This is a genomic window from Roseateles sp. P2_H4 (genome assembly GCF_056403315.1).
Window position 1 is genome coordinate 1 of record NZ_JBFUFR010000026.1, and the last position, 104,953, is coordinate 104,953.

The following is a 104,953-nucleotide window of genomic DNA, read 5'->3' on the forward strand; positions in this document are numbered from 1 at the left end:
GGCCAGGCCGGTCTCGGCCATCGCCGAGCGCAGCGCACGCCGACGTGGCTCGGCCGCGCACCGGCGCCCGGCCGACCCGCTGGCACCGGCGCCGCCGGGCTTCATCCAGCGCGGCAACCCGAGGGCGCAGCAACTGGCCGCGTTGCCGCGCGTCAACCCCGTCGAGCCCGCCGGCGAGCTGGACGCAGCACCGCGTTGACCCTGTCAGCGTAACCTCCGGTCGCCGCGTTGTGCGGCGCTCTTGGTGACGGAGGTTTGGGATGAGGGGGATGTTTTGCGGCCTTGCGCTGTCGCTGGCGCTGTCGGGTGCATGGGCGCAGCAGGTCTGGAAATGCGAGGTCAACGGCAAGGTCAACTTCAGCGACAAGCCCTGCCCGCAGGCCGGCCAGCCGGTGTCGGAGCGCAACCTGCGGACCAATGTCGTCGACGCCATCAAGCCGGAAATCGTCGACGCGGCACTGGGCCGGGCGCCGGCGGCTTCGGCGCCACAAGCGTCCGTCGGCAATGCCTGCCCGGGCGATGGCGAGATCCGCAGCATGGAGACGCGCGCCAATTCGACGACGCTGGGCGATGCCGAGCGCCAGTTCCTGCAGGACGAAGTGCGCCGCGTGCGCCAGTGCCGCAGCGGCCAGGGCCGCTACCGGGAGGCCGACTGGGTCATCAGCCGCGAGGCCCAGGCTGCGCAGACCCAGCTCAGCGACCGGGCCCGCTACGACGCCCGCCTTCGCGCCGAGGCCATGCACAGCGCCGCCGACCCGGACGAGGGCGACCGCATCACGCGCCGCCGCATCGCCGAGGAGAAGATGCAGCGCCGTAACCAGCTGCAGCAGCAGAGAGGCCAGAATCCCGCGTCCGCCGTGATTCCCTGACGCCCTGCATGCCCGCATCGCCCGCCCGATCCGATCGCCTTGATGCGCTGCGCGGCCTGGCCATCGTCTGGATGGCGGCCTTCCATTTCGGCTTCGACCTGAACCACTTCGGCTGGATCCGCCAAGACTTCTACCGCGACCCGGTCTGGACCTGGCAGCGTGTCTGCATCGTCAGCCTCTTCCTGTTCTGCGCCGGCGGCGGCCAGGCCTTCGCGGTACTGGCGGGCCAAGGCGCCGCGCGCTTCTGGAAGCGCTGGGCCCAGGTGGCCGGCTGCGCGCTGCTGGTGTCGGCGGGTTCGTGGTTCATGTTCCCGAACAGCTGGATCAGCTTTGGCGTGCTGCACGGCATCGCCGTCATGCTGCTGCTGCTGCGCATGGGCCTCAGCCGGCTGCCGAACGCGGTGCTGCTGGTGCTGGCGGCCGCCGCCATCGCCGCACCGCGGCTGGTGCAAAGCCCCTGGTTCGACATGCGCTGGACCAACTGGATCGGCCTCGTCACCCACAAGCCCATCACCGAGGACTATGTGCCGGTGCTGCCCTGGCTGGGCGTCATGCTGCTGGGCTTTGTCGTCACGCGGGCGCGGCCGCAGCTGTGGGCGGGCAGCGCGCCGCGGCCACTGGCCCTGCTGGGGCGCTGGTCGCTGAGTTTCTACATGGTCCATCAGCCGGTGCTGATCGGCGCGCTGATGGCGGTTCAGTTCTTGAAGGGAATGTGATGCGAAAGATGCTTGTGGCCGCGCTCGGCCTTTTCGTTGCGGCCGCTGCCACGGCGGCACCCTTCGTGTGGCCGAACGGCGCCCAGGCGGCCGTCAGCCTGGGCTATGACGATGGCCTGGACAGCCAGCTCGACCATGTCATCCCGGCATTGAACAAGCGCGGCCTGCGGGCCAGCTTCTATGTGCCCATCAACGGCCCGACGCTGCCCGGCCGCCAGAACGAATGGAAGGCCGCTGCGGCCGCCGGCCATGAGCTGGGCAATCACAGTCTCTTCCACGGTTGCTCGGCCAAAGGGCCCGGTCGGGAGTGGGTGGCGCCGCATCGCGACCTGGACAAGCAGACGCCGGTCCAGGTACAGGAGCACATCCTGGCCGCCAACACCTGGCTGCAGTCGCTGGATGGCAAAACCCAGCGCACCTTCACGCCGCCTTGCCTGGACATGCAGGCCGGCGGCCAGGACTTTGTCGCCGCGCTGAAGCCCTATTTCGTCGCCTACCGTGCGGCCGGCCCGGGCATGGTCACCGACACGGCCGGCCTCGACCCCTATGCCATGCCGGTCTATTTCGTCGAAGGCTGGACGGGCGAACAGCTGATCGCCCTGGTCGAGAAGGCGGCGGCCCAGCATGCGCTGGTTTCGCTGCTCTTCCATGGCGTCGGCGCCGAGCACCTGAGCGTGACCCGCGAGGCCCACGACCAGTTGCTGGACCACCTGGCCAAGAACAAGGCGCGCTTCTGGACCGACAGCTTCGTCAACGTGATGACGCAGGTGAGGGCGCAGCAGGCGACCAAGCCCTAGCCCGCAGCACTCATGCGGCCTGGTTCGTCCGCCGCCGCACGACGCCGCCCACCGCGGCGAAGCCCGCCACCATCAGCAGCCAGGTCGAAGGCTCCGGAACGGGGCTGGGCAGGCCGATCGGCGAGACCAACTCGACGCGCTGGCCTGTGAAGCCCGTGCCGTAGAGCAGCGCGAGTTGCGAGGCGTCGGTGCCGACCTCACCGGGGTTGTTGGTGGCCAGCTTGAGCGCATCGCCGTCGACCATGAACACGCGGTCGCCGGACTGGCTGAACACCGACGGATCGGTGTCGCTGACATGCGTGGACGGGCAGGCCCGGCAAAGGTATTGGACGGCGCGGATTTCGCCCGGCGCCAGGCCTTGGTCGTCCTGATCGCCAACGAAGAACAGCGCGCGATAGCCCGGGTCGGCGCTCGTCGACAGGGGCAAGGACTGCAGCACGTTGAAGGGCAGGCCGGAAATGGCGCCGGTGGAGAAGCTGAAGCTGTCCTGGTAGAGCGGGATGTTGAACTTGCCCACGCCGCCCGGGCCGGAGTCGTACAGCGGTCCGATCTTGAGGCCGTAGATGTCGGCGGCGAGGGCCTGCACGTTGAAGTCACCCTGGACGACCAGCTCGGTCAGGTTGGAAAACGTGAGCTGCAGGGCGGTCGACGGCACCACGCCGACATTGATGACGCTGGACTTCAGCACCAGGTCTTCTCCCAGCGGCACGGTGATCTGCTTGGTGAAGCCACTCCAGGAGCCATCGGCCAGCTGGCGCCGCACGGGGCTGAGGAAATTGAAGGTCTCCATCGGCGTCAGCTGCACGCTGAAGGTCTGCGCCAGGTCCAGCCCCAGCCCCGCGTTGATGCTCAGCAGGTTGTAGCCTATGCCTGCCGCGTTGCCGACCAGCGGGATGCCCACGGCCTTGGACACCATGTTGCCGACGTTGGCGCTCAGCGAAAGGATGCTGTCGCGTCCGTGGCTGTTCAGCTGGGTGGCCGTGCTGTTGGCCGGGCTGGAGACGCCATCGACATTGGGGATGTTGAGCCGCGCCGTCACATTGCCGTCCAGGAAGGTGCGGTACTGCTTGAGCTGGACGATGTCGTCACCGATCTGGATGCGTCCGTCGTTGTTGCGGTTGATGCCGACCAGCGTCCGTGACACGTTGACATCGGGAGGGGCCAGTGCAGGGCCGGTGCAGAAGCCCGCGAAACAGGCCTGCGCGCCGACGAAGGCATGGAATCTCGCATCGAGATCGACATAGGCCTGCAGCGTGGGTGAATGGGTGGTGAGCTTGGCGACCACGCGCTGGCCGTTCAGGTATTCCTGATAGCCCGGCGCCGTATAGCCCGCCACCTTGAAGCTGCTGCTCAGCTTGAAAGGGCTCCCGATGGCGTTTGAAAAAGCCACGGGCTCGTTGATGTGGGCATATACCGGGTAGAGCAGGTCGTAGGAGCCGCTGTTGAACTTGGCGCCGTAGTTCAGGCCGAAGCTGCCATTGGTGTCGGCGCCTGCGCGCACGCCGGTCGAGCAGTCGTAGATCGGGTCGCAGATGTTGGTGATGCCGCCGTACTCCTTGCCGAAATTGAAGGCCGGCGGGCCCAGGCGCTGGTTGGTGTTGACATCGACGGCGGGGCCAGGCGCATAGACGCTCTGGCCCTTCAGCGAGAACAGCGCGCTGAAGTCGACGGCGGCCGCGGGCATCGACGCCGCGGCGCAGACCACGCCCGAGGCGATGCCCAGCCGGCGGCGGCGATGCACGACCGGGGTTGACGAGGGCCGTCCAGCCGGACGGGACTTGGCGTTTGAAGGCACGCTCATGTTTCGCTCCTTGGGGGTGAGGCACCGAACGCGATGCCTGAACTGACTCTGCGCCGGCGCCGACTTCATGTCCTTGGGGGGGGGCTGAAGAGTTCTGATATTTGCTGCCCCCTTCGCCCTAAGCTAGGGGGATGAGCCCAGCAGAGCCGGTGCACGGTCGCTTGTCCCGCGAGGAAGGCCGCTTTGGCTCGTTCGAGCTGAGGCCGGCGGCGCGCCTGCTGCTGGTCGAGGGCGAGCCTGCCGCCCTGGGCAGCCGTGCCTTCGATGTGCTGCTGCTGCTGTTCCAGCGCCGCCATGCGCCGGTCAGCAAGGGGGATCTGCTGCAGGCGATATGGCCGGGCAGCGTGGTCGAGGAGAACACGCTGCAGGTGCATATCTCGGCGCTGCGCAAGGTGTTGGGGCCGGCAGCCATCACGACGATTGCCGGGCGCGGCTACCAGTTCACCGCCGCGGTGAACGCCAGCGCCGAGGCACCCCCTCCCAGCCCGGTTTCCCATCTGCCCCGGCCGCGCACGCGCTTCATCGACCGCGAACTGCTGCTGTCCCAATGCGCCGGGCTGCTGGCCCAGGCCAGCCTGCTGACGCTGACGGGCACCGGCGGCTGCGGCAAGACACGGCTGGCGCTGCAACTGGCGAGTCAGCAGTTGGACGCCTTCCCCGACGGCGCCTGGTTCGTCGACCTGGCGCCGGTGCAAGACCCGCAGCGCGTGATGGCGGCCGTCGCAGCGGCCGTGGGCCTGCGCGAGGACGCCGGCCTGCCGCTGCCCCAGCGCCTGCGCGCCCAACTGGGGCCCTGCCGCGCCGTCCTCGTGCTCGACAACTGCGAGCATGTCATCGACGCCGTGGCGTCGTTGGCCGATGACCTGATCTCGTGCTGCGCCGGCCTGAAGATCATCGCCACCAGCCGCGAAAGCCTGGGGCTCGCCGGCGAGCAGATCATGCCGGTGCGGCCGCTGTCACTGCCGTCGGCCACCGACCTGGCCGCCGTGCAGGCCTGCGAGGCTGTACGGCTCTTCATCGACCGGGCCGGTCTGGCCCAGCCCGACTTCGCGCTGGACGCTTGCAATGCCCCGGCCGTGGCCGACATCTGCCGGCGCCTGGACGGCATCGCGCTGGCCATCGAGCTCGCGGCGGCCCGTGTGGCCATGCTGCCGGTGGCGCAGATCGGCGCGCTGCTGGACGACCGCTTCCGCTTCCTGACCGGCGGCAGCCGCGCCGTGCCGCGCCACCAGACTCTGCAGGCCACGCTGGACTGGAGCCATGGCGCGCTGACGCCGGACGAGCAGGGGCTGTTCCGGCGGCTGTCCGTCTTCGTCGGCGGCTGCACGCTGGCCGCCGCCACCGCGGTGGCCGATGCGGGCGACGACTACGCCGTGCTGGCGCTGCTGCAACGGCTGCACGACAAATCGCTGCTGGAGGTGGAGCAGCAAGGGGCGGCACCGCCGCGCTACCGGATGCTGGAGACCGTGCGCCAGTACGCCCAGGAACGGTTGGCCGGCGCGGGCGACGCCGAGGCGGCCCGCAACCTTCACCTGCGCCATTGCGTGGCGCTGGCGCAGGCCGCCTGGGGCGAGATGCAGGGTGCCGAGCAGGGCGCCTGGATGCTGCGCCTGGCCCAGGAGCAGGAGAACCTGCTGGCCGCGCACCGCTGGTGCGAACACGCGCCGGGCGGCGAGCAGGCCGGCGTCCTGCTGGTGGCCTGCCTGTGGCGCTACTGGGTCGCCTCGGCTCAACTGGAGCGTGGCCACGCGTTGGCCGCTGCGGTGCTGGCCCGCGCCGGCCCCGATGTCGAACCGCTGTGGCACAGCCGTGCCCACTCGGCGCTGGGACAGATCGCCTTCCGCATGGGACGCTACGACGAAGCCCAGGCCCATGCCGAGCGCAGCCTGGCCATCGCGGCTCCCCTGGATGACGCGGAACAGACCGCCACCGGCCTGGGCTTGCAGGCCAAGAGCCTGCAGGCCCTCGGGCAGATGGAGGGCGCGCGGGCTCGGTATGAGCGTGCCTGCGCGGTCGCTCGCACGCTGGACGGCCCGTTCGCGCTGGGCATCCTGCTGAACAACCTGGCCGAACTGCACCGCAGCCAGGGCGAATTCGAGGCGGCCGGGCTCTGCTACGAGGAGGCCATCGCCATTTCGCGGCAATTGCAGTCGCCCGGTGGCCTCTTCGTGCCGCTGTGCAACCTGGCCCGGCTGTCGGTGGCCTGCGGCAAGCTCGACCGGGCCCGGGCGCTGCTGCTGGAAAGCCTGCAACTGGCCACCGCCGCCGAGCTGCGGGGCATGGGGGAGGATCTGCTGGAGGTCGCCGCCGGCCTGGCCTCGGCGGGCGCTGAGCCCGCGGTGGCGGCACGCTTCGCGGGCGCGGCTCAGGTGCGCATGGTGCAGGGCGGCAGCCAGCGCGAACCGGTCGACGAGGCTTTCGTGGCGCCGCTGATGGCCAGCGCGCGAGCAGCCCTGGGCGATGCCGCGTTTGCGGCGGCCGAAATCCTGGGCCAGGCCCTGAGCTACGAGGCCGCCATCCTCGAAGTCCGGCAGTGGCTGGAACGGCCGGCCGCTACGATGCGGGCATGAGCGCTTCCGCCAAAGTATTGTTCGGCTTCCACGCCGTCACCGTCCGCCTCAAGACCCATCCCGCCTCGGTGGCCGAGGTCCATTTCGACCCCGCCCGGCGCGACCAGCGCATGCGCTCCTTCATCGAGCGCGCCAAGGAGGCCGGCGCCAAGCTGGTGGAGAGCAACGATGAGCGCCTGAGCCAGATCGCCGGCAGCCCGCGCCACCAGGGCGTCGTCGCACGCGTGGCGGCCATCGCCCAACTGCATTCGCTGGACGACGTGCTCGACGCCGTCGAAGGCCCGCCGCTGGTGCTGGTGCTGGACGGCGTGACCGACCCGCACAACCTCGGCGCCTGCCTGCGCGTGGCCGATGGCGCCGGGGCGCATGCCGTCGTCGCCCCCAAGGACCGTGCCGTCGGCCTGAACGCCACGGTGGCCAAGGTGGCCAGCGGCGCGGCCGAGACCGTGCCCTATCTGATGGTCACCAACCTGGCCCGCACGCTCAACGAACTGAAGGAGCGCGACATCTGGGTGGTCGGCACCTCCGACCAGGCCGAACGCTCCATCTACGACCTGGACCTGAAGCGCCCCGTCGCCTTTGTGCTCGGCGCGGAAGGCGAGGGCATGCGCCAGCTGACGGCCAAGACCTGCGACGAACTGGTGCGAATCCCCATGGCCGGGGCTGTCGAAAGCCTGAACGTGTCGGTCGCTTCCGGGGTTTGCCTCTACGAGGCCCTTCGTCAGCGTCGATGAGTCAGCGTCGATAATTCTGACTATTCAGAAAAATTAGGAAGCCCGCCATGGCCGTCATCGAAGTCAAGCACCCCCTCGTCAAGCACAAGATCGGCCTGATGCGGGAGGCCGACATTTCGACGAAGAAGTTCCGCGAGCTGACCGGCGAAGTGGCCCGGCTGCTGGCTTACGAGGCGACGGCTGACTTCCCGACCGAGAAGGTCACCATCAACTGCTGGAGCGGCCCGGCCGAGGTTGACCAGATCTCCGGCAAGAAGGTCACCGTCGTGCCCATCCTGCGTGCAGGCCTGGGCATGCTGGACGGCGTGCTGGACATCCTGCCCAATGCCAAGGTGTCCGTCGTCGGCCTGGCGCGTGACCACGAGACGCTCAAGCCGGTGAACTACTTCGACAAGTTCGTCGGCAACCTCGACGCCCGCACCGCGCTGATCATCGACCCCATGCTGGCCACGGCCGGCAGCATGATCGCCACCGTCGACCTGCTGAAGGCGCGCGGCTGCAAGGACGTGCGAGCCCTGGTGCTGGTAGCGGCCCCCGAGGGCGTGAAGGCCCTGCAGGCGGCCCACCCCGATGTGCGCTGCTGGACGGCGGCCATCGACAGCCACCTGAACGACGTCGGCTACATCATCCCGGGCCTGGGCGACGCCGGCGACAAGATCTTCGGCACGACGCAAGGTTGAGCCCCCCGCCCAGTTCGCCGCGTTGAACGCGGGCGAGTTGGTCGGCCCCCCGAGGGGCGGCGATGCTTGCGGCATTGAGCCGCAAGCACATCGCCATACGCGTGCCGGCTAGGGGCGGCCCGGCGCTCGGCCCGCAAATACGTTCACCTGAGCACCTCGCGCAGCGCCTGGCGCAGCAGCGCCAGCCCTTCTGCCATCTCGGCATCGCTGATGTTCAGCGCCGGCATCAGCCGAATGAGGTGAGGGCGGGGCGCATTGAGCAGCAGACCGATGGGTTCCAGCGCCTGTGCTGCGGCGACCACCTCGCCCGCGACGTCTGACGGCAGCACCAATGCCCGCAGCAGCCCGAGGCCGCGCTCGCCCAGCAAGCCGTGATCGAGCGCGATGGCCTGCAGCCCGGCAGACAGCTGCTCAGCACGCTCGCGCACGCCGGCAAGAAAGTCCTCGCGGCAGACCTCGTTCACCACGGCCAGTCCGACGGCGGCCATCAACGGGTTGCCGCAGAAGGTGCCGCCCTGGTCGCCGGGCTCGAAGCAGTTCAATTCCTCCTTGCACAGCAGCGCTGCCAGCGGCACGCCGCCGCCCAGCCCCTTGGCCAGCGTCATCACGTCGGGCTCGATGCCGAAGTGCTCGTGGGCGAAAGCATGGCCGCAGCGGCCGATGCCGGTCTGCACCTCGTCGACGATCAGCAGCACGCCACGCTCTGCCGTCAGCGCCCTCAGCTCGCGCATGAAGCCCGGGTCGGCGACAACGACGCCGGCCTCACCCTGCACCAGCTCGATCATCACGGCCGCCGTGCGCGGCGTCATCGCCCGCTCGACCGAGGCGATGTCGTTGAAGCGCGCCTTCACGAAGCCCGTGGGCATGGGCGGGTAGATCTCGCCCCAGCCCGGCTTGCCCGAGGCGCTCATCATCGCCAGCGTGCGGCCATGGAAGGCCTGCTCGAAGCCGATGATCTCGTGGGCGCCGCCCCGCGTGCGGCTGCCCCAGCGCCGCGCGAGCTTGACGGCACCTTCATTGGCCTCGGCGCCCGAACTGGCCAGGAAGACCCGGTCGAAGCAGCTCACCTCCACCAGCCTCCTGGCCAGGTCCAGCAGCGGGCGGTTGTAGTAGGCCGGGCTGGGGTTGAGCAGCTGCCGGGACTGCGCCAACAGTGCCTGCGTGATCAGCGCCGGGCTGTGGCCGAGGCTGTTGACGGCCCAGCCCTGCACGAGGTCGAGGTGGCGCTTGCCGCCCTCGTCGGTCAGCCAGGCGCCCTGGCCCTGGACAAACACCGTGTCCGGGCGGTGGGTGATGGTGATGAGGTCCTGTCCAGGGTCGATCAAGGCGTGTCCTTCCAGTCGTAATCCATCTGCCGCGCGGTGCGCAGGGCCAGCTCGCGGCTGTGCAGTCGCGCCACGAGGTGCAGGCACAGGTCTATGCCCGCCGAGATGCCGGCCGACGTGACCACCTCGCCCTCATCCACCCAGCGCAGGCCGTCGCGCACCCGCACGGCCGGCCGCAACGAACGCAGCGCGTCGAGGTCTTCCCAATGCGTGGTGGCGGCCAGGCCGTCCAGCACGCCGGCCTCGGCCAGCAGCAGGGCGCCGGTGCACACCGAGGCCAGCACGAGAGCCGTGCGCCGCTGGGCGGCGATCCAGGCCAGCGCCTGCGGCTGCCGCAGTTCGGCGTCCACCACGCCACCGGGCACGATGGCGCAGGCGAGTGGCGGGTGCTCGCCCAGCGCGAAGTCGGGCTGCACCTGCAGGCCGGCCCGGGCGCGCACGGGTGCGGTCCCGCGCGCCACGGTGCTCACCGTGAACAGCGGGGCGCTGCCCGCTGGCTGGCTGCGTCCATGCACCCGCGCCGCCGTCGTGAACACCTCGTAGGGGCCGGCCATGTCCAGCAGTTCCATCTCGTCGAAAACCAGGATGCCAACGTTCATTGGATGCGGCCTCCTGCCGCGTTGCGTCGTCGATGTCCGGCAGTTTGCAGGCTGGCCTTCATGGCCGCCATGACGCAGTTCCCACCTTTTCTGCCATATCCTGGAAACGGCGGTTGACCGCTCGCGACTCATCGAAACTCGGGGGGGATCAACGCGTTGGCGATGAGGCCGTCGTCATCACTTCGCTGAGCAGCGCTGCACGCCCGCTGGTCTGGCGCCCCGGGCCGCTGGCTGCGTTGCTCCTCCTCGCGGGCACGAGCCCGCAGCGTCGTCGCGCCTTGCCGGCAGCCCGCTTCGCCAGCCCCTCGGGCGCGCCCAACCGCCGTTTCTAGGATCTGCTCATGACCTGCCGCATCGCCTTCGTGCTCTTCCCGGGCTTCCAGCAACTCGACCTGGCCGGGCCGATGGCGGTGTTCGAGGTGGCCCGCCTGGCCCACCCCGGCAGCTACGACTGGCGCCTGGTGGCCAGCAGCCCGCCGGCGGTGCGCAGCTCGGCGGGCGTGGACTGGCCGGTGCAGGGCTTGCCGCGCCGCCTGGGCGATCTCGACCTGGTCATGGTCATAGGCGGCGACGGCGTGGACGGCGCCTGCCGGGACGGCCGCCTCATCGCCTGGCTGCGGCGGGCGGCACAGTCGGGGGCGCGCATCGCCAGCATCTGCAGCGGCAGCCTGGTGCTGGCGGCGGCCGGCCTGCTGGACCAGCGCACGGCGACGACGCATTGGTCGCGCAGCCGGCAGTTCGCCGCCGACTATCCGGCCGTGCGTCTGCAGCCCGACCGCATCTATGTGCGCGAGCCCGCCGTGCGCGAGCAGCGCTGGCCCGAGGTCTGGACCAGCGCCGGCATGACGGCCGGCATCGACCTCTGCCTGGCCCTGCTGGCCCACGACCACGGCGAAGACATCGCCCGCGAGGCCGCGCGCCAGCTCGTCGTGGAGAGGCGGCGCCCCGGCGGGCAGTCGCAGTTCTCGCCGCTGCTGGAGCTGCAGCGTCCGGAGGGCCGCTTCGGCGCCTTGCTGGACGACTTGCGCCGTGACCTGCGGCGCGATCACCGCGTGGAGGATCTCGCCGCCCAGGCCTGCATGAGCCCGCGCCACTTCGCGCGCTGCTTCCGCGCCGAGACGGGAGCCACGCCGGCGCAGGCGGTGGAGCGCCTGCGGGTGGAGGCCGCGCGGGCGGCGCTGGAGAGTGGGGCGGCGTCGGTGCTGCGGGTGTCGCTGGACTGCGGCTTCGGCAACACCGAGCGCATGCGGCGGGCCTTTCTGCGGCTGCTCGGCCGGCCGCCGGCGGCCTTCCGGCCGGGCGGCCCGGGTGCAGGTGAACTTTCACCCTCCGCAGCTTGATCCCTGCGGGCGCCTGCCTGCGTCAGTACAGGCAGGCAAGCCAATCCCTGGTGAGCCACCACCTGACCCAGGAGCCCCTCATGGCCACCCTCTCCACCCCCACCATCACCCTCGGCGCCACCAGCGCCGGCAAGCGTGACGTGACCGTTGCCGGCACGATGACCTTCGATGCCAGCGATGTCGGCCGCACCTACCGCCTTGAGATCGAGCTGTTTGGTGAAGACCTCGCCGGTGACAACCTGCCCTCGGGCGACAGCGGGGCCGACGACCTGATCAGCACCTTCACCTGGCTGGCCGGCGGCCTGATCCTGCGCCCCTACAAGGCCGTGTCGGTGCTGTCCGCGGGCACGGTCAACTACTCCGAGAAGCGGGCCATCGACACCGCCAAGCTCGACGAGGACGCCGGCACCCAGATCGTCGGCTGGGCCGACATCCACACGCCCATCATCATGCCGCGCTCCGATGAGGTCTATGCCCAGGTCACGCTGGGCATGTCGCCCGTCAGCAAGCGCTCGGTGACGACCCAGGCCGGCCTGGGCGTCTAAACCAGGCCGAGAGCGCCGAGCACGCCGCCACCCAGCACCATCCAGACGAGGCCCAGCCTCGTCTTCAGCGTCAGCAGCACGGTGACGGCGATCAGGGCCAGCGTCGTCCAGCGATGCTCCTCGGCCTTCAGGAAGGGCAGGGCGAGCAGCCAGCCCGTGGCGATGATCAGCCCCAGCGTCAGCGGCATCATGCCGGCCGAGAAGGCCCGCACGTTGATGTTCTCGCGGTTGTTGCGCGCCCAGCGCGTGGCTGTCACGGTCAGCACGCTGGACGGCAGCATGATGCCGGCCATGGCGGCCGCGGCGCCCTGGAGGCCCGCCACGTTGTAGCCCAGCACCGCGACGAACAGGATGTTGGGCCCCGGCGCGGCCTGGGCCAGCGCGATGGAGGACGTGAACATCGTGTCCGTCAGCCAGCCCGTCTTGTCGACGAGGTAGCGGTGCATCTCCGGCACCGTCGTGATGGCGCCGCCGATGGACAGCAGCGACAGCGTCAGGAAGTGCAGGAAGAGGCTGAAGAGGTCGACCGGCGTCGTCACGGCTTGATCCTCCACCAGGCGATCAGCATGCCGCTGCCGCCAAGCAAGGCCAGCACATAGATCAGAGGCCAGCGCAGCAGCGCGATCAGCACGAAGGCCAGCAGCGCCAGGCCCAGGGCCAGCGGCCGTCCCAGCGGGCTTTTCTTCAGTGCCGGCAGCAGCTTGATGCCGGTGGCGAGGATGAGGCCGGCGGACACGGCGCCCATGCCGCGCAGCGCGTTCACGGCCATCGGGTGGCGGGCCAGCTCGCTGTAGGCCACGGCCAGGCACAGCACGATGACGGCCGGCGCCAGCAGCATGCCGGCCAGCGCGACGACGGCACCGCGCAGGCCGAAGAAGCGGTCGCCGATCATCATCGACAGGTTGACGACGTTGGGCCCGGGCAGCACCTGGGCGATGGCCAGGGTCTCGACGAACTCTTCCTTGCTCATCCAGCCCAGGCGCTCGACCAGCTCGCGCTGGGCCACCGCCAGCACGCCGCCGAAACCCTGCAGGGCCAGGCGCGTGAACGCCAGGAAGAGGTGCGTCAGGGACTGCGGGCGGTTCAGCACGGGGACTTCAACGATGCACTTTGAGCGCCTCGGGATTGACGATATTGCTCGGCTGCGCCTTGATGAAGTTCAGCACGTTGTCGAAGGCCGCATCGAAGTAGAGCTCGTAGCTGTCCTGCTCCACATAGCCGATGTGGGGTGTGCAGACGGCGTTTTCCAGGCGCAGCAGCGGGTGGCCCTGCAGGATGGGCTCGCTCTCGAAGACGTCGATGGCCGCCATGCCGGGCCGGCCGCGGTTCAGCGCCGACACCAGCGCGCCTTCGGCGAGCAGTTCGGCCCGCGAGGTGTTGACGAACAGGGCCGTCGGCTTCATCTGGGCCAGGTCCTCGGGTGTGACGATGCCGCGGGTGGCGTCGCACAGGCGCAGGTGCACGGACAGCACGTCGGCCGTGCCGAAGAAGGCTTCGCGGCTGGGCGCGGCCTGGTAGCCGTCGGCCTCGGCGCGCAGCCGCGAGGCCTCGCTGCCCCAGACCAGCACCGTCATGCCGAAGGCGCGGCCATAGCTGGCCACCAGCTGCCCGATCTTGCCGTAGCCCCAGATGCCCAGCGTCTTGCCGCGCAGCACCATGCCGACGCCGAAGTTGGCCGGCATGGACGCCGCCTTCAGCCCGGCCTGCTGCCAGGCGCCATGCTTGAGGTTGCCGATGTACTGCGGCAGCCGGCGCATCGAGGCCATGATCAGCGCCCAGGTCAGCTCGGCCGGCGCCACCGGGCTGCCGACGCCCTCGGCCACGGCAATGCCGAGCCGCGTGCAGGCCTCCACGTCGATGTGGCTGCCGACGCGCCCGGTCTGCGAGATCAGCTTGAGCTTGGGCAGCTTTTCCAGCAGCTGGCGCGGGAAGGCCGTGCGCTCGCGAACCAGCACCAACACCTCGGCATCACGCAGCCGCACGGACAGCTGGCCTATGCCCTTGACGGTGTTGGTGAAGACCTTGGCATTCAGCGGCTCCAGTTTGGCCGCGCAGCGCAGCTTGCGCACGGCATCCTGGTAGTCGTCGAGGATGATCACATTCATGGTCGGGGCCCGCGCAGCGAACGGCGTCAGCTTGGGGGCATCAGGTTTTGGGGCATTGTGCCCTTGGCCGATGCAGGCTCCGGGCATGCTGGCTACGATCGCTTTCCCTCAAGGAGACACCCGATGACCACGATTTCCATGCACAGCGCCAGTGCGCCGGCCTTTGCCAAGATGCTGTCCAACATGCTGAACTGGCTGGACGCGGCCAAGGCCCACGCCGAAGCGAAGAAGTTCTCGACGGACGTCTACCTGACGCTGCGCCTGGCCCCCGACATGCTGCCCTTCACCAAGCAGATCCAGATCGCCAGCGACGCCGCCAAGGGCTGCGTAGCCCGCCTTTCCGGCCAGGACGCGCCCAAGTTCGAGGACAACGAAGCCTCGCTGGACGAACTGATCGAGCGCATCAAGAAAACGCGCGACTATGTGCTGTCCGTGCCTGCGGCCGCCATCGACGGCAGCGAGGACCGCGAGATCACCATCCCGCGCCGCACCGGCGACCCGCTCAAGTTCGACGGCGCCACCTATCTGCGTCATTTCGCACTGCCGAACTTCTATTTCCACGCCACGACGACCTACGCCCTGCTGCGCCACGCCGGCGTGCCGCTGGGCAAGTCGGACTATCTTGGCGGGTAATTCCCCAGTTTGAGGTCGCCCGGGCGGGAAATGCTGCGCAATCCGCGGCCTATTCCCCGCTCCCGGCGGGGCAGTCCGGCTTGAAAATCAAGAGAACATCCGCTCAAGCCGCCCGTCGCATGGACATGTCGTCGCCTCCCGCCGCCCAGCCCCAAGGCATTGCCCTCGTCGAGCAATGGCTGGCCCTGGCCCGCAGCGGCCAATGGCCCTTGCCCCAGGTCATGGAGGCGGCCTCGCGCCTGCAGGCCGCCGGGGCGCTGGAAGCCGCCGCGCTGCTCTACCAGAGCTGGGTGGGCTCTACGAATTCGCCGCTGCGCCATGTGGCCTGCTTCAACTGGGGCGCCATCCTCGGCGAGATGCGCCGCCATGCCGACGCCGAAGGCGTCTATCGCATGGCCCTGACGCTGGCGCCGACCTTTGCCCAGGCGCGCCTGAACCTCGGCCACCAGCTCGAGCACCTGGGCCGCCCGGAAGAGGCCCTGGGCGAATGGCGCACCGTCTACGACGACGAAAGACCCGAAAGCGTGGGCGCCGATCCGCTGGCCCTGCGCCTGCATGCCTTCAACAACGCCGCCCGCCTGCTGGAGCAGGAAAAGCGCTATGACGAGTCCGAGGCGCTGATGCGCCGCTCGCTGGAGCTCGACCCGCGCCAGAGCGACGTCGCCCAGCATTACGTGCACATCCGCCAGAAGCAATGCGCCTGGCCGGTCTACCAGACCGTCGGCGAGGTCACGCACAACCACCTCTTGATGAGCACCTCGCTGCTCGGCATGCTGGATGAGAGCGACGACCCGGCGCTGCAACTGCTGACGGCCCAGCGCTTCGTGCTGGAGAAGGTCACCAAGGTCACTGAGCCGCCGCTGCACAAGGGCCGCCAGCGCGAGGGCAAGATCAAGATCGGCTATCTGTCCGGCGACCTGCACATGCACGCCGTCGGCCTGCTGACGGCCGAGCTCTACGAGCTGCACGACAAGAGCAAGTTCGAGATCCACGCCTTCAGCTGGAGCCGCGACGACGGTACGCCGCTGCGCGCCCGCATCCGCGCGGCGATGGACCACTACACCCCGCTGCACGGCGTGCCCGAGCGCCGCGCCGCCGAGATGATTGCCGAGGCCGGCATCGACGTGCTGGTCGACCTGCAGGGCCTGACCAGCGGCGCCCGCCCGGGCATCCTGGCCTACCGCGGCGCCCCCATCCAGGTCAGCTACCTCGGCCTGCCCGCCACCTCGGCCCTGCCGGGCGTGGACTGGATCCTGGCCGACCGCTTCGTGATGCCGCCGGAGTCGCTGCCGTATCACACCGAAAAGCCCATCTACCTGCCGCACTGCTACCAGGTCAGCGACCGCACCCGCGCCGCCAACCCGGCGCCCAGCCGTGCCGAGATGGGGCTGCCGGAAGGCGCCTTCGTCTTCTGCGCCTTCAACAACAACCACAAGATGAGCGAGCAGGTCTGGCGCTGCTGGATGCGCGTGCTGCGCCAGGTGCCGAACAGCGTGCTGTGGCTGCTGGCCGACAACCCCTTTGCCAAGGCCAACCTGACCCGCGTCGCGGTGGAGGAGGGCATTGCGCCGGAGCGCCTCGTCTTCGCCGGCCGCGCCCAGCCGGCCGACTACCTGGCCCGCTTCACGCTGGCCGACCTGTTCCTGGACACCTTCCCCTACAACGCCGGCACCACGGCCAGCGACTGCCTGTGGATGGGCACGCCCATCCTGACGCGCTCGGGCAGGACGTATATCTCCCGCATGGCCGGCAGCCTGCTGACGGCCGTCGGCCTGCCCGACCTGATCACGACGACGCTGGACGAATACGAGCAGCGCGCCATCCAGATCGGCAACCAGCCGGCCCGCGCGGCTTCTTACAAGCGTTACCTGGCCGAGCATGGCCACAGCTCGCCGTTGTTTGACATCCCGGCCATCGTGCGCGATATAGAGCGTGAATTCGAGCGCCTGGCGCTCGACGCCCGCAGCAGGACCTGATGTCACGCCAGCACGACCCCTTCTTTGACGGCCAGCCCCAGGCGCCGGGCCTGCGCCTGGCCGCCAATGGCGAACCGGCGCCGCCGCCGGACCCGCTGGAGAACCTCGCCAACCAGCCCGCCGGCGACCCGCTGCTGCAGGCACTGTCGTGGCTGACCCGCCACCACGGCCGGCCGCGCTCGCCCGAGTCGCTGCGCGCCGGTGCGCCGGTGGAAGGCGCCCTGGCGCCCGACAGCGCCATCCGCGTCATGCGCGAGGCGGGCTACAACGCCGGCCTGCTGCGCAAGAGCATCGACGACATCCACGAACTGCTGCTGCCGGCCGTGCTGCTGCTCAATGGCGGCGACGCCTGCGTGCTGGTGCGCCGCCTGGACGACCCCGCCACCGTGGCCGCCGGTGCCTGCCGCTACGAGGTGGTTTTCCCTGGCCCCGAGGCGGCTGCCGTGCCGGCCACGACGGCCGAGCTGGAGCCCGAGTACAGCGGCTTCATGCTGGCGGTGTCCCGCCAGGAGGCCGCCCAGGGCCAGCGCGCCGAGTCGCCGCTGCTCAAGCTGGCTGACAAGGGCCTGGCGTCGCACTGGCTGTGGGGCACGCTGAAGCGTTTCACGCCCTACTACCGCGCCTCCATGCTGGCGGCCCTGCTGTCCAACGTGCTGATGCTGGTGTCGGGCCTGGTGACCTCGGTCATCTACGACAAGGTCATCCCCCACCAGGCCATGGTCACGCTGTGGACGCTGACGGTGGGCGCCTCCGTGGCCCTGCTGTTCGACCTGTTCGCACGCCAGCTGCGCTCCCACCTCATCGACCTGGCCGGCCGCAAGGCCGACCTCGTCATCGGCGCCAAGCTCTACCGCCAGACCCTGGGCGTGCGCATGGAGCACAAGCCCGCTTCGGCCGGCGCCTATGCCGCCCACCTGGCCCAGGTGGAGATGGTGCGCGAGTTCTTCACCGGCGCCACGCTGTCGGCGCTGTCGGACCTGCCTTTCCTGGTCATCTTCATCGGCATGACCTTTGTCATCGGCGGGCCGCTGGGCTGGGTGCTGGTGCTGGCCGTGCCCGTCATCATGGGCCTGTCCTGGGCCATCCAGGGCGCGCTGCGCCGGGCCATGAGCACCAATATGCAGGAGACGGCCGACCTGCATGGCACCCTCGTCGAATCCCTCGAGGGGCTGGAAGACCTGAAGACCTCGGGCGCCGAAGGCCGCTTCCTGCGCCGCTACGAGCGCACCACCGCCATCGTGGCCGACACCGCCCTGACTTCGCGCGCGCTGTCCAGCTGGAGCATGAACCTCTCCAGCACGCTGCAGCAGGCGGTCAACCTCATCATCCTCGTCTGGGGCGTCTACCTGATCCATGACGGCGTCATCTCGGCCGGCGCGCTGATCGGCTCGGTGATGTTCGCCAGCCGCGCCATCGCGCCGCTGGGCAGCCTCGTCAGCCTGGCGACGCGCTACCAGGGCGCCCGGGCGGCCATGCTGGCGCTGAACCAGATGATGAATGCGCCGGTCGAGCGCGACAGCAGCCGCAACTATGTGCCGCTGTCCCAGGTCAGCGGCAAGGTCGGCCTGCACGACGTCGGCTTCAGCTACCCGCCCCAGCCCCAGCCCGGCCACCAGCCGGCGGGCGACGCGGCCTCGCCCAAGGTGCTGCGCAACGTCACCATGCGCCTGGAGGCCGGCGAACGCGTCGCCATCCTGGGCCGCATCGGCAGCGGCAAGTCCACCATCCTGCGCATGCTCGGTGGCCTCTACCAGCCGTCCGAGGGCATGGTCGAGGTCGACGGCATCGACCTGCGCCAGGTCGACCCGGCGGAGTACCGCTCGCGCGTCGGTTTCGTCAGCCAGGAGCCGCGCCTGTTCGTCGGCACGCTGCGCGACAACGTGATGATGGGCCGCGCCCACCTGGACGCCGGCCGCCTCGTCGAGGTGGCCAAGCTGACCGGGCTGGATCGCGTCGTCGCCGGCCACCCGATGGGCTGGGACCTGCCGGTGGGCGAAATGGGCCAGCTGCTGTCCGGCGGCCAGCGCCAGCTCGTCGCCCTGGCCCGCGCCCTCGTCACCAAGCCGCAGATCCTGCTGATGGACGAACCCACCAGCTCCATGGACGCCCAGAGCGAGATGGCATTCCTGCGCCAGCTGCGCGATGCGGCCGGCACGGCCACCCTCGTCGTCGTGACCCACCGCCCGGCGGTGCTGGAACTGGTGCAGCGCATCGTCGTCGTCGACGGCGGCCGCATCGTCATGGACGGCCCGCGCGACCAGGTGCTGGCGGCGCTGTCGGGCGTGCGCCCGGCCGCGGCGCCCGGCACCCAGGGCGGTGAGGGCGTTCACATGCACCCGTCCGCCCAGCCCGTGCAGCGCTCCGCTTCCGTATGACGTCGGCCCTGACCAAGGAAGAGGGCCTCTTCGTCAGCGCCCTGCATGCCGCGCACATCGACGAGCCCCTGCCACGTGCGACCTGGGCGCTCTATCTGCTGTGCGCCGTCGTCACGGTGGCCATCACCTGGTCGGCCCTGGCCAAGGTGGACGAGATCACGCGCAGCGACGGCCGCATCGTGCCGGACGGGCGCGAGCAGGTCATTGCCAGCCTGGACGCCGGCATCCTGCGTGAGCTGAAAGTTCGCGAGGGCCAGGAGGTGCAGGTCGGCCAGGAGCTTGTCGACCTGGACCCGACCCGTGTCGAGGCCCAGCAGAACGAAGGCCAGGCCAAGCTGCTGGCCCTGAAGGCCGCCGCCGCGCGCCTGACGGCCGAGGCCAATGGCCGCGCCAGTATCCAGTGGCCGCGCGATGTCGACGCCAAGGCGCGCTATGCCCAGGGCGAGACCGAGTCCTTCGAGGCGCGCAAGCATCTGCTGGACGAGGCGGTCGGCAGCATCAACCGCAGCCTGGGGTTGATCTCCAAGGAACTCAAGCTGGCCCAGGACATGTCCAGGAGCGGCCTGATGAGCGACGTGGAAGTGATGCGCCTGAACCGCCAGGTCAACGAGATCCAGCAGCAGCGCGCCGAGCGCATCTCGCGCTACCGCCAGGAGGCCAGCCAGGAACTGGTGCGGGTGCAGAGCGAGATGGCCCAGCTCGACGAACAGATGGTGGTGCGCCAGGACGCGCTGACGCGCACCGTGCTGAAGTCGCCCGTACATGGCGTCGTCAAGAGCATCAAGGCCGGCACCATCGGCGGCGTCGTCGCCAGCGGCGCACCCATCCTCGAGATCTCGCCCATCGGCCCCAAGGTGCTGGTGGAGGCCAAGATCAAGCCCAAGGACATCGGCTTCATCCGCCTGGGCCAGACGGCCGAGGTCAAGCTGGCCGGCTATGACTTCAACACCTATGGCGGCCTGGAAGGCAAGGTCACCTACATGGGCCCCGACGCCGTCACCGAGGGCGACAAATCGGGCGAAGGCCATTACCGCGTCATCGTCACCGCCGAGCGCAACAACCTCAAGTACAAGGGCGAGAAGCTGCCCGTCATCCCCGGCATGACCTCGCAGGTCGAGATCAAGACCGGCGAGCGCTCGGTGCTCAGCTATCTGCTGCGGCCGATGATGAAGTCGCAGGAAGCGCTGCGGGAGCGCTGATCTGCATCAGCCGCTTCCCTCGCGGCAAAGCGTGCGCAGAGTGACAGTCCGGCCGGCGAGTCCGGGCAGGGAAGACGCCGTGAGCGCCCCATTGGCGATCGACCAGTCGAACTGGACGGCGGTTTCCACCGGCCAATCCGACAGCTGTGGCTGGACGCGAGCGTCGTCGAGTTCCACCTTGCCTAGCAGGACGAGTCCGAGCCCCTTGGCATGGGCCTGCTTGGGAATGAAGCGGCCCGCGCCGTTGGTCTGCAGATGCGGCAGAAGCCGTCCTTCGATCGCCTCTTGCAGCTTCGGCATCCGATCGGGGGCTACGGCCAGGCCTGCCAGGGCCACCCAGGGAAACCATTCGAAAGCGCGGCCGATCGCCAGCACCACGAGCGCCCCCCAGCCGTCGGGAACAAACGGACCTTTTGACGGCAGCCTATAGGGATGCCAGGCCCCGCCCTCCATTGTGGGAAAGGCAAAAACCTGGCCCGTCTCAAGGACAAGCGGAGGGAGCCGTCCGGATGTGGGTCTAGCCTTCGCAGGCCTGGGTTGACGCAGGCGACCCGCCAGATCGTCGAGAACCTTGCGGCGGGCCTCCATGAGCTTCTCATCGGCCCCGCCATCTTTGATTCGCGCCAGATCTACGCCGGACTCGATGACGCGCAGGGCGGTATCGGCAGCCCGCGGGCAGGCGATGCCCTTTTTCTCGAATTGATCGGCGATCACGAGCCAGAACTGCGCCGACTCGGCGTCCGCACCGTTGCCCGTGCCGTGGAGTTGTTCCAGCAGGGCCAGGATTCGGTCGCCGTCGCCCGGAGCCTTCGCGACCAGGTCGAGCGAATTCTTCAGATCGCCAGCGGCGTCATCGTCGTACAGGCCTGCGCCCCAAGTTCCCATCAATGGCTCTCTTCAGCTACGTGTCTGGCTTGCCGAGCATGCTTGTACATGGCGGATAGCCAATATTCGGAAGCGGCCGATGATGATGTCACATGAAGCGCTGCGGGAGCGGTGACGCCTCGGGGCGGCACCGCCCTTTGCTCATCAAGGACAGGCGGGGTAGTTCGCCTGGAAGGCCGCGCGGCCGGCCGGGGCGGTGTAGTCCTCGGCGCTTGGGGTGTTGATCGTGTACGTGCAGCCGTAGCTGGGCAGGGCCACCGTGGCCGCCGTGCTCACGTCGTCACCCGCCGGCTTGGGCCCGCCGGCCTCCCACTTGACCATGTCGTCGAAAGCCTTGGTGGCTTCGGCGGCGGTGAAGGCGCAGTGGCCCACGTCACGGATGGCGCGCTGCACCAGCCATTTGTCGTTGCCCTTGGCCTTGGCCCGCGCGGCGTAGACCTGCTCCATCTTGAACGGGACGAACAGGTCGCCCAGCGTGTGGAGGGTCACGACCGGCACGCTGAAGTCGCCGGCCACCTGCGGAATCCAGCGCAGGCCGTCGCGGCGCAGGCGGTTGGCATCCGCCGTCGGCTTGATCTTGAAGATGCTGTTGTTGAAGGCCGTGTCCAGCGCGGTGGTGCTGGCGCTGGACGCATCGACCTTGTAGTTCAGTGCGGTGGTGTCGAGCACATTGGCGGTCAGGATGCCATTGATCGTGCCGTCGCCGCCAATGGACGCCCAGATGTTGCCCTGGTTGCCGGCGTTGGCCCAGCCTTCGGCGAAGAACGGGCGTGGCCCGCCGCTGAGGTAGGCGACGATGTTCTTGAGCTTGTCGCCAATGGCGTTGGTCTGGGTCGGGAAGGTGGTCCAGAGCGTGGCCTGGATGGCCGGGGCTATTGCCGCGAAGTCGGCCTGCGGAAAGCTGCTCATCGGGAGCCCGGCCAGTTGTTGCGCGGCCAGCTGGTAGCCGGCGAAGTAGTTGAACAGCTCGTTGTCGCCCACCACGCCGCATAGGGGCACCGCGCCGTTGTATTTGACCTTGTTCACCGCGTTGGCCTGTGCCTCCGCCTCGATGGCCGCGGCCGTGATGTGGCCGCCCATCGAGACGCCGGTGATGAAGATCTTGCTCGGCGCGGCCAGCGTGCGGCCGTTGGCGGCTGCCAGCGAGACAAACTTGTTGGCGAGCGCGTTCGTGTCCTCCACGCCGGCCTTCACGTCGTAGTAGTTCTTGGAATAGCTGGACGCCGCCCAGGCGTAGCCGTTGGCGATCAGGTAGCGCCGCATGATGGGCGTGCCGACCGTGAGGCTGGCACCGGTGCCGGCATAGCCGTGCGCCCACATGACGAGCTGTCCGTTCCAGCCGGTCTTGGGCACTTCGATGCGATAGGCCGAGCCGTTCAGCACGCCCACCCAGCGGTCGGTGTCTGCGGCACCCGCGAGGGCCGTGAAGCCGGTTTCCACTGCCGGCGTGAACGTGCGCGTGTCCTGCGGCCGGGTGTCCTCGGGCATGGGGGCTGGCGCGGGCGCCGGTGCCGGGGCGGGGTCGCTGCCACCCCCGCCGCAGGCGCTCAACGCCAGGGCCGCGGCGAAGCAGGCGCCCACGACGCGCGGGCGAGGGCAGTTTTGGATCGAATTCATGGATTGTCTCCAGATGGATGCCGGCGCTCGACAGTTGGCGCCGTGAGGCGACGGTAGGCAAGGCGAGTGGCCCGCGCAGTCCGGTTGGCGACTCGGCGGCACCCCTAACTCGCAGTCAACGGGCCGGGCCGCGCGGGTGGAAACCACAGCCTCACCGACGAAAACCACCCCCGCACCCGCGCTTTTTCAGGCTTTGGACCGAGGGTGCGGATGGTCTAGTCACGGAGCCATGCTGTACCCGCTCCGTCCCCTCATCGCCCTCGGCTTCGCCGCGACACTTGCCATGCCGGGCTCCCTCGCGCTGGCGCAGTCGCGCCCGGCCAAGACGGCCACGCCGCCACCCGCCCCGGTCGCCGAGGCGACCGCATCGCAGGGCCGCTGCAACGAGGACGACGCCGGCCTGTCACGCCTGGGGCGCGACATGAGCGCCCTGGAGACCCAGAGCGGCGACCCGCGCGCCGCGCTGCAGACGCTGATCGGCGCGACGCTGTCGCGCAGCAAGGCCCTGGGCGCCGTGCGCCTGCTGGCCGACGCCGCCCGCTCCGACCTCGAGGAGACGCGCGCTCTGGGCATGCCGACGGCCAGCCTCACCATCAGCACGAATGGCGTCTATCAGAAAGCCGGTAGCGTGACGGTCGGCCGTGGCGGCCAGGCCGGTGCGACGCTCTCGGCCGGCATGCCGGTGTGGGACTCCGGCCGCATCGCCAAGCTGACCGAATGGCGCAAGGAACTCGCCGAAGTCGCGGCCCAAGGCCAGCGCAGCGCCGAGGAGCAGTTGTCGCTCAACGTCGTCACGCTGGCACTGGACCGCAGCCGCTATGTGCTGCAGGGCCAGGTCTACACCCAGTACGTGCGCAAGATGGCCTGCCTGGTCGATGCGCTGGAGATCATCACCAAGGCCGACCGCGGCCGCGCCAGCGAGCTGGTGCAGGCGCAGAAGAGCCTGCAGCAGGCCGACCTGTCGCTGGAGCAGACCATGTCGGCCCTGCGCCAGACCGAGGTGCGCATGCGCCGCCTGGTGGGCGAGCCGCTGCCGCCCAGCATCGGCATGACGGCCCAGCTGTCGGTGATGCCCGACCTGGAGCAGATGCAGAGCGACATCCTGCTCGGTGCCGACGTCGCCCAGGCCGAGGCCCAGGCGCGCTCGCAGCGCAGCTTTGCCGAGTCCGTCATCGCCGGCCAGAGGCCCAGCGTCAACCTGACCAGCAGCGCCAGTGCGATGTTCCGCAGCGGCCCCGGCGATTCACGCTCGAACGACATCGGTGCCGGCGTGTCCGTCACCATCCCCATCCTGCAGCCCGGCGCCCAGGCCCAGGCCAGCGCCGCCGTGCAGCGCTACCGCGCCACCGTGCTGCAGCGCGACGAGGCCATCGAGGCCAAGCGCTACCGCCTGCTGGAGATGAACGAGGTCGGTGCGTCCACGCTGGACCGCGCGCGGCGCATCGTCGAGATCCTGCGCAACAGCGACCGCGTGCGCGCGTCCACGCTGCAGCAGTGGCAGCAGCTCGGCCGCCGCTCGCTGTTCGACGTGATGGCCGCCGAGGGCGACTACTACTCGATGCGCGTCGCCCATGTGAACGCGATGTTCGACGCCCAGCAGATCGTCGCCTTGATCTGGTCCATGGGCCGCGGCGTTTCCGCGCCGCTGCGTTAGGCATACTGAAAGCCGTCACAGTTCGGGAGACATATCGATGACGGAAGGCAGCGGCTTCGTGCATTCGCACGCCCTGGTCGAATCCACGCAGATCGGGCCGCGCACGCGCATCTGGGCCTTCGTGCATGTGCTGCCGGGTGCCCGCATCGGCGCCGACTGCAACATCGCCGACCATGTCTTCATCGAGAACCAGGTCGTCGTCGGCGACCGCGTCACGCTCAAGAGCGGCGTGCACCTGTGGGACGGCGTCACGCTGGAGGACGACGTCCTCGTCGGCCCCAACGCGGCCTTCTCCAACGACCCCGCGCCGCGCAGCCGCGTCAAGCCCGCCGAGCTGCTGAAGACGCGTGTGCGCGCCGGGGCCAGCATCGGCGCCAACGCCACCATCCGCGCGGGCGTCACCATTGGCCCCGGCGCCCTGGTCAGCGACGGCGCCGTCGTCACGCGCGACGTGCCGCCGCGCGCCATCGTCGCCGGCAACCCCGCCCACATCACCGGCTATCTCGACACGCCGGAGGTGCAGGTCAGCGGCCCGGCGATTTCCGCCCAGCGCCTGGGCAGCGAACTGCCGGCCCTGCAGGCGCGTGGCGCCAGGTTGCATGCCCTGCCCAAGATCGTCGACCTGCGCGGTGCCTTGAGCTTCGGCGAGATCGGCGCTCATCTGCCGTTCACGCCGCAGCGCTTCTTCATCGTCTACGACGCCCCCAGCGAGGAAGTGCGCGGCGAACATGCCCACAAGGCCTGCCACCAGTTCCTCGTCTGCGTGAAGGGCAGCTGCACCATCGTGCTGGACGACGGCGAGAAGCGCGACGAGCTGCGCCTGGACAGCGCCAAGGTCGGCCTGCACATCCCGCCCATGGTCTGGGGCATCCAGTACCGCTTCTCGGCCGACGCCGTGCTGCTGGTGCTGGCCTCGGACACCTATGACGCGGACGACTACATCCGCAGCTACGACGACTTCCTCGCCGCCGTCGGCAAGACTCCCGCATGAAGATTCCCTTCCTCGACCTGCAACCCACCTATGCCGCCTCGCGCGCGGCCATCGACGCGGCGCTGTCCCGCGTCGCCGGCAGCGGCTGGTTCATCATGGGCAAGGAGCTGGAGGCTTTCGAGTCGCAATGGGCGGCCTATTGCGGCTCGACCCATGCGGTAGGCCTGGGCAATGGGCTGGACGCCTTGCACCTGGGCCTGCGCGCGCTGGGCGTGGGGGAGGGCGACGAGGTCATCGTGCCGTCCAACACCTATATCGCGACCTGGCTGGCCGTCAGCCAGTGCGGTGCGACACCGGTGCCGGTGGAGCCCGATGCGCGCACCTACAACCTCGACCCGGCCCGCATCGAAGCCGCCATCACGCCTGCTACCCGTGTCATCCTGCCCGTCCACCTCTACGGTCAGCCGGCCGACATGGACGCCATCAACGCCATCGCCGGCAAGCATGGCCTGAAGGTGCTGGACGACTGCGCCCAGGCCCATGGCGCGCGCTGGGGTGGCCGCCGCGTCGGCGGCACGGCCGATGTGTCGGCCTGGAGCTTCTACCCCGGCAAGAACCTCGGCGCCATGGGCGACGGCGGCGGCCTGACGACGAACGACACCGGCGTGGCCGAGCGCGTGCGCGTGCTGCGCAACTACGGCTCCAAGGTCAAGTACCACAACGAGGTCAAGGGCGTGAACTCGCGCCTGGACGAGATGCAGGCCGCCGTGCTCGCCGCCAAGCTGCCCGAGCTGGACGCGCTGACGAACGAGCGCCGCCGCATCGCCGCCCAGCTGCTGGACGGGTTGAGCGGTGCCAACGTCGCGCTGCCCTTCGTGCCGGCGCAGGCCGACCCGGCCTGGCATCTCTTCGTCATCCGCCATGAAGCCCGCGACCGCCTGCAGGCCGCGCTGTCCGAGCGCGGCATCGGCACGCTGATCCATTACCCGGTGCCGCCGCATCTGCAACCCGCCTATGCCGAGCTGAGCAGGGGCAAGGGCGACTTCCCCGTCTCCGAGGCCATCCACCGCGAGGTGCTGAGCCTGCCGCTGTGGCCGGGCATGAGCGAGGCGCAGATAGCCGCCGTCATCACGGCGGTCAAGGGCTGCGCGTGAGCGCATCGCCCGCGCTGGAGCACAGCCTGCGCCGCATGGCCGCGCAGGAGACGCTGTTCGCGCCGCGGCCCAGCCGGTTGGACCTGCTCGGCCTGGCGCTGGACCCGGCACAAGGCCCGGTGCGCCGCATCAACGTCTGGCGCAACCACGCCATCGAGACGCTGCTGACGCTAGCCAAGCCCTATCTGGACTGGGCCGACTTGGCGCTGGATCCCTGGCTGTCCGGCTATGACGACAGCCTCTCCTTCGCCGAGCATGCGCCGGCCGAGCTGGAGCTGCTGTGGTTGGACGCGTCGCGCCTGCCGGCCGATGCGGGCTGGCTGAACGGCCGCATCGCCGCTTTGCGCGCCATCAGCCGCGCGCCCATCCTCGTGCTGGCCACCGCGCCCGTCGAGGCCTCAGGCCCGGATGTGCAGGCCGCCGACCTGGCCGCCGTCTGCGAAGCCGCCGGCGTGCCGCTGCTGGATGCGCGCCTGGCCAAGGTGGCCGGCTCGCCGCTGTCCGCCGCGGCCCAGTCCGTCATCGCGCGCGAGCTGGCCTGCCGCTGGCTGCCGGCCCTGCTGCTGCCCCCGGTCAAGGCCGTGGCGGTCGATCTTGACCACACGCTGTATGCCGGCGTGCTGGGCGAGGACGGCCCCGACGGCGTGCTGCTGACGCCGGGCCACGCCGAGCTGCAACGCCAGATCAAGGCCTTGCGCGAGCGCGGCATCTTCATCGCCCTGGTGTCGCGCAACGAACATGCCGACGTGCAGGCACTGTTCGAGGCGCGCGCCGACTTCCCGCTGCGCTGGGACGACTTCTCGGTCACCGAGGTCTCCTGGGGCGACAAGGCCGAGGCGCTGCAGCGCGTGGCGCGGGCCCTCAACATCGACGTGTCGGCCGTCGCCTTCGTCGACGACAACCCCGGCGAGCTGGCCCAGGTGGCCGCGCGCCTGCCGACGCTGCGCAGCGTCTTCGCTCATGCCGACGCCGCGCTCACCGCCCGCGTACTGGCCCATCTGCCGGCACTGTGGCGCTGGCGGGTCAGCGCCGAGGACGCCAAGCGCGTGGATGACCAGCGTGCCAACAGCCAGCGCGCCGAGCTGGCATCGGCCGACCCCGAGGCCTATTTCAAGTCGCTGGGCGTGAAGCTGCGCTTCTCGCTCAACGACCGCGCCCAGCTCGCCCGCATGGCCGAGATGAGCGGCAAGACCAACCAGTTCAATCTCGCGCTGGCGCGCCTGGGCGAGGCCGACTATGCGGCGCGGCTGAATGACCCGGCGGGCGTCGTCGTCACCATCGAATTGGCCGACCGCTTCTCCGACAGCGGCGTCATCGGCCTGCTGGCGGCGCGCACCGGCAGCGGCGGCATCGTCGTCGACGAGTTGCTGATTTCCTGCCGTGCCATGGGCCGGCGCCTGGAGGACAGCATCGTCATCGGCGCGCTGCAATGCCTGCCGGCCGGCGCCGTGCGCTTCCAGGTCACCCAAGGCCCGCGCAACCAGCCCGCTCGCCAGTGGCTGGGCGAGGCCACAGAATGGCCGGCCGAGCGTGTCCAATCCTTCGCGCCGCCCGACGGCGTCCACATCGAGAGAATCGTTCCGTGATCAACACCGTCCTCGACGCCCTGCGCGTCGTGCTCAAGACCGAGGTCAATGCCGACACGTCCGTGCACAACACGCCGCAATGGGACTCGCTGCGCCACATCGAGGTCATCTTCGCCGTGGAGGACGCCACCGGCGTGCAGTTCGACGAGGCCGAGCTGAGCGAGTTGAACAGCGTCGCGCGCATCGTCGCGGCCATCGAGGCCAAGCGTGCGCCATGAGCTGAATCTCAGAGGCGCGGCCTTCGGCCTGCGGCCGGTGCGCGACGACGATGCGGAATTCATCGTCGGCCTGCGCAGCGACCCCGAGCTGGGCCGCTGGCTGAACCCGACGTCGCCCCACGTGGCCGACCAGCTGGACTGGCTGGCGCGCTACTACGAGCGGCCGGGCGACTACTACTTCGTCATCGAGCGGCTTTCCACGGGCGCGGCCGAGGGGCTGATCGGCGTCTACGACGTCGAAGGCGGCGAGGCCGAATGGGGCCGTTGGCTGCTCACGCCCGGCTCGCTGGCCGCGGTCGAGAGCGCGGCGCTGATCTACCGCTGCGCCTTCGAGCTGCTGGACCTGGACGCCGTCTGCTGCCGCACGCTGGCGGCCAACGAGCGTGTCGTGTCCTTCCACGATTCCTGCGGTATCGCCGAGCGGCGCCTGCTGCCTGGCCATGTCGAGCTGCGCGGCGAGCGCCGGGATGCCGTCGAGCACCGCCTGAGGCGCGAGGCCTGGGGCGCCGTCGACGCGCGCCTTTCGCAGCTGGCCCAGCTCACGGCCCGGAGGTTGCAGCGTGGCGCCTGACGCATTGCCGCAAGGTTTCGATTTCCACCACCTGGGTTACGCCTGCGCCGACCTGGCCAAGGATCAGGCGCAGTTCGAGCGCCTGGGCTATGCCGTCGAAGGCGAGGCCTTCGAAGACCCGGTGCAAGGCATCAGCGGCGTCTTCCTGACCGGCGCCGGGCCCCGTGTCGAGCTGCTGCAGAACCTGCCCGGCAGCACGACGCTCAAGCCCTGGCTGGAGCAGGGCACGCGCATCTACCACTTCGCCTACGTGGTGCCCGACATGGCGCAAGCCCTGGCCTGGGCGCGCACGCAGCGCGCCGTCACGACGGTCCAGCCCGTGCCGGCCGTGGCCTTCGGCGGGCGCCACATCGCCTTCGTGATGCTGCGCACTGGCTTCATGCTGGAGTTCATCGAGAAATGACTCAACCTGACCTCAATGCCATCGCCCAGAAGGCCTATCTGACCGACTCGACGGGCGAGGGCTTCATCGAGCCGTTGATCCACGCGACCCAGCTGCCCAGTCTGCTCGCCCGCATCGGCGCCGCGCCGCGCCGCGTGCTGGAGATGGGCTTCGGCGAAGGCACCATCACCGGGCCGCTGCTGGAGGCCGGCTATGACGTCGAGCTGGTGGAAGGCTCCAGCGCGCTGTGCGACGACGCCCGCGCGCGCTTCGGTGCGGGCCTGCCGGTGCATTGCAGCTATTTCGAGCGCTTCACGCCCAAGCAGCGTTTTGATCGCGTGCTGGCCCTGCATGTGCTCGAGCATGTCGTCGAGGACGCCGCCGTCGTCGAGAAGATGCACGACTGGCTGGCGCCGGGCGGCCAGGTCATCGCCGTCGTGCCCAATGCCGAGTCCCTGCACCGCCAGCTCGCCGTCATGATGGGCCTGCAGCCCCAGCTGGATTCTCTGTCGCCGCGCGACCATCTCGTCGGCCACCAGCGGGTCTACAACCTGGCGGGCTTCATCGCGCTGTTCGAGGCTGCCGGCTTCGAGGTCGTCGAGCAGTTCGGCTATTTCGTCAAGACCGTGCCCAACGGCATGATGACGACGTGGAAGCCCGAGCTGATCCGCTCGCTGACGCAGATCTCCGACCAGCTGCCGCCGCGGCTGCTAGCCAATATCGGCCTCGTCGTCCGACCCCGCACATGAGCAGCAGCCCCAACTTCCTCGAACTGGTGCGGCGGCTGGAGGCCCACCAGGCCGCTGGCGAGTGGCCGGCCATGATGCTGGAGATCACCAACATCGTCATCGCCGTCGTCAACGACCCGCGCGCCAAGGGCCTGGTTTTCGGCTCGGCCGAGCTGGACCGCTTCTGCCTGGCGGCGGGTGCGATGTCGGCTCGCCATCTGGGCATCCAGGCGCCAACCGACTACAACGACCATGTCGCCGTGCATGTCGCCACGGAGCTCTACGACGGCCAGGGCGGCCACTCGCTGGCGCTGAAGGACGTGATCCGCGCGCGGCCCGACCTGACCCATGTCGTCGTCGTCACCAATCTGCATGACCGCACGCTGCCGCTGGAGCGCTTCAACCGCGACCTCGAGCGGCCGGTGCAGATCGTGCTGGCGCCCAAGCTGCCGCTGCAGGACAAGATGGGCTGGCTGCAGCTGCAGCTGGCCACGCTCAAGCCCGGCCTGCTGACGCTGTTCAACCACCACTACGACACGGCGGCCATCGGCGCGGCCCAGCCCGGCGTGGCGCGTGAGACGGCCTATTTCCACCATGCCGACCACGACATGGCGCTGGGCGTCTTCCTGCCGCATGCCCTGCATGTGGACTGCACCAACCTGTCCCACCACAAGTGCCAGCACTACCTGGGCGTGCACAAGCCGGTCTACTGGCCGCTGGTGTCGCCCGACCTGGGCGCGCGCGCGGCGCATGGCTTCTTGGTGGACGGCCAGCCGACGACCTGCTCGCATGGTTCGTCCGGCAAGTTCATGTCGCCCGGCCGCTACGACTACTTCGACGTCATGCTGCGCCGCCTGGCCGAGGTGGGCGGCACGCATGTGCATGTGGGCTCGCTGCCCGACGACGTGCTCGCGGCCTTCCGCGCCAGGCTGGGCGAGGCGGGCATTGCCCAGGAGCGCTTCATCCACCAGCCGCCCGTGCCCAGCCTGTGGGGCTGGCTGCGCGACAGCCGCGTGGACCTGTGCATCTCCTCCTTCCCCATCCAGGGCGGCAAGGGCCTCGTGGAGACCCAGGGCGCCGGCCTGCCGGTGCTGATGCAGCAGAGCAGCCTGTCCAAGCACCACTCGACGCGCGATCTGATCTACGACAGCGCGCTGTGGTGGGAAACGCCGGACGACCTCATCCGCGTGCTGCGCGGCCTGACGCCCGAATTGCTCGCCGATCAGGCCCGCGCTTCACGCAGTTTCTACGAGCAGTGGCACCATCCGCGCGAGCTGGCCTATGCGCTGGCCAATCCGCGCCGCACGGCGGCCTGCCCGCCGGTGCAGCACCCGCCGGTGGACACGCTGGCCCTCTATCTGAGGTGAGCGCGTGATCGACCTTGTTTGCGCCACGCGCGCCACCGAAGCGGAGTTCTGGAACAAGGCCGCCCTGGGCCTGTCGCTGCGCCGCATGGCGCACGACGACCGGCTGCTGCCGCGCGTCTATTTCGAGAATCGCCGCGGCCTGCCCATCCTCTACAACGAACGCATCGCCGCGCCCGATGCCGCGCCGGTGCTGGCCTTCATCCACGACGACGTCTGGCTGGACGACTATTTCTTCTACGAGCATGTGATGGCGGCCGTGCACGCCTTCGACGTCATCGGCGTGGCCGGCAACAAGCGCCGCGCGCCGATGCAGCCGTCCTGGGCCTTCCCGACCACCCAGTTCGAGTGGGACGACCGTGCCAACCTCAGCGGCGTCGTCTCTCACGGCCCGTCGCCCTTCGGCCAGATCTCGGCCTTCGGGCCCGTGCCCGCCGAGTGCGAACTGCTTGACGGCGTGCTGCTGGCCGCCAGGCGTGACACGCTGCGCGCCAGACAGGTGGGCTTCGACGAGCGCTTCGACTTCCATTTCTACGACATGGACTTCTGCCGCAGCGCCCGCGCCGCCGGCCTGCGCCTGGCCACCTGGCCCATCGCCATCACCCACCAGAGCGAGGGTGGCTTCGGCTCGAACGGCTGGATAGAGAACTACAAGAAATACGTCGGCAAGTGGGGCGACTAGGGCGCGTTCGGGCGCCGCAGTCCCGACCAGCTCACCTGCACTGGAAGCCGCGGGTGGCGAGCGTCATGCCTTGCATCAGTCGATGCTGTACTGCAGGCCGGCCCAGAGGCCACGCGGTGCCCCATGGCCACGAAACTGCTCGGCGCGCGCGTTGGCCGCGTCCCAGCTCGCACCGGGGCCCGTGAACACGTTCATGCCCAGCACGCCGAAATTGGCGTAGCGCCGATCCAGGACGTTGTCGATACGGGCGAACAGGTTCAGCCGCGGCGAGGGCGCGTAGCGGCCATCGAGGTTGATCAGCGAGTAGCCACCGATGCGGCCATTGACGTCGGCATTGTTCTCGTCACCGCGCGCTCGTACGGCGCTGCTGGTGACGAGGTTGAGGCCCAGGGTCCATCCCGGCAAGGGCGAATGCTCCGCACGCAGCTTCAGCGTATGGCGCGGCAAGCCGGGAATACGGTCACCAGGCTTGACGTTGATGGCGCCGTTCGCATCGGCGGTCGAGTTGCTGGGGCTGCTCTCCAGGAAGCCTGAGACGTAGTGAGCGTCGAGGTAGGTGTAATGCAGGTTCAGGACCAGGGGGGCCGCACGAAGGCCCGCATCGAGCTCGAGCCCCTGGCGGCGGGTGGAGCCGATATTCTGGAAGTAGCCGGCGTTGACCGCCAGGCCGTCGCCGCTGACGAACTGGATGTCGTCGCGCAGGTCGCTGCGGAACAGCGCGATTCGCCAATCCGTGGAGGCCGATGGCTTGCCGCGCGCCCCCAACTCGAAGGTGCTGGAGACGACCTTGCGCAGTGGTGGGTCGGAGATGAAGGCGTTGGGCAGCTTGCAGGGCGCGGCAGGGTCGGCGCAGGTGAGCTCCATCGCGGTCGGCGCCCGCATGCCCTGGTTGTAGCTGGCATAGGCGGTCAAGCCGGGCCTCGGATTGAAGTTCACGCCGATGGACGGATTGAAGCGGGTGAAACGGTGGCTGCCGTTCAGTTCGGGCGCGGTGCCGCTGCGGTCCTTGATGGACACCGTGGCGAGGTTGAAGCGCCCGGCGAGCGTCAGCGTCCAGGCGGGGCCGAGGTCCAGCGAGCTCGATGCATAGGCGCCGCTGTAGCGGGTGTCCGAGTCGGAATCGGTTTCGGCTTCGAACGGTCCCAGCGGCGTCGTGCCGCGGTCGCTGGTGAAGGCGGCCGGCTGCGAGGTGCGCGTGAAGCGGGCGTGCCCGTCGTCCAGCCCCAGGCCGATGCTGAGGTGGTGCGGCATCGCCGCCAGCTTGCCGGCATAGGCCAGCTGCACGCTGCCGCCCCGGCTGGTCTGGGTGACGACCGAGGCGTCGTTGACCGCCGGGGGGGCGTCCTCGTCGTCCTGCGAGTCGTTGGCATTGCTGCTGACATTGCGGTTGCGGAAGCTGCGGTGGTAGACATTGCCGCTCAGGCGCCAGGCCTCGTCGAGGGCCTGGCTGCCATGCAGGGCCAGGCCGAACAGGTGATTCCGGTTCAGGTCGGGCCAGGTGTAGGCCTGGCGGATGTCGCTGAAGCTCCGCGGCAGTGTCTGCGTGCCCTCAAGATGGTTGTCGGCCCACTGCAGGCTCAGGGTCAGTTCGCGGGTGGTGTCCTGATAGCCCAGCTTGCCGAACACCTGGCGGAGCTCGCTGGCGTTGTGCTCGGCCCAACCGGTTTCCCGGGTGTGGGCACCGGTCACGAACCAATCCCATCGACCCTGGCGGCCGCCGAACTCGGCGCCGTAGCTGCGGCGCCCGAACGAGCCGCCGGAGGCCGTGATGGATGCGCCCGGATGGTCGGGATACTCGCTGGCACCGCGCTTGGTGACGAGGGCCAGGGCGCCGCCCAGCGTGTTCATGCCATGCATGGGGCTGGACCCGGGGATCAGCTGGATGCCGGCAATGGCCGAGGACGGGATCAGGTCCCAGTTGACCACGTCGCCGAACAGCTCGTTCATGCGCACGCCGTCCAGGAACACCGAGATGCCCTGCGGCGTGCCCAGCAGCGGCGAGGCGGTGAAGCCGCGCACATTGAGGTCGACCTGGTTGGCGTTGCCTTGCACCGCATTCAGGTTCAGCCCGGTGGCGTTGGCGGCCAGAAAGGCGGTCAGGCTGTCGGTGCCTTGCGGGCCCCACTGCCCGCTGGTGAAGGTCTGCACATTGGCCGGGATCTTGCTGAGCGGCAGGGGCGAGCCGGGCAAGGGCATCGGGCTCACCAGTTCGACCTTGGGCAGCACTTCGATGGCGGCCGGCGCCGGGTCGGCGTGACCCAGCGGCGCCAGCAAGGCGGTACAGAGTGCGAGAGGGAGTCGGATGAAGCGGGCAGGCCTCATCGGATGGCAACTCCCCAAGGCAGCTTGCCAACGGTGACATCGGCCAGCCGGCCGTTGCCTGCGGTATCGATCACGCTGACCACGCCCGATCGGCCGCAGGCCACGTAGAGCTTCTTGCCATCGGGGGTCAAGGCCATGTTCCACGGTCGCTGGCCCACCGGGATGGTGGCCACGATGGTGCGGCTGGCGACGTCGACCACCGACACCGTGGCATCGCCGCCGTTGGACACGAAGACCCGTTTGCCGTCGGGATGCACGCTGATGCCATTGGCGCGCAGGCCCGCCTTGATCCTGGCCAGCACCTTGAAGCCGGCGGTGTCGATCAGGTAGAGCTCGCTGGAGTTCTCGGCAGCCACATAGGCCACCTTGCCATCGGGTGAGAAGCCGATGCCGCGGGGGCGTGCGCCCACCGGAATGTGGGCCACCTGTTCGCGACGCTTGAAGTCGATCACGTCCACCGCCTCACCTTCCTCGGCGCTGACGAAGATCAGCCGCCCGTCGGGCGAGAAGACCGCGTGCTCGGGGTTCTTGCCCTGCACCTTGACGACGAAGGCCTTCTTGTTGGTGCCGGTGTCGACGAAGACCACATCGTTGGACTCCTCCAGCGCTACCACCACCCAGCGCCCGTCGGGCGAGATGCCCACGCCCTCCGGGGACTCGCCCAGGGCGATCGCTCCGCTTTGCCTGCGTGCCTCCAGGTCCACCAGCACCAGTTGGTTGCTGGGCTGGTCGCTCACGTAGGCCGTGCGTCCGTCCAGACTGATCACGGTGCCGCGGGGCTTCTTGCCGGCGGGAATCTCGGCGACCACCATGTCGCTGGCCGTATCGATCACGCTGAGCGTGCCCGAGCCCTCGTTCGGCACGTAGGCCAGCGGTGCAGCGAGGGCCAGCCAGGGGCTGAGCATCAGGGCAAGGAGCAGGCAACGGGAGTTGGGCATCAAGGGTCCTTTCGCAATCTCAAGGCGCAATCTCAAGGCGCAATCTCAAGGCGGTTTGCGGCTGTCGTGCGTGGGTGGACAGACCCGCCAGCCAGTTGCGGCCCTCGTTGACGATGACCGATTGGCACGTTGGCGATCGAGGAGTTGGTGGCACCTGCGAAGGCCGACGGAAGCCGCGACTTCAAGCCCGCGCCCCTAGATCAGGGCATCGATCTGGCGTTTGAAAGCCGTCAGTTCCGCACGGCCAACCGTCGGTCCTTCATTCGGCACCGCCTGGTCGAAATCGAGTTCCAGCACCTGGGCCAATGCCGCGCTCCAGCCGGCGAGGTTGCCGCCGGCGGCGGCATCCAGGTGCGGCCCCTGCGGGGAATACAGGTCGCCCACGGCCACCACCTGCTTGTCAGGGAAATAGACGACCGTATCGGCATCGGTCGTGGCCTTGCCAAAGTACTTCAACTCGATCTGTATGCCGCCGAGCTTGAGCAGGTAGCTGCGGTCGAAGGGCACCAGGGCCGCCGCGCCGCTGTCCTTCAAGCGGGGCACGGCGTTGGCCTGCAACAGGATCGGCACCTTCGCAGCGGCGAAGCGCGTGCTGTTGGCCGCCTGCCCATCCAGGGCGTTGGTCAGGATCAAGGCGCGCAGCGGCATGTCCGCAAGCTTGTTGATCTTGCGGACCTGGGACATCAGGATCTTGTAGCTGTCGGGAGACTTTCCATTCACCAGCACGAGTCCGTTGGCACTGAAGCGCAGCAGCGAATTGCCGCCGCCCCCGGTGATCAGGTACAGGCCCGTCTTGAGCAACTGGGCCTGCAACTGGGGCGGCGGTACCGCTACTTGCGCCTCTTGCTTCTCTTGCGCCTGGGCGCCCAGGCAAGCCAGGCTGCCCAGCGCGATGAGCAGCCGCCTGCGTTCCTTATTTGCCATTCTTCGAGAAGGCAAAGAATTTGTTGTTGGTCGTGAAGCCAGGAATGCCGAGGTGGGCATAGCCCGAGCCCCAGTAGACGACGCCGTCGACGATGGAGGCACCCGCGTTGACCGAGGAGCCCGAGGCGTAGCTCCACAGCGTCTGGCCGCTCGAAGCATCCAGGGCCAGCATGGTGGGCGCGGTCGGCGCGCTGCCCATGGACGACGCGAACACAACGCCGTCCGCCACCGACAGCGGGCCGATGGCGATGGAGCCGTTCGGGTCGCCCACCTGCCAGAGGATCTTGCCGGTCTCCGGGTCCAGCGCGGCCCAGGAGCCGCCACCGCCGTATTGCGTTGGCAGGCCGTAGAAGTTCGCGATCGACACATAGATGCGCTTGCCATCCGTGGCCGAGCCCCATTCCATGCCGCCCAGCGAGGAGCCCGGGCCCACCTGCGTGCGCCAGAGTTCGGCGCCGGTGTCCGGGTCCATCGCGAAGTAGATGCCGCTCTTCTGGCCTGCGCCCAGGATGGTCTTGTACCGGCCCTTGCTGTCGCGGTAGGTGATCAGGTTGGGCGCCGACGCGAAATCGTAGTCGGGGCCTGCGCCCGCCGGGCAGTTGCCGTTGGCGAAGATGAAGCAGTCGACGTTCCAGTCATCGCTGCCGTCCTTGGCCAGGCCGGGCTGGTTCCAGGTGACGAACTTCTTGGCCCAGCGGACCTTGCCGGTCAGCAGGTTGAGCGCGACGATGGAGTCCACATGGTTGTCCGGCGAGGCGCAACTGGCCTGCGTGCCGCCCGCGGTGATGCAGGCCTTGTAGGTCGGGTCGGTCGGCGTGCTGTAGTTGTTGCCGGTGCTCGCGTAGACCGTGCCGCGCAGGATGTCCACGACGAAGTTGCTGCTCCACACCCCGGCGCCGCTGTAGCCTTTGGGCGTCATGTAGGTCTGCCAGAGCACCTTGCCGGCGTTCTTGCCGTCCAGCAAGACGGCGACGACGCTGCCGCGCCCCGAGCAGCACACAAAGCCCGGGAAGAAGGCAGCCAGGCCCTCGCCGTTGGAGGCCACGCCGGTGTAGAGCAGGTCGCCCACGATGACCGGCGACGCGGTGATCATCGCGAAGGCGTCGTTGGCCGGCGTTTCGAGCTGCGTCTTCCAGAGCAGCTTGCCGTTGTCGGCCTTGATGGCCAGCAGCCAGGCGCCTTCTTGCGTGCCGATGTAGACGACGCCGTCGTTCACCGCCGGGCTGGTGCGCGAATGCGTGTTGGCCGGCAGCCCATAGTCCGACAACTGGTGCCCCCAAACCTTCTTGCCGGTCTTGGTGTTGACGGCCCAGATGTTGCCGCCCCAGTCGGGGAAGTAGGCCGTGCCGTCCACGACCGCCGCACGGGCCGAGATCTCGCCGCCGGCAGTGAAGACCCATTTGGGCTTCAGCTTCTCCACGTCCTTCAGCGAACCAGGGGCGGCCTGGGCGGTGTTGTGGATGTTCTGGCCGAACATGGGCCAGTCATTGGCGCCGATCCAGTCAGGCAATTCAGGCGCGTTGTGCGCCGTGGCGCAGAAGCTGAGGGCAGCAAGCGCCAACCCCAAACCCGCACGCATAACAGACCAAACGAAGGCGTTGCGACCAGTCATCTCACATCTCCCAGTTAGGAATACCGCTTACCGATGAAGTCTTTGGTTCGTGTGTTATTGCCGTTTGTTACGAATTGATTGTGCGCGACACGTCCAAAGAGTTTTAGGTGATTACCCGGGTGGCTACGGTTTGTCACGCCTGCAGGGCTGCGGCATCGCGGCAAGGCGAAGTGACGGACGCGCATGGCGCGCGACGCTGGTCCCATCGTGCGCCCGGTGATTGAGCCCTCCAGCCGGCCTATCCTTTCGTAGGGCTGCCAGTTGGCGCGGGGCTGGGCATGATGCGGGGCATGCTGCCTCACCCCCAGGACGAACGCACGCGCCGCGCGATGCTGGGCTTGTTCTATGCCCAGAGCGGGGTGAGCCTGGTGGCGGCGGCGCTGCTGGTGCTGCTGCATGTGGGCACGCAGATCGACCGCGTGGCGCTGCCGCTGCTGCTGGCCTGGGGCTTGGCATTTGCGGCGCTGATCGTGCTGCGGGCGCGGTGGAAGCACCAGGTGGCGCAGCTGCCGGAGGCCGCCGACGCCGTGCCCTGGGAGCGGCGCGCCGAGCTGGGGGCGCTGGCAACCGGTGGGCTGTGGGCGCTGGCGCTGCTGATGGCTTTCGACGCGCGGCTCCATGCGACCCAGATGTACGCCGCCATGCTGGCCTGCCTCACCTGCGTGGCCAGCATCAATGTGATGGCGCCGCAGCCGCGCGCCTTCGTGATGCTGATCGCCCCCGTGGCCGCGGCACTGATCGCGCTCTTCCTGTGGCCCGGCAGCTGGGGCGGCGCCTACAACGCCTTGCTGGTGCTGGCCGCCGTGGGCCTGGCGATGGCCTTGACGCTGCGCCACACCCGGCTGCTGCGCGACAGCCACGCGCTGCGCTTCGAGCGCGAGGCCTTGCTGGCCCAGGCCCAGGCGGCGCGCGAGGCGCAGACGCGTTTCCTGGCCGCCGCCAGCCACGACCTGCGCCAGCCCGTGCATGCACTGGGCCTGCTGGCCGCGCAGGCTGCGCACGAGCTGCAGGGCCGGCGCGCGGCGCAGACGGCGGAGCAGTTGCAGGCCATGGCCCAGGCGCTGGATGGGCTGGTGGAAAGCCTGCTCGACGTGTCGCGCCTGGACAGCGGCGCGCTGCAGCCGCAATGGCGCTCGCTGCCGCTGCAGCCCTTGTTCGAGCGCCTGTCCACCGAGTACGCGGTGCTGGCCGAGGCCAAGGGTTTGCAGTGGCGCCTGCGCCCGACGCCGCTGTGGGTGCGCAGCGACGCGCAGCAGCTCGAACGCCTGCTGCGCAACCTGCTGTCCAACGCGCTGACGCACACCGTGCACGGGGGCGTGCTGCTGGCGGCGCGCAAACGCGCGGGCCGCGTGCAGGTCGCCGTCTGGGACACCGGGCCGGGCATCCCGCCCGAGCACCACGAGCGCATCTTTGAGGAGTTTGTGCAGCTCGCCAACCCGGGGCGCGACCGGCGCCGCGGCCACGGCCTGGGCCTGGCCATCGTGGCGCGGCTGGCGCGGCTGCTGGACCACCCGGTGGCCCTGCGCAGCCGCCTGGGGCATGGCAGCTGCTTCACGGCCAGCCTGCCGCAGGACGAGCCGCGCCAGCTGACCGAGCCTCGCACGGTGCCGCAGGGCCAGCCGCTGCAGGGCCGCTGCGTGGCCCTCGTGGAGGACGATGAGGCGGTGCGCGAGGCCACCGTGACGCTGCTGCGCACCTGGGGCTGCGAGGTCTGGGCCGAAGCCGCGGTGGCGCCTCTGCTGGTGCGCCTGCGCGCGGCGGGCGCGCGGCCGCAGCGCCTCATCAGCGATTGGCGGCTCGGCGAGGGCGACGGGCTGAAAGCCATTGCGGCCCTGCGCGAGGCCTTCGGCGGCAAGCTGCCCGCACTGCTGATCAGCGGCGAGACGCTGCCGATGAGCGCCAAGACGCTGCAGGCGCTGCGCGTGCAGCCGGCGCGCAAGCCCCTGCCGCCGGCGGCCCTGCGCGCCTGGCTCAGCGCGCCGTCAGAGCCACGTTCAGAACCGCATTGACGCCAGCCGCGCCTGACCCGCCAGCGCGGCCTCGGCGCGGTTGCGCACGCGCAGGATGCGAAAGATCGTCACCAGATGGCCCTTGACCGTCGGCTCGCCCATGCCCAGCTCGCGCGCGATCTCCTTGTTGCTGCGACCCTTCACCAGCTCGGCCAGCACTTCGGCCTGGCGCTGCGTGAGGGCTTCTTCCGCGGCCTCGGCACCGCGTTGCAGCAGAAACGGCGGCAGATAGCAGCCGCCGGCCAGCACCAGCTCCAGCGCTCCGAGCAGCACGCCGACGTCGGCGCTCTTGGGCAGCCACCCGGCGGCGCCCTCGTCCAGGGCGCGCATGGCCAGCAGCGGGTCGGTGTCGGCCGACATCAGCAGCACCGGCAGCAGCGGCCATTCCGTGCGCAGCTGCTGGAGTGCCTGCAACGGGGCGAGGCCGGGCAGGTGCACGTCCAGCACGACGAGGGCCACGTCGGGCCGGGCGCTCAGCAGCGCCTGCGCGGCGGCCAGGCTGTCGGCCTCGCTGACCTCGCAGCCCTCGCGCTGCGTGCGCAGCAGCTGCGCCATGCCCACGCGCACGACGGGGTGGTCGTCGACGATGAGGAGGTGCAGGGCGTGCAATGGCGCGGTCATGGCCGCGCGATCATGCCGCCAAACGCCGGGTTCGGGCAGGCCGGCGCTGGATTCTGGCGCCGGGCCTTGGCCAGGCCCCGCGTTCAACCGCCGTGTCGCAGCTGCCGCCGGGCGGCTGCGGTGAGGACGGCGAGCCCGATGCCGAACAGCGCGAGGGAGGCCGGCTCGGGCACGCTGGAAACGTTGATGGCGCTGCCCATGGGCGTCGTGGTGATGTCCGCCAGTGCCGAGTCGAGCAGCACGACATTGCCGAAGGACAGCTCGCTTCGCCCCGCGGTGAGCGCCTGGAAGGACAGGTGCACGACCCAGCCGTCGCCGCTGACGCCGGGGCCCGGCCCGACCAGGGTGTTGGCCGTGAATGACACCGTGCCGGCGAGGTTGTCGATGCTGCCGGGCCAGAACAGCGTCGCCCGGCCGCCGGCGGACAGGAAGTCGCCCTCCAGGACCGGGCTGGCCTGCAGGATCGCGGGGTCGAACGCGATGTCGAACTGGAAGGCATACAGGTCCACCACTTCGGCGACGAGCACGTCCAGCGTGAAGCTGTCGCCGGGGCGGACGGCGGCGGGCGGGGTGGTGAAGGACAGGGTCGCGGCCGGTGCGGGCGCGACCAGCAGGGCCAGGGCGACGGCGCACAGGCCGGTCAGCAGCTTGATCATTTTGTTCTCCTTGGAGTGGCGTCTTGCCTTGTCGCGCGGTCAGGGGCAGCTCGTGCCCGCCGCGAGCTTCTGCGCGACGAAGGACAGGTCACGGATGTCGACCACGCCGTCGCCGTTCACGTCGGCCCGGGCGTCGAAGCCGGCCTGGCCGGTGCGCCTGCCGAAGGAGGCCTTCACGACGGCCTGGTCCTGGCAGTTGATGGCGCCGTCGAAGTTCACGTCGCCCGGCAGCGTCACGACGGTGAAGGTGGTGGTGCCTAAGCCGGTGTTGCCGGCGACGTCGGTGGCGGTGGCGCTGTAGCGGTGGCTGCCCGGGCCGAAGGAGGACGCCAGGCCGCGGATGTCGGCGCAGCTCGTCGACGCCACGCCGGAATCCTTGTCCATGGCCTCGCACTTGATGTCCACGGTCTGGCCCGGCGAGTAGGCGCCCAGGTTGCCGCGGTAGACGACGGCGGGCGGTGTCTTGTCGATCTTGACCGTGAGGCTGGCGCCGTCGCTCTTGTTGCCCGCGACGTCCAGCGCATACATCAAGCCGGTGGACACGATCCCCTCCCTGCTCAGCACCAGCTCGCCAGGGCATTGCGCAACGCCGGAGCCGCCGGTGTCGGCACAGCTGAAGCGCACGGTCACGTTGCCGGTGTACCAGCCGTCGCGGCCGGGCTGCGTCGTCGCGGCTGCCGTGATGGTGGGCGGCTTCGGGTCGACGCGGACGGGGCTGGTCATGAAGCTGACGCTGTGGCCACCGCCCGACATGACGTAGTTGAATCCGTTGGGCAGGTCCTCCGACACGGCCAGGCGGTTGCCGACGCAGACGACGTCGCACTGCGGCTTGACCACGACCTGCCGGTTGGTCCAGGTGCCGGGGACATAGGCCTTGCCGTCCGACGTCACCAGGGCGTAGGCGAAGCTCGGGCGGCTGAACGTGACGCCGGCGTTCACGCCGGCCACCGCCGTGATGAAACGCCAGCCGGGGAAATCGGCCGTGACGATGCCGACGCGGCTGTTGGCGAGGTGGAAGTTCGGGCGCATCAGGTAGTCGGCCACCAGGGTGTTCATGCCCTCGAACGAGATGGTGCACAGGCCCAGGGCGCAGCCGGTGCGCGGGAAGTCCGGGTAGGTGGAGGCGTTGGCCGTGATGCCGTCCACCAGCCCGGTGGACAGCCGTGCCGCGTCGGTTTCGGGGCTGACATGGCCGCTGGCGAAGAAATAGGGAAACCCACCGACCGAACCGGCCAGCCCCGTCCTTTGCAGCGTGGAGAAGACTTCATTGACGCGTGCCCCGAGGAAGGCCTTGGTGGGCACCCACAGCAGGTCGTACAGGTCCCAGTTCGTCGTCAGGTCATGAGTCACCGGCTCCGCATAGCGGATGTAGCCGTCACCGGCTTCCGTGTGTTCGCGCCGGTAGTGGTGGTTGGCGTTCATGGCGCCCGACATGAACTGGTCCACGATCAGCAGCTTGCCGCGGGCATTGCAGGAGGCCGGGTCGGGTTTGGCGTTGATGGGGCGCACGGGCCCCAAGGTCAGCGCATCGGGATCGGGGCAAGACAGGGGCAGCAGGTAGTCGGCATATTTCTGTCCACTCGGCACGCCATCCAGGATGGCCTCGCGTTCCAGCAGCTCATCCAAAGCCTCGCCGGGGTTGCAATTGCAGTTCGCCGTCTCCTTGGCAATGCGCATGATGACGATTTCGGACGGGTTGTTCTTCAGGAACGAGACGGTCGGCCTGAGCACGTCCCGCTCGAAGTACAGGTTCATCTGGACCCCGCCGTGGAACACCATGACCTGGCAGCGCGTTGAGATCCCGGCACACCCGATCAAGGTCGCCGGGTCGACGTACTTCACCCGGATGTCGAGGTAGCGGATGCCGGATTCCAGCTGCTCGCCGATGTTCATCGTCTGCGTCTGCGCGAGAGGGCCGCCAATGCCCGGGTAGGTGCCGCTGTCATGCGTGCCCGGCAGGGACAGCTCGGTGAGCTTCTTCGCGCCGCTGATGGTCAGCATCCACTGCGGGTTTTTCGCGGTGGCGCCGGTGTCGTGCCAATAGGCGCCGTCGTCGTGCGCCAGTGCGGGCAACGGGCAGCAGAGCGCGGCCCCTGTGAGCGCCAGCAGCGCGGCCACGCGCCGCGCTGTGCGCGCAAATGCGGAAGTCAGCATGGAACTCTCCCTGTCAACGGGGCAGGGCAGGCCACCTATCCACCGCGTCAACGGCTTTGGCCAGCTCGCAAGTCACCCGATGCAGAGCAGTCTAGGAAGCGCCACCCGGGCTGCCCAGCCGACAGACGGATGGGTTGGGGGGATCCGTTTGGATGAGCGGCAGACCCCTCACGCAGCGCCCAGGGCTGCGACGTACACGGCCAGGTCTTCTTCGGAGAAGCAGCAGAAGGTGATGTCCGCAGGCAGTTCGCTTTCTCGCAGCCACAGCTGCACGCTTTCCACGGCGACCTTGGCGGCCAGCTGGATGGGGTAGCCGTAGGCGCCCGTGCTGATGCTGGGAAACGCCAGGCTCTGCAGACCCTGGTCGCGGGCCAGGGCCAGGCAGGCCGCATAGCAGCTGCGAAGCAGCGCCTCCTCACCCTTGCCGCCGCCCTGCCAGACCGGGCCGACGGTATGGATGACGTGCTTCGCGGCCAGGCGAAACCCTGGCGTGATCTTGGCCTGCCCGGTCTTGCAGCCGTTCAGCTTGCGGCAGGCTTCGAGCAAGGCCGGGCCTGCGGCGCGGTGGATGGCGCCATCGACACCGCCGCCGCCCAGCAGCGAGGAGTTCGCGGCGTTGACGACGGCATCGACGGCCAGGGTGGTGATGTTGGCGCGGATGGCGCGGGTCTGCTTCATGGCGAATCAACTCCGGTTCAGATGTCAGGCCGTGTGGCGTGGGCTGAAGGTCCTGGGGAAGAACACGGGCGCCGAGCGGTCCTTCAGGCGGTAGCCCATCGGTGGCCGGTTGGATTCGCTCTCGACAAAGCCGACCTCCTGCAGAAAGTCTGCCGCCATCATGCGGGTGCGAAAGCCGCTCTTGTCGATGGGGCGCCCCAGCACCACCTCATAGGTGCGCTGCAACTGTGGCAGGGTGAAGGGCTCGGGCAACAGGAAGGCGGGCAGCGAGGTGTACTCGACCTTGCCGCGCAGGCGCTCGACGCCCGCCTGCAGGATGTCGGCGTGGTCGAAGGCGAGCCTGGGCGCCTGCAGCAATTCGTCCACCTCGAACCAGGCGACGTCCGCCGCGTTGGCGCCCTTGGCCAGCTCGAGATCCTGCGCCGCGATGAGCGCGAAGTAGGCGTGCGTCGCCGACCAGCCGCGTGGGTCACGCGCCGCGCCGCCCCAACTGCCCAGCTGCTCCAGGTAGGGCGAGGTCACGCCGGTCTTCTGCAGCAGCTTGCGGCGCGCGCAGGCCAGCAGGTCCTCGTCCAGGCTGACGTTGACGAAGCCGCCCGGCAGAGCCCAGAGCCCGGGATAGGGCTCGGCCGTGTCGGAGGGGCGCTGCACGAGCAGCACCTTCAACGCGTCCTCCAGCACCGTGAAGATGACGACGTCCACCGTCGTGTAGGGCCGGGGAAAGTCCTTGACCGGTGCTGCCGCCTTGGAGGTTGCCTTGCTCGCCATGAATCCGCTGCCTCTTGACGTTCCAGGATATAGGTTGTACTGTACACCTTATGAAGTTGTATTGGACAACTTATAGATCGAAGGAAGGAAAGGAATCATGTTCGGCATTCGCTTCATCAAGTCACAACCCACCACGCACCTGATGCAGTTCCACGGCGGCAAGCTGGCGCGCCAGGGCGCGGGGCTGTCCTTCTATTACTACGCGCCGACCACGACCCTCGTCGCCGTGCCCGTGGCCAGCCATGACCGGCCGTTCATGCTCGACCTGGTGACGTCGGACTTCCAGAGCGTGACCGTGCAGGGGCAGGTGACCTACCGCATCAGCGAGCCGCAGCGCACCGCGGCCCTGATGGACTTCTCGCTGCGTGCTGACGGCAAGACCTATGCGTCCGACGACCCGGCCCGCCTGGCGGACCGTGTGGCCCAGCAGGCCGAGGTCATCGTCCAGCAGGCCGTGCAGGCGCTGGACCTCAAGCAGGCCCTGCGGTCCTCGGCGCTGATCGCAAGGACGGCCCAGCGCGAGCTGGGCGTGCAGCCGGAGATCGAGGCGCTGGGGCTGGAGATCCTGGGCGTGTCCATCCTGAGCGTGAAGCCGACGCCCGACATCGCCCGGGCGCTGGAGGCCGAGGCGCGCGAGTCCAATCTGCGTGCCGCGGACGACGCCGTCTATTCACGCCGCATGTCGGCCGTGGAGAAGGAGCGCGCCATCCGCCAGAACGAGCTGGACACGGAGATCGCTGTCGAGCACAAGCGCCGCGAGATCAGCGAGACCAAGCTGGAGGCCAAGGCGGCCCTGATGCGCAAGGACAACGGCCTGCGCGCCGAGCAGATGGACGCCGACATCGAGCTGGAGGAGAGCCGCAAGGCCTTCGTGAGCGGCCAGGCGGCCAACAGCCGCACGCTGGCCGAGGCCGAAGCCCATCGTGTTGCCAGCGTCATGACGGCCCTGAGCCAGGCGGACACGCGCGTGGTGCAGGCCCTGGCGGCCGTCGGCATGCAGCCGGCCCAGCTGATCGCCCAGGCCTTCGGCGGCATTGCCGAGAACGCCGAACGCATCGGCCAGTTCAATATGGCGCCGGAGCTGCTGCAGTCGCTGCTGGGGCACACGCTGCCCGAAACCGAGGGAGGCAGGCGTGAACGCAGCCGTTGAACGCAAGGTCGTGCTGGTCACCCGCAAGACCCGGCTGGAGGAGCTGATCGCCAGGTACCACACGCTGGGGCAGGCGCGCTTCTACATCGAGCACCTGGGCGCCGACTTCACGGACTATGTGCAGGAGAACCTGGCCTATGCCGACAGCCTGCAACGGGTCTGTGCGGCGCTGCGGGATTGGGGGCGCCATCAGGTGCTGGACCGGGCCCTGCTGCCCAACTTCGTGTTCGCGCCGGACGACATCGTGATGGCGCTGGGGCAGGATGGCCTGGTCGCCAACACGATGAAATACCTGGAAGGCCAGCCGCTGATCGGTGTGAATCCGGAGCCCGGCCGCTGGGATGGCTTGCTGCTGCCCTTCGAGCCCTGTCATCTCGGCGCCTTGCTGAGGGATGTCTCGCGGGGGCGGCGGCCGACCCGGGCGGTCACCATGGCGCAGGCCCGGCTGTCGGACGGGCAGACCCTGCGCGCGGTCAATGACCTGTTCATCGGGCCGCGCAGCCATACCTCGGCGCTCTATGACATTGCCCAGGGTGACAGCCACGAGCAGCAATCGTCGTCGGGCGTCATCGTCTCGACCGGCCTCGGCTCCACGGCCTGGTTGAAGAGCGTCATCACGGGGTCGATGGCGCTGGCCACTGCTTCAGGCGCAGCGGGGCGAGGCGCATACCGGCCCATGGACTGGGATGCGGATCACCTGACATTCGCCGTCCGGGAGCCTTTCCCGACACGGCGCACGCAGGCCCGCCTGGTCTACGGGCAGGTGACGAAGTCGGCGCCGCTGAGCCTGCGATCCAGAATGCCCGAGCACGGCGTCATCTTCTCCGACGGCATGGAGGCGGATTTCCTGCGCTTCACGGCGGGCATGGAAGTGACGGTGAGCGTGGCGCAGACGCAAGGGATGCTGGTGCACTGATCGTGATCGAGACGGTCACGCTGCGTCCGAGGCCGTCACTTGGCCCCAGCGCGAAGCACCGTCGGCCTGGAACTTCACACTGACCTCACCGACCTCTCACTGAGCTCACCGCCGGTTTGCAAACTTCGGGGCAGGGCAGCCGGTCCCCTTGCGCATCTCGCGTCAAGGGCGGCATGCCGGGAGGCTTGCATGAAGGTCATCTTGATCAACCCGCCGCACACGGCCATCGGCAGTCGCATTCCGGACGATCATCTGCCGCCGCTGGGCTTGCTCGGCATTGGCGGGCCCCTGATCGACGCCGGCTTCGCGGTCGAGCTGATCGATGCCGACCTGGAGAACATGCCGCTGGAGCGGATCGTCGAAGCAACGGCGCGCAGGCAGGCTGACGTGGTGATGCTGGGGCATTCCGGCTCCAGCTCCGCCCATGCCACAGTGGTCACGCTGTGCAGCGCAATCAAGCAGCGGCTGCCGGGCGTCACGGTCGTCTATGGCGGCGTGCATCCCACCTACCACTGGGACGAGATCCTCGCCGACTGCCCTTGCATCGACATCATCGTGCGCGGCGAGGGCGAACAGACGGCCGTCGACCTGATGCAGGCCTTGAGCCGCCAAGGCGAGTTGCACGGGCTGCGCGGCATTGCCTTTCGCGAAACGCGCCCCGACGGCCCGCCGAGGGTCGTCGAAACGCCGGCGGCCCACATGATCCGCAATCTGGACGATTACCGCATCGGCTGGGAACTGATCGAGCACCGCCGCTACACCTACTGGGGCGGCAAGCGCGCGGTGGTGCTGCAGTTCTCGCGCGGCTGCCCCTATCTGTGCAACTACTGCGGGCAGCGCGGCTTCTGGACGCAATGGCGCCACCGCGATCCGGTGAAGCTGGCCCGGGAAATTGCACGGCTGCACCGCGAGCAGGGCGTGGAGCTGATCAACTTTGCCGACGAGCTGCCCACCGGTTCGCGCAGGATGTGGCGGGCCTTCCTCGAGGCCTTGATTGCCGAGCAGGTGCCGGTGCTGCTGGTCGGCTCGACGCGGGCCGGCGACATCGTCCGGGATGCCGACATCCTGGCGCTGTACCGGCAGGCCGGCGTCATCCGTTTCCTGCTGGGCATCGAGTCCTACAGCGAAAGCACGCTCGCCCGCATCGGCAAGGGTGCCAGCGTCCATGAGGACCAGCAGGCGATACAGCTGCTGCGCCAGCACGGCATCCTGTCGATGGCGACCTATGTGGTTGGGTTCGAGGAAGAGCGGGACGCGGATCTGTGGCGGTCGTTGCGCCATCTGCTGCGCTACGACCCGGACCAGATCCAGCTGCTGTACGTGACGCCGCACCGCTGGACACCCTTCTACAAGACGGCGGAACACCGCCGCGTCATCCAGCTCGACACCCGCCGCTGGGACTACAAGCACCAGGTGCTGGCGACCCGCCACATGCCGCCATGGCGGCTGTTCCTGTGGTTCAAGGCCATGGAGCTCATCCTGCAACTGCGGCCCAAGGCGCTGTGTCGGCTGCTGTTGCACCCGGATCCGGTCATCCGCCAGTCGATGCGCTGGTACTCCGAGATGGGGCGGCGCACCTGGTTCAAGGAGGTGTTCGAGTTTGTGTTCAAGACCGTGCGGCAGCGCCGGGGGCCAGAGCTGAAGGCCTTCCTGGGGCCGACGCTGGAAACCAGGGAGTACGCCCTGGACAAGGCCGCGCCGGCCCGGCGAACCATTCCCTTGAAAGAAGTGCGGCCATGACGACCGGCAACGACGAGGCGCACTGGCTCGAAGTCGTCGATGCCAAGGGCCTGTTCCCGGTCAAGGTGCTCGGCCCCTATGCGACGGCGCGGCTGGCGGGCCGGGCGCAACGTGGCGTCATGCGCCTGCTGAACCTCGGCCGCTACAGCGTCGCCGTCGTGTCGCAGCAGGACCTTGAAGGCCGCGCCCAGCGCAGCAGAGAGATCACCTCATGAACAGCTAGGCCACGGCAATGGGCAGGCGCTGGTCGAGGCTGTTCTGGTCGGTGCAGAAATGCAGGTCCTTCAGGTATTTGGGCTCGTAGCTGCGCACGTCGTAATGCACCCACGTCGGCGCGATATCGGCCGGCTCCAGGGACTTGCGATTGCTGCCGAGCCAGCCGACCTGGGCATTGGATTTCTCGACCAGCAGGCCCCTGATCTCGTTGCAGCGCTCCATGTCCTCGCGCTTTCCCATGTCGGGCGAGAGGGCGATGTCGATGTCCACGGCCTTGCCGTGATGGTTGGTGGTGGTGCGGCCCTTGCGCTCGTTCTCGACGCTGCAGCGATAGCCCGACGTGAACGAGAACCTGAGCTCGCGGCGGTAGGAGAACAGGCCGCGAGCCGCCCAAAGAATCATCCGGTGAATGCCGGGGTACTCGTAGCGATGGAACTGCTCCTGGCCCTTGCCGCCATTCATGTAGAGCCCCTTGAACTTGCCCTGGCCGAAGCCGCCGCAGACGCCGCAAGGGCAGCGCAGCTGCGCGAAGTCGATGGGGAATTTGCGGGCCATGTCGTCGATGGCCAGGAAGGTGGCCCGGTCGACCACGCTGGTCGGCGAGGCCATGCCCATGTAGTCTTTCTGGAATGCCTTGACCTGGAGCTCCGTTCCCGGGCCGAAGTCGCCATCGGGCAGCGTGCCCCGGAAGCCGGCCAGCCGGAGTTGCAGCTCGGCGACGTCGTCGCCACTCATGTCTTTCTTCAAGACCCGGTCGCCGTAGGGCATCTGATCCTCCTCGCAGGTGAGTGGATGGTGTGGGCAGCTTCAGCCGCTGTCCACACCTCCAGTCCTCAGCGTTGAGGATGCGGCGCCTCGGTGGCCAAGTCAGTTCGATCCATGCCCGTAGCTGAAGGCCCGCGTGATCGTCCATGTGGTGCCTTGCTGGCGCCAGAGGATGGTGAACTCGGCGCGGCCTTCGCAGGGGTGGGTCGTGCCGCCCGGCTTGTAGTGGCAGAAACGGTGCTCGCCGCGGGCCAGCGCGCCGAAGCCCTTGATGGGCCAGACCTTCAGCGTGCCCGGCACCAGCTCGCGCTGGAACTTGCCGCAGACGTTGGCCCGGGTCTGGGCGATCATCACGTCGCGCGTCCACGAGACGCCGCCGTTGTCGTGATAGAACTCGACGTTGGGGTCGAAGAAGCTCGCGTAGCGATCGAGCTGGCCGGGGGCCTCGCAATGGTTGAAGGCTTCGAAAGCTGCTGCGTCCAGCGCGGCCACGGTGGCTGTCAGCTCTTCGGGCGCTGGGGTGTCCGCCGCCTGGGCGGCAAGCATCGTGACGCCGGCAAGCGTGGCGACGAGAAGGCGGTGGAGGGGAGCGATCATCGATGGGCCTCGGGTGGGATGGGAAGGCCGCATCCTCGTGGCAGGCCGCCGGGAGCGCCCCGCTGCTGCGACAGGCGGTGACAACGCAGCGACAGGCCGGCTATCGCCGCGACAGGGCGCGCGATGTCTGCATACTCCTTCGATGGACAGACCGCCGATGCAAGCCTCCGGGGACCTCTACACCTTCATCCGCACGTCGCCCTGGGGCCGGACGCTGGCGCCGGGCGATCTCGATCTGGTGCTGGCGGGCGCCATCGAGAGGGTGTATTTCCCGGGCCAGTCCATCGTGCGCGCCGGCGGCGAAGCGAGCTACTGGGTCGGCATCATGGACGGACTGGTGGTGCAGAAGGTCGTCAGCGAACGCGGCGAGGAAACGGCCCTGACCGCGGCCAGCTCGGAAACCTGGTTCGGCGAAGGCACGCTGATGAAGCAGGGCATCTGGCAGTACGACGCCGTGGCCCAGCGCGAGACCAAGGTGGCGCTGATCCCCTTGCATGTCTTCCAGTGGCTGCTGGACAGCAGCCTGGCGTTCAATCAGTTCGTCGCGCGCCTGTTGAACGCCCGGCTCGGCCACTTCATGGCGCTGCTGGCGATCGGGCGTCTGACCAGCATCGACTCCAGGGTCGCGCACATGCTGGCCAGCCTTTTCGATCCCTATCTCTACCCCAACCGCTCCAAACTGCTGCTGCTGAGCCAGAGCGAAATCGGGCTGCTGGCGGGCGTGTCCCGGCAGCGGGCGAATGCGGCGCTGAAACGCCTGGAAGCCGCTGGGCTGATCGAAACCCGTCGACAGGGCATTTGCGTCATCGACGTCGAGGGCCTGAGAAGCCGATAGGCCGGCAAGTGGCCCCAGAAGCCTCTAGAACCACTCCACCGGCAAGGCCAGGCCCACACCCTTGAGCAGGCCGGCCCGCGCCGCCTTCAGCTCGGGTGTCGGTGCCGGCCAGCGGCGGTAGACATGCAGGAAGTCCAGCACCACGGTCGTGTTGTTGGACGCCTCCTGCTGGCCGCGGCGGGCGCCGGGGTTCACATAGTCCTTGTGCATGACGGCGCCACCGCCGGCGATGTGGCGGGGCAGGGCGCGCGAGCAGACGCCGAGCAGCCAGTCCCAGTCTTCCTGGGAGGCCAGATGGGCGTCGAAGCTCAAGCCCTGCAGCAGGCTGCGCCGGTAGGCCAGGCAGTGCAGCGGGATGAAATTCTTGACCCACAGCGTGTTGACGTCGGCGCCCGCCAGCGGCGTGGTCTGGCGGCCCAGCTCGGGGATGCCGGCCTGCTGGCGGTCCTCGGTGACGACGGTGATGTCGGTGAACAGCACTTGCGCGTCCGCGCGCTCGCAATGCGGCTTCAAGGCGGCCAGGTGGTGCGGCTCGAAGGTGTCGTCGTCGTCCAGGAAGACGACCCATTCGCCGCGCGCCAGGGCCAGGCCCCGGTTGCGGCTCTCGGCGGGGCCATTGGCGCCGCTGCGCTTCATGAAGCTGTCGGCCGGGCCGAGGTCACGGGCGATGACGGCGGCCGTTTCGGCGTCCAGCGCGTCGGCCACCAGCAGGATCTCGAAGTCGGCACAGGTCTGGGCGCGCAGCGAGGCGATCGCACGGGCCAGCGTGGCCGGCCGGTCGTGCGTGGCCATGACGATCGAGAAGAAGGGCGACGGCATCGCGGCGTTCAGACCTTGCGGCGGGCGATGGCCAGCAGCGAGATGTTGTTGAAGAACCAGATGCCCTGCAGGTCCAGCGTCGTGTACTTGTGGATGACGTTGGCCAGCGTGTAGGGCGTGTACCAGCAGTTGTGGTCGGGGTGCACGACTTCGACAAAGGTCTCGGCCTCCGTCTGGTAATCGAAGTGGCGGCTGAAGCAGCTGTAGGCGTCGGGCACGGTGATGACGTATTCCTTGGCGCCGACACGGTCGAGCTGCTCCAGGAAGCCCTTCACGTCGGGCACATGTTCCAGCACCTCGGGCACCAGCACGAGGTCGTAGGCATCCTTGACCTGATCCCAGGACGAGAACAGCCGGCCCTTCAGATGCGGCAGCATGTGCGGGAAGGCCTCGTCATGGATGTCGAAGCCATCGAGCTGGCAGACCTGATCGAGCTGCAGGTGCAGGGAGCGGTTCAGGTCGGTGATGGGCCAGTCGACGCAGCCCACGTGCAGCACGCGCTTGCCGCGGCACATCTCCTGCAGCACCGCCACGCGCGGATGGCCCATCAGCTGGCGGCTGACGGGAATGCGGTGCACGAAATAGGGCGAGTGGGCGCGCTCCAGCGCCGACACCGGCGGCAGGCCTTCGGGCTGGCACAGGGCCGGCCTGGGGCCGCGCTCGGTTTCAGGGGACGTCGTCGTCTGGCTCATGCCACGCTCCGTGTATGCAACTCGTCGTAGTTCCGGCGCGTGCTGCCCCATTCCTGGTCGGCGAACACGGGCCCCTTGCCGCTGTAGCGGATGCCGGAGTAGTGCTGGGGAATGAAGAAGTGGCTGGGCCAGATCGTCAGGTTGATGTAGTTGTATTTGCGGTGGGCCTCGGTCAGGTAGAGCGGCCCGACGCTCTGCCAGGCCATGCGGTCGATGACCGTGGGCTTTTCCTTCAGGTCCAGGATGAGCTGGCGGAAGAAGGGGTTCTGCGGCTCGGAGGCGACATAGCCCGCCGCGATCAGGCTGGGGCGGATGATCTCGTTCTCCCAGCAGGCGCAGGCCTCGCAGTCGAACAGCCAGGGCTCGAGCGGGCGGCGGCAGATGCTGTCGGCATCGACGACGAAGCCGCCTTCGCGGAACAGGATCTCCCAGCGCATGATGTCGGCGACGCCATTGAGCTCGCGGCCCGACATGGCACGGATGTGGTCGGCGTTGTACCAGCCGTAGGACATCAGTTCGGCATTGCCCCAGATCTTGAGTTCCCAGTCGGGGTTGTGGGCCCGCCAGGTGGCTATGCAGTTGTCCGGCCGTTTGGATTCGTCGCCGACCCAGATGATGTGGATGGTCTTGGGGATCATGGTGCTCTCCTGAGCCTATCCAGCGCAGTATCCGGCCGCGGCCCGGCGTCGCTAGCCCGGAACTGAGGCCCATTGTTTGCCCTTTTGCCTTCTGGATGGGCGATTGGCCTCGCCTATGCTTGGCCCCAGCATCATGACCCCACGGCTTTTCGTTGCCATCGGCAGCTCGCACCTCTTTGGCCTGATCGACCGCTATATCGAGCCGGTGTCGTCGGCCAAGTACCGCTCCGTCTGGTCGACGGGCGTGCCGTTTCGCGAGCCCATCGAGCTGGAGGCGCCGGCCGGCTGGCGCGGCGAGCATGTGCTCTACAACACTCCCGTGGCCGGGCCGCCGCCGCTGCTCAAGGAGGGGGTGCTCTACATCCCCGACGTGCTGAGCGGCGTGCTGGGCCATATCCCCGCCGAGGCCGACGTCATCTTCTCGCTGCTGCGCGGCCAGGAGTTCGCCATCGCCGCCCTCGTCGATGACCCCTCGCACGCCGACTTCCTCGGCGACGACGGCCAGATGGAGGCGGGGCGGCGCTGGATGTCGCGCGCCGATGCGCTGGAATGGGTGCGGCAGATCGCCGAGCCACTGTGGACGACGCACCTGGCGCTGCGCCAGCAGTTCCCGCGTGCCCGCATCGTGCATGTGCCGGCGCCGCCGCCGGTGGAGTCGCACGAGCACATCCTGGCCAATCCCGAGGCCTTCGGCGCGCTGTTCGCGGTGCATGGCATCAAGCCGTTCGCGATGCGCCAGCGCATCTACCGGCTGATGTACGGCGACCTGAACCAGCGACTGGCCCAGGTGGGCGTCGTCAGCATTGCGCCGCCCGCAGGCGCTCTGACGGAGAACGGCGGCCTCAAGGCCGAATTGGCGCGCGGCTGCCTGCATGGCAATGAGCTTTATGCCGAGCTGCTGGCGCAACAGATCAGGGAGGTGCTGGCCCATGTCCCATCCGTATGAAGGCATGCCATCCCAGGCCTTCTGGCGCAAGAGCGTCAGCGCCCAGGCCTGGGCCCAGCTCGATTTCAAACCCAACACCAAGTTCAAGCTGACGCCGTCGCTGAAGATCGCGACGGCCGGTTCCTGCTTCGCCCAGCACATGGCCAAGCGGCTGGACAGCTTCGGCCTCAGCCACTGGGTGGTGGAACAGGCGCCGGCGGGCGTCACGCCCGAGCGGGCGCGCGAGCTGCAATACGGCGTGTTCTCGGCCCGCTATGCCAATGTCTACACGGTGCGCCAGCTGCGCCAGTTGGTCGAGTTCGCCTTTGGCCTGCGCGCGGACGACAGCCCCGTGCTGACCGAGAAAGGCCGTTTCTTCGACAGCCTGCGTCCGCGCATCCAGGCCGGCGGCTATGACAGCCTGGCCGATCTGCGCGCCGACCGTGCCTGGCATCTGGCCCAGGTGAGGCGGCTCTTCACCGAGTGCGACGTCTTCGTCTTCACGCTGGGCCTGACCGAGGCCTGGGTGGAGCAGGGCGGTGGCATCGTCTTCCCGGTCTGCCCGGGCACGGCGGCGGGCGAGTTCGACGCCGCGCGCCATGGCTTCGTGAACTTCGAGTATCCGGAGATCCTGGCCGACCTGGAGTGGGTGCGCGAGTTCGTCGCCGCTGTGAACCCGGGCATGCGCTGGATCGTCACCGTGTCACCCGTGCCCCTGGTGGCCACGGCGACGGCGCATCCCGTCATCGTCGCGTCCAGCTATTCCAAGGCCGTGCTGCGCGCGGTCGCCGGGCGCTTCGCGGACGCGCACGAGAGCGTCGAGTACTTCCCTTCCTTCGAGATCATCGCGTCGGCCCAGAGCTTCGGCCAATACCTCGAAGGCGATCTGCGCGAGGTCTCGCCGCGGGGCGTCGACCATGTGATGCGCCAGTTCTCGGCGGCCTTCGTCGAGTCGGGCGAGCGCGTGGCCTTCGTCGCATCGACGCTGGCGGCCCAGGCCGCTGCAGCGGCCCAGGTCGAGTGCGAAGAGCTGCTGAACGACCGGCCCTGATCACATCAGGCGCGGCAGCCACATGCCCATTGCCGCGCCGAAGATGCCGACGGCCATCGCCAGGCTCAGCAGCACCAGCGTCAGCGCCAGCGCCATGCTGCGGCCTCGAGCGCGCAGATAGAGCTCCAGCACGGCCAGCGGCAGCAGGAACTGCGCAAAGCTCAGCGCATCGACGAAGGGGCCGGTGAAGGTCTTGGGGTCGAAGCCCACCGGCGCCCGCCAGACCATCAGCCACAGCATCAGGCCGACGCGGAAGAACCAGACACCGTTGACCGCCATGAAGAGGCGCAGGGCCCAGCGCCGGTGCTCGGGGAAGCGGCGGGCCCGCGCGTCGCGCCAGGCCAGCCCCGCGAAGGCGAGGATGAGCAGGCCGTTGAGGCTGATGGCGAAATGCATCGTGAAGCCGCCGACGGTGCCCTTCACCCACACGAGGTAGAAGCCGCTGACGGTGCCCAGCAGGGCGCCCACCATGAAGACGCGGCCGAGGTTGCGGTGCAGGGCCGGCGCATTGCGTCGCAGCGGCGGAATGAGCTGCAACACGCCGATGCCCGTCATCAACAGCGCGAAGACGAGGTGCACGCTGAGCAATCCATTGCCCAGCCAGTCCCCCGCCACCCAGCGGGCCTGGCCGGGTGGCCCACCGAGGGCGGCACGGCCATAGCTGATGCCGATGTAGCTGGCGAAGATGGCCAGGCCGGTGGCGGCGACGAGAAACCAGAGACCGGCCGCGCTGGCGAGCGGGCGGCTGGGGCTGCTGACGGTGCTCATGGAAGCTCCTGCTGGCGTGATGGCCGGCGGCATTCTTCGCAGCGCCGCGCGCGGGGTCGCCGGCGGGCCGACAGGCCGCAGCGGGACCTTGACGAACTGCAGCGGCGGCCGACAGGCGGAAGTAAAACAGGCCCTGCGGATTGCTCCGCAGGGCCTGCGAGGGCCGGCACCCCGTGCCGGCGTCAGGAGATCAGCTTAGATCCAGTTGCCGCCGTTGTTGCGGCGGTGCTCGTCGTCCTCGGCCAGCTTGCGGTCGATGGCCGCAAGGTGTGCGTCGGCCGCCGGATGCGGCACGGCTGCCTTGGCCAGGTCGACAGGCTCGGAGCCGAGCAGGGAGGCGCTCGGCGGGGCCAGCAGGTCGTGCAGGCCGACCGTCGCGTCCTTGCCGTCATCGGCCTTTTGCGGCTGCACGTCCTTGGTGAACCAGACGTCGGCCATGTCGTGCTTGCCGCCGTCGGTCGTTGTGTAGCTGGACACCAGGCCGATGAGGTTGCCGTTGTCTGCACCGGAGCCCTTGGCGGCATTCAGGTCGAGGGAGGCGATGCCCACTTCGTCGAGTGACTTCAGCTCGCCGGCGTCGGTCTTGCCGTCGTGGTTGGCGTCGACCCAGACCTGCAGCTGCTTCCAGTTGGCGTCGTGGCTGTCGAGCTTGCCGTCGTGGTTGCTGTCCTGCTCGGCCATGGCGGCATAGCCGTCCTTGGCATGCTTGCCGTTGGCCAGGATGGTGCCCATGCCGAAGAGCTCGCCACCGTTGTTGATGACGCCGTCATGGTTGCGGTCCATGACGAGCAGGCCATCGCCGCCGGCGATCCAGCCGACCTTGTCCGCGTGGCCGGTGCCGATCAGGTCGAAGTTGACGCCCTGGGCCGCGGCCAGCGTGTTGATGCCGTGGCCGTCCAGGTCCAGCACGATCGGGGTCTTGGAGAAGTAGGCGTCCAGCTGGGCGCCGTTCATCTCGCCGACCGCGGCGGCACTCAGCGCATCGAGCTGGGTCATGCTCATCGCCGCGATGTCGCGGGTTTCCAGGCCCGCGACCTGGTCGGTCGTGATGGCATGGATCTGGTCGGTCGTCAGCGCGACGGCCTGGTCGGTCGTCAGCGCGGTGATCTGGGTCACCTTCAGCGTCTGGAACTGGGCCGTCGTGATGGCGTCGATCTGCGCATTGCTCAGGGCCGCGAAGTTGGCCGTGGTCAGGGCGCGCAGGTCGTCGGTCTCCAGCGCCTTCATCTGGTCGGTGCTGAAGGCCTGGACCTGGCTGGAGTTCATCACCGAGAACTGCGAGGCGGTGAACGAGTTCAGGTCATCGGTCGACAGGTGGTTGATCTGGCTCGTCGTCAGCACGTTGACGCGGCCGGCCAGACCGGTCAGCTGGTCGGTCGTCAGCGCCGCGAGCTGGGTGTCGGTGATGGCACGCAGCGAGGCGGTGGACAGCTTGGCCAGGTCGGCGGCGTCGATGGCCACGATCTGATCGGTGGACAGCGAGGCCACATGCGCGGTCGACAGCATGGAGATCTGCGCCGAGTCCATGGCCTTCATGTCGGCGGCCGAGAAGCCGTCGAGCTGGCCGGTCGTCAGCGAGAACACCTGGGCCGTGGTCAGGGCGGCGATGTGGTCGGTCGACATGGCCGCGAACTGGTCGGAGTCCAGGCCGGCCAGGGCCGCCGTCGTGATGGCGCGCAGATCGGCCGTCTCGAGCTTGCCGACCTGGGCGGTGGTCAGCGAGCCGATCTGGTCCGAATCCAGCGCCGCGAACTGGCCGGTGCCCAGGGCATTGAGGCTGTCGGTACCCAGGTTGCCGAGCTGGGTGGTGTTCAGCGCCTGGGCCTGGGCAGACGACAGGTTGGCGAACTGGCCGGTGCTCAGGCTGTTCAGGTCGGCCGTGCCCAGGGTGTTGATCTGCGACGTCGTCAGGTTGTTGATCTGCGTGCTGCTGAGGGCGCGCAGCTGGTCGCTGGTGAAGGCGTCAAGCTGGTCGGACGTCAGCGTGCGCAGCGCGGCCGTGGACAGCGACTTGATGTCGGCGGTCTCGATGGCAGCGATCTGGGCCGTGGACAGCACATCCGCCTGGACCGAGTTGATCGCGGCGATCTGCGTCGACGTCAGGGCCACCATGTCGCCCGTGCTTAGACCCTGGATCTGGGTCGTGCCCAGCGCCCCGATCTGCGTCGCGCTCATGGAGCCGACGGCGTCGCTGGCGAGGGCCGCGACCTGGTCGGAGCTCAGCGCGTTCAGCGCCGCGGTGGACACCGCGCGCAGGTCGGCCGTCTCGAGCTTGCCGAGCTGGCCGGTGGTCAGTGCACCGAACTGGCTGGAGTTCAGCGCGGCGAACTGCGATGTACCCAGGGCATTCAGGTTGTCCGTCGCCAGGTTGGCGAGCTGGGCGTTGGTCAGCGCCTGGACCTGGGTGGACGACAGATTGCCGAACTGGCCGCTGGTGAGGCTGTTCAGGTCGGCCGTGCCCAGGGTGTTGATCTGGCTGGTGGTCAGGCTGTTGACCTGGTTGCTGGAAAGTGCCCGCAGCTGGTCGCTGGTGAAGGCATCGAGCTGGTCAGAGCTCAGGTTGCGCAGCGCGCCGGTCGACAGCGACTTGATGTCGGCGGTCTCGATGGCGGCGATCTGGGCCGTGGACAGGGTGCCCGCCTGGGCCGAGTTGAGGGCCGCGACCTGGGTCGAGGTCAGGGCCACCATGTCGGCCGTGCTCAGGCCCTTGATCTGGGCCGTGCCCAGCGACCCGACCTGTGCCGTGGTCAGCGTGCCGACGGCATCGCTGGCCAGGGCGCCGATCTGGTCGGAGCTCAGCGCATTCAGGGCGGCCGTCGTCACGCCGCGCAGGTCGGCGGTTTCGAGCTTGGCCAGCTGGCCGGTGGTCAGCGCGCCAAACTGGCTGGAACCCAGCGCGCCGAACTGCGTCGAGTTCATCGCGTTGAGGCTGTCGGTCGCCAGGTTGGCGATCTGCGTGCTGGTCAGCGCCTGGACCTGGGCCGTGGACAGGTTGGCGACCTGGGCGGTCGTCAGCGAGTTCAGGCTGGCGGTGGACAGGTTGGCGAACTGCGGGCTGGTGCTCAGCGCATTCAGCTGGGCGGAGGACAGGGCGCGCAGCTGGTCGCTGCTCAGCGCGGCGAGCTGGTCGGTCGACAAATTGCGCAGCGACGCCGTGGACAGCGACTTCATGTCACCCGTCTCGATGGCGGCCAACTGGGCCGTGGACAGGCTGGCGGCCTGCGTCGAGTTGATCGCGGCGATCTGGCCCGAGGTCAGGGCCACCATGTCGGCTGTGCTCAGGCCCTGGATCTGGGCCGTGCCCAGCGAAGCCACTTGCGCGGTGGTCAGCGTGCCAACGGCATCGCTGGCCAGGGCGGCGATCTGGGCGGAGGTCAGACCATTCAGCGCGGCGGTCGTGACGGCACGCAGGTCGGCCGTCTCGAGCTTGCCGAGCTGGCCGGTCGTCAGCGCACCGAACTGGCTGGAGTTCAGGGCTGCGAACTGGCTGCTGCCCAGGGCGTTGAGGTTGTCCGTCGCCAGATTGCCCAGCTGGGTGTTGGTCAGCGCCTGGACTTGGGCCGTGGACAGGTTGGCGAACTGGCCGCTGGTGAGGCTGTTCAGGTCGGCCGTGCCCAGGGTGTTGATCTGGCTCGTGGTCAGGCTGTTGACCTGGCCGCTGCTCAGCGCACGCAACTGGTCGCTGGTGAAGGCGTCCAACTGGTCGGACGACAGATTGCGCAGGGCGCCAGTCGTCAGCGACTTGACGTCGGCCGTCTCGATGGCGGCGACCTGCGCCGTGGACAGCGTGCTGGCTTGCGCCGAGTTGATGGCGGCGATCTGGGCCGAGGTCAGGGCGACCATGTCACCCGTCGTCAGGCCCTTGATCTGGGCCGTGCCCAGCGAGCCGACCTGTGCGCTGGACATCGAACCGACAGCATCACTGGCCAGGGCGCCGACCTGGTCGGAGGACAGGCCATTGAGGGCCGCGGTGGTCACGGCACGCAGGTCGGCCGTCTCCATCTTGGCGAGTTGGCCAGTGGTCAGCGCGCCGAACTGGCTGGAGTTCAGCGTGGCGAACTGGGCGCTGCCCATCGCGTTCAGGCCGTCCGTCGTCAGGTTGGCGAGCTGGGTGTTGGTCAGCGCCTGGACCTGGGCCGTGGACAGGTTGGCGATCTGGGCGGTCGTCAGCGAGTTCAGATCGGCCGTACCGAGGTTGGCGAACTGCGGGCTGGTGCTCAGCGCATTGAGCTGGGCCGAAGACAGCGCACGCAGCTGGTCGCTGGTCAGGGCGTCCAGTTGGTCGGTCGAGAAGTTGCGCAGCGCGGCGGTCGTCAGCGACTTGATGTCGCCCGTCTCGATGGCCGCGATCTGGGCCGTGGAGAGGCTGGCGACCTGGGTCGAGTTGATGGCGGCGACCTGGGCCGAGGTCAGGGCGACCATGTCGGCCGTGGTCAGACCCTTGATCTGGTTGGCACCCAGGGAGGCGATCTGCGCGGTGGACAGCGCGCCGACGGCATCGCTGGCCAGGGCGCCGACCTGGTCGGAGCTCAGCGCATTCAGGGCCGCCGTCGTCACCGCACGCAGGTCGGCGGTTTCGAGCTTGGCGAGCTGGCTGGTGCTCAGGCCCACGAACTGGCCGGAGTTCAGCGCGGCGAACTGGGCCGTGCCCAGGGCGTTGAGGTTGTCGGTCGAGAGGTTGGCGAGCTGGGTGCTCGTCAGCGCCTGGACCTGGGCGGAGGACAGATTGCCGAACTGGCTGCTGGTCAGGCTGTTCAGGTCGGCCGTGCCCAGGGTGTTGATCTGGGCCGTCGTCAGCGAGTTGATCTGGCCGCTGCTCAGCGCACGCAGCTGGTCGCTGGTGAAAGCGTCGAGCTGGTCGGAGCTCAGATTGCGCAGGGCACCGGTGGACAGCGACTTGATGTCGGCGGTCTCGATGGCGGCGATCTGGGCGGTGGACAGGCTGCCGGCCTGCGTGGAGTTCAGCGACGCGACCTGGGCCGAGGTCAGGGCGACCATGTCACCCGTGGTCAGGCCCTTGATCTGGCTGCTGCCCAGCGAGGCGACCTGGGCGGTGGACAGCGAGCCGACGGCATCGCTTGCCAGTGCGCCGACCTGGTCGGAAGACAGGCCGTTCAGCGCGGCCGTCGTGACGGCACGCAGATCGGCCGTCTCGAGCTTGCCGAGCTGGCTGGTGCTGAGGCCGGCAAACTGGCTGGAACTGAGGGCTGCGAATTGGGCGGTGCCCAGGGCGTTGAGGTTGTCCGTGCTGAGGTGGCCGAGCTGGTCGGTGGTCAGCGCGCGAACCTGGGCCGTCGACAGATTGGCCATCTGGCCGGTCGTCAGCGAGTTCAGGTCGGCGGTCGACAGATTCGACAGTTGCGGGCTGGTGGTCAGGGCATTGAGCTGGGTCGAGCTCAGGGCGCGCAGCTGGTCGCTGGTGAGGGCATCCAGCTGGTCCGTGGACAGATTGCGCAGCGCAGCGGTGGACAGCGACTTGACGTCGGCCGTCTCGATGGCGGCGATCTGGGCCGTGGACAGCACACCCGCCTGGGTGGAGTTGATGGCGGCGACCTGGGCCGAGGTCAGGGCGACCATGTCACCCGTGGTCAGGCCCTTGACCTGGTCGGTGCCCAGCGAGGCGACCTGGGCGGTGCTCAGCGAGCCGACGGCGTCACTGGCCAGGGCGGCGATCTGGGCGGAGGTCAGGCCGTTCAGCGCGGCGGTCGTGACGGCGCGCAGATCGGCCGTCTCGAGCTTGGCGAGCTGGCCGGTGCTCAGCGCGCCGAACTGGCTGGACGACAGCGCCGCGAACTGGGCGGTGCCCATGGCATTCAGGTTGTCGGTCGTCAGGTTGGCAAGCTGGTCCGTCGTCAGCGCGCGGACCTGGGCCGTAGACAGATTGGCGATCTGGCCGGTGGTCAGCGAATTCAGGTCGGCCGTACCCAGGTTGTTGACCTGCGGATTGGTCGTCAGCGCGTTGAGCTGGGTCGAGCTCAGGGCGCGCAGCTGGTCGCTGGTCAGCGCATCGAGCTGGTCGGTGGACAGGTTGCGCAGCGCGCCGGTCGAGATGGACTTGACGTCGGCGGTCTCGATGGCGGCGATCTGGGCCGTGGACAGCACGCCGGCTTGCGTCGAGTTGATGGCGGCGATCTGACCCGAGGTCAGGGCAACCATGTCACCGGTGGTCAGGCCCTTGATCTGGGCCGTGCCCAGCGAGCCGATCTGTGCGGTCGACATCGAACCGACGGCATCGCTGGCCAGGGCGCCGACCTGGTCGGAAGACAGGCCGTTCAGCGCGGCCGTCGTGACGGCACGCAGATCGGCCGTTTCGAGCTTGCCGAGCTGAGCGGTGGTCAGCGAACCGAACTGGCCGGAGTTCAGGGCCGCGAACTGGGCGGTGCCCAGGGCATTCAGGTTGTCGGTCGCCAGGTTGGCGAGCTGGGTGCTGGTCAGGGCCTGGACCTGGCCGGAGGACAGATTGCCGAACTGGCCGCTGGTGAGGCTGTTCAGATCGGCTGTGCCCAGGGTGTTGACTTGGGACGTCGTGAGGCTGTTGATCTGGCCGCTGCTGAGGGCACGCAGCTGATCGCTGGTGAAGGCGTCCAGTTGATCCGACGACAGATTGCGCAGGGCACCCGTCGCGATGGACTTGATGTCGGCGGTCTCGATGGCGGCAACCTGGGCCGTGGACAGCGCAGCGGCCTGGGTCGAGTTGATGGCCGCGACCTGGGCCGAGGTCAGGGCGACCATGTCACCCGTGGTCAGGCCCTTGATCTGGGCCGTGCCGAGCGAGCCCACCTGCGCTGTCGTCAGCGAGCCGACGGCGTCGCTGGCAAGCGCGCCCATCTGGTCGGAGCTCAGCGCGTTCAGCGCGGCGGTCGTGACGGCGCGCAGATCGGCCGTCTCCATCTTGCCGAGCTGGCCGGTCGTCAGCGCACCGAACTGGCTGGAGCTCAGGGCGGCGAACTGGGCCGTGCCCATCGCGTTGAGGTTGTCGGTCGACAGATTGGCGAGCTGATCCGTCGTCAGCGCATGGACCTGTGCCGTCGACAGGTTCGCGATCTGGCCGGTCGTCAGCACGTTCAGGTCCGCCGTGGCGAGATTGACGAGCTGCGGGCTGGTGGTCAGCGCATTGAGCTGGGTCGAGCTCAGCGCGCGCAGCTGGTCGCTGGTCAGCGCGTCGAGCTGGTCGGTGGACAGGTTGCGCAGCGCGCCGGTCGAGATGGACTTGACGTCGGCGGTCTCGATGGCGGCGATCTGGGCCGTGGACAGCACGCCGGCTTGCGTCGAGTTGATCGCGGCGATCTGACCCGAGGTCAGGGCGACCATGTCACCGGTGGTCAGACCCTTGATCTGGGCCGTGCCCAGCGAGCCGATCTGTGCGGTCGACATCGAACCGACGGCATCGCTGGCCAGCGCACCGACCTGGTCGGAAGACAGACCGTTCAGCGCGGCCGTTGTGACGGCACGCAGGTCGGCCGTCTCGAGCTTGCCGAGCTGAGCGGTGGTCAGCGAACCGAACTGGCCGGAGTTCAGGGCCGCGAACTGGGCGGTGCCCAGGGCATTCAGGTTGTCCGTCGCGAGGTTGCTGAGCTGGGTGCTGGTCAGGGCCTGGACCTGGCCCGAGGACAGGTTGCCGAACTGGCCGCTGGTGAGGCTGTTCAGGTCGGCCGTGCCCAGCGTATTGACCTGTGACGTCGTGAGGCTGTTGATCTGGCCGCTGCTCAGCGCACGCAGCTGGTCGCTGGTGAAGGCGTCGAGCTGGTCCGAGGACAGGTTGCGCAGCGAGCCGGTGGTGATGGACTTGATGTCCGCCGTCTCGATGGCCGCCAACTGGGCCGTGGACAGGCTGCCGGCCTGGGTCGAGTTGATGGCGGCGATCTGCGACGAGGTCAGGGCGACCATGTCACCCGTGGTCAGGCCGTCGATCTGAAGGGTGCCGAGGGAGGCCACCTGGGCCGTCGTCAAGGAACCGACAGCGTCGCTGGCCAGGGCACCGACCTGGTCGGAAGACAGGCCGTTCAAGGCCGCCGTCGTGACAGCGCGCAGATCGGCCGTTTCGAGCTTGCCGAGCTGGCTGGTCGTCAGCGCACCGAACTGGCTGGAGTTCAGCGCCGCGAACTGGGCGGTGCCCAGCGCGTTGAGGTTGTCCGTCGCCAGGTTGGCGAGTTGGGCATTCGTCAGCGCCTGGACCTGGGTGGACGACAGATTGGCGAACTGGCTGCTGGTGAGGCTGTTCAGGTCCGCTGTGCCCAGCGTATTGATCTGGGCCGTCGTCAGCGAATTGATCTGGCCGCTGCTCAGCGCACGCAGCTGGTCGCTGGTGAAGGCGTCGAGCTGGTCGGACGACAGATTGCGCAGGGCGCCGGTCGTCAGCGACTTGATGTCGGCCGTCTCGATGGCCGCGATCTGGGCGGTCGAGAGGGTGGCGGCCTGGGTCGAGGTCAGCGAGGCGACCTGGGATGAGGTCAGGGCGACCATGTCACCCGTGGTCAGGCCCTTGATCTGGGCCGTGCCCAGCGAACCGACTTGTGCGGTCGTCAGGGAGCCGACGGCATCGCTGGCCAGCGCGCCGACCTGGTCGGAGGACAGGCCATTGAGGGCGGTCGTCGTGACGGCACGCAGATCGGCGGTTTCAAGCTTGCCGAGCTGGCTGGTGCTCAAGGCGCCGAACTGGCTGGACGACAGGGCCGCGAATTGCGAGCTGCCCAGGGCGTTGAGGTTGTCGGTCGTCAGGTTGCCGAGCTGGTCGGTCGTCAGCGAGCGGACCTGGGCCGTCGACAGATTGGCCATCTGGCCGGTCGTCAGCGCATTCAGATCGCCGGTCGACAGGTTGACGAGCTGCGGGCTGGTGGTCAGCGCATTGAGCTGGGTTGAGCTCAGGGCGCGCAACTGGTCGCTGGTCAGCGCGTCGAGCTGGTCGGTCGACAGGTTGCGCAACGCACCGGTGGTGATGGACTTGACGTCGGCGGTCTCGATGGCGGCGATCTGGGCCGTGGAGAGAGCCGCGGCCTGCGTCGAGTTGATGGCAGCGACCTGGGCCGAGGTCAGGGCGACCATGTCGCCGGTGGTCAGGCCCTTGATCTGGGCCGTGCCCAGCGAGCCGACCTGTGCGGTCGTCAGCGAGCCGACGGCGTCGCTGGCCAGCGAGCCGACCTGGTCGGAGGACAGGCCGTTCAGCGCGGTCGTCGTGACGGCACGCAGATCGGCCGTTTCGAGCTTGCCGAGTTGGCCCGTCGTCAGCGCGCCGAACTGGCTGGAGTTCAGGGCCGCGAACTGGGCGGTGCCCAGCGCGTTCAGGTTGTCCGTCGCCAGATTGGCGAGCTGCGCATTCGTCAGCGCCTGGACTTGTGTGGACGACAGATTGGCGAACTGGCTGCTGGTGAGGCTGTTCAGGTCGGCTGTGCCCAGCGTGTTGATCTGGGCCGTCGTCAGCGAATTGATCTGGCTGCTGCTCAGGGCGCGCAGCTGGTCGCTGGTGAAGGCGTCGAGCTGGTCGGAGGACAGATTGCGCAGGGCGCCGGTCGTCAGCGACTTGATGTCGGCCGTCTCGATGGCCGCGATCTGGGCGGTCGAGAGGGTGGCGGCCTGGGTCGAGTTGATGGCGGCGATCTGAGACGAGGTCAGGGCGACCATGTCGCCCGTGGTCAGGCCCTTGATCTGGGCCGTGCCCAGCGAGCCGACTTGGGCCGTCGTCATCGAGCCGACGGCGTCGCTGGCCAGCGCGCCGATCTGGTCGGAGGACAGGCCATTCAGTGCGGTCGTCGTGACGGCGCGCAGGTCGGCCGTCTCGAGCTTGCCGAGCTGGCCCGTGGTCAGTGCACCGAACTGGCTGGAGTTCAGCGCGGCGAACTGGGCGGTGCCCAGCGCGTTCAGGTTGTCGGTCGCCAGATTGGCGAGCTGGGTGTTGGTCAGCGCCTGGACCTGGCCCGAGGACAGGTTGGAGAACTGGCTGCTGGTGAGGCTGTTCAGGTCGGCCGTGCCCAGCGTATTGACCTGTGACGTCGTCAGCGAGTTGATCTGGCTGCTGCTGAGGGCACGCAACTGGTCGCTGGTGAAGGCGTCGAGCTGGTCGGAGCTCAGGTTGCGCAGCGCACCGGTGGTGATGGACTTGATGTCCGCCGTTTCGATGGCGGCGATCTGGGCCGTGGACAGCGTGGCGGCTTGCGTGGAGTTGATGGCGGCGATCTGGGCCGAGGTCAGGGCGACCATGTCGCCCGTCGTCAGACCGTCGAGCTGGGTGGCGCCAAGCGACGCCACCTGGGCCGTCGTCAGCGAGCCGACGGCGTCGCTGGCGAGAGCGCTGACCTGATCGGAGCTCAGCGCATTCAGGGCGGCCGTCGTGACCGCACGCAGGTCGGCCGTTTCGAGCTTGCCGAGCTGGCTGGTCGTCAGCGCACCGAACTGGCTGGAGTTCAGCGCCGCGAACTGGGCGGTGCCCAGCGCGTTGAGGTTGTCGGTCGCCAGATTGGCGAGCTGGGTATTCGTCAGCGCCTGGACCTGGCCCGAGGACAGGTTGGAGAACTGGCTGCTGGTCAGGCTGTTCAGGTCGGCCGTGCCCAGCGTGTTGATCTGGGCGGTCGTCAGCGAGTTGATCTGGCCGCTGCTCAGCGCACGCAACTGGTCGCTGGTGAAGGCGTCGAGCTGGTCGGAGGACAGATTGCGCAAGGCGCCAGTCGTCAGCGACTTGACGTCCGCCGTCTCGATGGCGGCAAGCTGGGCCGTGGACAGCGTGGCGGCTTGCGTCGAGTTGATGGCGGCCACTTGAGCCGAGGTCAGGGCGACCATGTCGCCCGTGGTCAAGCCATCGATCTGGTTGGCGCCCAGGGAGGCGACTTGCGCCGTCGTCAAGGAGCCGACGGCGTCGCTGGCCAGCGCACCGACCTGGTCGGAAGACAGGCCATTGAGAGCCGCGGTCGTGACGGCGCGCAGATCGGCCGTTTCGAGCTTGCCGAGCTGACCGGTGGTCAGCGCACCGAACTGGCTGGAGTTCAGCGCGGCGAACTGGGCGGTGCCCAGCGCATTGAGGTTGTCGGTGGCGAGGTTGGCGAGCTGGGTGTTGGTCAGCGCCTGGACCTGGCCCGAGGACAGGTTGGCGAACTGGCCACTGGTGAGGCTGTTCAGGTCGGCCGTGCCCAGGGTGTTGACCTGGGCAGTCGTCAGCGAGTTGACCTGGCTGCTGCTCAGGGCGCGCAGCTGGTCGCTGGTGAAGGCGTCGAGCTGGTCGGAGGACAGATTGCGCAGGGCGCCGGTCGTCAGCGACTTGATGTCGCCGGTCTCGATGGCGGCGAGTTGGGCCGTGGACAGCGTGCCGGCTTGCGTCGAGTTGATGGCAGCCACTTGAGCCGAGGTCAGGGCGACCATGTCGCCCGTCGTCAGACCCTTGAGCTGGGCCGTGCCCAGCGAGCCGACCTGTGCCGTGGACATCGAGCCGACGGCGTCGGTGGCCAGTGAGCCGATCTGGTCTGAGGACAGGCCGTTGAGGGCCGCCGTCGTGACGGCGCGCAGGTCGGCCGTCTCGAGCTTGCCGAGCTGGCCGGTCGTCAGTGCACCGAACTGGCTGGAGTTCAGCGTGGCGAACTGGGCGGTGCCCAGCGCGTTGAGGTTGTCCGTCGCCAGATTGGCGAGCTGGGTGTTGGTCAGCGCCTGGACCTGGGCCGTCGACAGATTGGCCATCTGGGCCGTCGTCAGCACATTCAGGTCGGCCGTACCGAGGTTGGCGAACTGCGGGCTGGTGCTCAGCGCATTGAGCTGGGCCGAGGACAGGGCGCGCAGTTGGTCGCTGGTCAGCGCGTCGAGCTGATCGGTGGAGAAGTTGCGCAGGGCCGCCGTGGACAGGGACTTGATGTCGCCCGTCTCGATGGCCGCGATCTGGGCGGTGGACAGATTGGCCACCTGGGCCGAGGTCAGGGAGGCGACCTGGCCCGAGGTCAGGGCGACCATGTCGGCCGTGGTCAGGCCCTTGATCTGGGTGGCGCCCAGCGACGCCACTTGCGCCGTCGTCAGCGAGCCGACGGCGTCGCTCGCCAGCGAGCCGACCTGGTCGGAGCTCAGCGCATTCAGGGCCGCCGTCGTGACGGCACGCAGGTCGGCCGTTTCGAGCTTGCCGAGCTGGGCGGTGGTCAGCGCACCGAACTGGCTGGAGTTCAGCGCCGCGAACTGGGCCGTGCCCAGCGCGTTGAGGTTGTCGGTCGCCAGGTTGGCGAGCTGGGTATTCGTCAGGGCCTGGGCCTGGCCCGAGGACAGGTTGGCGAACTGGCCGGTCGACAGGCTGTTCAGGTCGGCCGTGCCCAGCGTGTTGATCTGGGCCGTGGTCAGCGAATTGATCTGGCCGCTGCTCAGCGCACGCAGCTGGTCGCTGGTGAAGGCGTCGAGCTGGTCGGAGGACAGATTGCGCAGGGCGGCTGTCGTCAACGACTTGACGTCGGCCGTCTCGATGGCGGCGAGCTGAGCGGTGGACAGGCTGCCGGCTTGCGTGGAATTCAGCGCGGCGACCTGGGCCGAGGTCAGGGCGACCATGTCACCCGTGGTCAGACCATCGATCTGGTTGGCGCCAAGCGACGCCACCTGGGCCGTCGTCAAGGAGCCGACAGCGTCGCTGGCCAGCGCGCCGACTTGGTCGGAAGACAGGCCGTTCAGGGCGGCGGTCGTGACGGCGCGCAGGTCGGCGGTTTCGAGCTTGCCGAGCTGGCCGGTGGTCAGAGCGCCGAACTGGCTGGAATTGAGTGCCGCGAACTGGGCGGTGCCCAGGGCGTTGAGGTTGTCGGTCGCCAGGTTGGCGAGCTGGGTGTTGGTCAGGGCCTGGACCTGGCCCGAGGACAGGTTGCCGAACTGGCTGCTGGTGAGACTGTTCAGGTCAGCCGTGCCGAGGGTGTTGACCTGGGCCGTGGTCAGCGAATTGATCTGGCTGCTGCTCAGCGCGCGCAACTGGTCGCTGGTGAAGGCGTCGAGCTGGTCGGAGGACAGATTGCGCAGCGCGGCTGTCGTCAGCGACTTGACGTCGGCCGTCTCGATGGCTGCGATCTGGGCCGTGGACAGCGTTCCCGCCTGCGTGGAATTCAGCGACGCGACCTGACCCGAGGTCAGGGCGACCATGTCGCCGGTCGTCAGGCCCTTGACCTGATTGGCAGTGAGGGAAGCGACCTGGGCCGTCGTCATCGAACCCACGGCGTCGCTGGCCAGCGAACCGATCTGGTCGGAGGACAGGCCGCCCAGGGCGGTCGTCGTGACGGCACGCAGGTCAGCCGTCTCGAGCTTGCCCAACTGGCCGGTGGTCAGCGCGCCGAACTGGCTGGAGTTCAGGGCCGCGAACTGGGCGGTGCCCAGGGCGTTGAGGTTGTCGGTCGCCAGGTTGGCGAGCTGGGTGTTGGTCAGCGCCTGGACCTGGCCCGAGGACAGGTTGGAGAACTGGCTGCTGGTCAGGCTGTTCAGGTCGGCCGTGCCCAGGGTGTTGATCTGGGCGGTCGTCAGCGAGTTGACCTGGCCGCTGCTGAGCGCACGCAGCTGGTCGCTGGTGAAGGCATCGAGCTGGTCGGACGACAGATTGCGCAGTGCGCCCGTGGTGATGGACTTGATGTCCGCCGTCTCGATGGCGGCGATCTGGGCGGTGGACAGGCCGCCTACCTGGGTGGAGGTCAGCGAAGCAACCTGGGCCGAGGTCAGGGCGACCATGTCGCCCGTGGTCAGGCCATCGATCTGGTTGGCGCCGAGCGAGGCCACCTGGGCCGTCGTCAGGGAGCCGACGGCGTCGCTGGCCAGTGCACCGATCTGGTCGGAGGACAGGCCGTTCAGGGCGGCCGTCGTGACGGCGCGCAGATCAGCGGTTTCGAGCTTGGCCAGCTGGCTGGTCGTCAGTGCGCCGAACTGCGAAGACGACAGCGCGGCGAACTGGGCCGTGCCCAGCGCATTGAGGTTGTCCGTCGCGAGGTTGGCCAACTGGGTATTGGTCAGCGCCTGGACCTGGGCCGTGGACAGGTTGGAGAACTGGCTGCTGGTCAGGCTGTTCAGGTCAGCCGTGCCCAGCGTATTGATCTGAGCCGTCGTCAGCGCATTGACCTGGCCGCTGCTCAGGGCGCGCAACTGGTCGCTGGTGAAGGCGTCGAGCTGGGTGGACGACAGATTGCGCAACGCGCCGGTCGTCAGCGACTTGATGTCGGCCGTCTCGATGGCGGCGAGCTGGGCGGTGGAGAGGCTGCCGACCTGGGTGGACGTCAGCGACGCGACCTGGGCCGAGGTCAGGGCGACCATGTCACCCGTGTTCAAGCCGTCGATCTGGTTGGCGCTGAGCGAGGCCACCTGGGCCGTCGTCAGGGAGCCGACGGCGTCGCTGGCCAGCGCGCCGATCTGGTCGGAGGACAGGCCGCCCAGGGCAGCCGTGGTCACGGCACGCAGGTCGGCCGTTTCGAGCTTGCCGAGCTGGCCGGTCGTCAGCGCGCCGAACTGGCTGGAGTTCAGGGCCGCGAACTGGCCCGTGCCCAGGGCGTTCAGGTTGTCGGTCGCCAGGTTGGCGAGTTGGGTGTTGGTCAGTGCCTGGGCCTGGGCCGTGGACAGGTTGGCGAACTGGCTGCTGGTCAGGCTGTTCAGGTCGGCCGTGCCCAGGGTGTTGATCTGGCTGGTCGTCAGCGAATTGACCTGGCCGCTGGAGAGCGCGCGCAGCTGGTCGCTGGTGAAGGCGTCGAGCTGGTCAGAGCTCAGGTTGCGCAGGGCTCCGGTCGTCAGCGACTTGACGTCGCCGGTCTCGATGGCAGCGATCTGGGCCGTGGAGAGGGCACCGGCCTGGGTCGAGTTGATGGCGGCGACCTGGGCCGAGGTCAGGGCGACCATGTCACCCGTGGTCAGGCCCTTGATCTGGTTGGCACCCAGGGACGCGACCTGGGCCGTCGTCAGCGAGCCGACGGCGTCGCTGGCCAGGGCGCCGACCTGGTCGGAGGACAGGCCATTGAGGGCGGCCGTCGTGACGGCGCGCAGGTCGGCCGTTTCCAGCTTGGCCAGCTGGCTGGTGGTCAGTCCGCCGAACTGGGTGGACGACAGCACGGCGAAATGGCCCGTGCCCAGGGCATTCAGGTTGTCGGTGGCGAGGTTGCCGAGCTGGGTGGCCGTCAGGGCCTGGGCCTGGGCCGTCGTCAGGTTGGCGAACTGGCCGCTGGTCAGGCTGTTCAGGTCGGCCGTGCCCAGGGTGTTGATCTGGCTGGTCGTCAATGAAGTGACCTGCCCGCTGGAAAGGGCGCGCAGCTGGTCGCTGGTGAAGGCGTCCAGCTGGGTGGACGTCAGATTGCGCAGCGCTGCGGTGGTGATGGACTTGATGTCGCCCGTCTCGATGGCGGCGACCTGGGCCGTGGACAGGTTGCCGAGCTGGCCGGAGGTGAGGGCGGCGATCTGGGCAGTGGTCAGCGCGACCATGTCGTCACTGCTCAGCCCCTTGATCTGGGCGGTGGACAGGACCGCGATCTGGTTGGTGCTGAGGGCCTGGACCTGGTCGGTCTTGAGCGCCAGGATCTGGTCTGAGCTGAAACCGGCGATGGCGCTGGTGGCAATGGCCCGCAGGTCTTCGGTCTGGAAGGCGCGGATCTGGTCGCTCTTCAGGACGGCCAGGCTGCTGGACAGGATCACCGAGGCCTGGGCCGTGGTGAACGCGATCAGCTGGTCAGTACTCAGGGCCGCATAGTCTTCCGTCGACCACCCCCGGATCGTCGCCGTGCTGAGACTCGCGATGACAGCTGTCGAAAGGCTGGGGATGACGGTTGACATGTTTTCTCACCTGTACTGATGGCCGCCAGACCTTGCGGCATGGCGGCACTGAGCCATTGCTGGCCCGCCCTCGAAACTGAAGGCGTTGTCCTGATCTGAATCAGTGCCCAGGCCTGTCGAGCGGAGCGCCCGACCTGCCGGAGACACGAAAAATCTGCAATTCGGGCCCCTGCCGACACGGCCGCGGCCGGGCAAGCCCGGCCGGAGCGCCATGACGGAAGGCTCCCGTGCAGTCATGCTAGGGATGAGCCCGTGGGATCAACCGGCAAAAAGGCCGGCTTTCCCGGCCCAGGGCCGACCGTTCGGCGGGATCGCCGGGCGGAGTGGAAGGAAGTCACGAACTTCATACCCAGTTGCCGCCGTTGTTGCGCCGGTGCTCGTCGTCCTCGGCCAGCTTGCGGTCGATGGCCGCGAGGTGGGCTTGAGCGTCGGCCGATGGATGCGGAAGCGCCGCCTTGGCCAGGTCGACGTGCTCGGCGCCGAGCAGCGGGGCGGTCGGCGGCGCCAGCAGGTCGTGCAGGCCGACCGTCGCGTCCTTGCCGTCGTCGGCCTTCTGCGGCTGCACATCCTTGGCGAACCAGACGTCGGCCACCTCATGCTTGCCGCCGTCGGTCGTCGTGTAGCTGGACACCAGGCCGATGAGGTTGCCGTTGTCGCTGCCCGAACCCTTGCTGGCGTTCAGGTCCAGCGAGGTGATGCCCAGCTCGTCCAGGGTCTTCAGCTCGCCGGCGTCGGTCTTGCCGTCGTGGTTGGCGTCGACCCAGACCTGCAGCTGCTTCCAGTTGGTGTCGTGGCTGTCGAGCTTGCCGTCGTGGTTGCTGTCCTGCTCGGCCATGGCCACATAGCCGTCCTTGGCGTGCTTGCCATTGGCCAGCACGGTGCCCATGCCGAAGAGCTCGCCGCCGTTGTTGATGAGGCCGTCGTGGTTGCGGTCCATCACCAGCAGGCCGTCGCCGCCGGCCACCCAGCCCACCTTGTGGCTCTGGCCGGTGCCCAGCAGGTCGAAGTTGACGCCCTGGGCCGCCGCCAGCGTGTTGACGCCATGGCCGTCCAGGTCCAGCACGATGGGCGTGACGTTGAAGTAGGCGTTCATCTGCGCCGCGCTCATCTCGCCGAAGGTCGTGCCTTGCAGCGCGTCGAGCTGGGCCATGCTCATGGCGGAGATGTCGCGGGTTTCAAGGCCCGAGATCTGGTCCGTCGTCAGGCTGTGGACCTGGTCCGTCGTCAGGGCCGCGGCCTGTGCCGTCGTCAGCGCCGTGATCTGCGTGGCCTTCAGCGTGCCGAACTGGTCGCTGGTGATGGCCTGGATCTGCGCATTGCTCATCGCGGCGACATGGGCCGTGGTCAGCGCGCGCAGGTCGTCGGTCTCCAGCGCCGCGACCTGGGCGTTCGTGAAGGCCTTGACCTGGTTGGTCGTCAGGGCCGCGAACTGGGCGCTCGTGAAGGCGTTCAGGTCATCGGTGGCCAGGTTGTTGATCTGGCCGGTCGTCAGCACCGAGACGCGGCTGCCCAGACCGGTCAGCTGGTCGGTCGTCAGCGCACCCAGCTGGGTGTTGGTGATGGCCTGCAGCGAGGCCGAGGTCAGCTTGGCCAGGTCGTCGGAATCGATGGCCACGATCTGGTCGGTGGACAGCGAATTCACCTGGGCCGTCGTCAGCACGGCGATCTGGGCCGAGCCCATGGCCGTCATGTCGCTGGCGTCCAGGCCCTTGATCTGGGCGGTGGTCAGCGACATCACCTGTGCCGTGCTCAGCGCCGCGACGTGCTCGGTCTGCAGCGAGGCGATCTGGTCGGAGTTCAGGCCGGACAGGGCCGCCGTCGTCACCGCGCGCAGGTCGGCCGTCTGCAGATTGGGCAGCTGGTCGGTCGTCAGCGCGCCGAACTGGGCCGAGCTCATCACCGCGTAATGCTGGGTGCCGAGGGCGGTCAGGTCGTCCGTCGTCAGATGCGACATCTGGCTGGCCGTCAGCGCCTGCACCTGGCCCGTGCTCATGCGCGAGAACTGGTCGGTCGTGAAGGCGTTCAGGTCGTCGCTGTTCATCGTCGACAGCTGGGCCGTCGTCAGCGAGTTGACCTGGGCCGAGGTCAGCGACTGCAGCTGGTCGCTGGTGAGGCCGTCCAGCTGGGTGCTGGACAGCGCACGCAGGGCCGTCGTGGTCAGGAAGCGGATGTCACCGGTCTCGATGGCGGCGAGTTGATCCGTGTTCAGCGCAAACGCCTGGGCCGAGCTCAGCACGGCGACCTGGGCGGTGCCCAGGGCCGTCATGTCGGCGGCCGTCAGGCCTTGCACCTGGACCGTCGTCAGCGAGCCGATCTGGGCGGTGCTGAGGCTGGACACCTCATCCGAAGTCAGGATGTTGATCTGGTCGGACGACAAGCCACGCAGCGCCGCGGTGGTGACGGCACGCAGGTCGGCCGTCTCCATCTTGGGCAGCTGGTCGGTCGTCAGCGAGCCGAACTGGCTGGAGTTCAGCGTCGCGAACTGGGCCGAGCCCATCGCGTTCAGGCTGTCCGAGGTCAGATTGCTCAGCTGGGCCGTCGTCAGCACGGCGACCTGGGCGGTGGAGAGCTTGTTGAACTGGTCGGACGTCAGGCTGTTGAGGTCGTCGGTGTTCAGCGTGCGGACCTGGTCGGTCGTCAGCGAGTTGATCTGGGCCGACGTGAGGGCGCGCAGCTGATCCGAAGTCAGGCCGTCGATCTGGGTGCTGGAGAGAGCACGCAGGGACGAGGTCGTCAGCGACTTCATGTCCGACGCGTCGATGGCCGACAGCTGATCGGTCGACAGGTTCTGGGCCTGGGCCGAGCTCAGCGCAGCGACCTGGCCCGTGGACAGGGCCGTCATGTCGGCGGCGGTCAGGCCCTTGACCTGGGCCGTCGTGAACGCGGCCACCTGGGCCGTGGACAGGCTGGACACCTCATCCGAGGTCAGGGACTGGACCTGGTCCGAGCTCAGGCCACGCAACGCATTGGTCGTGACCGCGCGCAGGTCGGCCGTCTCCAGCTTGGAGAGCTGGTCGGTCGTCAGCGCGGCGAACTGGCCGGAGTTCAGCGTCGCGAACTGGGCCGAGCCCATCGCGTTGAGGCTGTCGGTGGCCAGGTTGCTCAGCTGCGAGGTCGTCAGGGCCTGGATCTGGCCGGTCGACAGGCGCGCGATCTGGTCCGTGGTCAGCACGTTCAGGTCGTCGGTGTTGAGGCTGATGACCTGCGGGTTGGTGGTCAGCGCGTTCAGCTGGGTGCTGGTGAGGCCGCGCAGCTGGTCCGAGGTCAGGCCATCCAGCTGGGTGCTGGACAGGGCACGCAGGGCCGCCGTCGTCAGCGACTTCATGTCGGACGCGTCGATGGCCGACAACTGGTCGGTGCTCAGCGCCTGGACCTGGGTCGAGCTGAGCACGGCCACCTGGGCGGTGCCCAGGGCCGTCATGTCGGCAGCCGTCAGGCCCTTGACCTGGGCCGCGGACAGCGAGGCGATCTGGCCGGTGGACAGGCTGGCCACTTCATCGCTGGTCAGCGTCAGGATCTGGTCGGAGGACAGGCCGGCCAGGGCGGCCGTCGTGACGGCGCGCAGGTCGGCCGTCTCGAGCTTGGGCAGTTGGTCGGACGTCAGCGAAGAGAACTGGGCCGAGTTCAGCGTCGCGAACTGCGCCGAGCCGAGGGCGTTGAGGCTGTCCGTGCCCAGATGGCTGAGCTGGTTGGTCGTCAGCACCTGCACTTGCGCCGTCGACAGCTTGTTGAACTGGTCGGACGACAGGCTGTTCAGGTCGTCGGTGTTCAGCGTGCGGACCTGGTCGGTGGTCAGGGCCGTGACCTGGCCGGAGCTCAGGGCGCGCAGCTGATCCGAGGTCAGGCCGTCCAGCTGGGTGCTGGACAGCGCACGCAGGGCGGCCGTGCTGATGAAACGCATGTCGCCGGTTTCGATGGCGGACAGCTGGTCGGTGTTCAGCGCCTGGGCCTGGGCCGAGCTGAGCACGCCGATCTGGGCCGTGCCCATGGCGGTCATGTCGGCGGCCGTCAGGCCTTGCACCTGGACCGTCGTCAGCGCGCCGATCTGGGCGGTGCTGAGGCTGGACACCTCATCGGAGGTCAGCGTGTTGATCTGGTCGGACGACAGGCCACGCAGCGCCGCGGTGGTGACGGCACGCAGGTCGGCCGTCTCCATCTTGGGCAGCTGGTCGGTCGTCAGCGAAGCGAACTGCGTCGAGTTCAGCGTCGCGAACTGGGCCGAGCCCATGGCGTTGAGGTTGTCGGTGGCCAGGCTGCTCAGCTGGGCCGTCGTCAGCACCTGGACCTGAGCCGTGGAGAGCTTGTTGAACTGGTCGGACGTCAGGCTGTTGAGGTCGTCGGTGTTCAGCGTGCGGACCTGGTCGGTCGTCAGCGAGTTGATCTGGGCCGACGTGAGGGCGCGCAGCTGGTCGGACGTCAGGCCGTCGATCTGGGTGCTGGACAAGGCGCGCAGGGCCGCCGTCGTCAGCGACTTCATGTCGGCGGCGTCGATGGCGGACAGCTGGTCGGTGTTCAGCGCCGCGGCCTGCGCCGAGGTCAGCGCGGCCACCTGGGCGGTGCCCAGGGCCGTCATGTCGCCGGCCGTCAGGCCCTTGACCTGGGCCGTCGTCAGCGTGTTGATCTGTGCCGTCGACATCGACCCGACTTCATCGGACGTCAGCGACTGGACCTGGTCAGACGACAGGCCGCGCAGCGCATTGGTCGTGACGGCGCGCAGGTCGGCCGTCTCCATCTTGGAGAGCTGGTCGGTCGTCAGGGCGCCGAACTGGCCGGAGTTCAGCGTCGCGAACTGGGCCGAGCCCATCGCGTTGAGGCTGTCGGTGACCAGGTTGCTCAGCTGCGAGGTCGTCAGCGCCTGGATCTGGCCGGTCGACAGGCGCGCGATCTGGTCGGTGGTCAGCACGTTGAGGTCGTCCGTGCTGAGGCTGATGACCTGCGGCGCCGTGGTCAGCGCATTGAGCTGGGTGCTGGTGAGGGCACGCAACTGGTCGCTGGTCAGGCCGTCGATCTGGGCGCTGGACAGGGCGCGCAGCGTGGCCGTCGTCATCGCCTTCATGTCGGCGGCGTCGATGGCCGACAGCTGGTCGGTCGACAGGGTCTGGGCCTGGGCCGAGCTCAGCGCCGCCACCTGAGCGGTGCCCAGGGCCGTCATGTCGGCGGCGGTCAGGCCCTTGACCTGGGCCGTCGTCAGTGCGGCGATCTGGCCGGTGGTGAGGCTGGACACCTCGTCCGAGGTCAGGGACTGGACCTGGTCGGAGGACAGGCCGCGCAGCGCGTTGGTCGTGACCGAGCGCAGGTCGGCCGTCTCCATCTTGGAGAGCTGGTCGGTCGTCAGCGAGCCGAACTGGCTGGAGTTCAGCGTCGCGAACTGGGCCGAGCCCATCGCATTGAGGCTGTCGGTGACGAGGTTGCTCAGCTGCGTCGTCGTCAGCGCCTGGACCTGCGAGGTCGACAGGCGGGCGATCTGGTCCGTCGTCAGGACGTTGAGGTCATCGGTGTTGAGGCTGATGACCTGCGGGTTGGTGGTCAGCGCATTCAGCTGGGTGCTGGTGAGGCCGCGCAGTTGATCCGAGGTCAGGCCGTCCAGCTGGGTGCTGCTGAGGGCACGCAGCGTGGCCGTGGTCAGCGACTTCATGTCGGACGCGTCGATGGCCGACAACTGGTCGGTGCTCAGCGCCTGGGCCTGGGTCGAGTTCAGCACGCCGACCTGGCCCGTGGACAGGGCCGTCATGTCACCGGCCGTCAGGCCCTTGACCTGGTTGGCCGACAGCGAGGCGATCTGGCCCGTCGACAGGCCGGCCACCTCGTCGGTGGTCAGCATCTGGATCTGGTCGGAGGACAGACCCGCCAGGGCGGCCGTGGTGACGGCGCGCAGGTCGGCCGTCTCCAGCTTGGGCAACTGATCCGAAGTCAGCGAAGCGAACTGGGCTGAATTCAGCGTCGCGAACTGGGCCGAGCCCAGGGCGTTGAGGCTGTCCGTGCCGAGGTGGCTGAGCTGGTTGGTCGTCAGCACCTGGATCTGGGCGGTGGACAGCTTGTTGAACTGGTCGGACGCGAGGCTGTTGAGGTCGTCCGTGTTCAGGGTGCGGACCTGGTCGGTCGTCAGCGAGGTGATCTGGCTGGACGACAGCGCACGCAGTTGGTCGCTGGTGAGGCCGTCCAACTGGGTGCTGGACAGGGCGCGCAGGGCGGCCGTGGTGATGAAGCGGATGTCGCCGGTCTCGATGGCGGCGAGCTGGTCGGTGTTCAGCGCTGCCGCCTGAGCCGAGCTCAGCACGGCAATCTGGGCGGTGCCCAGAGCCGTCATGTCGCCCGCCGTCAGGCCTTGCACCTGGCTGGTCGTCAGCGAGCCGATCTGGGCGGTGCTGAGGCTGGAGACCTCATCCGAAGTCAGCGTCAGGACCTGGTCCGAGGACAGGCCGCGCAGCGCGGCGGTGGTGACGGCGCGCAGGTCGGCCGTCTCCATCTTGGGCAGTTGGTCGCTGGTCAGCGAACCGAACTGGCTCGAGTTCAGCGTCGCGAACTGGGCCGAGCCCATGGCGTTGAGGTTGTCGGTGGCCAGGCTGCTCAGCTGGGCCGTCGTCAGCACGGCGACCTGGGCCGTGGACAGCTTGTTGAACTGGTCGGACGTCAGGCTGTTGAGGTCGTCGGTGTTCAGCGTGCGGACCTGGTCGGTCGTCAGCGAGTTGATCTGGGCCGATGTGAGGGCGCGCAGCTGGTCCGAGGTCAGGCCGTCGAGCTGGGTGCTGGACAAGGCGCGCAGGGCCGCCGTCGTCAGCGACTTCATGTCGGCCGCGTCGATGGCCGACAGCTGGTCGGTCGACAGGTTCTGGGCCTGGGCCGAGCTCAGGGCCGCCACCTGGGCGGTGCCCAGGGCCGTCATGTCGGCGGCGGTCAGGCCCTTGACCTGGGCCGTCGTCAGCGCGGCGATCTGGCCGGTCGACAGGCTGGACACCTCATCCGAGGTCAGCGACTGGACTTGATCCGAGCTGAGGCCGCGCAGTGCATTGGTCGTGACCGAGCGCAGGTCGGCCGTCTCCATCTTGGAGAGCTGGTCGGTGGTCAGGGAGCCGAACTGGGTGGAGTTCAGCGTCGCGAACTGGGCCGAGCCCATCGCGTTGAGGCTGTCGGTGACGAGGTTGCTCAGCTGCGTGGTCGTCAGCGCCTGGACCTGGGCGGTCGACAGGCGGGCGATCTGGTCCGTCGTCAGCACGTTGAGGTCGTCGGTGTTCAGGCCGACGATCTGCGGCGCGGTGGTCAGCGCGTTCAGCTGGGCGCTGGTGAGGGCGCGCAGCTGGTCGCTGGTCAGGCCGTCGATCTGGGTGCTGGACAGGGCGCGCAGGGCCGCCGTCGTCATGGACTTCATGTCGGCGGCATCGATGGCCGACAGCTGGTCGGTGCTCAGCGCCGCGGTTTGTACCGAGCTCAGCGCGGCCACCTGGCCGCTGCTCAGCGCGGTCATGTCGCCGGCCGTCAGGCCCTTGACCTGGGTGGCCGACAGCGAAGCGATCTGGCCGGTGGACAGGCTGCCCACTTCGTCGCTGGTCAGCGTCAGGATCTGGTCGGACGTCAGGCCGGCCAGGGCGGCCGTCGTGACGGCGCGCAGGTCGGCCGTCTCCAGCTTGGGCAACTGGTCGGATGTCAGAGAACCGAACTGGGCCGAGGACAGCGTCGCGAACTGGGACGAGCCCATCGCGTTGAGGTTGTCCGTCGCCAGATGGCTGAGCTGGTTGGTCGTCAGGACCTGGACCTGGGCCGTGGACAGCTTGTTGAACTGGTCGGACGTCAGGCTGTTGAGGTCGTCGGTGTTCAGCGTGCTGACCTGGGCGGTGGTCAGCGAGTTGATCTGGCCGGAGGACAGGGCGCGCAGTTGGTCGGAGGTCAGGCCGTCGAGTTGGGTACTGGTCAGCGCGCGCAGGGCGGCGGTGCTGATGAAGCGGACGTCACCGGTCTCGATGGCGGCCAGCTGGTCGGTGTTCAGCGCCGCGGCTTGTACCGAGCTCAGCACGCCAACCTGGGCGGTGCCCAGGGCCGTCATGTCGCCGGCCGTCAGGCCTTGCACCTGGCTCGTCGTCAACGAACCGATCTGCGCGGTCGTGAGGCTGGACACCTCGTCGGAGCTCAGCGTCAGGATCTGGTCGGAAGACAGGCCACGCAGGGCTGCGGTGGTGACGGCGCGCAGGTCGGCCGTCTCCATCTTGGGCAGCTGGTCGCTGGTCAGCGAACCGAATTGCGTGGACGACAGCGTCGCGAACTGGGCCGAGCCCATGGCGTTCAGGCTGTCGGTGGTCAGGTTGCTCAGCTGAGCCGTTGTCAGCACCGCGACCTGGGCCGTCGACAGCTTGTTGAACTGGTCCGACGTCAGGCTGTTCAGGTCGTCCGTGTTCAGCGTGCGGACCTGGTCCGTCGACAGCGCATTGATCTGGCTGGAGGACAGGGCGCGCAGCTGGTCGGAGGTCAGGCCGTCGAGCTGGGTGCTGGTCAAACCACGCAGGGCGGCCGTGCTCAGCGACTTCATGTCGGCGGCTTCGATGGCCGACAGCTGATCGGTGTTCAGCGCGGACACCTGGGCCGAGCCGAGTGCGGCGATCTGGGCCGTGCCCAGGGCTGTCATGTCGCCGGCCGTCAGGCCTTGCACCTGGGCCGTCGTCAGCGAGCCGATCTGGGCGGTCGTGAGGCTGGACACCTCGTCGGAGCTCAGCGTCAGGATCTGGTCGGAAGACAGGCCACGCAGGGCCGCGGTGGTGACGGCGCGCAGGTCGGCCGTCTCCATCTTGGGCAGTTGGTCGCTGGTCAGCGAACCGAATTGCGTGGAACTCAGTGTCGCGAACTGGGACGAACCCATCGCGTTGAGGCTGTCCGTCGTCAGGTTGCTCAGCTGGGCCGTCGTCAGCACGGCGACCTGGGCGGTGGAGAGCTTGTTGAACTGGTCGGACGAGAAGCTGTTCAGGTCGTCCGTGTTCAGCGTGCGGATCTGGTCCGTCGTCAGCGCGTTGATCTGGCCGGAGGTCAGGGCGCGCAGCTGGTCGGAAGTCAGGCCGTCGAGCTGGGTGCTGGTCAGGCCGCGCAGGGCAGCCGTGCTCAGCGACTTCATGTCGGCCGCGTCGATGGCCGACAGCTGGTCGGTGTTCAGTGCGGACACCTGGGCCGAACCGAGAGCGGCGATCTGGGCCGTGCCCAGGGCCGTCATGTCGCCGGCCGTCAGGCCCTTGACCTGGGCCGTCGTCAGTGCGGCGATCTGGCCGGTCGTCAGGGCGCCCACCTCGTCGGAGGTCAGCGTCAGGATCTGGTCCGAGCTCAGGCCGCGCAGCGCATTGGTCGAGACGGCGCGCAGGTCGGCCGTCTCCATCGTCGGCAGCTGGTCAGACGTCAGCGCGCTGAACTGCGTGGAGTTCAGCGTCGCGAACTGGGACGAGCCCATCGCGTTGAGGCTGTCGCTCGTCAGATGGCTCAGCTGGGACGCCGTCAGCACGGCGACCTGGGCGGTGGAGAGCTTGTTGAACTGGTCGGACGTCAGGCTGTTCAGGTCGTCCGTGTTCAGCGTGCGGACCTGGTCGGTGGTCAGCGAGTTGATCTGGCCGGAGGACAGGGCGCGCAGCTGGTCGCTGGTCAGGCCGTCGAGCTGGGTGCTGGACAGCGCGCGCAGGGCGGCCGTCGTCAGCGACTTCATGTCGGCCGCGTCGATGGCCGACAGCTGGTCGGTCGACAGGTTCTGCACCTGGGCCGAGCTCAGCACGGCCACCTGGGCGGTGTCCAGTGCCGTCATGTCACCGGCGGTCAGGCCCTGGACCTGGGCCGTGGTCAGCGAGCCGATCTGGGCGGTGCTGAGGCTGGCGACCTCGTCGCTGGTCAGCGTCAGGATCTGGTCAGAGGAGAGGCCGCGCAGCGCGGCGGTGGTGACGGCGCGCAGGTCGGCCGTCTCCATCTTGGGCAGTTGGTCGCTGGTCAGCGAACCGATCTGGGTGGACGACAGCGAGGCGAACTGGGAAGAACCCATCGCGTTGAGGCTGTCCGTCGTCAGGTGGCTGAGCTGGGCCGTCGTCAGCGACAGCACCTGGGCGGTGGAGAGCTTGTTGAACTGGTCCGACGTCAGCGTGTTGAGGTCGTCCGTGTTCAGGGTGCGGACCTGGTCGGTGGTCAGCGCGATGACCTGGCTGGACGACAGGCCGCGCAGTTGGTCGCTGGTCAGGCCGTCCAGCTGGGTGCTGCTCAGGGCGCGCAGCGCCGCGGTGGTGATGTAGCGGACGTCGCTTGCTTCCAGCGCCGACAGTTGATCCGTCGAGAAGCCCTTGGCCTGGGCCGAGGTCAGCGCACCGACCTGGGCGGTCGTCAGGGCCACCATGTCGGCGGCGTTGAAGCCGCGCAACTGGGCGGTGCTGAGCTGCAGGATCTGGCCGGTGCTCAGGGCCTGCAACTGGTCGGTCGTCAGGACGCCGATCTGGTCGGAATTGAAGCCGCCGATGGCAGCGGTCGAGATGGCGCGCAGGTCTTCGGTCTGGAAGGACCGGAGCTGGTCGCTGCTCAAGACAGAAAGGCCGCTGGAGGTGATCACAGCGGCCTGCACGGTGGTCAGCGCGATCAGCTGGTCGGTGCTGAAGGCAGCCCAGTCCTCGGTCGTGAAGTCCCGGATCGTCGTCGTCGTCAGGCCGGGGATCTTCGAAACCGGAATAAAGGGGACGATGCTTGCCATGGTTTTTACCTGCTGTGCTGACGGCCACCGCCTCGTGAAAGGCGACGGCCTGCGTCGAATGGGGGCCTCGACGCGGGGCGCTATCTCGTTGTCTGCAGGGCCTGCCAGACCATCCCTGTCCGGCCCTGCAGCGGGCTGAATCCGGGAAAACCCGCCGTTCTCATGGCGGACTCGTATCCCTAGATTTCAAGTGCTTCGATCGGTTATCGGGACCCTTGGGCTTGACTTGAGGAACAAAGTCTCAAATCGGCCCTTGGGGCTCGAAATCTGGCCTGCCGCTCCCGGTCCGAACACTCAGACCGGGGGTGGTTTTCCCAGTAATCGCTATGCTAGTAAGCACTTAGCGAATTCACGAGCCGATAAGGGCGGGCTTTCGGTGGCAGTTCACGGCCGCCCCATTTGCTTTCGCTAGGCTGTCTGCGTCGCGCTCAGGCCGTTACAAAAATGGGCTTTGACCAGGGCCCGGCAGGCCGTCGCATCCCGCGACAGCAGCGCCTTCACGATGGCGCGGTGCTCGTCCAAAGACTCCGCCAGCCGTCCCTCCCGGAACAGCGAATGGTGGCGGTTGAGCTTCATCAGCCGGCGCAGGTCGCCCACGATCTGCAGCCGCCAGCGGTTGCCGTCGATCTCCAGCACGCGCAGGTGGAAGCGTTCATTGGCGGCGAAGAAGGCGTCCCGGTCGGGCAAAGCCTCTTCCAGGGCCCGATGCAGTTCGCCCAGCTCGTTCAATTCGACGTCGGTCGCCCGGGTGGCGATTTCGGCGGCGGCGTCACTTTCTAGAAGGGACAGCAGTTGATAGGCTTCCCGGACGTCCCGCTCGCTCATCTCCGTCACATAGGCACCGCGGCGCAGCTTCATCGTCACCAGGCCCTCGGAGGCCAGCACCTTCAGCGCCTCGCGCATGGGCGTTCGGCTGATGCCCAGTTCGGCGCAGAGCTTGAGTTCATCAATCCAGGACCCAGGCTCCAACTCCCGCGCCAGGATCTGCTGGCGGAGCCGGTCGGCCACCTGCTCATACAGAGCGGAGGCGGCGAGGGGGGCGTGGTCGAGCGAACCGGGCATAGCGGCCGAGTGTAACGATTCTGAATTCATAATTATGAATAATCGGTCGGCTAAGATGCTGGCCCAGTTACAGGAGAGTTTCGATGTCGGACGCCAGCCAGGATCACAGCAGCAGGGGGGACGCCCCAGAGTTCAAGACTGCCACGCTGGATCAGTGGGCCAAAGCTGCGGCCAAGTCGGCCCCCGGTGGGGACGTGGCTGCGCTGAACTGGGTCACGCCCGAGGGGCTGACGGTCAAGCCGCTCTACACCGCTGCCGACGTGGCGGACCTGCCGTACGCCGACACACTGCCCGGCTTCGAGCCCTTCCTGCGCGGCCCGCAGGCGACCATGTACGCCGCCCGGCCCTGGACCATCCGCCAGTACGCCGGCTTCTCCACCGCAGAGGAGAGCAACGCCTTCTATAGAAAAGCGCTCGCCGCCGGCGGCCAGGGCGTGTCGGTGGCCTTCGACCTCGCCACCCACCGCGGCTACGACAGCGACCACCCGCGCGTGACGGGCGACGTCGGCAAGGCCGGCGTGGCCATCGACTCGGTGGAGGACATGAAGATCCTGTTCGACGGCATCCCGCTGGACAAGGTATCGGTCTCCATGACCATGAACGGCGCCGTGCTGCCGGTGCTGGCCGGCTATGTGGTGGCGGCGGAAGAGCAGGGCGTGTCGCAGGACAAGCTGGCCGGGACCATCCAGAACGACATCCTCAAGGAGTTCATGGTCCGCAACACCTATATCTACCCGCCCGAGCCGTCGATCCGCATCGTCGGCGACATCATCGAATACACGGCGCGGGAGATGCCCAAGTTCAACTCCATCTCCATCTCCGGCTATCACATGCAGGAGGCGGGCGCCAACCAGGCGCTGGAGCTGGCCTTCACGCTGGCCGACGGCCAGGAGTATGTGAAGACGGCCATGGCCAAGGGCCTGAGCGTGGACGACTTCGCCCCGCGCCTGTCCTTCTTCTGGGCCATCGGGATGAACTTCTATCTCGAGATCGCCAAGATGCGGGCGGCGCGGCTGCTGTGGACCCGCATCATGAAAGGCTTCGGCGCGACCAGCCCGAAGAGCCTGATGCTGCGCACCCACTGCCAGACCTCGGGATGGAGCCTGACCGCCCAGGACCCGTACAACAACGTGGTGCGCACCACCATCGAAGCCATGGCCGCCGTCTTCGGCGGCACGCAAAGCCTGCACACCAACTCGCTGGATGAGGCCATCGCCCTGCCCACCGAGTTCAGCAGCCGCATCGCGCGCAACACCCAGCTCATCATCCAGGAAGAGACCCACATCACCAGCGTCGTCGATCCCTGGGCCGGCAGCTACATGATGGAGAAGCTCACCCAGGACATGGCCGACAAGGCCTGGGAGATCATCGAGGAAGTGAATGCCCAGGGCGGCATGATCAAGTCGGTGGACTCGGGCTGGGCCAAGCTGAAGATCGAGGCGAGTGCGGCCGAGAAGCAGGCGCGCATCGACTCCGGCCAGGACGTCATCGTCGGCGTCAACAAGTACAAGCTGGCCAAGGAAGACCCCATCGACATCCTGGACGTGGACAACGTCAAGGTGCGCGACGGCCAGATCGAGCGCCTGAACCGCATCAAGGCCACGCGCGACACCGCCGCCGTGCAGGCCGCACTGGCCGCGCTGACCCAGGCCGCCGAGACGGGTGAAGGCAATCTGCTGGACCTGTCCATCAAGGCCGTGCGCCTGCGTGCGACGGTGGGCGAAGTCTCCGACGCGCTGGAAGCCGTCTTCGGCCGCCACCGCGCCGACACGCACAAGGTCAGCGGTGTCTACGCGGCCGCATACGACTCGGCCGAAGGCTGGGCCAAGCTGCAGGCGGAGATCGCCGCCTTTGGTGACGATCAAGGCCGGCGTCCGCGCGTGATGATCGCCAAGCTGGGCCAGGACGGCCACGACCGCGGCGCCAAGGTCGTCGCGACCGCCTTTGCGGACCTGGGCTTCGACGTCGACATCGGCCCGCTGTTCCAGACCCCCGAGGAATGCGCCCGCCAGGCCATCGAGAACGACGTGCATGCGGTGGGCATCTCGACGCTGGCGGCCGGCCACAAGACGCTGGTGCCGGCCATCATTGCCGAGCTGAAGAAGCAGGGCGCGGACGACATCATCGTGTTCGTGGGCGGCGTGATTCCGGCCCAGGACTACGACATGCTGTACGCGGCGGGCGTGAAGGGCATCTACGGTCCGGGCACGCCCATCCCGGCCAGCGCCAAGGACGTGCTGGAGCAGATCCGCGCGCAGGTGACCGCCTGATGACACCGACGCTGGCGCCTGTCGCCGACGCCGACTTCGAGGCCATGCTCAGCATCCGCATGGAAGCGCTGCGCGAGAGCCTGGAGCGGCTCGGCCGCTTCAACCCCGAGGTGGCGCGGGCGCGGCTGAAGAGCCAGTTCCGGCCGGAGTGGATGCAGCACCTTGTGGTGGACGGAGAGCGCGTCGGCTATTTCACCGTCGAGCCGCGCGAGGGCGAACTGCGGCTGCATCACCTCTATCTGCGGCCCGCCGCGCAAGGGCAGGGCGTGGGCGCCTGGGTGCTCGACCAGATCAAGTCGCAAGGCCTGCCGATCACGCTGGCCGCGCTGCGCGAGAGCCGCGCCAACGATTTCTACCGTCGCCACGGCTTCCAGGTCGTCGAGGAGCAGGACTTCGACATCGAATACCGCTGGGAGGCTGCGTGAGCCTCGCGGCACCCTTGCAAGCCGGCGACCGCCGTGCGCTGGCCAAGGCCATCACGCTGATCGAGTCCACCCGGGCCGACCACCGCGAGCAGGCCGATGCGCTGCTGACTCAGCTGATGCCCGCCACCGGCAGTGCGCTGCGCCTGGGCATCTCCGGCGTGCCGGGCGTCGGCAAGAGCACCTTCATCGAGGCCTTCGGCATGTTCCTGCTGGAGCGCGGCCACCGCGTGGCGGTGCTGACGGTGGACCCGTCCAGCACCTTGTCCGGCGGCGCCATCCTGGGCGACAAGACGCGCATGGAAAGGCTCTCCATGGACCAGCGCGCCTTCATCCGCCCCAGCCCGAGCAGTGGCACCCTGGGCGGCGTGGCCGAGAAGACGCGCGAGGCCATGCTGCTGTGCGAGGCGGCGGGCTATGACGTCGTCATCGTCGAGACCGTCGGCGTCGGCCAGAGCGAGACGGCCGTGGCTTGCATGACCGACCTCTATCTGCTGCTGCAACTGCCCAACGCGGGCGACGACCTGCAGGCGATCAAGAAGGGCGTCATGGAGCTGGCCGACCTCGTCGTCATCAACAAGGCCGACCTGGACGACGTGGCGGCGACGCGCGCGCAGGCCCAGATCACGTCCGCGCTGCGGCTGCTGCCCACGCATGCTCACGCCAACCATCGCGTCATGAAGGTCAGCGCGCTGAAGGCCGACGGCATCGCGCCGGTGTGGGAGGCGCTGACGGCACTGCGCACGGCGAGTGAAGCCAGCGGCGCCTGGGCGGCCAAGCGCCGCGAGCAGTCGCTGGCGTGGATGTGGGCGCGCATCCAGTCGGGGTTGAAGCTGGCCTTCGTCACGCATCCCGGCGTACAAGCTCAACTCGACGCCGCCACCGCGGCCGTGCGCGAAGGCCGCACACCGGCCTCCACCGCCGCGCGCCAGTTGCTGGCCGCCTTCAGGAACACTTCGTCATGATCACCGGCCTGCATCACATCAACCTGCGCGCACCGGCCGAGCTGCTGGCCACGCTGCGCGATTTCTATCGCGACGTGCTCGGTCTGGAGCAAGGCCCGCGGCCCGATTTCGGCAGCCCGGGCTATTGGCTTTATGCGGGCGGCCACCCGGTAGTCCACCTGTCCACGCAGAGGGCCGATGAGCCACTGCGCGGCCCGGTGAACCCTGTCGCGCCGACGACCTACGACCACACCGCCTTCTTTGGCACCGACCCGGTGGCCACCGCGGTGCACCTGCGCGAGTGCGGCGTGGCCTTCCACGAATCCCGCTCGCCCGTCACCGGCCAGCACCAGTTCTTCTTCCAAGATCCCGCCGGCAACGGCGTGGAGATCAATTTCCCGTTCGAGGGTTGAACCGACATGCAAGACATCCTGCAAGCACTCGAAGCCAAGCGCGCCCGTGCGCGGCTCGGCGGTGGCGAGAAGCGCATCGCCGCCCAGCACGCCAAGGGCAAGCTGACCGCCCGCGAACGGCTGGAGCTGCTGTTCGATGAAGACAGCTTCGAGGAATGGGACATGTTCGTCGAGCACCGCTGCGTGGACTTCGGCATGCAGGACAACAAGATCCCCGGTGACGGCGTCGTGACCGGCTACGGCATGATCAACGGCCGCCTCGCCTTCGCCTTCAGCCAGGACTTCACCGTCTTCGGCGGCGCGCTGTCCGAGGCCCATGCGGAGAAGATCTGCAAGGTGATGGACCAGGCCATGAAGGTCGGCGCCCCGGTCATCGGCCTGAACGACTCGGGCGGTGCGCGAATCCAGGAAGGTGTCGCGTCGCTGGGGGGTTATGCCGACGTCTTCCAGAAGAACGTGATGGCCTCCGGCGTCATCCCGCAGATCAGCATGATCATGGGCCCCTGTGCCGGCGGCGCCGTCTACTCGCCGGCGATGACGGACTTCATCTTCATGGTGAAGGACAGCTCATACATGTTCGTCACCGGCCCCGAAGTCGTGAAGACCGTGACGCACGAGGAAGTGACGGCCGAGGAACTGGGCGGCGCGACCACGCACAACAGCCGCAGCGGCGTGGCCGACCTGTCGTTCGAGAACGATGTCGAGGCGCTCTTGATGCTGCGCCGCTTCTTCAACTACCTGCCGCTGTCCAACCGCGAGAAGGCGCCGTGCCGCCCCAGCGGCGACCCCGCCAGCCGGCTGGACATGTCGCTGGACACGCTGGTGCCCGAGAACCCCAACAAGCCCTATGACATCAAGGAACTGATCCTCAAGGTCGTCGATGACGGCGACTTCTTCGAGCTGCAGCCCGACTACGCCAAGAACATCGTCACCGGCTTCGGCCGCATGGAAGGCCAGACGGTCGGCATCGTCGCCAACCAGCCGCTGGTGCTGGCCGGCTGCCTCGACATCAAGAGCAGCATCAAGGCCGCACGTTTCGTGCGCTTCTGCGATGCCTTCAACATCCCCGTCGTCACCTTCGTCGACGTGCCCGGCTTCATGCCCGGCACCTCGCAGGAGTACGGCGGCATCATCAAGCATGGCGCCAAGCTGCTGTACGCCTATGCCGAATGCACGGTGCCCAAGATCACCGTCATCACCCGCAAGGCCTATGGCGGCGCCTATGACGTGATGGCCTCCAAGCATCTGCGCGGCGACGTCAACTTCGCCTGGCCCAACGCCGAGATCGCCGTGATGGGCGCCAAGGGCGCGGTGGAAATCATCTTCCGCGAGGACAAGAAGGACCCGGCCAAGCTGGCCGAGCGTGAGGCCGAATACAAGGCCCGCTTCGCCAACCCCTTCGTGGCCGGCGCGCGCGGCTTCATCGACGACGTCATCCAGCCGCACGAGACGAGGAAGCGCATCTGCCGCAGCCTGTCGATGCTGAAGGACAAGAAGCTGGAGAACCCGTGGCGCAAGCACGGGAACATCCCGCTGTGAAGAAGCGCTGGTTGTTGGCGCTGGCGGCTGGCTTGGCCGCCCATGCCCAGGCCGCTCAGCACCGCGACGCGGCCAGCGGCTGCGCCGTGGCGGCGCCCGCCTATCTGGCCAGCAGTGACTATGCGTTCAGCTACCAGGGCGCCTGCCGCGACGGCCTCGCCGAAGGGCAGGGCAAGGCCATCTGGACGCTGAAGAACTCGCCTCAGCACCGCGAGGAATGGGCGGGGCGTTTCAGCGCCGGTGTCTATCTTCCCGAGCCTTCGCAAGGCCTCAAGGCGCGCGCCCTGCGCGGTGACAGCGTGCTGTTCGACCTCGGACCTCTGCCCAAGCTGGAGGGCATGAGCCCGCGGCTGGCCGTGGAGGCCACCAGCGAGCTGACCCGTCATCCCGACCCCTGCAAGCCCGACACGCTCTTTGTGCTGCAGGCCGATGGCCCGGCGCTGGTCTCGGACGAAGTGGCCAAGCAGATGCTGCGTTCGGCGCTGGACAAGCTCAAGCTCCGCTGCGGCGACGACCGCCTGCGCGAGCGCGGCCGGCCCGGCGGCGAGCGCACTCACGTCCGCGTGCGCGTGGTGCCGCAGGCCGAACTGGAGATGGATCAATACGGCAACCCCAAGGGCATCGTCGTCGAGGCGTCGCTGCCGCTGGAGGCGGGCAAGGATTTCACCCAGTACAGCAACAGCGTGGCCAACCAGCAGCGCCAGCGCCAGGCGCGTGAAGAGCGCGACGCTCAGAAGCAGGCCAATGCGCAGCGCCTGAAGGCTTTTGCCAAGTCTGCCGACGCCACCGTGTGGGTGAGCCTGCCGGTGCTGGCGCAGAACCCCTTCCGCTACCAGGGCAAGGTGGTGTTGACGTCTGCGGCGCTGGACGAGGTCATCGGCCCGAAGCGTGCGCGGCTGCAGGGCACGGGGCGCGATCGATACGGCAGCCATGCCTTGATCGAAGGCGAGGGCCTGGCGCAGTGGGAGCCGGGTGCGCGCGTGATCGCCGTGCGCGTGCTGGGCCGCTTGCCCGACACCGATGCCGTGCTGCCTGGCTGGCTGCATCTGCAGTTGCTTGGGCAGTTGAATTGCGAGCAAGGGGACTGCGGCGACAGGCTGCAGTTGCCGAACCCGCTGCGTGACGGTGAGGCGCCGTGATGGGCAAAGCCGTCTGCGCCGCCGAAGCGCGCCAACTCACCGACATCCCCAACATCGGCAAGGCCATGGCCGCCGATCTCGTCCAGCTGGGCCTGCCCACGCCCGCGCATGTGAAGGCCATGGACCCCTTCAAGACCTATGACCGTCTGCGCGACGCCCAGGGCCGTCTGCACGACCCCTGCGTGCTGGACACCTTCATGGCCGCCCACGACTTCATGAACGGCGGGCCCGCCCAGCCGTGGTGGCACTTCACCGGGCAGCGCAAGAAGCTGCTGGGCAAGACGAAATAACGAGGTACTGCATGTTCACGAAGATCCTGATTGCGAACCGTGGCGAGATCGCTTGCCGCGTGATTGCCACGGCAAGGAAGATGGGCATCGCCACCGTCGCCGTGTATTCGGAAGCCGACAAGGATGCCCGCCATGTCGAGCTGGCCGACGAGGCCGTGCTGCTCGGCCCGGCGCCGTCACGCGAGAGCTACCTCGTCGCCGACAAGATCATTGCCGCCTGCAAGCAGACCGGCGCGCAGGCGCTGCACCCCGGCTATGGCTTCCTGTCCGAGAACGAAGACTTCGCCCGGCGCTGCGAGGAGGAGGGCATCGTCTTCATCGGGCCCAAGCACTACAGCATCGCGGCGATGGGCGACAAGATCGCCTCCAAGAAGCTGGCCAACGAGGCCAGCGTCAGCACCATTCCCGGCCACAACGAACCCATCCTGTCGGCGGAAGAGGCGGTAGAGATCGCCAAGCGCATCGGCTACCCCGTCATGATCAAGGCCAGCGCCGGCGGCGGCGGCAAGGGCCTGCGGGTGGCCTTCAACGACAAGGAATGCTTCGAGGGCTTCACGTCCTGCCGCAACGAGGCGCGCAACAGCTTCGGCGACGACCGCGTCTTCATGGAGAAGTTCGTCGAGCAGCCGCGCCACATCGAGATCCAGGTGCTTGGCGACTCGCAAGGCAACGTCGTCTATCTGCACGAGCGCGAGTGCTCCATCCAGCGCCGCCACCAGAAGGTCATCGAGGAAGCGCCGTCGCCCTTCATCAGCGAGGCGACTCGCAAGGCCATGGGGGAGCAGGCCGTCGCCCTGGCCAAGGCCGTGAAATACCAGAGTGCCGGCACGGTGGAGTTTGTCGTCGGCAAGGACCAGGACTTCTATTTCCTGGAGATGAATACCCGGCTGCAGGTCGAGCACCCGGTCACCGAGTGCATCACCGGCCTGGACCTCGTCGAGCAGATGATCCGCGTCGCCGCCGGCGAGCCGTTGTCGTTCACGCAGGACCAGATCAGGCGCGATGGCTGGGCCATCGAATGCCGCATCAACGCGGAAGACCCGTTCCGCAACTTCCTGCCGTCCACCGGCCGCCTGGTGCGCTATCAGCCGCCGGAAACGAGCATGGCGCAGGCCGAGCCGGAGCGCTTCGGCGTGCGCGTGGACACCGGCGTCTACGAGGGCGGCGAGATCCCGATGTTCTACGACTCGATGATCGCCAAGCTCATCGTGCACGGGAAGGACCGTGCCGAGGCTATCGCCAAGATGCGCGAGGCGCTGAACGGCTTCGTCATCCGCGGCGTGTCCAGCAACATCCCCTTCCAGGCGGCCCTGCTGGCTCATCCGGACTTCGCGACCGGCAACTTCAACACCGGCTTCATCGCCCAGCATTACGCCGGCGGCTTCAAGGCCGAGGACGTGCCGCACGCCGACCCGCTCTTCCTGGTCGCGCTCGCCGGCTTCATCCGCCGCAAGGCGCGCGAGCGCGAGGCCGGCATCAGTGGCCAGCTGCGCGGCCACGAGGTGCAGATCGAGCATGACTATGTTGCCGTCGTGAACCTCGGCGGTGGTCGCAGCGAGCAGCATGCGATGCATATCAGTGAGTTCGGCGGTGCTCTCGGCGAGGCGCGTGTGCAGGTGGGCGGCAAGGACTACCGGATCGTGTCGCGCTCGCGGCTGAACGATGTACGCATCACCGGCACCGTCAACGGCGAGCCCTTTACCGCCCAGGCCGAGCGGGGCGCGGCCAAGAATCCGCTGGCCTACCGCATCCAGCACGGCGGCCTCTCCATCGAGCTGACGGTGCTGAGCCCGCGCGCCGCCGAGCTGCAGGCACTGATGCCCTACAAGGCGCCGCCGGACACGAGCAAGTTCCTGTTGTCGCCGATGCCGGGCCTGCTCGTGCACCTCGCCGCGCAGGTGGGCCAGACCGTGCAGGCCGGCGAACGCCTGGCCGTCATCGAGGCGATGAAGATGGAGAACATCCTCAACGCATCGCAGGACGTGACGGTGGCGGAGGTGCTGGCCAAGCCGGGCGAGAGCCTGGCGGTGGACCAGCCCATCCTGAGGTTCGCGTGATGAGCAGCAAGCCTTACAGGATCCTCGGCATCCAGCAGATCGCCATCGGCGGCCCCGACAAGCAGGCGCTGCGCCGCCTGTGGGTGGACGTGCTGGGCCTGAGCGTGACCGGCAACTTCGTCTCCGAGCGCGAGAACGTGGACGAGGACATCTGCGCCATCGGCAGCGGGCCGCACAAGGTCGAGGTGGACCTGATGCAGCCGCTGGATCCCGACAAGAAGCCCGCCGTGCACACCACGCCGCTGAACCACGTGGGTCTGTGGGTGGATGATCTGGCCAAGGCGGTCGAGTGGATGAGCGCCCATGGCGTGCGCTTCGCGCCGGGCGGCATCCGCAAGGGCGCCGCCGGCTACGACATCTGCTTCATCCACCCCAAGAGCAACGACGAGTTCCCCATTGGTGGCGAAGGCGTGCTGATCGAGCTGGTGCAGGCGCCGCCCGAGGTCATCGCGGCGCTGGGCTGAGCTTTTCTTCCAGGCCGTAGCGGCGCTGCAGGGCGGCCAGCGCGGGTTGCTCGTCGCGCAGGAAGCGGTTGAACTGGGCGATCAGCCCGGCATGCCGGATGCTTGAGAGCCGGTAGTGGTAGGCGTAGGGCGTGGGCAGCAGCGTCGCAGAGGGCAGGAGAGCCTCGGGCTGCCCCAACTGCTTGAGCTGGTACAGCGCCACCGGCAGGGCCAGTTGCACGCCGTCGACGCGGCCGGCCAGGGCCATGCGCATCAGCCGCGAAGGGTCGCCGGCTTCGGTCAGCGTCAGGCTGCCGGCCTGCACGAGGGGCAGGAAGCGCTTGGGCGTGTAGCCGCGCACGATGCCAAGGTTGTGCACCGGCTGGTCGCGCTTGGCCGCAGGCACCATGACCACGTCCTGGAACGGCACGGCGGGCTCCGAATAGAAGAGCGTGCGACCGCGCTTGGCTTCGGCCTCCCAGCTCTGGTTGTCGGGAAAGACGCCATCCAGGCGGTCGGCCACATGCTCGGCCGTCAGCCGCTTGGTGGGCAAGCTGACGTAGTTGAAGCTGTGCCCGTGGCGGCGGGCGAAGAGGTCGAGCATCTCTCGCACATAGCCGCGGAACTCGCCATTGCCGCCGCTGCTCATGATGGGGGCGTAATCGACGTCCTCGACACCGATGACGAAGCGGTCGGCCTGCGCCGGATGCATGGCCGCGAGAAGCAGCAGGGTTGTGAGGAGGTTCGCGAGCCAGGCCGGCTGTCGTCGCATGGATGCAGGGGGTCGGCGGGGATGCGGCATCGTCGCACAGGCTTGGGCTCGGCGAGGGCGTGCCGATCGGGCCGCGGTCATCGCGGCGCTGGCTGAGCGGTGGCTGCGCTCAGCCGGGCTGGCGCGGCGTGCTGGCGAGCTTGTTGAGGTCGACGCTGCCGATGGCACTGCGCAGCTGTTCGATGCCGACCTGGTCGCCCTTGGCCTCGACGATGACGCCATTGGGCAGCAGCACCGTCAACTCGGCGTGCGAGCCATCCTTTCGATACTCCTCGCGCACCGTGCGGTCGCCCTGCTTGAACACGCGTTCGATGCGGCCATCGGTCTCCTTGTCGAGCGTCATATTGGCCCAACCGGCCAGGCCGGCCATGCCGGCGAGGCTGCCCATGTCGGTGATGTCCAGGCCGAAGGACTTGTCGCCATTGCCGTAGCGGGCCTTGGCAGAGGACGAGTTGAAGCCCATCGCGCCGCCACTCTGGGCCTCGACGCTGGTGCGCTTGAAGTCGCCGAAATTCTCGGGCAGCAGCGCCTTCAGATCGGCGGCCGGCATCGGCTTGCCGCCCCCGGTGGCACCGCTCACCGCGCCCATCATCTCGCCGAGCGCCTTGCCGGCAGCGGCGCTGTCACCCTTGGCCTGGGCCTCCTCCATGCGTTTGCCCAGGGCCTCCATGCGCTTGGCGGCCGCCTCCATCTTGCTGGTGTCCAGGGTCACGTCGCCGTCCGGGCCCTTGATCGTCACCGCGCCGCCACCGGGATGCCCGCCGCCCCAGCTGCCAACGCCGACCACCGCGGTGGTCACCGCACCCACCACCAGCCCCGCCACGATGCCCACCACCACGATCACGGCGGTGTAGCCGGCGGACTTCTCCGGCGGGTTGCGCATCAGCACCGGCAGCCCGAGATAGATGAGGTAGATGGAGTAGAGCCCGCACAGCAGGCCCAGCACGCCCAGCGAGGGCAGCAGCTGGAACACCCCACCGACAAAGCCGGCCGTGCAGCCATAGGCCACCAGCTTGAGCGCGGCCAGGGGATCGGGCGTGCCGCCGAACGTGGGCGCCAGTGCATTCACCAGCAGCGACAGCAGATAGACCATGCCCAGCGACAGCGCATAGCTCACCACCATATGCACCAGGCCGCTCAGGAAAGGCATGCGGTAGCTGACGCCGAAGGCGCCTACCCCCACCACCGACAAGCCGATGAAGGCCGCCACTGCCGGTATCGCCGCCAGGATGAGCAGCCATTCCTTGTACAGGGACTGCACCGTGGCGGTCTCCTGGGCGATCTGCGGCCAGGTTTCCTTGGGCTTGAGCAGGATGTCTTGGATGCGCTGGACAAGATTCATTGCGTTCTCCGGGTGAGATGACCCATCGTAGAAGCCGCCCCTCTGCGTCACACATGGGGCTTTCATGAAGCGCCTCGCGGCGCCGCGTCTTTGGCGTTGGCGAAGCCGCGCTTCCCGAATCACCGCTTCTGCGAAACCGTACCCGCCCGTAACCTGCGCAGCAGCAAAACTTGCGCGTGCCGCGCTGGGCTGACCGGCCCGTGGCACACCGGAAGGCGGGGAGGCCACAAGCCGCTTCGCGAGTTCGGTCGCAAGGCTTTGCCCGCGCTCGGGGCCAGAATCGGCGCCTTCGTCCGACAAGCCGCCCGATGCGCCCCTTCCTTTTCCTGCTGGCCCTGCTGCCGACGCTCGCCCAGGCCTGGGGCAATCACACCCCCATGTGCTACCGCGCCTTCGAGCGCATGCCCGAGGTCGCGAATGCCGCGGCCGTGAAGGCCGAACCCCTCGTCGATTTCCTGCGCGACCAGGAGGTGGCCTTCGGCGCCAAGCTCGATGGCCAGGAAGCGCTGCTGCGCGAGCAACTGAAAGGGCATGCCGCCCGGCCCGACGGTCTGCGCTTTGTGGCCAATGCCAAACGCAGTGACGCGGAGCGCCGCGCGGCCTTTCTGCGCGCGCTGAGGCTGTCGCCGCAGTCCCGGCTCGCGCTGTATTGGCAGCCCGACCCGCGCGAGGCCGACGCCGCCCGCACGCCCGTCGACGCGGGCCTCGTCACAGCCACCCGGCCCGGCGCCGGCGCCACGCAGCGTTTCGTGGCGCTGCAGCCGGGCGAGGCCATCGCGCCGCTCGCCGTGCTGGCCTCGGCCTGCGACGAACCCGACTATGGCCACGACCTGAATCTCTTCGACGACAACCCCGGCCACCCGGAAAACCCGTCGTATGGCTTCGGCAAGCAGCCCTTCGGCAATCCGGCCGTCGCCATCGGCTCGCAGGCGCCCTTCCATATGGGCTTCTTCCACCAGGGCGCCGTCTTCAACACGCTGGCGCCCAGCTTTGCGCGCACCTTCACCGAGCTGCGCGTGCAGCAGTATTCGAGCCTGGCCGTGCTGGCCTGGCAGACCGGCCATGCCTACTGGGGCTGGCGCTTCGCCGGCCTGGCCCTGCACCATGTCGAAGACCTGACCCAGCCGTATCACGCCAGCGCGGCGCCGGGCGCGACGCTGGGCCACATGATGTGGGTCAACTTCAAGGCCCAGGTCGGCGCGCCGGCGGACCGGCAGGGCCTGGTCGTGCTGCAGGGCAACCGCCATTTCGTGCTCGAGCAGTTCCAGACGCGCTGGATCATCGAGGCCGCGCGCCAGCGCCGCGACGGGCCGCTGGAGCTGGCCCTGCGTGACGCGGCCCGCGACGCGCGCTACCCGGCGTGGGACTTCGGCTATGTGCGTGACGTCGTCGCCGCAGAAGCTTTCGCGGCCGGCCCGGCCACCGACGCGGCCGTCGTCGTCGGCGCACCGGCGAAATTCGTCACTGACCCCAATTTCGACTTCGCCGCCAACGAGGCCCAGCTCGGGCCGGAGCTCGCGCGGGACCTGCAGGGCCAGCGTGAAGCCCTGCAGGGCCAAATCGCCGAACTGCTGGGCCATTTCGGTGCGCACAGCCGCAACGCCCTGCGCGGCATGCTGAAACAGGCCGGGCCGGCGGCACGCTGAGCTTCGCAAAGGACGAAATAAAAGTCGTTTTCTGGCGCAGAATCGCCTTCTTCACGAAGGCTATGCTCGAGTTGGACGATCACCATGCGCCACGACCTCACCACACTCAATCTCGTGCTCGCCATCGAGCAGACCCGCTCGATCACCCGCGGCGCCGCCCAGGAACACCTGGCGCTGGCGGCTGCCAGCAAGCGCCTGTCCGACCTGGAAAGCCGCCTCGGCGTGCAGCTCTTCGAGCGGCGCGCCCGGGGCGTCGAGCCCACCGAAGCGGGCCGTGCACTGGTGCGCCACATCCGTTCGCTGCACGCCTCCCTCTATGCCCTCGAAACCGAGGTCATGGAGTTTTCGCGCGGCATCAAGGGCCATCTGCGCATTGCCGCCAACAGCAGCGCCATCACCGAGGCGTTGCCGCCCCATCTGGTGGGCTTCTCGCAGGCGCACTCGCAGATCCGCATCAGCATGGAAGACCTGACCAGCGCCGAGGTGCAAGCCGCGGTGGCTGAAGGGCGCGCGGACGTCGGCGTCTTCACGCCGCCGCTGGTGGACAACCGCCTGCAGACCTGGGTGGTCGGCCACGGCCGCCTGGCTGCCCTCGTGCCGCTGAAGCACCCCTTGAGCACGCGCGAGGAAGTCACCTTCGACGACCTGCTGGCCTATGACCTCATCGGCCTGCATGCCGGCGCCAGCGCCCAGGAGCTGATGCGCGAACAGGCCGCGGCGCGTGGCAAGACACTGAATGCGCGCTGGCAGGTGCGCGGCTTCGACGCCATCGCCCAGCTCGTCGAGGCGGGCCTCGGCGTGGCCGTGCTGCCCGAGCAGCCGGCCGAGCGCTTCACCCGCGTCTTCGGTGTGCGCTGCCTGCGCCTTGAAGAGCCCTGGGCCGAGCGCGAATATGTATTGGGTGTGTTGCGCCAGCAGCGTTTGCCCACCGTGGTGCAACGCTTCGTGGACACCTTGATTCCTCGAGACAAGCAATGATTCCATTTCACGCCGTTCACGGCGCGTGCCGGGCCGAGCGCCGGGCCGCTCCCCAGCCGGCCCGTATCCCCCCGGGGGATCGGCTGGTGTACTCGCCAGACGAGGGGCAGACATGACCACCTCTAGAACGCTTTACGACAAGCTCTGGGATGAGCATGTCGTGCACACCGAGCCCGATGGCACGGCGCTGCTCTATATCGACCGCCACCTCGTCCATGAGGTGACCAGCCCCCAGGCCTTCGAAGGCCTGGACCTGGCCGCCCGCAAGGTCTGGCGCCTGAGCGCGAACCTCGCCGTCAGCGACCACAACGTGCCGACGACGGACCGCAGCCAGGGCATCGCCGACCCGATCTCGCGCCTGCAGGTCGACACGCTGGACGCCAACTGCGACCGCGTCGGCATCACGCAGTTCAAGATGAATGACAAGCGCCAGGGCATCGTGCATGTCATCGGCCCGGAGCAGGGCGCCACGCTGCCCGGCATGACGGTCGTCTGCGGCGACAGCCACACGTCCACGCACGGCGCGTTTGGCGCGCTGGCGCATGGCATCGGCACCAGCGAGGTCGAGCATGTGCTGGCCACGCAGACGCTGTCGGCCAAGAAGGCCAAGAACCTGCTCGTCAAGGTCGAAGGCCAATGCCCCAAGGGCGTTGGTGCCAAGGACATCGTGCTGGCCATCATCGGCAAGATCGGCACTGCCGGCGGCAATGGCTACACCATCGAATTCGCGGGCGCGGCCATCCGCTCGCTGTCGATGGAAGGTCGCATGACCGTCTGCAACATGGCCATCGAAGCCGGCGCCCGCGCCGGCCTCATCGGCGTGGACGAGACGACCATCCAGTACGTGCGTGGCCGCCCCTTCTCGCCGCAGGGCTTGGAGTGGGATCAGGCCGTCGCCTACTGGCGCACGCTGCATTCCGACCCCGGCGCGCATTTCGACAAGGTTGTTGAGCTCGACGCTGCACAGATCCGACCGCAAGTCAGCTGGGGTACCTCGCCCGAGATGGTGCTGGCCATCGACGAGCGCGTGCCCGACCCCGACAAGGAAAGGGACGCCGTCAAGCGCGGCGCCATCGAGCGCGCTCTGACCTATATGGCGCTGGAACCCAACAAGGCCATCAGCGACATCCATGTCGACAAGGTCTTCATCGGCTCCTGCACCAACAGCCGCATCGAGGACATGCGCGAGGCCGCGGCCGTCGTGCGCCGCGTGGGTGGGCGCCTGGCCAAGAACATCAAGCTGGCCCTGGTCGTGCCGGGCTCCGGCCTCGTCAAGGCGCAGGCCGAGGCCGAAGGCCTGGACCAGGTCTTCAAGGCCGCCGGCTTTGAATGGCGCGAGCCGGGTTGCTCCATGTGCCTGGCGATGAACGCCGATCGGCTGGAGCCGGGCGAGCGCTGCGCCTCCACCAGCAACCGCAACTTCGAAGGCCGCCAGGGCGCGGGTGGCCGCACCCACCTCGTCAGCCCGGCGATGGCTGCCGCGGCCGCGATGACCGGTCACTTTGTCGACGTCCGCACATTGAGCTGAGAGTCATGGACAAGTTCACCATCCACAAGGGCCTGGTCGCGCCCATGGACCGCGACAACGTCGACACCGACGCCATCATCCCCAAGCAGTTCCTGAAGTCGATCAAGCGCAGCGGCTTCGGCCCCAATCTGTTCGACGAGTGGCGCTACCTGGACCACGGCGAGCCCGGCCAGGACCCGGCCAGCCGCAAGCCCAACCCCGACTTCGTGCTGAACCTGCCGCGCTATGCCGGTGCCAGCGTGCTGGTCGCCCGCAGCAACTTCGGCTGCGGTTCCAGCCGCGAGCACGCGCCCTGGGCGCTGCAGCAGTACGGCTTTCGCGCCATCCTGGCGCCGAGCTTCGCCGACATCTTCTTCAACAACTGCTTCAAGAACGGCCTGCTGCCCATCGTGTTGCCAGAGAGCGCCATCGCTCGCCTGTTCGATGAGGTCTATGCCTTCCCGGGCTATCAGCTCGTCGTTGACCTGCCGCGCCAGGTCGTCGTCAAGCCCGACGGAGCCGAACTGCCCTTCGACATCGAGCCCTTCCGCAAGGAATGCCTGATCGGCGGTCTCGACGAGATCGGCCTGACGCTGCAGCACACCGACAAGATCCGCACCTATGAGGCTGCCCGCATCGCCGCGAAGCCCTGGCTGAACAACCGAGTGATTTGAGATGAAGAAGATTGCAGTACTGCCGGGCGACGGTATCGGCCCAGAGATCATGGCCGAGGCCGTCAAGGTGCTGAAGGCGCTGGACCTGCCTTTGCAACTCGACTGGGCCGACGTCGGCGGCAAGGCCTACGAGACCAGCGGCCACCCGCTGCCCCCGGCCACGCTGAAGCTGGCCCAGGAAGCCGACGCCGTGCTGTTCGGCGCCGTGGGCGACTGGAAGTACGACAAGCTGGAGCGCTCGCTGCGCCCCGAGCAGGCCATCCTGGGCTTGCGCAAGGCCCTGGGCCTGTTCGCCAACTTCCGCCCCGCCATCTGCTACGAGCAGCTGACGCATGCGTCGTCACTGAAGCCCGAGCTGGTTGCAGGCCTGGACATCCTGCTCATCCGCGAGCTGACCGGCGACATCTATTTCGGCCAGCCGCGCGGCCGCCGCACGGCCGTGGACGGCCACTTCCCCGGTGCCGATGAAGCCTTCGACACGATGCGTTACTCGCGCCCCGAGATCGAGCGCATCGCCCATGTCGCCTTCCAGGCCGCCCGCAAGCGCGGCAAGCGCCTGACCAGCGTCGACAAGGCCAATGTGCTGGAGACCTCGCAGTTCTGGAAGGACATCGTCATCGAGGTCCACGCCCAGTACCCCGACGTCGAGCTGGACCATATGTACGTGGACAACGCCGCCATGCAACTCGTCAAGGCGCCGAAGAAGTTCGACGTCGTCGTGACAGGCAATATGTTCGGCGACATCCTGTCGGATGAGGCCGCGATGCTGACCGGCTCCATCGGCATGCTGCCGTCCGCCTCGCTCGACGCCAACAACAAGGGCCTGTATGAGCCCAGTCATGGCAGTGCGCCGGACATCGCGGGCAAGGGGATTGCCAATCCTCTGGCTACAATCCTGTCCGCTGCCATGATGCTCAAGTTCTCCCTCAACCAAGCCGACGCTGCCGCTCGTATCGAGACGGCCGTGCAGTCGGTGCTGGCCCAGGGCTTGCGCACTGCCGACATCTGGTCCGAAGGCACCTCGAAGGTCACGACCATCGAGATGGGCGACGCTGTCGTCAAAGCCATTACGACCACGAAAACCATCAAGAGCTAAAGCTCCGTCTCGTCTCGCCCCTCCAAACCCGGCGAACGAGCCGGGGCCCAAAGTGGATGGGGTTTGGTGAATGACAAAGGAATGATGATGACGACTTTGGTAGGCCTTGTCGGCTGGCGTGGAATGGTTGGCTCCGTGTTGATGGAGCGCATGACCGCCGAGCGCGACTTCGACCTGATCGAGCCGCTGTTCTTCTCGACCTCCAACGCCGGTGGCGCGGCGCCAGCCCAGGCCAAGAACGAGAAGTCGCTGCAGAACGCCTTCGACATCGAACAGCTCAAGCGCTGCGACATCGTCATCACCGCCCAGGGCGGCGACTACACGACCGAGGTCTATCCCAAGCTGCGCGCCGCGGGCTGGAACGGCCACTGGATCGACGCGGCCTCCACGCTGCGCATGGCTGACGACGCCGTCATCATCCTGGACCCCGTCAATCGCCCGGTCATCGACCAGGCGCTGAGCAACGGCGGCAAGAACTGGATCGGCGGCAACTGCACCGTCAGCTGCATGCTGATGGGCGTGGGCGCGCTGTACAAGGCCGGCCTCGTCGAGTGGATGTCCACCCAGACCTACCAGGCCGCCAGCGGCGGTGGTGCCCAGCACATGCGCGAACTGCTGACGCAGTACGGCACGCTGAACGCCTCGGTCAAGTCGCTGCTGGACGACCCCAAGAGCGCCATCCTCGACATCGACCGCCTGTTGGCTGAGAAGCAGCGCAGCCTGTCGCCCGACGAGGTGGCCAACTTCGGCGTACCGCTGGGCGGCTCGCTGATCCCCTGGATCGACAAGGACCTCGGCAACGGCCAATCCAAGGAAGAGTGGAAGGGCATGGCCGAGACCAACAAGATCCTCGGCTCGGGCGCCATTCCCGTGGACGGCTTCTGCGTGCGCGTCGGCGCCATGCGCTGCCACAGCCAGGCCCTGACCTTCAAGCTGAAGAAGGACGTGCCCCTGGCCGACATCGAGGCCATGATCGCCGCCGACAACGCCTGGGTGAAGGTGGTGCCGAACACGCGCGAAGCCACCATCCGCGACCTGACGCCGGTGGCCGTCACCGGCACCATGACCATCCCGGTCGGTCGCCTGCGCAAGCTGGCCATGGGTCCCGAGTACCTGGGCGCCTTCACCATCGGCGACCAACTGCTGTGGGGCGCTGCCGAGCCGCTGCGCCGCATGCTGCGCATCCTGCTCGAGCGCTGACGCCCCACATGCCCTGCGTTCCGGATGGCGCAGGGCATGATTTGCTTACGGTCTTTTACGGTTTGACCTAGGGTTCACCCGAGCGTCGATATTGGAACGAAGCGACACATCAGGTATCGCGTGAGCATTTCCGCGTATATGCTTGATGCCGTTGTGTTTTTGATTCGAAACTCGACGCAGGCTATGACGTGCAAACCAGCGTGCAGACCAGGTTCGTGCAGCGATTGCTGAAGATCGAGACAGGCGGGGCCCGATGCCCCGCCTTGTTGCTTTGGGGAATGCCTTGAAAGATTACATCCGCGACGCATTCGAGGGAGTTCGACCCATGGGATTTGCTCGCCACCATCTCGCCCTTGCTGCAGCGCTGCTCGTGGCCGGTAGCGGTGCGCAGGCCCTGGGCCTGGGCAAGCTGAGCGTCCAGTCGGCCCTTGGCGAGACCATGCGCGCCGAGATCGACGTCAGCAGCCTGACGCCCGAGGAAGCCGCCACCCTCAAGGTGCGTGTCGCGCCACCCGAGTCCTACCGCGCCACCGGTGTCGAATACAACCCGGTGCTGACTTCGGCCCAGGTCCAGGTCGTTCGCAACAACGGCCGCACCGTGCTGCGTGTCAGCAGCGATCGCTCGGTGCAGGAGCCCTTTGTCGACGTCATCCTCGAGCTGACGTGGTCCAGCGGCCGCCTGGTGCGCGAATACACGCTGCTGTTCGACCCGCCGAGCCTGCCCAAGCCCGCCCCCATCATCACCGCGCCGCCGGCAGTGGCCGCCGCGCCGGCTCCGGCCACCGCTGCGTCGAGCGAGGCCGTGCCCGCACCGGCGCCGGCCGTGACGACGGCACTGCCGCGCAACGGCTCCGCATCCGCCCCTGCGTCAGTTGCCGCGGCCCGCCCGGCAGCGCCGGCACCCGCCCCCATCCGGCCAGCCGCCACGGCGGGCTCCGAGTACGCAGTACGTCCGGGCGACTCACTGTCCAAGATCGCGGCCAAGACCCAGGTCAGCGGCATCTCGCTCGACCAGATGCTGGTCGGCCTGTTCCGCAACAACCCCGACGCCTTCATCGACGGCAACATGAACCTGCTGAAGGCGGGTACGGTGTTGCAGGTCCCGTCCAGCGACTCGCTGGCCACGGTGCCCGCGCCCGAGGCGCGCCGCATCATCCTGGCCCAGAGCGCCGACTTCTCGGCCTATCGCCAGCGCCTCGCTTCCGCCGCGCCGACGCTGCAGAACACCGAGAGCGAACGCCAATCCAAGGGCCAGGTGCAGGCCGCTGTCGAAGACCGCAAGCCCGCGGCCGCCGCGACGCCCGACAAGCTCACGCTCAGCAAGGCCGGTGGCGCCGCCGCCAGCGCCGCCGAAGCCAAGCTGTCCAAGGACACCGAGAAGAAGGACGCCGCCGCCCGCGTCGCCGAGCTGACCCGCAACGTCGAAGAGCTGAAGAAGCTCTCCAGCGCCGCCAAGCCGGGTGCGGCCGTGGCCTCCGCCGCCGCACCGGCGCCCACGGCAGCGACGCCGCTGCCGGCGCCGGTCGTGGCCACCGCCGAACCTGCATCGGTGGCGGCTTCCGCGCCTGCCGTCGTGGCTGCGGCGAGTGCCGCAGCGTCCCGACCTGCCGCCCGTGCCAGCGCCCCGCTGGCGCCGCCGCCCGCTGCCGAACCGCCCGGCTTCATCGAGCAGTTGCTCGACAGCCCCATCGTGCTGCCGCTGGCCGGCGTTCTCGTCGCGGTGCTCGGTGGCCTGGGCTTGTATCGCCTGCGTTCGCGCCGTCCGCCCAATGCGTCCGAGACCGGCTTCCACGAAAGCCGCCTGCAGCCGGACTCCTTCTTCGGCGGTACCGGTGGCCAGCGCGTCGACACGCGCGACGCCCAGAACAGCGGCCAGTCGTCGATGAGCTATTCGCTCAGCCAGCTCGACGCCATCGGCGACGTGGACCCGGTCGCCGAGGCCGACGTCTACCTGGCCTATGGCCGCGACCTGCAGGCCGAGGAAATCCTCAAGGAAGCCCTGCGCGCCAATCCGACGCGTCTGGCCATCCGCCTGAAGCTGCTGGAGGTCTACGCCAAGCGCCGCGACACCAAGGGCTTCGAGCAACTCGCCGTCCAGCTCTATGCCGAGACCAAGGGTGCCGGCGAGGACTGGGGCAAGGCCCAGGAACTCGGCCGCGGCATCGACCCGGACAACCCGCTCTACCAGCCTGGCGGCGCGCCCGCCCATGTCGAGGACGGTCCCGAACTGCGTCCCGAGCCCATGAACGCCAGCACGCTGCCGCAGACGGCACTGCCCAGTGGCGCCCATGCGGCCGCGGCGGCTCATCTGGCAACCGACGCGATGCGTGGTGGTGGCCCGGATACCGGCCCCGTGAGCGGTTTCGACCTCGCCCTGGACCTCGATCTCGACGCGCCCGAGCCGGTTTCGCCCAACGCCATGGCCGCGACCCAGGCCATGCCGGCCTCGATCGAGCAGGCGCCGCTGACGATGGATTTCGACATCTCCAGCCGCGGCACCCGCACGGCACCGCCCGCGCCCGACCTGAACTTCGACCTCAGCAGCATGGGTGGCCTGTCGGCCACGCCGGCCACGCCGGCAACTGCGTCGACCGACCTGGACTTCGACTTTGGTGAGCCCACCCAGCCGGGCGAGACGAATCCCGACCACGTCGGCCAGGCGCTCGAAGCCCTGGGTGACGATGAAGGCGATCCGCTGATGCGCCAGCTCGAGCTGGCCGACGAGTTCCGCCAGATCGGTGACACCGAAGGCGCTCGCGAGGTGCTGCAGGAACTGGTCCAGCGCGCCACCGGCCCGCTGCGCGACAAGGCGCAGGCGATGTTGAACGAACTGCGATAAGCGCAACCGCGATACTTCGACGCCCGGCTAGGCCGGGCGTTTTTACTTTCCGAGCCCGATGAGAGTTGCAC

The 104,953-nt window shown here is 68.3% G+C and carries 75 protein-coding genes; 47 read left to right on the top strand and 28 right to left on the bottom strand.

Features of this window, described 5'->3' with window-relative positions; genetic code table 11:
- The 4 genes from AC1DW3_RS19270 to AC1DW3_RS19285 all read left to right on the top strand — a co-directional run.
- Positions 1-199 (top strand): hypothetical protein (locus AC1DW3_RS19270; RefSeq protein WP_477933869.1); only part of this gene is annotated, 199 nt, incomplete at its 5' end.
- A 70-nt stretch (positions 200-269) separates the two neighbouring features.
- Complete coding sequence (locus tag AC1DW3_RS19275) at positions 270-869, top strand: DUF4124 domain-containing protein (RefSeq protein WP_477933871.1); 600 nt, start codon at positions 270-272, stop codon at positions 867-869.
- Positions 870-877: 8 nt separating this feature from the next.
- Positions 878-1,585 (top strand): acetyltransferase domain-containing protein, encoded by a 708-nt coding sequence (locus AC1DW3_RS19280; protein ID WP_477933873.1) that lies wholly within the window; start codon positions 878-880, stop codon positions 1,583-1,585.
- A complete protein-coding gene (locus AC1DW3_RS19285; RefSeq protein WP_477933875.1) occupies positions 1,585-2,382 on the top strand; it encodes a polysaccharide deacetylase family protein in 798 nt (265 codons plus the stop codon). Before AC1DW3_RS19280 ends, AC1DW3_RS19285 begins: the two co-directional genes overlap by 1 nt.
- 10 nt (positions 2,383-2,392) lie before the next feature.
- Here AC1DW3_RS19285 and AC1DW3_RS19290 read toward each other — a convergent pair whose 3' ends face one another.
- Positions 2,393-4,183: a PEPxxWA-CTERM sorting domain-containing protein gene (locus AC1DW3_RS19290; RefSeq protein ID WP_477933877.1), complete on the bottom strand. Its 1,791-nt coding sequence runs from the start codon at positions 4,181-4,183 to the stop codon at positions 2,393-2,395.
- 131 nt (positions 4,184-4,314) lie between these two features.
- Between AC1DW3_RS19290 and AC1DW3_RS19295 the strand changes: the two genes are divergently transcribed.
- Genes AC1DW3_RS19295 through upp form a run of 3 tightly spaced genes read left to right on the top strand, consistent with a single transcriptional unit; the run spans position 4,315 to position 8,167 of the window.
- A complete protein-coding gene (locus AC1DW3_RS19295; protein WP_477933879.1) occupies positions 4,315-6,753 on the top strand; it encodes an ATP-binding protein in 2,439 nt (812 codons plus the stop codon).
- Complete coding sequence (rlmB, locus tag AC1DW3_RS19300; RefSeq protein ID WP_477933881.1) at positions 6,750-7,487, top strand: 23S rRNA (guanosine(2251)-2'-O)-methyltransferase RlmB; 738 nt, start codon at positions 6,750-6,752, stop codon at positions 7,485-7,487. The genes AC1DW3_RS19295 and rlmB overlap by 4 nt, the downstream gene beginning before the upstream one ends.
- Positions 7,488-7,534: 47 nt before the next feature.
- Positions 7,535-8,167: a uracil phosphoribosyltransferase gene (gene upp / locus AC1DW3_RS19305; RefSeq protein ID WP_477933882.1), complete on the top strand. Its 633-nt coding sequence runs from the start codon at positions 7,535-7,537 to the stop codon at positions 8,165-8,167.
- A 143-nt stretch (positions 8,168-8,310) separates the two neighbouring features.
- Here upp and AC1DW3_RS19310 read toward each other — a convergent pair whose 3' ends face one another.
- Positions 8,311-9,492 carry an acetylornithine transaminase gene (locus tag AC1DW3_RS19310; protein WP_477933884.1) on the bottom strand — a complete coding sequence of 394 codons (1,182 nt, stop codon included), beginning with the start codon at positions 9,490-9,492 and terminating at the stop codon, positions 8,311-8,313.
- A complete protein-coding gene (locus AC1DW3_RS19315; protein WP_477933886.1) occupies positions 9,489-10,091 on the bottom strand; it encodes a DJ-1/PfpI family protein in 603 nt (200 codons plus the stop codon). Before AC1DW3_RS19315 ends, AC1DW3_RS19310 begins: the two co-directional genes overlap by 4 nt.
- 341 nt (positions 10,092-10,432) lie before the next feature.
- On the opposite strand from AC1DW3_RS19315, the gene AC1DW3_RS19320 reads away from it, so the two are divergent.
- Positions 10,433-11,431, top strand: coding sequence for a GlxA family transcriptional regulator (locus AC1DW3_RS19320; protein ID WP_477933888.1), 999 nt, complete (start codon positions 10,433-10,435; stop codon positions 11,429-11,431).
- 80 nt (positions 11,432-11,511) lie between these two features.
- Positions 11,512-11,976, top strand: coding sequence for a hypothetical protein (locus AC1DW3_RS19325; RefSeq protein WP_477933890.1), 465 nt, complete (start codon positions 11,512-11,514; stop codon positions 11,974-11,976).
- Here the strand turns inward: AC1DW3_RS19325 and AC1DW3_RS19330 are convergent.
- Genes AC1DW3_RS19330 through AC1DW3_RS19340 form a run of 3 tightly spaced genes read right to left on the bottom strand, consistent with a single transcriptional unit; the run spans position 11,973 to position 14,081 of the window.
- Positions 11,973-12,515, bottom strand: a complete 543-nt coding sequence (locus tag AC1DW3_RS19330) for a chromate transporter (RefSeq protein ID WP_477933891.1) — start codon at positions 12,513-12,515, stop codon at positions 11,973-11,975. The two genes, AC1DW3_RS19325 and AC1DW3_RS19330, sit on opposite strands and share 4 nt — an antisense overlap.
- The gene (locus tag AC1DW3_RS19335; protein WP_477933893.1) at positions 12,512-13,066 is read right to left on the bottom strand and encodes a chromate transporter; all 555 of its coding nucleotides are present in this window, start codon (positions 13,064-13,066) and stop codon (positions 12,512-12,514) included. Before AC1DW3_RS19335 ends, AC1DW3_RS19330 begins: the two co-directional genes overlap by 4 nt.
- A 7-nt stretch (positions 13,067-13,073) precedes the next feature.
- A complete protein-coding gene (locus tag AC1DW3_RS19340; protein WP_477933895.1) occupies positions 13,074-14,081 on the bottom strand; it encodes a D-2-hydroxyacid dehydrogenase family protein in 1,008 nt (335 codons plus the stop codon).
- A gap of 123 nt (positions 14,082-14,204) precedes the next feature.
- On the opposite strand from AC1DW3_RS19340, the gene AC1DW3_RS19345 reads away from it, so the two are divergent.
- The 4 genes from AC1DW3_RS19345 to AC1DW3_RS19360 all read left to right on the top strand — a co-directional run bounded on the left by AC1DW3_RS19345 (position 14,205) and on the right by AC1DW3_RS19360 (position 20,264).
- Entirely contained in the window at positions 14,205-14,714 is a 510-nt protein-coding gene (locus AC1DW3_RS19345; RefSeq protein WP_477933897.1) for a DUF1993 domain-containing protein, read from the top strand.
- 125 nt (positions 14,715-14,839) lie between these two features.
- Positions 14,840-16,690, top strand: coding sequence for an O-linked N-acetylglucosamine transferase, SPINDLY family protein (locus AC1DW3_RS19350; RefSeq protein WP_477933899.1), 1,851 nt, complete (start codon positions 14,840-14,842; stop codon positions 16,688-16,690).
- Positions 16,690-19,065 (top strand): type I secretion system permease/ATPase, encoded by a 2,376-nt coding sequence (locus tag AC1DW3_RS19355; RefSeq protein ID WP_477933901.1) that lies wholly within the window; start codon positions 16,690-16,692, stop codon positions 19,063-19,065. The genes AC1DW3_RS19350 and AC1DW3_RS19355 overlap by 1 nt, the downstream gene beginning before the upstream one ends.
- Positions 19,062-20,264 (top strand): HlyD family type I secretion periplasmic adaptor subunit, encoded by a 1,203-nt coding sequence (locus tag AC1DW3_RS19360; protein ID WP_477933903.1) that lies wholly within the window; start codon positions 19,062-19,064, stop codon positions 20,262-20,264. Before AC1DW3_RS19355 ends, AC1DW3_RS19360 begins: the two co-directional genes overlap by 4 nt.
- A 6-nt stretch (positions 20,265-20,270) precedes the next feature.
- Here the strand turns inward: AC1DW3_RS19360 and AC1DW3_RS19365 are convergent, their stop codons facing one another.
- A complete protein-coding gene (locus AC1DW3_RS19365; protein ID WP_477933905.1) occupies positions 20,271-21,149 on the bottom strand; it encodes a hypothetical protein in 879 nt (292 codons plus the stop codon).
- Positions 21,150-21,293: 144 nt separating this feature from the next.
- On the bottom strand, positions 21,294-22,766 hold the full coding sequence (locus tag AC1DW3_RS19370) for an alpha/beta hydrolase (RefSeq protein ID WP_477933907.1): 1,473 nt from the start codon (positions 22,764-22,766) through the stop codon (positions 21,294-21,296).
- A 229-nt stretch (positions 22,767-22,995) separates the two neighbouring features.
- Between AC1DW3_RS19370 and AC1DW3_RS19375 the strand changes: the two genes are divergently transcribed.
- The 10 genes from AC1DW3_RS19375 to AC1DW3_RS19420 are packed head-to-tail and all read left to right on the top strand — an operon-like array spanning position 22,996 to position 32,036.
- Positions 22,996-24,420: a TolC family protein gene (locus AC1DW3_RS19375; RefSeq protein WP_477933909.1), complete on the top strand. Its 1,425-nt coding sequence runs from the start codon at positions 22,996-22,998 to the stop codon at positions 24,418-24,420.
- 37 nt (positions 24,421-24,457) lie between these two features.
- Entirely contained in the window at positions 24,458-25,411 is a 954-nt protein-coding gene (locus tag AC1DW3_RS19380; protein ID WP_477933910.1) for a WxcM-like domain-containing protein, read from the top strand.
- Positions 25,408-26,505, top strand: coding sequence for a DegT/DnrJ/EryC1/StrS family aminotransferase (locus AC1DW3_RS19385; RefSeq protein ID WP_477933912.1), 1,098 nt, complete (start codon positions 25,408-25,410; stop codon positions 26,503-26,505). The genes AC1DW3_RS19380 and AC1DW3_RS19385 overlap by 4 nt, the downstream gene beginning before the upstream one ends.
- The gene (locus tag AC1DW3_RS19390) at positions 26,502-28,091 is read left to right on the top strand and encodes an HAD-IIIC family phosphatase (protein WP_477933914.1); all 1,590 of its coding nucleotides are present in this window, start codon (positions 26,502-26,504) and stop codon (positions 28,089-28,091) included. Before AC1DW3_RS19385 ends, AC1DW3_RS19390 begins: the two co-directional genes overlap by 4 nt.
- Positions 28,088-28,309, top strand: a complete 222-nt coding sequence (locus AC1DW3_RS19395) for an acyl carrier protein (RefSeq protein ID WP_477933916.1) — start codon at positions 28,088-28,090, stop codon at positions 28,307-28,309. Before AC1DW3_RS19390 ends, AC1DW3_RS19395 begins: the two co-directional genes overlap by 4 nt.
- On the top strand, positions 28,299-28,880 hold the full coding sequence (locus tag AC1DW3_RS19400) for a GNAT family N-acetyltransferase (RefSeq protein ID WP_477933918.1): 582 nt from the start codon (positions 28,299-28,301) through the stop codon (positions 28,878-28,880). The genes AC1DW3_RS19395 and AC1DW3_RS19400 overlap by 11 nt, the downstream gene beginning before the upstream one ends.
- Positions 28,870-29,283 (top strand): VOC family protein, encoded by a 414-nt coding sequence (locus AC1DW3_RS19405; protein ID WP_477933920.1) that lies wholly within the window; start codon positions 28,870-28,872, stop codon positions 29,281-29,283. Before AC1DW3_RS19400 ends, AC1DW3_RS19405 begins: the two co-directional genes overlap by 11 nt.
- A complete protein-coding gene (locus AC1DW3_RS19410) occupies positions 29,280-30,011 on the top strand; it encodes a class I SAM-dependent methyltransferase (RefSeq protein ID WP_477933922.1) in 732 nt (243 codons plus the stop codon). Before AC1DW3_RS19405 ends, AC1DW3_RS19410 begins: the two co-directional genes overlap by 4 nt.
- Positions 30,008-31,357: a hypothetical protein gene (locus AC1DW3_RS19415; protein WP_477933924.1), complete on the top strand. Its 1,350-nt coding sequence runs from the start codon at positions 30,008-30,010 to the stop codon at positions 31,355-31,357. Before AC1DW3_RS19410 ends, AC1DW3_RS19415 begins: the two co-directional genes overlap by 4 nt.
- Before the next feature lie 4 nt (positions 31,358-31,361).
- Positions 31,362-32,036 carry a hypothetical protein gene (locus AC1DW3_RS19420; protein WP_477933926.1) on the top strand — a complete coding sequence of 225 codons (675 nt, stop codon included), beginning with the start codon at positions 31,362-31,364 and terminating at the stop codon, positions 32,034-32,036.
- A 75-nt stretch (positions 32,037-32,111) separates the two neighbouring features.
- On the opposite strand, the gene AC1DW3_RS19425 is transcribed toward AC1DW3_RS19420, so the two are convergent.
- From AC1DW3_RS19425 to AC1DW3_RS19440, 4 genes are all read right to left on the bottom strand, one after another.
- Complete coding sequence (locus AC1DW3_RS19425; RefSeq protein ID WP_477933928.1) at positions 32,112-34,358, bottom strand: TonB-dependent receptor; 2,247 nt, start codon at positions 34,356-34,358, stop codon at positions 32,112-32,114.
- Positions 34,355-35,296: a beta-propeller fold lactonase family protein gene (locus AC1DW3_RS19430; RefSeq protein ID WP_477933930.1), complete on the bottom strand. Its 942-nt coding sequence runs from the start codon at positions 35,294-35,296 to the stop codon at positions 34,355-34,357. Before AC1DW3_RS19430 ends, AC1DW3_RS19425 begins: the two co-directional genes overlap by 4 nt.
- 195 nt (positions 35,297-35,491) lie before the next feature.
- The gene (locus AC1DW3_RS19435) at positions 35,492-36,280 is read right to left on the bottom strand and encodes an MBL fold metallo-hydrolase (protein ID WP_477933932.1); all 789 of its coding nucleotides are present in this window, start codon (positions 36,278-36,280) and stop codon (positions 35,492-35,494) included.
- Entirely contained in the window at positions 36,210-37,730 is a 1,521-nt protein-coding gene (locus AC1DW3_RS19440) for an outer membrane protein assembly factor BamB family protein (protein ID WP_477933934.1), read from the bottom strand. The genes AC1DW3_RS19435 and AC1DW3_RS19440 overlap by 71 nt, the downstream gene beginning before the upstream one ends.
- Positions 37,731-38,122: 392 nt before the next feature.
- On the opposite strand from AC1DW3_RS19440, the gene AC1DW3_RS19445 reads away from it, so the two are divergent.
- Positions 38,123-39,841, top strand: coding sequence for an ATP-binding response regulator (locus tag AC1DW3_RS19445; RefSeq protein WP_477933936.1), 1,719 nt, complete (start codon positions 38,123-38,125; stop codon positions 39,839-39,841).
- Here the strand turns inward: AC1DW3_RS19445 and AC1DW3_RS19450 are convergent.
- The 5 genes from AC1DW3_RS19450 to AC1DW3_RS19470 form a co-directional block, all read right to left on the bottom strand.
- On the bottom strand, positions 39,827-40,462 hold the full coding sequence (locus AC1DW3_RS19450; protein WP_477933938.1) for a response regulator: 636 nt from the start codon (positions 40,460-40,462) through the stop codon (positions 39,827-39,829). The two genes, AC1DW3_RS19445 and AC1DW3_RS19450, sit on opposite strands and share 15 nt — an antisense overlap.
- 83 nt (positions 40,463-40,545) lie before the next feature.
- Positions 40,546-41,118, bottom strand: coding sequence for a cohesin domain-containing protein (locus tag AC1DW3_RS19455; protein ID WP_477933940.1), 573 nt, complete (start codon positions 41,116-41,118; stop codon positions 40,546-40,548).
- Between the two features lie 39 nt (positions 41,119-41,157).
- On the bottom strand, positions 41,158-43,272 hold the full coding sequence (locus AC1DW3_RS19460) for a dockerin type I domain-containing protein (RefSeq protein ID WP_477933942.1): 2,115 nt from the start codon (positions 43,270-43,272) through the stop codon (positions 41,158-41,160).
- A 168-nt stretch (positions 43,273-43,440) separates the two neighbouring features.
- Complete coding sequence (locus tag AC1DW3_RS19465; RefSeq protein ID WP_477933944.1) at positions 43,441-43,950, bottom strand: O-acetyl-ADP-ribose deacetylase; 510 nt, start codon at positions 43,948-43,950, stop codon at positions 43,441-43,443.
- Between the two features lie 24 nt (positions 43,951-43,974).
- Positions 43,975-44,718 carry an NUDIX hydrolase gene (locus tag AC1DW3_RS19470; RefSeq protein WP_477933946.1) on the bottom strand — a complete coding sequence of 248 codons (744 nt, stop codon included), beginning with the start codon at positions 44,716-44,718 and terminating at the stop codon, positions 43,975-43,977.
- A 97-nt stretch (positions 44,719-44,815) separates the two neighbouring features.
- Here AC1DW3_RS19470 and AC1DW3_RS19475 point away from each other — a divergent pair, with 97 nt between their 5' ends.
- From AC1DW3_RS19475 to AC1DW3_RS19490, 4 genes are read left to right on the top strand one after another with little or no spacing between them, the layout of a single operon-like run.
- On the top strand, positions 44,816-45,868 hold the full coding sequence (locus tag AC1DW3_RS19475; protein ID WP_477933948.1) for an SPFH domain-containing protein: 1,053 nt from the start codon (positions 44,816-44,818) through the stop codon (positions 45,866-45,868).
- On the top strand, positions 45,852-46,784 hold the full coding sequence (locus AC1DW3_RS19480; protein WP_477933950.1) for an NAD(+)/NADH kinase: 933 nt from the start codon (positions 45,852-45,854) through the stop codon (positions 46,782-46,784). The genes AC1DW3_RS19475 and AC1DW3_RS19480 overlap by 17 nt, the downstream gene beginning before the upstream one ends.
- Before the next feature lie 39 nt (positions 46,785-46,823).
- A complete protein-coding gene (bchE, locus tag AC1DW3_RS19485) occupies positions 46,824-48,524 on the top strand; it encodes a magnesium-protoporphyrin IX monomethyl ester anaerobic oxidative cyclase (protein ID WP_477933952.1) in 1,701 nt (566 codons plus the stop codon).
- The gene (locus AC1DW3_RS19490; RefSeq protein WP_477933954.1) at positions 48,521-48,739 is read left to right on the top strand and encodes a hypothetical protein; all 219 of its coding nucleotides are present in this window, start codon (positions 48,521-48,523) and stop codon (positions 48,737-48,739) included. Before bchE ends, AC1DW3_RS19490 begins: the two co-directional genes overlap by 4 nt.
- Before the next feature lie 4 nt (positions 48,740-48,743).
- Here the strand turns inward: AC1DW3_RS19490 and AC1DW3_RS19495 are convergent, their stop codons facing one another.
- The gene (locus AC1DW3_RS19495; RefSeq protein WP_477933955.1) at positions 48,744-49,508 is read right to left on the bottom strand and encodes a peptidoglycan-binding domain-containing protein; all 765 of its coding nucleotides are present in this window, start codon (positions 49,506-49,508) and stop codon (positions 48,744-48,746) included.
- Between the two features lie 99 nt (positions 49,509-49,607).
- Positions 49,608-50,102 (bottom strand): nuclear transport factor 2 family protein, encoded by a 495-nt coding sequence (locus AC1DW3_RS19500; protein ID WP_477933957.1) that lies wholly within the window; start codon positions 50,100-50,102, stop codon positions 49,608-49,610.
- 157 nt (positions 50,103-50,259) lie between these two features.
- On the opposite strand from AC1DW3_RS19500, the gene AC1DW3_RS19505 reads away from it, so the two are divergent.
- Positions 50,260-50,937 carry a Crp/Fnr family transcriptional regulator gene (locus AC1DW3_RS19505; protein ID WP_477933959.1) on the top strand — a complete coding sequence of 226 codons (678 nt, stop codon included), beginning with the start codon at positions 50,260-50,262 and terminating at the stop codon, positions 50,935-50,937.
- A 24-nt stretch (positions 50,938-50,961) separates the two neighbouring features.
- On the opposite strand, the gene AC1DW3_RS19510 is transcribed toward AC1DW3_RS19505, so the two are convergent.
- The 3 genes from AC1DW3_RS19510 to AC1DW3_RS19520 are packed head-to-tail and all read right to left on the bottom strand — an operon-like array spanning position 50,962 to position 53,086.
- Positions 50,962-51,756 (bottom strand): glycosyltransferase family 2 protein, encoded by a 795-nt coding sequence (locus AC1DW3_RS19510; protein WP_477933961.1) that lies wholly within the window; start codon positions 51,754-51,756, stop codon positions 50,962-50,964.
- A gap of 8 nt (positions 51,757-51,764) precedes the next feature.
- Positions 51,765-52,448, bottom strand: coding sequence for a class I SAM-dependent methyltransferase (locus tag AC1DW3_RS19515; protein ID WP_477933963.1), 684 nt, complete (start codon positions 52,446-52,448; stop codon positions 51,765-51,767).
- Positions 52,445-53,086 carry a glycosyltransferase family 32 protein gene (locus AC1DW3_RS19520; protein ID WP_477933965.1) on the bottom strand — a complete coding sequence of 214 codons (642 nt, stop codon included), beginning with the start codon at positions 53,084-53,086 and terminating at the stop codon, positions 52,445-52,447. Before AC1DW3_RS19520 ends, AC1DW3_RS19515 begins: the two co-directional genes overlap by 4 nt.
- 133 nt (positions 53,087-53,219) lie before the next feature.
- Between AC1DW3_RS19520 and AC1DW3_RS19525 the strand changes: the two genes are divergently transcribed.
- Positions 53,220-54,032 (top strand): hypothetical protein, encoded by an 813-nt coding sequence (locus AC1DW3_RS19525; protein WP_477933967.1) that lies wholly within the window; start codon positions 53,220-53,222, stop codon positions 54,030-54,032.
- Entirely contained in the window at positions 54,016-55,062 is a 1,047-nt protein-coding gene (locus tag AC1DW3_RS19530) for a GSCFA domain-containing protein (protein ID WP_477933969.1), read from the top strand. Before AC1DW3_RS19525 ends, AC1DW3_RS19530 begins: the two co-directional genes overlap by 17 nt.
- Here the strand turns inward: AC1DW3_RS19530 and AC1DW3_RS19535 are convergent, their stop codons facing one another.
- The 4 genes from AC1DW3_RS19535 to AC1DW3_RS19550 form a co-directional block, all read right to left on the bottom strand.
- Positions 55,063-55,830, bottom strand: a complete 768-nt coding sequence (locus tag AC1DW3_RS19535) for a DUF2306 domain-containing protein (protein WP_477933971.1) — start codon at positions 55,828-55,830, stop codon at positions 55,063-55,065.
- Between the two features lie 195 nt (positions 55,831-56,025).
- The gene (locus AC1DW3_RS19540) at positions 56,026-71,559 is read right to left on the bottom strand and encodes a hypothetical protein (protein ID WP_477933973.1); all 15,534 of its coding nucleotides are present in this window, start codon (positions 71,557-71,559) and stop codon (positions 56,026-56,028) included.
- A 343-nt stretch (positions 71,560-71,902) separates the two neighbouring features.
- Positions 71,903-82,249 (bottom strand): hypothetical protein, encoded by a 10,347-nt coding sequence (locus AC1DW3_RS19545; RefSeq protein ID WP_477933974.1) that lies wholly within the window; start codon positions 82,247-82,249, stop codon positions 71,903-71,905.
- Between the two features lie 408 nt (positions 82,250-82,657).
- Positions 82,658-83,311: a GntR family transcriptional regulator gene (locus AC1DW3_RS19550; RefSeq protein ID WP_477933976.1), complete on the bottom strand. Its 654-nt coding sequence runs from the start codon at positions 83,309-83,311 to the stop codon at positions 82,658-82,660.
- 83 nt (positions 83,312-83,394) lie between these two features.
- Between AC1DW3_RS19550 and scpA the strand changes: the two genes are divergently transcribed.
- Genes scpA through AC1DW3_RS19595 form a run of 9 tightly spaced genes read left to right on the top strand, consistent with a single transcriptional unit; the run spans position 83,395 to position 92,849 of the window.
- Complete coding sequence (scpA, locus tag AC1DW3_RS19555; RefSeq protein WP_477933978.1) at positions 83,395-85,581, top strand: methylmalonyl-CoA mutase; 2,187 nt, start codon at positions 83,395-83,397, stop codon at positions 85,579-85,581.
- Positions 85,581-86,006: a GNAT family N-acetyltransferase gene (locus AC1DW3_RS19560; RefSeq protein ID WP_477933980.1), complete on the top strand. Its 426-nt coding sequence runs from the start codon at positions 85,581-85,583 to the stop codon at positions 86,004-86,006. Before scpA ends, AC1DW3_RS19560 begins: the two co-directional genes overlap by 1 nt.
- Entirely contained in the window at positions 86,003-86,968 is a 966-nt protein-coding gene (meaB, locus tag AC1DW3_RS19565) for a methylmalonyl Co-A mutase-associated GTPase MeaB (RefSeq protein ID WP_477933982.1), read from the top strand. Before AC1DW3_RS19560 ends, meaB begins: the two co-directional genes overlap by 4 nt.
- Complete coding sequence (locus AC1DW3_RS19570) at positions 86,965-87,360, top strand: VOC family protein (protein ID WP_477933984.1); 396 nt, start codon at positions 86,965-86,967, stop codon at positions 87,358-87,360. The genes meaB and AC1DW3_RS19570 overlap by 4 nt, the downstream gene beginning before the upstream one ends.
- A gap of 6 nt (positions 87,361-87,366) precedes the next feature.
- Positions 87,367-88,899, top strand: a complete 1,533-nt coding sequence (locus AC1DW3_RS19575; RefSeq protein WP_477933986.1) for an acyl-CoA carboxylase subunit beta — start codon at positions 87,367-87,369, stop codon at positions 88,897-88,899.
- Positions 88,896-90,038 carry a hypothetical protein gene (locus tag AC1DW3_RS19580; RefSeq protein WP_477933988.1) on the top strand — a complete coding sequence of 381 codons (1,143 nt, stop codon included), beginning with the start codon at positions 88,896-88,898 and terminating at the stop codon, positions 90,036-90,038. The genes AC1DW3_RS19575 and AC1DW3_RS19580 overlap by 4 nt, the downstream gene beginning before the upstream one ends.
- Positions 90,038-90,328, top strand: coding sequence for a helix-hairpin-helix domain-containing protein (locus AC1DW3_RS19585; protein WP_477933990.1), 291 nt, complete (start codon positions 90,038-90,040; stop codon positions 90,326-90,328). Before AC1DW3_RS19580 ends, AC1DW3_RS19585 begins: the two co-directional genes overlap by 1 nt.
- 11 nt (positions 90,329-90,339) lie before the next feature.
- Positions 90,340-92,385, top strand: coding sequence for an acetyl-CoA carboxylase biotin carboxylase subunit (gene accC, locus AC1DW3_RS19590; RefSeq protein ID WP_477933992.1), 2,046 nt, complete (start codon positions 90,340-90,342; stop codon positions 92,383-92,385).
- Complete coding sequence (locus AC1DW3_RS19595) at positions 92,385-92,849, top strand: VOC family protein (RefSeq protein WP_477933994.1); 465 nt, start codon at positions 92,385-92,387, stop codon at positions 92,847-92,849. The genes accC and AC1DW3_RS19595 overlap by 1 nt, the downstream gene beginning before the upstream one ends.
- Here AC1DW3_RS19595 and AC1DW3_RS19600 read toward each other — a convergent pair.
- Positions 92,830-93,600, bottom strand: coding sequence for a substrate-binding periplasmic protein (locus AC1DW3_RS19600; protein ID WP_477933996.1), 771 nt, complete (start codon positions 93,598-93,600; stop codon positions 92,830-92,832). The two genes, AC1DW3_RS19595 and AC1DW3_RS19600, sit on opposite strands and share 20 nt — an antisense overlap.
- Positions 93,601-93,709: 109 nt before the next feature.
- Positions 93,710-94,942, bottom strand: coding sequence for a Yip1 family protein (locus AC1DW3_RS19605; RefSeq protein WP_477933998.1), 1,233 nt, complete (start codon positions 94,940-94,942; stop codon positions 93,710-93,712).
- A 308-nt stretch (positions 94,943-95,250) separates the two neighbouring features.
- Here AC1DW3_RS19605 and AC1DW3_RS19610 point away from each other — a divergent pair, with 308 nt between their 5' ends.
- From AC1DW3_RS19610 to AC1DW3_RS19640, 7 genes are all read left to right on the top strand, one after another.
- Entirely contained in the window at positions 95,251-96,588 is a 1,338-nt protein-coding gene (locus AC1DW3_RS19610) for a hypothetical protein (protein WP_477934000.1), read from the top strand.
- A gap of 84 nt (positions 96,589-96,672) precedes the next feature.
- On the top strand, positions 96,673-97,566 hold the full coding sequence (locus tag AC1DW3_RS19615; RefSeq protein ID WP_477934002.1) for a LysR family transcriptional regulator: 894 nt from the start codon (positions 96,673-96,675) through the stop codon (positions 97,564-97,566).
- Between the two features lie 112 nt (positions 97,567-97,678).
- Positions 97,679-99,094 (top strand): 3-isopropylmalate dehydratase large subunit, encoded by a 1,416-nt coding sequence (gene leuC, locus AC1DW3_RS19620; protein ID WP_477934004.1) that lies wholly within the window; start codon positions 97,679-97,681, stop codon positions 99,092-99,094.
- A gap of 5 nt (positions 99,095-99,099) precedes the next feature.
- Positions 99,100-99,747: a 3-isopropylmalate dehydratase small subunit gene (leuD, locus tag AC1DW3_RS19625; RefSeq protein ID WP_477934005.1), complete on the top strand. Its 648-nt coding sequence runs from the start codon at positions 99,100-99,102 to the stop codon at positions 99,745-99,747.
- A gap of 1 nt (position 99,748) precedes the next feature.
- Entirely contained in the window at positions 99,749-100,843 is a 1,095-nt protein-coding gene (gene leuB / locus AC1DW3_RS19630) for a 3-isopropylmalate dehydrogenase (protein ID WP_477934007.1), read from the top strand.
- Positions 100,844-100,930: 87 nt separating this feature from the next.
- Positions 100,931-102,043, top strand: coding sequence for an aspartate-semialdehyde dehydrogenase (asd, locus tag AC1DW3_RS19635; protein ID WP_477934009.1), 1,113 nt, complete (start codon positions 100,931-100,933; stop codon positions 102,041-102,043).
- Positions 102,044-102,368: 325 nt separating this feature from the next.
- Positions 102,369-104,882, top strand: a complete 2,514-nt coding sequence (locus AC1DW3_RS19640) for a FimV/HubP family polar landmark protein (protein ID WP_477934011.1) — start codon at positions 102,369-102,371, stop codon at positions 104,880-104,882.
- Positions 104,883-104,953: the final 71 nt, after the last annotated feature.

Bases quoted from the DNA above. Each gene is read 5' to 3' on its own strand.
- AC1DW3_RS19275 (WP_477933871.1), top strand. From the start codon at position 270: ATGTTTTGCGGCCTTGCGCTGTCGCTGGCGCTGTCGGGTGCATGGGCG.
- AC1DW3_RS19280 (WP_477933873.1), top strand. From the start codon at position 878: ATGCCCGCATCGCCCGCCCGATCCGATCGCCTTGATGCGCTGCGCGGC.
- AC1DW3_RS19285 (WP_477933875.1), top strand. From the start codon at position 1,585: ATGCGAAAGATGCTTGTGGCCGCGCTCGGCCTTTTCGTTGCGGCCGCT.
- AC1DW3_RS19290 (WP_477933877.1), bottom strand. From the start codon at position 4,183: ATGAGCGTGCCTTCAAACGCCAAGTCCCGTCCGGCTGGACGGCCCTCG.
- AC1DW3_RS19295 (WP_477933879.1), top strand. From the start codon at position 4,315: ATGAGCCCAGCAGAGCCGGTGCACGGTCGCTTGTCCCGCGAGGAAGGC.
- rlmB (WP_477933881.1), top strand. From the start codon at position 6,750: ATGAGCGCTTCCGCCAAAGTATTGTTCGGCTTCCACGCCGTCACCGTC.
- upp (WP_477933882.1), top strand. From the start codon at position 7,535: ATGGCCGTCATCGAAGTCAAGCACCCCCTCGTCAAGCACAAGATCGGC.
- AC1DW3_RS19315 (WP_477933886.1), bottom strand. From the start codon at position 10,091: ATGAACGTTGGCATCCTGGTTTTCGACGAGATGGAACTGCTGGACATG.
- AC1DW3_RS19320 (WP_477933888.1), top strand. From the start codon at position 10,433: ATGACCTGCCGCATCGCCTTCGTGCTCTTCCCGGGCTTCCAGCAACTC.
- AC1DW3_RS19325 (WP_477933890.1), top strand. From the start codon at position 11,512: ATGGCCACCCTCTCCACCCCCACCATCACCCTCGGCGCCACCAGCGCC.
- AC1DW3_RS19340 (WP_477933895.1), bottom strand. From the start codon at position 14,081: ATGAATGTGATCATCCTCGACGACTACCAGGATGCCGTGCGCAAGCTG.
- AC1DW3_RS19345 (WP_477933897.1), top strand. From the start codon at position 14,205: ATGACCACGATTTCCATGCACAGCGCCAGTGCGCCGGCCTTTGCCAAG.
- AC1DW3_RS19350 (WP_477933899.1), top strand. From the start codon at position 14,840: ATGTCGTCGCCTCCCGCCGCCCAGCCCCAAGGCATTGCCCTCGTCGAG.
- AC1DW3_RS19355 (WP_477933901.1), top strand. From the start codon at position 16,690: ATGTCACGCCAGCACGACCCCTTCTTTGACGGCCAGCCCCAGGCGCCG.
- AC1DW3_RS19360 (WP_477933903.1), top strand. From the start codon at position 19,062: ATGACGTCGGCCCTGACCAAGGAAGAGGGCCTCTTCGTCAGCGCCCTG.
- AC1DW3_RS19365 (WP_477933905.1), bottom strand. From the start codon at position 21,149: ATGGGAACTTGGGGCGCAGGCCTGTACGACGATGACGCCGCTGGCGAT.
- AC1DW3_RS19370 (WP_477933907.1), bottom strand. From the start codon at position 22,766: ATGAATTCGATCCAAAACTGCCCTCGCCCGCGCGTCGTGGGCGCCTGC.
- AC1DW3_RS19375 (WP_477933909.1), top strand. From the start codon at position 22,996: ATGCTGTACCCGCTCCGTCCCCTCATCGCCCTCGGCTTCGCCGCGACA.
- AC1DW3_RS19380 (WP_477933910.1), top strand. From the start codon at position 24,458: ATGACGGAAGGCAGCGGCTTCGTGCATTCGCACGCCCTGGTCGAATCC.
- AC1DW3_RS19385 (WP_477933912.1), top strand. From the start codon at position 25,408: ATGAAGATTCCCTTCCTCGACCTGCAACCCACCTATGCCGCCTCGCGC.
- AC1DW3_RS19410 (WP_477933922.1), top strand. From the start codon at position 29,280: ATGACTCAACCTGACCTCAATGCCATCGCCCAGAAGGCCTATCTGACC.
- AC1DW3_RS19415 (WP_477933924.1), top strand. From the start codon at position 30,008: ATGAGCAGCAGCCCCAACTTCCTCGAACTGGTGCGGCGGCTGGAGGCC.
- AC1DW3_RS19425 (WP_477933928.1), bottom strand. From the start codon at position 34,358: ATGAGGCCTGCCCGCTTCATCCGACTCCCTCTCGCACTCTGTACCGCC.
- AC1DW3_RS19430 (WP_477933930.1), bottom strand. From the start codon at position 35,296: ATGCCCAACTCCCGTTGCCTGCTCCTTGCCCTGATGCTCAGCCCCTGG.
- AC1DW3_RS19435 (WP_477933932.1), bottom strand. From the start codon at position 36,280: ATGCCCACCTCGGCATTCCTGGCTTCACGACCAACAACAAATTCTTTG.
- AC1DW3_RS19445 (WP_477933936.1), top strand. From the start codon at position 38,123: ATGCTGCCTCACCCCCAGGACGAACGCACGCGCCGCGCGATGCTGGGC.
- AC1DW3_RS19450 (WP_477933938.1), bottom strand. From the start codon at position 40,462: ATGACCGCGCCATTGCACGCCCTGCACCTCCTCATCGTCGACGACCAC.
- AC1DW3_RS19455 (WP_477933940.1), bottom strand. From the start codon at position 41,118: ATGATCAAGCTGCTGACCGGCCTGTGCGCCGTCGCCCTGGCCCTGCTG.
- AC1DW3_RS19460 (WP_477933942.1), bottom strand. From the start codon at position 43,272: ATGCTGACTTCCGCATTTGCGCGCACAGCGCGGCGCGTGGCCGCGCTG.
- AC1DW3_RS19465 (WP_477933944.1), bottom strand. From the start codon at position 43,950: ATGAAGCAGACCCGCGCCATCCGCGCCAACATCACCACCCTGGCCGTC.
- AC1DW3_RS19470 (WP_477933946.1), bottom strand. From the start codon at position 44,718: ATGGCGAGCAAGGCAACCTCCAAGGCGGCAGCACCGGTCAAGGACTTT.
- AC1DW3_RS19475 (WP_477933948.1), top strand. From the start codon at position 44,816: ATGTTCGGCATTCGCTTCATCAAGTCACAACCCACCACGCACCTGATG.
- AC1DW3_RS19490 (WP_477933954.1), top strand. From the start codon at position 48,521: ATGACGACCGGCAACGACGAGGCGCACTGGCTCGAAGTCGTCGATGCC.
- AC1DW3_RS19495 (WP_477933955.1), bottom strand. From the start codon at position 49,508: ATGCCCTACGGCGACCGGGTCTTGAAGAAAGACATGAGTGGCGACGAC.
- AC1DW3_RS19500 (WP_477933957.1), bottom strand. From the start codon at position 50,102: ATGATCGCTCCCCTCCACCGCCTTCTCGTCGCCACGCTTGCCGGCGTC.
- AC1DW3_RS19505 (WP_477933959.1), top strand. From the start codon at position 50,260: ATGCAAGCCTCCGGGGACCTCTACACCTTCATCCGCACGTCGCCCTGG.
- AC1DW3_RS19510 (WP_477933961.1), bottom strand. From the start codon at position 51,756: ATGCCGTCGCCCTTCTTCTCGATCGTCATGGCCACGCACGACCGGCCG.
- AC1DW3_RS19515 (WP_477933963.1), bottom strand. From the start codon at position 52,448: ATGAGCCAGACGACGACGTCCCCTGAAACCGAGCGCGGCCCCAGGCCG.
- AC1DW3_RS19520 (WP_477933965.1), bottom strand. From the start codon at position 53,086: ATGATCCCCAAGACCATCCACATCATCTGGGTCGGCGACGAATCCAAA.
- AC1DW3_RS19525 (WP_477933967.1), top strand. From the start codon at position 53,220: ATGACCCCACGGCTTTTCGTTGCCATCGGCAGCTCGCACCTCTTTGGC.
- AC1DW3_RS19530 (WP_477933969.1), top strand. From the start codon at position 54,016: ATGTCCCATCCGTATGAAGGCATGCCATCCCAGGCCTTCTGGCGCAAG.
- AC1DW3_RS19535 (WP_477933971.1), bottom strand. From the start codon at position 55,830: ATGAGCACCGTCAGCAGCCCCAGCCGCCCGCTCGCCAGCGCGGCCGGT.
- AC1DW3_RS19540 (WP_477933973.1), bottom strand. From the start codon at position 71,559: ATGTCAACCGTCATCCCCAGCCTTTCGACAGCTGTCATCGCGAGTCTC.
- AC1DW3_RS19545 (WP_477933974.1), bottom strand. From the start codon at position 82,249: ATGGCAAGCATCGTCCCCTTTATTCCGGTTTCGAAGATCCCCGGCCTG.
- AC1DW3_RS19550 (WP_477933976.1), bottom strand. From the start codon at position 83,311: ATGCCCGGTTCGCTCGACCACGCCCCCCTCGCCGCCTCCGCTCTGTAT.
- scpA (WP_477933978.1), top strand. From the start codon at position 83,395: ATGTCGGACGCCAGCCAGGATCACAGCAGCAGGGGGGACGCCCCAGAG.
- AC1DW3_RS19560 (WP_477933980.1), top strand. From the start codon at position 85,581: ATGACACCGACGCTGGCGCCTGTCGCCGACGCCGACTTCGAGGCCATG.
- AC1DW3_RS19570 (WP_477933984.1), top strand. From the start codon at position 86,965: ATGATCACCGGCCTGCATCACATCAACCTGCGCGCACCGGCCGAGCTG.
- AC1DW3_RS19575 (WP_477933986.1), top strand. From the start codon at position 87,367: ATGCAAGACATCCTGCAAGCACTCGAAGCCAAGCGCGCCCGTGCGCGG.
- AC1DW3_RS19585 (WP_477933990.1), top strand. From the start codon at position 90,038: ATGGGCAAAGCCGTCTGCGCCGCCGAAGCGCGCCAACTCACCGACATC.
- accC (WP_477933992.1), top strand. From the start codon at position 90,340: ATGTTCACGAAGATCCTGATTGCGAACCGTGGCGAGATCGCTTGCCGC.
- AC1DW3_RS19595 (WP_477933994.1), top strand. From the start codon at position 92,385: ATGAGCAGCAAGCCTTACAGGATCCTCGGCATCCAGCAGATCGCCATC.
- AC1DW3_RS19600 (WP_477933996.1), bottom strand. From the start codon at position 93,600: ATGCGACGACAGCCGGCCTGGCTCGCGAACCTCCTCACAACCCTGCTG.
- AC1DW3_RS19605 (WP_477933998.1), bottom strand. From the start codon at position 94,942: ATGAATCTTGTCCAGCGCATCCAAGACATCCTGCTCAAGCCCAAGGAA.
- AC1DW3_RS19610 (WP_477934000.1), top strand. From the start codon at position 95,251: ATGCGCCCCTTCCTTTTCCTGCTGGCCCTGCTGCCGACGCTCGCCCAG.
- AC1DW3_RS19615 (WP_477934002.1), top strand. From the start codon at position 96,673: ATGCGCCACGACCTCACCACACTCAATCTCGTGCTCGCCATCGAGCAG.
- leuC (WP_477934004.1), top strand. From the start codon at position 97,679: ATGACCACCTCTAGAACGCTTTACGACAAGCTCTGGGATGAGCATGTC.
- leuD (WP_477934005.1), top strand. From the start codon at position 99,100: ATGGACAAGTTCACCATCCACAAGGGCCTGGTCGCGCCCATGGACCGC.
- leuB (WP_477934007.1), top strand. From the start codon at position 99,749: ATGAAGAAGATTGCAGTACTGCCGGGCGACGGTATCGGCCCAGAGATC.
- asd (WP_477934009.1), top strand. From the start codon at position 100,931: ATGACGACTTTGGTAGGCCTTGTCGGCTGGCGTGGAATGGTTGGCTCC.
- AC1DW3_RS19640 (WP_477934011.1), top strand. From the start codon at position 102,369: ATGGGATTTGCTCGCCACCATCTCGCCCTTGCTGCAGCGCTGCTCGTG.